The 115343-nt window shown below is 72.0% G+C and carries 96 protein-coding genes, 1 tRNA gene and 1 pseudogene (2 of these 98 cut by a window edge); 39 read left to right on the forward strand and 59 right to left on the reverse strand.

Annotated features, from left to right (window positions below):
- From hscB to K7C98_RS38265, 6 genes are all read right to left on the reverse strand, one after another.
- On the reverse strand, positions 1–33 hold the 5' portion of the coding sequence (gene hscB / locus K7C98_RS38240; RefSeq protein ID WP_224196854.1) for a Fe-S protein assembly co-chaperone HscB. Its footprint begins 480 nt before the window's first position; 33 of the gene's 513 nt are visible here — the first part of the coding sequence; it begins with the start codon at positions 31–33; the stop codon falls past the left edge of the window.
- 119 nt (positions 34–152) lie between these two features.
- Positions 153–485 (reverse strand): HesB/IscA family protein, encoded by a 333-nt coding sequence (locus K7C98_RS38245; protein WP_224196855.1) that lies wholly within the window; start codon positions 483–485, stop codon positions 153–155.
- Positions 486–493: 8 nt separating this feature from the next.
- Entirely contained in the window at positions 494–904 is a 411-nt protein-coding gene (gene iscU, locus K7C98_RS38250; RefSeq protein WP_224196856.1) for a Fe-S cluster assembly scaffold IscU, read from the reverse strand.
- Between the two features lie 50 nt (positions 905–954).
- Positions 955–2187, reverse strand: coding sequence for an IscS subfamily cysteine desulfurase (locus K7C98_RS38255; RefSeq protein WP_224196857.1), 1233 nt, complete (start codon positions 2185–2187; stop codon positions 955–957).
- Positions 2184–2879, reverse strand: coding sequence for a MerR family transcriptional regulator (locus tag K7C98_RS38260; RefSeq protein WP_224196858.1), 696 nt, complete (start codon positions 2877–2879; stop codon positions 2184–2186). Before K7C98_RS38260 ends, K7C98_RS38255 begins: the two co-directional genes overlap by 4 nt.
- 264 nt (positions 2880–3143) lie before the next feature.
- A complete protein-coding gene (locus K7C98_RS38265; protein WP_224196859.1) occupies positions 3144–5237 on the reverse strand; it encodes a hypothetical protein in 2094 nt (697 codons plus the stop codon).
- Positions 5238–5352: 115 nt separating this feature from the next.
- On the opposite strand from K7C98_RS38265, the gene K7C98_RS38270 reads away from it, so the two are divergent.
- Both K7C98_RS38270 and K7C98_RS38275 read left to right on the forward strand, forming a co-directional pair.
- Positions 5353–6435 (forward strand): hypothetical protein, encoded by a 1083-nt coding sequence (locus tag K7C98_RS38270; protein ID WP_224196860.1) that lies wholly within the window; start codon positions 5353–5355, stop codon positions 6433–6435.
- A gap of 33 nt (positions 6436–6468) precedes the next feature.
- Positions 6469–6879, forward strand: a complete 411-nt coding sequence (locus K7C98_RS38275; RefSeq protein ID WP_224196861.1) for a rhodanese-like domain-containing protein — start codon at positions 6469–6471, stop codon at positions 6877–6879.
- A 128-nt stretch (positions 6880–7007) separates the two neighbouring features.
- Here K7C98_RS38275 and K7C98_RS38280 read toward each other — a convergent pair whose 3' ends face one another.
- On the reverse strand, positions 7008–7643 hold the full coding sequence (locus tag K7C98_RS38280) for an NAD(P)H-binding protein (protein WP_224196862.1): 636 nt from the start codon (positions 7641–7643) through the stop codon (positions 7008–7010).
- 151 nt (positions 7644–7794) lie between these two features.
- Here K7C98_RS38280 and K7C98_RS38285 point away from each other — a divergent pair, with 151 nt between their 5' ends.
- Positions 7795–8982: a hypothetical protein gene (locus tag K7C98_RS38285; protein ID WP_224196863.1), complete on the forward strand. Its 1188-nt coding sequence runs from the start codon at positions 7795–7797 to the stop codon at positions 8980–8982.
- A 6-nt stretch (positions 8983–8988) separates the two neighbouring features.
- Here the strand turns inward: K7C98_RS38285 and K7C98_RS38290 are convergent, their stop codons facing one another.
- The 4 genes from K7C98_RS38290 to K7C98_RS38305 form a co-directional block, all read right to left on the reverse strand.
- Positions 8989–9126 (reverse strand): hypothetical protein, encoded by a 138-nt coding sequence (locus tag K7C98_RS38290; protein WP_224196864.1) that lies wholly within the window; start codon positions 9124–9126, stop codon positions 8989–8991.
- Between the two features lie 85 nt (positions 9127–9211).
- Positions 9212–9643 carry a carboxymuconolactone decarboxylase family protein gene (locus tag K7C98_RS38295; protein WP_346660336.1) on the reverse strand — a complete coding sequence of 144 codons (432 nt, stop codon included), beginning with the start codon at positions 9641–9643 and terminating at the stop codon, positions 9212–9214.
- Complete coding sequence (locus K7C98_RS38300) at positions 9640–10257, reverse strand: FMN-dependent NADH-azoreductase (protein WP_224196866.1); 618 nt, start codon at positions 10255–10257, stop codon at positions 9640–9642. Before K7C98_RS38300 ends, K7C98_RS38295 begins: the two co-directional genes overlap by 4 nt.
- Position 10258: 1 nt before the next feature.
- A complete protein-coding gene (locus K7C98_RS38305) occupies positions 10259–10630 on the reverse strand; it encodes a GNAT family N-acetyltransferase (RefSeq protein WP_263430218.1) in 372 nt (123 codons plus the stop codon).
- A 139-nt stretch (positions 10631–10769) separates the two neighbouring features.
- On the opposite strand from K7C98_RS38305, the gene K7C98_RS38310 reads away from it, so the two are divergent.
- Complete coding sequence (locus tag K7C98_RS38310) at positions 10770–12179, forward strand: PLP-dependent aminotransferase family protein (protein WP_224196868.1); 1410 nt, start codon at positions 10770–10772, stop codon at positions 12177–12179.
- 125 nt (positions 12180–12304) lie between these two features.
- Positions 12305–12448 (forward strand): hypothetical protein, encoded by a 144-nt coding sequence (locus tag K7C98_RS38315; RefSeq protein ID WP_224196869.1) that lies wholly within the window; start codon positions 12305–12307, stop codon positions 12446–12448.
- Positions 12449–12661: 213 nt separating this feature from the next.
- Here K7C98_RS38315 and K7C98_RS38320 read toward each other — a convergent pair whose 3' ends face one another.
- On the reverse strand, positions 12662–14467 hold the full coding sequence (locus tag K7C98_RS38320; RefSeq protein WP_224196870.1) for a glycoside hydrolase family 44 protein: 1806 nt from the start codon (positions 14465–14467) through the stop codon (positions 12662–12664).
- Positions 14468–14647: 180 nt separating this feature from the next.
- On the opposite strand from K7C98_RS38320, the gene K7C98_RS38325 reads away from it, so the two are divergent.
- The 3 genes from K7C98_RS38325 to K7C98_RS38335 all read left to right on the forward strand — a co-directional run bounded on the left by K7C98_RS38325 (position 14648) and on the right by K7C98_RS38335 (position 19646).
- On the forward strand, positions 14648–15259 hold the full coding sequence (locus tag K7C98_RS38325; RefSeq protein WP_224196871.1) for a TetR/AcrR family transcriptional regulator: 612 nt from the start codon (positions 14648–14650) through the stop codon (positions 15257–15259).
- Positions 15260–15354: 95 nt separating this feature from the next.
- Positions 15355–18513 (forward strand): efflux RND transporter permease subunit, encoded by a 3159-nt coding sequence (locus K7C98_RS38330; RefSeq protein ID WP_224196872.1) that lies wholly within the window; start codon positions 15355–15357, stop codon positions 18511–18513.
- The gene (locus K7C98_RS38335; protein WP_224196873.1) at positions 18510–19646 is read left to right on the forward strand and encodes an efflux RND transporter periplasmic adaptor subunit; all 1137 of its coding nucleotides are present in this window, start codon (positions 18510–18512) and stop codon (positions 19644–19646) included. Before K7C98_RS38330 ends, K7C98_RS38335 begins: the two co-directional genes overlap by 4 nt.
- Before the next feature lie 77 nt (positions 19647–19723).
- Here the strand turns inward: K7C98_RS38335 and K7C98_RS38340 are convergent, their stop codons facing one another.
- Both K7C98_RS38340 and K7C98_RS38345 read right to left on the reverse strand, forming a co-directional pair.
- On the reverse strand, positions 19724–20407 hold the full coding sequence (locus K7C98_RS38340; RefSeq protein ID WP_224196874.1) for a hypothetical protein: 684 nt from the start codon (positions 20405–20407) through the stop codon (positions 19724–19726).
- A gap of 350 nt (positions 20408–20757) precedes the next feature.
- Positions 20758–21021 carry a hypothetical protein gene (locus K7C98_RS38345; RefSeq protein WP_224196875.1) on the reverse strand — a complete coding sequence of 88 codons (264 nt, stop codon included), beginning with the start codon at positions 21019–21021 and terminating at the stop codon, positions 20758–20760.
- A 354-nt stretch (positions 21022–21375) separates the two neighbouring features.
- Here K7C98_RS38345 and K7C98_RS38350 point away from each other — a divergent pair, with 354 nt between their 5' ends.
- The 3 genes from K7C98_RS38350 (at position 21376) to K7C98_RS38360 (ending at position 27732) form a co-directional block, all read left to right on the forward strand.
- Positions 21376–21603 carry a hypothetical protein gene (locus K7C98_RS38350; protein WP_224196876.1) on the forward strand — a complete coding sequence of 76 codons (228 nt, stop codon included), beginning with the start codon at positions 21376–21378 and terminating at the stop codon, positions 21601–21603.
- Positions 21604–21805: 202 nt separating this feature from the next.
- Positions 21806–25777 (forward strand): serine/threonine-protein kinase, encoded by a 3972-nt coding sequence (locus K7C98_RS38355; protein ID WP_224196877.1) that lies wholly within the window; start codon positions 21806–21808, stop codon positions 25775–25777.
- Positions 25778–26073: 296 nt separating this feature from the next.
- A complete protein-coding gene (locus tag K7C98_RS38360) occupies positions 26074–27732 on the forward strand; it encodes a hypothetical protein (RefSeq protein WP_224196878.1) in 1659 nt (552 codons plus the stop codon).
- Here K7C98_RS38360 and K7C98_RS38365 read toward each other — a convergent pair.
- Complete coding sequence (locus K7C98_RS38365; protein ID WP_224196879.1) at positions 27707–28438, reverse strand: hypothetical protein; 732 nt, start codon at positions 28436–28438, stop codon at positions 27707–27709. The two genes, K7C98_RS38360 and K7C98_RS38365, sit on opposite strands and share 26 nt — an antisense overlap.
- 328 nt (positions 28439–28766) lie before the next feature.
- On the opposite strand from K7C98_RS38365, the gene K7C98_RS38370 reads away from it, so the two are divergent.
- The gene (locus K7C98_RS38370; protein ID WP_224196880.1) at positions 28767–29399 is read left to right on the forward strand and encodes a sterol desaturase family protein; all 633 of its coding nucleotides are present in this window, start codon (positions 28767–28769) and stop codon (positions 29397–29399) included.
- A gap of 111 nt (positions 29400–29510) precedes the next feature.
- Here K7C98_RS38370 and K7C98_RS38375 read toward each other — a convergent pair whose 3' ends face one another.
- The 5 genes from K7C98_RS38375 to K7C98_RS38395 form a co-directional block, all read right to left on the reverse strand.
- Complete coding sequence (locus K7C98_RS38375; protein WP_224196881.1) at positions 29511–32771, reverse strand: FG-GAP-like repeat-containing protein; 3261 nt, start codon at positions 32769–32771, stop codon at positions 29511–29513.
- A gap of 183 nt (positions 32772–32954) precedes the next feature.
- Positions 32955–34592, reverse strand: coding sequence for a putative metal-binding motif-containing protein (locus K7C98_RS38380; RefSeq protein ID WP_224196882.1), 1638 nt, complete (start codon positions 34590–34592; stop codon positions 32955–32957).
- 389 nt (positions 34593–34981) lie between these two features.
- Positions 34982–35866, reverse strand: a complete 885-nt coding sequence (locus K7C98_RS38385; RefSeq protein WP_224196883.1) for an SRPBCC family protein — start codon at positions 35864–35866, stop codon at positions 34982–34984.
- Positions 35863–36258, reverse strand: a complete 396-nt coding sequence (locus K7C98_RS38390) for an ArsR/SmtB family transcription factor (protein ID WP_224196884.1) — start codon at positions 36256–36258, stop codon at positions 35863–35865. The genes K7C98_RS38385 and K7C98_RS38390 overlap by 4 nt, the downstream gene beginning before the upstream one ends.
- Positions 36259–36385: 127 nt before the next feature.
- Positions 36386–38968: a TIM-barrel domain-containing protein gene (locus K7C98_RS38395; RefSeq protein WP_224196885.1), complete on the reverse strand. Its 2583-nt coding sequence runs from the start codon at positions 38966–38968 to the stop codon at positions 36386–36388.
- A 156-nt stretch (positions 38969–39124) separates the two neighbouring features.
- Between K7C98_RS38395 and K7C98_RS38400 the strand changes: the two genes are divergently transcribed.
- The 9 genes from K7C98_RS38400 to K7C98_RS38440 all read left to right on the forward strand — a co-directional run bounded on the left by K7C98_RS38400 (position 39125) and on the right by K7C98_RS38440 (position 46383).
- Positions 39125–39997 (forward strand): hypothetical protein, encoded by an 873-nt coding sequence (locus K7C98_RS38400; protein WP_224196886.1) that lies wholly within the window; start codon positions 39125–39127, stop codon positions 39995–39997.
- A gap of 89 nt (positions 39998–40086) precedes the next feature.
- Positions 40087–40710 carry a hypothetical protein gene (locus tag K7C98_RS38405; RefSeq protein WP_224196887.1) on the forward strand — a complete coding sequence of 208 codons (624 nt, stop codon included), beginning with the start codon at positions 40087–40089 and terminating at the stop codon, positions 40708–40710.
- A gap of 76 nt (positions 40711–40786) precedes the next feature.
- Positions 40787–41563 (forward strand): sterol desaturase family protein, encoded by a 777-nt coding sequence (locus K7C98_RS38410; RefSeq protein ID WP_224196888.1) that lies wholly within the window; start codon positions 40787–40789, stop codon positions 41561–41563.
- 22 nt (positions 41564–41585) lie between these two features.
- Positions 41586–42005 (forward strand): hypothetical protein, encoded by a 420-nt coding sequence (locus K7C98_RS38415; RefSeq protein WP_224196889.1) that lies wholly within the window; start codon positions 41586–41588, stop codon positions 42003–42005.
- A gap of 42 nt (positions 42006–42047) precedes the next feature.
- A complete protein-coding gene (locus K7C98_RS38420; protein ID WP_224196890.1) occupies positions 42048–42338 on the forward strand; it encodes a hypothetical protein in 291 nt (96 codons plus the stop codon).
- A 376-nt stretch (positions 42339–42714) separates the two neighbouring features.
- A complete protein-coding gene (locus K7C98_RS38425; RefSeq protein ID WP_224196891.1) occupies positions 42715–43821 on the forward strand; it encodes an STAS domain-containing protein in 1107 nt (368 codons plus the stop codon).
- Positions 43822–43925: 104 nt separating this feature from the next.
- Complete coding sequence (locus tag K7C98_RS38430; protein WP_224196892.1) at positions 43926–45692, forward strand: cytochrome c3 family protein; 1767 nt, start codon at positions 43926–43928, stop codon at positions 45690–45692.
- 145 nt (positions 45693–45837) lie between these two features.
- Complete coding sequence (locus tag K7C98_RS38435; RefSeq protein ID WP_224196893.1) at positions 45838–46050, forward strand: hypothetical protein; 213 nt, start codon at positions 45838–45840, stop codon at positions 46048–46050.
- A gap of 117 nt (positions 46051–46167) precedes the next feature.
- The gene (locus tag K7C98_RS38440; RefSeq protein WP_224196894.1) at positions 46168–46383 is read left to right on the forward strand and encodes a hypothetical protein; all 216 of its coding nucleotides are present in this window, start codon (positions 46168–46170) and stop codon (positions 46381–46383) included.
- An 18-nt stretch (positions 46384–46401) separates the two neighbouring features.
- On the opposite strand, the gene K7C98_RS38445 is transcribed toward K7C98_RS38440, so the two are convergent.
- Both K7C98_RS38445 and K7C98_RS45265 read right to left on the reverse strand, forming a co-directional pair.
- Complete coding sequence (locus tag K7C98_RS38445; RefSeq protein WP_224196895.1) at positions 46402–47064, reverse strand: glutathione S-transferase family protein; 663 nt, start codon at positions 47062–47064, stop codon at positions 46402–46404.
- A 111-nt stretch (positions 47065–47175) separates the two neighbouring features.
- Positions 47176–48708, reverse strand: coding sequence for a M23 family metallopeptidase (locus K7C98_RS45265; protein WP_224196896.1), 1533 nt, complete (start codon positions 48706–48708; stop codon positions 47176–47178).
- A 291-nt stretch (positions 48709–48999) separates the two neighbouring features.
- Here K7C98_RS45265 and K7C98_RS38455 point away from each other — a divergent pair, with 291 nt between their 5' ends.
- A complete protein-coding gene (locus K7C98_RS38455; RefSeq protein WP_224196897.1) occupies positions 49000–49740 on the forward strand; it encodes an FHA domain-containing protein in 741 nt (246 codons plus the stop codon).
- 153 nt (positions 49741–49893) lie between these two features.
- Here the strand turns inward: K7C98_RS38455 and K7C98_RS38460 are convergent, their stop codons facing one another.
- The 4 genes from K7C98_RS38460 to K7C98_RS38475 all read right to left on the reverse strand — a co-directional run bounded on the left by K7C98_RS38460 (position 49894) and on the right by K7C98_RS38475 (position 53894).
- Positions 49894–50217 carry a thioredoxin family protein gene (locus K7C98_RS38460; RefSeq protein ID WP_224196898.1) on the reverse strand — a complete coding sequence of 108 codons (324 nt, stop codon included), beginning with the start codon at positions 50215–50217 and terminating at the stop codon, positions 49894–49896.
- Positions 50180–50812 (reverse strand): RNA polymerase sigma factor, encoded by a 633-nt coding sequence (locus tag K7C98_RS38465; RefSeq protein ID WP_224196899.1) that lies wholly within the window; start codon positions 50810–50812, stop codon positions 50180–50182. Before K7C98_RS38465 ends, K7C98_RS38460 begins: the two co-directional genes overlap by 38 nt.
- Positions 50813–50917: 105 nt before the next feature.
- Positions 50918–52468 carry a phytoene desaturase family protein gene (locus tag K7C98_RS38470; protein WP_224196900.1) on the reverse strand — a complete coding sequence of 517 codons (1551 nt, stop codon included), beginning with the start codon at positions 52466–52468 and terminating at the stop codon, positions 50918–50920.
- Positions 52469–52538: 70 nt separating this feature from the next.
- Positions 52539–53894 carry an MATE family efflux transporter gene (locus K7C98_RS38475; protein WP_224196901.1) on the reverse strand — a complete coding sequence of 452 codons (1356 nt, stop codon included), beginning with the start codon at positions 53892–53894 and terminating at the stop codon, positions 52539–52541.
- 113 nt (positions 53895–54007) lie between these two features.
- Here K7C98_RS38475 and tsaA point away from each other — a divergent pair, with 113 nt between their 5' ends.
- The 4 genes from tsaA (at position 54008) to K7C98_RS38495 (ending at position 58663) form a co-directional block, all read left to right on the forward strand.
- On the forward strand, positions 54008–54550 hold the full coding sequence (tsaA, locus tag K7C98_RS38480; RefSeq protein WP_224196902.1) for a tRNA (N6-threonylcarbamoyladenosine(37)-N6)-methyltransferase TrmO: 543 nt from the start codon (positions 54008–54010) through the stop codon (positions 54548–54550).
- A gap of 242 nt (positions 54551–54792) precedes the next feature.
- Positions 54793–55773 (forward strand): hypothetical protein, encoded by a 981-nt coding sequence (locus K7C98_RS38485; protein ID WP_224196903.1) that lies wholly within the window; start codon positions 54793–54795, stop codon positions 55771–55773.
- Between the two features lie 47 nt (positions 55774–55820).
- Positions 55821–56192 (forward strand): hypothetical protein, encoded by a 372-nt coding sequence (locus K7C98_RS38490; RefSeq protein WP_224196904.1) that lies wholly within the window; start codon positions 55821–55823, stop codon positions 56190–56192.
- A gap of 812 nt (positions 56193–57004) precedes the next feature.
- Positions 57005–58663, forward strand: coding sequence for a hypothetical protein (locus K7C98_RS38495; protein ID WP_224196905.1), 1659 nt, complete (start codon positions 57005–57007; stop codon positions 58661–58663).
- 10 nt (positions 58664–58673) lie between these two features.
- Here K7C98_RS38495 and K7C98_RS38500 read toward each other — a convergent pair whose 3' ends face one another.
- The 3 genes from K7C98_RS38500 to K7C98_RS38510 form a co-directional block, all read right to left on the reverse strand.
- Complete coding sequence (locus K7C98_RS38500; protein WP_224197142.1) at positions 58674–60386, reverse strand: serine/threonine-protein kinase; 1713 nt, start codon at positions 60384–60386, stop codon at positions 58674–58676.
- An 825-nt stretch (positions 60387–61211) separates the two neighbouring features.
- Positions 61212–61457 carry a hypothetical protein gene (locus tag K7C98_RS38505; protein ID WP_224196906.1) on the reverse strand — a complete coding sequence of 82 codons (246 nt, stop codon included), beginning with the start codon at positions 61455–61457 and terminating at the stop codon, positions 61212–61214.
- The gene (locus K7C98_RS38510) at positions 61454–63016 is read right to left on the reverse strand and encodes a DUF4215 domain-containing protein (RefSeq protein ID WP_224196907.1); all 1563 of its coding nucleotides are present in this window, start codon (positions 63014–63016) and stop codon (positions 61454–61456) included. Before K7C98_RS38510 ends, K7C98_RS38505 begins: the two co-directional genes overlap by 4 nt.
- 135 nt (positions 63017–63151) lie before the next feature.
- Between K7C98_RS38510 and K7C98_RS38515 the strand changes: the two genes are divergently transcribed.
- Positions 63152–64366 carry a hypothetical protein gene (locus K7C98_RS38515; RefSeq protein ID WP_224196908.1) on the forward strand — a complete coding sequence of 405 codons (1215 nt, stop codon included), beginning with the start codon at positions 63152–63154 and terminating at the stop codon, positions 64364–64366.
- 208 nt (positions 64367–64574) lie between these two features.
- On the opposite strand, the gene K7C98_RS38520 is transcribed toward K7C98_RS38515, so the two are convergent.
- The 9 genes from K7C98_RS38520 to K7C98_RS38560 form a co-directional block, all read right to left on the reverse strand.
- Positions 64575–65801, reverse strand: a complete 1227-nt coding sequence (locus K7C98_RS38520) for a TlpA family protein disulfide reductase (protein ID WP_224196909.1) — start codon at positions 65799–65801, stop codon at positions 64575–64577.
- Positions 65802–66144: 343 nt separating this feature from the next.
- Complete coding sequence (locus tag K7C98_RS38525; RefSeq protein ID WP_224196910.1) at positions 66145–66309, reverse strand: hypothetical protein; 165 nt, start codon at positions 66307–66309, stop codon at positions 66145–66147.
- Positions 66306–67322: a hypothetical protein gene (locus K7C98_RS38530; RefSeq protein WP_224196911.1), complete on the reverse strand. Its 1017-nt coding sequence runs from the start codon at positions 67320–67322 to the stop codon at positions 66306–66308. The genes K7C98_RS38525 and K7C98_RS38530 overlap by 4 nt, the downstream gene beginning before the upstream one ends.
- Position 67323: 1 nt before the next feature.
- A complete protein-coding gene (locus K7C98_RS38535; protein WP_224196912.1) occupies positions 67324–68589 on the reverse strand; it encodes a vitamin K epoxide reductase family protein in 1266 nt (421 codons plus the stop codon).
- Positions 68586–70256 carry a serine/threonine-protein kinase gene (locus K7C98_RS44235; RefSeq protein ID WP_346660337.1) on the reverse strand — a complete coding sequence of 557 codons (1671 nt, stop codon included), beginning with the start codon at positions 70254–70256 and terminating at the stop codon, positions 68586–68588. Before K7C98_RS44235 ends, K7C98_RS38535 begins: the two co-directional genes overlap by 4 nt.
- Before the next feature lie 139 nt (positions 70257–70395).
- Entirely contained in the window at positions 70396–71235 is an 840-nt protein-coding gene (locus tag K7C98_RS38545; RefSeq protein WP_224196913.1) for a hypothetical protein, read from the reverse strand.
- Positions 71236–71314: 79 nt separating this feature from the next.
- Positions 71315–71734 (reverse strand): hypothetical protein, encoded by a 420-nt coding sequence (locus tag K7C98_RS38550; protein ID WP_224196914.1) that lies wholly within the window; start codon positions 71732–71734, stop codon positions 71315–71317.
- Entirely contained in the window at positions 71734–72522 is a 789-nt protein-coding gene (locus tag K7C98_RS38555; protein ID WP_224196915.1) for a hypothetical protein, read from the reverse strand. The genes K7C98_RS38550 and K7C98_RS38555 overlap by 1 nt, the downstream gene beginning before the upstream one ends.
- A gap of 33 nt (positions 72523–72555) precedes the next feature.
- Positions 72556–73743, reverse strand: coding sequence for a hypothetical protein (locus K7C98_RS38560; protein WP_224196916.1), 1188 nt, complete (start codon positions 73741–73743; stop codon positions 72556–72558).
- Between the two features lie 550 nt (positions 73744–74293).
- Here K7C98_RS38560 and K7C98_RS38565 point away from each other — a divergent pair.
- A complete protein-coding gene (locus K7C98_RS38565; RefSeq protein WP_224196917.1) occupies positions 74294–74857 on the forward strand; it encodes a hypothetical protein in 564 nt (187 codons plus the stop codon).
- Positions 74858–75001: 144 nt separating this feature from the next.
- Here the strand turns inward: K7C98_RS38565 and K7C98_RS38570 are convergent, their stop codons facing one another.
- From K7C98_RS38570 to K7C98_RS38580, 3 genes are read right to left on the reverse strand one after another with little or no spacing between them, the layout of a single operon-like run.
- A complete protein-coding gene (locus tag K7C98_RS38570) occupies positions 75002–75259 on the reverse strand; it encodes a hypothetical protein (protein ID WP_224196918.1) in 258 nt (85 codons plus the stop codon).
- On the reverse strand, positions 75256–76026 hold the full coding sequence (locus K7C98_RS38575; protein WP_224196919.1) for a hypothetical protein: 771 nt from the start codon (positions 76024–76026) through the stop codon (positions 75256–75258). Before K7C98_RS38575 ends, K7C98_RS38570 begins: the two co-directional genes overlap by 4 nt.
- Positions 76016–77839 (reverse strand): CFI-box-CTERM domain-containing protein, encoded by a 1824-nt coding sequence (locus K7C98_RS38580; protein WP_224196920.1) that lies wholly within the window; start codon positions 77837–77839, stop codon positions 76016–76018. Before K7C98_RS38580 ends, K7C98_RS38575 begins: the two co-directional genes overlap by 11 nt.
- 281 nt (positions 77840–78120) lie before the next feature.
- Here K7C98_RS38580 and K7C98_RS38585 point away from each other — a divergent pair, with 281 nt between their 5' ends.
- Entirely contained in the window at positions 78121–79560 is a 1440-nt protein-coding gene (locus K7C98_RS38585; protein ID WP_224196921.1) for a hypothetical protein, read from the forward strand.
- 132 nt (positions 79561–79692) lie between these two features.
- Here K7C98_RS38585 and K7C98_RS38590 read toward each other — a convergent pair whose 3' ends face one another.
- Positions 79693–81438, reverse strand: coding sequence for a sensor histidine kinase (locus K7C98_RS38590; protein ID WP_224196922.1), 1746 nt, complete (start codon positions 81436–81438; stop codon positions 79693–79695).
- A gap of 181 nt (positions 81439–81619) precedes the next feature.
- Positions 81620–82243, reverse strand: coding sequence for a hypothetical protein (locus K7C98_RS38595; RefSeq protein WP_224196923.1), 624 nt, complete (start codon positions 82241–82243; stop codon positions 81620–81622).
- A gap of 133 nt (positions 82244–82376) precedes the next feature.
- Between K7C98_RS38595 and K7C98_RS38600 the strand changes: the two genes are divergently transcribed.
- Together K7C98_RS38600 and K7C98_RS38605 are read left to right on the forward strand one after the other, a co-directional pair.
- Complete coding sequence (locus tag K7C98_RS38600) at positions 82377–83339, forward strand: YegS/Rv2252/BmrU family lipid kinase (protein ID WP_224196924.1); 963 nt, start codon at positions 82377–82379, stop codon at positions 83337–83339.
- 150 nt (positions 83340–83489) lie between these two features.
- The gene (locus tag K7C98_RS38605) at positions 83490–84734 is read left to right on the forward strand and encodes a DNA polymerase IV (protein ID WP_224196925.1); all 1245 of its coding nucleotides are present in this window, start codon (positions 83490–83492) and stop codon (positions 84732–84734) included.
- Between the two features lie 52 nt (positions 84735–84786).
- Here the strand turns inward: K7C98_RS38605 and eutB are convergent, their stop codons facing one another.
- The 3 genes from eutB to K7C98_RS38620 all read right to left on the reverse strand — a co-directional run bounded on the left by eutB (position 84787) and on the right by K7C98_RS38620 (position 88866).
- Positions 84787–87003 (reverse strand): ethanolamine ammonia-lyase subunit EutB, encoded by a 2217-nt coding sequence (eutB, locus tag K7C98_RS38610; protein WP_224196926.1) that lies wholly within the window; start codon positions 87001–87003, stop codon positions 84787–84789.
- A 272-nt stretch (positions 87004–87275) separates the two neighbouring features.
- The gene (locus K7C98_RS38615) at positions 87276–88079 is read right to left on the reverse strand and encodes a crotonase/enoyl-CoA hydratase family protein (RefSeq protein WP_224196927.1); all 804 of its coding nucleotides are present in this window, start codon (positions 88077–88079) and stop codon (positions 87276–87278) included.
- 109 nt (positions 88080–88188) lie between these two features.
- Positions 88189–88866 (reverse strand): SAM-dependent methyltransferase, encoded by a 678-nt coding sequence (locus tag K7C98_RS38620; RefSeq protein WP_224196928.1) that lies wholly within the window; start codon positions 88864–88866, stop codon positions 88189–88191.
- 63 nt (positions 88867–88929) lie between these two features.
- On the opposite strand from K7C98_RS38620, the gene K7C98_RS38625 reads away from it, so the two are divergent.
- The 4 genes from K7C98_RS38625 to K7C98_RS38640 all read left to right on the forward strand — a co-directional run bounded on the left by K7C98_RS38625 (position 88930) and on the right by K7C98_RS38640 (position 94072).
- The gene (locus K7C98_RS38625) at positions 88930–90012 is read left to right on the forward strand and encodes a hypothetical protein (RefSeq protein ID WP_224196929.1); all 1083 of its coding nucleotides are present in this window, start codon (positions 88930–88932) and stop codon (positions 90010–90012) included.
- A 42-nt stretch (positions 90013–90054) separates the two neighbouring features.
- Positions 90055–91251 carry a hypothetical protein gene (locus K7C98_RS38630; RefSeq protein WP_224196930.1) on the forward strand — a complete coding sequence of 399 codons (1197 nt, stop codon included), beginning with the start codon at positions 90055–90057 and terminating at the stop codon, positions 91249–91251.
- A gap of 46 nt (positions 91252–91297) precedes the next feature.
- Positions 91298–92743, forward strand: a complete 1446-nt coding sequence (locus K7C98_RS38635) for a pyridoxal phosphate-dependent decarboxylase family protein (RefSeq protein WP_224196931.1) — start codon at positions 91298–91300, stop codon at positions 92741–92743.
- Between the two features lie 303 nt (positions 92744–93046).
- Positions 93047–94072 carry an adenosine deaminase gene (locus K7C98_RS38640; RefSeq protein WP_224196932.1) on the forward strand — a complete coding sequence of 342 codons (1026 nt, stop codon included), beginning with the start codon at positions 93047–93049 and terminating at the stop codon, positions 94070–94072.
- Positions 94073–94151: 79 nt separating this feature from the next.
- Here K7C98_RS38640 and K7C98_RS38645 read toward each other — a convergent pair whose 3' ends face one another.
- From K7C98_RS38645 to K7C98_RS38665, 5 genes are all read right to left on the reverse strand, one after another.
- Complete coding sequence (locus K7C98_RS38645; protein ID WP_224196933.1) at positions 94152–96167, reverse strand: vWA domain-containing protein; 2016 nt, start codon at positions 96165–96167, stop codon at positions 94152–94154.
- A gap of 164 nt (positions 96168–96331) precedes the next feature.
- Positions 96332–97600, reverse strand: a complete 1269-nt coding sequence (locus K7C98_RS38650) for an FG-GAP repeat domain-containing protein (protein ID WP_224196934.1) — start codon at positions 97598–97600, stop codon at positions 96332–96334.
- An 18-nt stretch (positions 97601–97618) separates the two neighbouring features.
- Positions 97619–99082: a sodium:solute symporter family protein gene (locus tag K7C98_RS38655; RefSeq protein WP_224196935.1), complete on the reverse strand. Its 1464-nt coding sequence runs from the start codon at positions 99080–99082 to the stop codon at positions 97619–97621.
- Positions 99079–99294, reverse strand: coding sequence for a hypothetical protein (locus K7C98_RS38660; protein ID WP_224196936.1), 216 nt, complete (start codon positions 99292–99294; stop codon positions 99079–99081). Before K7C98_RS38660 ends, K7C98_RS38655 begins: the two co-directional genes overlap by 4 nt.
- A 75-nt stretch (positions 99295–99369) precedes the next feature.
- Positions 99370–100188: a hypothetical protein gene (locus tag K7C98_RS38665; RefSeq protein ID WP_224196937.1), complete on the reverse strand. Its 819-nt coding sequence runs from the start codon at positions 100186–100188 to the stop codon at positions 99370–99372.
- 186 nt (positions 100189–100374) lie between these two features.
- Here K7C98_RS38665 and K7C98_RS38670 point away from each other — a divergent pair.
- Positions 100375–100447: transfer RNA gene (locus K7C98_RS38670), tRNA-Lys, on the forward strand.
- A gap of 169 nt (positions 100448–100616) precedes the next feature.
- The gene (locus K7C98_RS38675; protein ID WP_224196938.1) at positions 100617–101225 is read left to right on the forward strand and encodes a hypothetical protein; all 609 of its coding nucleotides are present in this window, start codon (positions 100617–100619) and stop codon (positions 101223–101225) included.
- Positions 101226–101243: 18 nt separating this feature from the next.
- Here the strand turns inward: K7C98_RS38675 and K7C98_RS38680 are convergent, their stop codons facing one another.
- The 7 genes from K7C98_RS38680 to K7C98_RS38710 all read right to left on the reverse strand — a co-directional run bounded on the left by K7C98_RS38680 (position 101244) and on the right by K7C98_RS38710 (position 111680).
- Complete coding sequence (locus K7C98_RS38680; protein ID WP_224196939.1) at positions 101244–103121, reverse strand: hypothetical protein; 1878 nt, start codon at positions 103119–103121, stop codon at positions 101244–101246.
- Between the two features lie 149 nt (positions 103122–103270).
- On the reverse strand, positions 103271–104590 hold the full coding sequence (locus tag K7C98_RS38685; RefSeq protein ID WP_224196940.1) for a DUF1501 domain-containing protein: 1320 nt from the start codon (positions 104588–104590) through the stop codon (positions 103271–103273).
- An 18-nt stretch (positions 104591–104608) separates the two neighbouring features.
- A complete protein-coding gene (locus K7C98_RS38690; protein WP_224196941.1) occupies positions 104609–106903 on the reverse strand; it encodes a DUF1588 domain-containing protein in 2295 nt (764 codons plus the stop codon).
- 332 nt (positions 106904–107235) lie between these two features.
- Positions 107236–108480, reverse strand: coding sequence for a hypothetical protein (locus K7C98_RS38695; RefSeq protein WP_224196942.1), 1245 nt, complete (start codon positions 108478–108480; stop codon positions 107236–107238).
- 39 nt (positions 108481–108519) lie between these two features.
- Positions 108520–109320 (reverse strand): DUF434 domain-containing protein, encoded by an 801-nt coding sequence (locus K7C98_RS38700; protein WP_224196943.1) that lies wholly within the window; start codon positions 109318–109320, stop codon positions 108520–108522.
- Positions 109317–110360: a Rieske 2Fe-2S domain-containing protein gene (locus K7C98_RS38705; RefSeq protein WP_224196944.1), complete on the reverse strand. Its 1044-nt coding sequence runs from the start codon at positions 110358–110360 to the stop codon at positions 109317–109319. The genes K7C98_RS38700 and K7C98_RS38705 overlap by 4 nt, the downstream gene beginning before the upstream one ends.
- A 102-nt stretch (positions 110361–110462) precedes the next feature.
- On the reverse strand, positions 110463–111680 hold the full coding sequence (locus K7C98_RS38710) for a hypothetical protein (RefSeq protein WP_224196945.1): 1218 nt from the start codon (positions 111678–111680) through the stop codon (positions 110463–110465).
- 188 nt (positions 111681–111868) lie between these two features.
- Between K7C98_RS38710 and K7C98_RS38715 the strand changes: the two genes are divergently transcribed.
- Complete coding sequence (locus K7C98_RS38715) at positions 111869–112555, forward strand: matrixin family metalloprotease (RefSeq protein WP_224196946.1); 687 nt, start codon at positions 111869–111871, stop codon at positions 112553–112555.
- 135 nt (positions 112556–112690) lie between these two features.
- Positions 112691–112846 (forward strand): annotated as a pseudogene (locus K7C98_RS38720) (hypothetical protein); the annotation flags it as partial.
- Here the strand turns inward: K7C98_RS38720 and K7C98_RS38725 are convergent.
- Positions 112846–115343, reverse strand: partial view of an ABC transporter permease/M1 family aminopeptidase gene (locus tag K7C98_RS38725; protein WP_224196948.1) — the 3' portion only. It continues 922 nt past the right edge of the window; 2498 of the gene's 3420 nt are visible here — the last part of the coding sequence; its start codon lies off the right edge, out of view; it ends in the stop codon at positions 112846–112848. The pseudogene K7C98_RS38720 and the gene K7C98_RS38725 sit on opposite strands and share 1 nt — an antisense overlap.

Genomic DNA, 115343 nt, shown 5'->3' on the forward strand with positions numbered 1-115343 from the left:
GAACAGGGCGAATGGGTCGGTGTCCGCGGACATGGCGGCCGTGCCAGGCGAGGAGGTCGAAGAGGACAGGTCCGAGAGGACAGGTGCTCAGGGAAAGGTCGAATCGGACAGGTCGGATCGGGCAGGTCGAATCGGACAGGTCCGAGACGGAGTCAGAAGGAGATCGACTCGCCGCAGCCGCACGCGTCCTTGGTGTTGGGGTTCTTGAACTTGAACCCGTGGCCGCGGATGCCGGTCTCGAAGTCGACCTCGGTGCCGTCGAGGTAGAACAGGCTCTTGGGGTCGACGACGACCTTGACGCCGTCCTGCTCGACGACGAGGTCGTTGGCGCGCGGCGGCTTGTCCTCGAACTCGAACAGGTACGAGTAGCCGGTGCAGCCGCCGCCGCGGATGCCGAGGCGGATGCACGCCTGCGGGGTGCCGCGGCGGGCGAGCTGGTCGCGCATGACCTTGGCGGCGCGCGAGGTGACGGTGAGGCTGGGCATGACGGGGATCAGTGGTCGGAGTCGCCGGCGGGCCCGGCGGCGGCGCCCTGCTTCTGCTGGAAGTCGCGGATCGCGGCCTTGATCGCGTCCTCGGCGAGGACGGAGCAGTGGATCTTGACCGGCGGCAGCGACAGCTCCTCGGCGATCTGGCTGTTCTTGATCTGCATGGCCTGGTCGACGCTCATGCCCTTGACCCACTCGGTGACGAGGCTCGAGCTGGCGATCGCCGAGCCGCAGCCGTAGGTCTTGAACTTGGCGTCGGTGATCACGCCGTTCTCGACCTTGATCTGGAGCTTCATGACGTCGCCGCAGGCGGGCGCGCCGACGATGCCGGTGCCGACGCTCGCGTCGCCCTTGTCGAGGCTGCCGACGTTGCGCGGGTGCTCGTAGTGGTCGATGACTTTGTTGCTGTACGCCATGGCGTCTCTCTTCGCGCGTAGTGATTGGGCCCGGAGGGCCCGGAAGTCAATCAGTGCGGGGTCCACTCGATGGTGCGCAGGTCGATGCCCTCCTGCACCATCTCCCACAGCGGGGACATGTCGCGCAGGCGAGCGACCTCGCGCGCGATGAGGTCGGCGACGAAGTCGAGCTCCTCGCGGGTGGTGAACCGACCGATGGTGATCCGCAAGCTGGAGTGCGCCAGCTCGTCGTCGAGGCCCATGGCCCGCAGGACGTAGCTCGGCTCCAGGCTGGCCGAGGTGCAGGCCGAGCCGGAGGAGACGGCGATGTCCTTGAGTCCCATGAGCAGGCTCTCGCCCTCGACGTAGGCGAAGCTGATGTTGAGGGTTCCGGGCAGGCGATGCTCGAGCGAACCGTTGACGATCGCGTGCGGGATCTCCGTGACCAGGCGCCGGCGCAGGTGCTCGCGCAGCTCGAGCACGTGCGCCGATTCGCCGGCCAGCTCCTCGCGCGCGAGCTTGGCCGCGTAGCCGAAGCCGACGATGCCCGGGACGTTGAGGGTGCCGGAGCGGGTGCCGCGCTCGTGGCCGCCGCCGTGGATCTGCGGGGCGATCCGCACGCGCGGCTTGCGGCGGCGGATGTACAGCGCGCCGACGCCCTTGGGCCCGTAGAGCTTGTGGGCGCTGAGGCTGGCGAGGTCGATGTGCATGGCCTCGACGTCGACCGGGACCTTGCCGAACGCCTGCACGGCGTCGGTGTGGAACAGGACGCCGGCCGCGCGGCAGACGGCGCCGATCTCGGTGACCGGGTTGATCACGCCGGTCTCGTTGTTGGCGAACATCAACGAGACGAGCGCGGTGTCGGGCCGGAGCGCGGCGGCGACCTGCTCGGGGGTGACGCGGCCGTCGACGCCGACCGGCAGGTAGGTGACCTCGCAGCCGTGGCGCTCGAGGTGCTTGCAGGTGTCGAGGACGGCCTTGTGCTCGGTGACCGCGGTGACGAGGTGCTTCTTGCCGCTCTCGGCCAGGTACTCGACCACGCCCTTGATCGCGAGGTTGTTCGACTCGGTCGCGCCGGAGGTGAAGGTGATCTCCTTCGGGTCGGCGTTGAGGGTGGTGGCGATCTCGCGGCGGGCGGCCTCGACGGCCTCCTCGGCCTGCCAGCCGAACACGTGCGTGCGGCTGGCGGCGTTGCCGTAGCGGTCGCTGAAGTACGGCAACATGGCCTCGAGGACACGCGGGTCGACGGGGCAGGTGGCGGCGTAGTCGAGGTAGATCGGGCGCTTGGCTGCTTGTTGGGTCATGGGAAGGTCCCCTCGGCGTCGGTGGGGGCCGTGTGCTCGGCGGACCGGGCCGCGTAGTCGGGCCGGGCGACGAGCTCGGGGTTGGATGTCCGCGCGGACAGGTCAGGCGGGGATGTCCGCGGGGACATGTCCATCGCGCACGGGCGGGCCGCCGGCGGGTCGCCGTTCGGCTTGCGGTGGATGCCGACCACCAGCGACGGCGTCGGCTCGTCGCTGCGGCGCTCGCTGATGCAGTTGGTGCACGCGTCCGGCTTGGCGGGCTCCTGGCACAGGCGGCAGCCCTCGAGGTAGGCGAGACTCTCGGACAGGTCGCGCTCGAGCTGCAAGAGCCGGGTGACCTGCGCGCGGGTGTCGTCGAGCTTGCCGCGGAACAGCTCGCGCACGCTGTTCATCGCCTCCGGCGCGGTCTGCGAGGCGGCCACGGTGTGGAGCAGGCTCTGGATCTGCGGCAGGCTGAAGCCGATGTCCTGGAGCTTGGTGATCCAGTAGACCCGCGCGACCTCGTCGGGGCCGTACAGGCGGAAGCCGCCCTCGGTGCGGGCGCTCGGGACGAGCAGGCCCATCTCCTCGTAGAGGTGGAGCGCTCGCGGGGTCTTGCCGGTCTTGCGCGCGAGCTCGCCGATCTTGATCCGGCCAGGCTTGGTGATGCCGGCGGCGGGCGCGAGCGTGGGCTTGGCTTCGCTGATGCTCATGAGGCCCTCGACCTGATGCACGATTTCGTGCGGGAGGAAAGTATCTCTCACGTATACGTAAGAGTTGAGGTGGTGGGGAAAAACTGACACGCGCGCGCTTCGCTGTCAACCGCCGTTTCACGCGAGAAGACGCCCGGGAAAAGGCCAAGGGCGACCGCGGAATGGCTGGGCCTGTCCGCGATCGCCCGATGGTTGTGGGCTCCAATTTGACGTGCGCGTGCGGGTCCGGGATGAGTTCGGGGCGGAGCCGCGCGCGCCGCGTCGTCACTCCTGGCGACCGACGCGCTTCGGCTTCCCGGTCTCGACCTTCGAGGCGTCGATCTTGATGCCGCCGGTCGTCGGGGTCTCGGCCTTCGGCTCCTCGGCCTTCGGAGTCTCGGCCTTCGGCTCCTCGGCCTTCGGCTCCTCGGCCTTCGGGGTCTCGGTCTTCGGGGTCTCGGCCTTCGGGGTCTCGGTCTTCGGGGTCTCGGCCTTCGGAGTCTCGGCCTTCGGCTCCTCGGCCTTGGGCGCCTCGACCACCGGGGGGGTCGCGATCGCGTCGCCGGTGCCCGTCATGCTGGCCGGCGAGAACACGGCGTACGCGGCGGCGGTGGCCATCAGCAGCGCGGGGGCCGAGCCGCCGATCAGCGCGCCCGGGCCGCCCTGGCCGGCGCGGGTCTGGTAGGCGGAGATCCGCGGCGAGTTGGGGTACTTGGCGGCGAGGTCGGTGAAGGCCTTGACCGGGTCGGCGCTGGCAGCGGCGGCGAGGGCGGCCTTGCCCTCCTCGTCGGTGGTGTTGCCGATGGTCTGGACGGCGAAGTGGATCACGCCGGCGTTCTGGTGCTCGCTGACCCACATCGTGGTGCTCGACACCGGAGCGACCACGGCGAGGGCGGAGCGCGCGTTCGCGGGGCTGTAGCCGGGCACGCTGGCCAGGGCGCCGTCGAGGAGCCGGGTCAGCGCGGGGCTCTGCAGGCCGTCGAGCGGGATGTGGCCGACGAAGCCGACCTCGCCGGCGCGCAGCGACTGGGCCAGGGCGGGCGGCAGGGCGGCGATGGTGGCCTCGCTGTCGGCGGCGGCCTTGACCAGGCCGACCGACTTGGCGTCGGCGCCGACGACGGCGGCGAGGGTGCCCTCGGCCGGGAACACCCAGGCGTCGAGCGAGAGGCCGAGCTGCTCGGCCAGGGCCTTGGCCTGCGGCACGCCGCTGGCGCCGAAGTGCAGCGCCTTGACCTTGTCTGGCCCGACGGACACGTTCTCGGCCTTGAACGAGACCTTGCTGCCGGGGACGTCGGGGATCGGCTTGTTGTGGATCATCGGGCTGCCGAACGCGACCGCGAGGTCGGCCAGGGGGGCCAGCGAGGAGGTGTCGCTGAAGCCGAAGCGGGCCTGGAGGGCGGCCGGATCGGCGCTGCCGCCGAACAGGATCTCGCCGGTGAAGGCGCCGACGGTGGCGCTGAAGGGCGGCGGCACCTCGCTCAGGCCCTTCTTCTTCAACTCGTCGAGGTCGAGCTTCATCCACATGAAGCCGGTCCCGGGAGGGGCGAAGCGCAGCAGGTCGGCCTGACCCGGGGCGAGGGTGGTGAACATGTCCTTGGCGTCGGGCGGGGCGCTGACGTGGAGGGTCGCGCCGCCGGCCGGGTTGTCGAGGCCAAAGTGGACGTCGCCGTCGGCGACGTAGCCGAAGAACGCCAGGTCGTCGACGGCGACGGCCGGCAGCGCGGCGTTGAGGCGGGTGCGGGCGGTCTTGCCGTCGGCCGGCTTGTAGGCGGCGATGGTCGCCTGGTCCTTGGCGCAGGTGACGTAGCCGGGGCGGGTCGCGACCGCCTGACAGACGGCGGTGGCGGCGTCGGGGATCTTCAACGCGGCCAGCAGGCCCTGGGCGGCCTCGGCGCTGCTGGCGGAGAAAGTCACGACGGTGTCGTCGCCGCCGCTCAGCGAGGTGCTGGTGACGACGATGCCGCGCGCGAGGTCGGTGCCGGCCTTGGCCAGCGCGGCCTTGGCGTCGGCGACGCCGTGCTTGAACAGGGCAAAGTTCTCCGTCAGCGTCGAGACCTTGTCCGGCGAGGTGGCGGTGACGAGGGTCGTGAGCGGCTGCTCGAAGGTGCTCGCGGCGGTCTCGGCGAGGGCGAGGAGGCTGTCGGGAGCCTTGAAGACGACGTACGAAGCGGTGCCGTCCTGGACGAGACCGAGCAGTTCGTCGACGGTGGCCGGGCCGGTCGGCGCGGCCGGCGCCGGAGCGGTCGGGGCGGCCGGCGCCGTGGCCCCGGCCGGGGCGTCTGTCTTGGTCTCGGCGGCCTTCTCTGACGAGGTGACTTGATTGCACGCGACCAGCAGCACCAGCGTGCTCAGAGAGAGGGACAGGCGGGGGTTCGACATGCGGCGCAGGATAGCGAAAACCGGGGTGGGTGTGTGACATGTGTCGCGCGATGTCGCGCGCGGCCATGATGTCGTCCCGCGTGCGACCCAGGACCGGCCGTGCGATGCTCCGCGCGTGCTTCGCCCGTACTCCACCGGTTTTCTCCTCGCCTGCGTGACGGCGTGCGGCGATCCTGGGCCCTCGCGCCTGCAACAGCGGGAGCAAGCCCCGGTGCCCGAAGTGGCCCCGCCGGCGTCGCCGACGCCGGTGGGGGCGAACGGCCCCGCGGCGAAGGCCGATCCAGCGGCCCCGACGACGCCGCCGCCACCGTCCGAAAGGGCCGAGATCCACCTGTCCCTCAAGGAAGGTTCGACCTACCGGGTGACGACGATCGGCAACATCCGCTTCGGCTCGCTGGTCCAGCCGACCGGGTTCGCCCGCGAGGAACGACTGACGCTCACGGACTGCGACGGCGAGGGCTTCACCCGCGCGTGCACGCTCGAGCACCGCTACGTCAACTTCGAGGCCGAGCCGCCGAACGGCAAGTTCCTCGTCAACGACGAGAAGGCGGTCGACCAGCTGGTGACGAGCCACCGCCTGCTGGCGACCGGCGAGCGGCCGGGCAAGACGACGGTCACGGGGCCGAAGGAGCAGGCCGACGGCAAGGCCGGGCAGGCGCTGGTCGACGCCAACCGGTTCTTCTGCATCCGCTTCCCCGAGGAGGCGATCGGCGTCGGCGCCAAGTGGCGCTCGAAGTGCCAGATGCGCTCGGGCGGGGTGGTCGACACGCGCGACGTGCTGTGGGAGCTGACGAAGCTCGAGCGCGACCCCGAGACGGGGATGCGGGCCGAGCTGACGTACGTCGGCCAGTACACGGCGCCGGGCGCGAAGACGTCGGTGCAAGGGGTGGTCCGCGGGACGCTGTTCTTCTTCGTCGACGCCGGCGAGCCGCACCTGCTGCGCGAGGAGTTCACGACCGCGACCGACACCGCCAGCAAGTACGTGACGCACTCGACGCTGGCGTACCAGTTCGTCAAGCTGGTCCCGGGGCCCGAGGGGAAGGAGATCGCGGTGCGCGTCGACGGCAAGCCGCTGCCGGAGGCGCCGGCGATGAACGCCCCGCGGCCCGAGGCCGCGAGCGGCGAGGCGAGCGGGGTGAAGGCAGAGGTCGGCGCGACGAAGGGGGACGGCGCGCCCGGGGCGACGGCCGGGGGTTGAAGGCCGGGCCGGGCCGGGCTACGAAAGCCCGGCATGCCGATCCAGCGCCTCAGCACGCCCGAAGCGATCGCCAAGGTCGCGGCCGAGCCCGACCTCGTGCACCTCGATGTCCGCAGCGTCCCCGAGTTCGAGGCCGGCCACGCGCCGAACGCCTACAACATCCCGCTGATGCACATGGGGCCGGCGGGGATGGTCCCGAACCCCGAGTTCGCGGCCGAGGTCCAGGCCCACTTCGGCAAGGACACGCCGATCATGGTGTCCTGCAAGGCCGGCGGCCGCTCCGCCCGCGCCGCCGCGGTGCTCGAGGGGCTCGGCTACACCCGCCTGCTCGACCAGGTCGGCGGCTGGAGCGGCGGCAACGGCGACGGCGGATGGGTCGCCGGCGGCGGGCCAGCCGTGACGACGACGCTGCCCGGGCACGACCACGCGTCGCTCAAGCGCTAGCGCCGGCGCAGGCAGCGCTGAGGGACATGTTCTTGTGGACATGTCCTAAAGGGCGGGCGCGCCGTAGGAATGGACATGTCTCATCGGACAGTTTAAAAATAAGCTGTCCTGAAGGGCATGTCCGAGGGTCAAGCCGGGACGCGCAGGCCCAGCGTCGGGTCGGCGCCGGGCTGCTGCAGGCGGGCGTTGCTGAGCTCGAAGATGGCGGCGTCGGCGTCGGCGCGGGTGGTGGCGTCGACCAGGGCGCGGGCGACCTGGCGGCAGTCGATCATCCGCGGGTCGGTGGTGGGACCGTCGACCAGACCGCCGGGGCGGATGATGGCGAACGGGACCCCGCTCTGGCGCAACGCGGCCTCGGCCTCGCCCTTGGGCGCGAACCACTCGAGCATGTGCGGCGGGACGCCGGGCGTGGGCACGGCGCCGATGGTCGAGCAGAGCACGAAGCGCGCGACGGCGGCCGCCTTGGCGGCGGCGACGAGGCGCACGGTGGCGGGCAGGTCGACGGTGCGCAGGCCGCCGCCGTGGACGTCGCGGCTGCCGAGGGTGCTGATGACGTGGGCGACGCCGGCGAAGGCCGGGCCGAGGTCGAGGTCGAGGACGTCGCCGACGACGAGGTCGAGGCCGCTGCCCAGCAATTCCTCGGCGCGCGCGCGGTCGCGGACGAGCAGGCGCAGCGGACGGCCCTGTTCGCGGAGGTAATTGACGACGTGACGACCGGTGCGACCGGTACCGCCGATGACGAGGACGCGATCCTGCGGGGGCATCGGCGGCCACGCTAGCAAGCGGTCCGGCGCCTGCCAACACGCGAGGCGCGGGAGCGCGAGCCGGGCGAGCCGCGGCGGCCGGTCACGAGACCGTGCGCGGGCGAGGATGAGGACAGGTGATTTCGCGGCGCGGCTGGCCGACAATCGCCGGGTGACGAATCGGACGAGTTTCGCCTGCACGCTGCTCCTGGGGCTGCTGACCGCCTGTCCGGGCGATGGGGAGGCCACCAGCGGCGCGAGCACGCAGGCCGGGACGCAATTGGCGAGCGAGAGCGGCGGACCGGGCAGCGAGGGCTCGGGGCCCTCGCCGACGACCGGCGAGCCAACGAGCGGCGCGGCGACCGAGGCGACGGCGACGAGCGCGACGGCGACCGCGGCGAGCACGACGAGCGCGAGCACGACGACGAACACGAGCACGAACGGGACGGGCGAGACGGACACGGCCGGCGATCCGCCGCCGCTCGACGATACGGCCTGTCAGGGCTACGCGACCCGCTACTGGGATTGCTGCAAGGCGCACTGCGGGTGGGAAGGCAACGTCAACCCGGCGACCGAGCCGCTGCAGAGCTGCGACAAGAACGACCAGAGCCTGGGAGCCGCGTACGACGTGGCGAGCTCGTGCCAGGCGCCGGCCGAGGGCAGCGCGTTCACGTGCTACAGCATGGCGCCGTGGGCGGTGTCGCCGACGCTGGCGTACGGGTTCGCGGCGGTGCCGGCGATGGGCGACATCTGCGGGCGCTGCTATCAGCTCGACTTCGACGGGACCGGGCATTACAGCGCGCAGGACCCCGGGTCGGTGGCGCTCGGGCCCAAGACGATGATCGTGCAGGCGACCAACATCGGCCACGACGTCGGCGGCGGGCAATTCGACATCCTCACGCCCGGCGGCGGGGTGGGGCTGTTCGACGCCTGCTCCTATCAATGGGACGTGGCGACGCCGGAGCTCGGGGCGACCTACGGCGGGTTCATGACGCACTGCCAGCAGCAGGTCGGCAACGACGACCACGCGGCACTCAAGCAGTGCGTGCTGGCCCGCTGCGCGGCGGTGTTCGACGAGCCGGGCCTGGCCGAGCTGGCCGCGGGCTGCCAGTGGTACGCCGACTGGTACGAGGTCGCCGACAACCCGAACCTGCATTATCAAGAGGTGGCGTGCCCGCCGCAATTGGTGGCAGTCTCCGGCATCGACCGGGGGCCGCTGAACGACATCGCCGCGTGCTCGGGCGGCGGCGGCGATTGTTCGCAGGAGGAGATGGACAGCTGCGACTGCGGCTGGACGAACGGCGGGCAGAATTGCGGGCAGGACGACGGCTCGTGCTGCTGGACGGCCTGCTGCGGGTGAGGTGATTCAGCCGTCGGCGAGCAGGGCGGCGAGGATCTCGCGCGAGCGCGTCCACAGCAGGGCGCTGCCGCAGTCGGGGTCGATCACGTGCGAGGCGGCGCGCAGGCGGCGGGCGAGCGTGAGGCCGTGGTCGGGCGAATGCACGCCAGCGGCTTCCGCTCGTCGACGCTCCACCTCGCCGACGGGACCGACTTCTCCGTCCGCGTGTGAGCGCTGCGCGGCGTCGGAATCAGCGGCGCGCGGCGATGGCGACGCGGTTGAGCGCGTTCATCAATGCGATCGCCAGCGTCAGATCGGAGCTCTCCCGCTCGCTGAAGTGCTCGCCGAGCGCGACGTAGCTCGCGTCGGGCGCGTGCGTGTGGGCGATGTCCGTCACCGCCTCGACCCACTCGAGCGCGGCGCGCTCGCGCGGGGTGTAGGCCTCGCTCGCGCGCCAGCCCGCGAGGGTGTCGATGCGCTGGGTCGTCTCGCCGCCCTCGCGCAACGACTTCGCGTGCATCTCCAGACAATACGGGCAGCCGTGGATCTGCGACACGCGCAGGTACACGAGGTCGATCAGCGGCCGTCCGAGCGGACCGCGGACGAGCCCGGCGTGGGCGGCGTGGAAGCCCTGGAGCACTTCGGGCGAGAGTTTGGCGTAATCGAACCGAGCCATCGTCATTCCTCCGGTAGTTGTTCGTCCAGCCACGCGCGCGCGCGTCGTTCTGCGGCCTGCACCGCGTCCGGCCCGCGCACGAGGGCCTCGAGCAGGTGAAATTGCACGTCGCGGATCCCGACTACCGCCAGCACGTGGCGCAGGTAGGGGGTGACGAAGTCCGGCTGGCGCGGCCCCTCGCCCGACACGACGCCGCCGGCGCTGACGAGCACGTAGGTGGGCCGATCCGCCAGCATGCCCTGCTTGCCGCGGGGCGTCAGCGCGATGCTGCGGTGCGCCCGCGCGACGTGATCGATCCACGCCTTCAGCGACGAGGGCACCGTGAAGTTGTGCATCGGCGTCGCGATCACCAGGCGATCGGTCGCCTCGAGCTCGGCGATCAGCTCCTCCGAGCGCGCGAGCGCTTGCCTGTCCGCGGCGGTGCGCTGCGCCTCGGGGGTCTCCATCGCCGCGGCGTAGGCCGCGTCGATGTGCGGCGGCGGCTCGACGCCGAGGTGGCGGACGAGCAGGCGCGTGTCGGGCTCGCGTCGCAGCAGGCGCTCCACCACCATTCGGCCCGCCTGCCCGCTGTGAGACGCCGCGCCGCGCGGGCTCGCGTAGATTGCGAGGATCGCCGGCATGTCAGGCCAGGCTCCGGCCGAAGTGCATGCCGTTCGCCAGCATGCCCTGACGGAAGTAAAAGCGCTGCGCCAGCGCGTTACCCAGGCCGGTGTCGAGCACCAGCCGGACGCAGCCGAGCCGGCGCGCCTCCGCGGCGACGGCCGCGAGCAGGCGCTCGCCGAGCCGCTCGCGGCGGAATTCCTCGCGCACGACCAGGTCGTCGACGTAGACGAAGCGGCCGTAGATCAGGTTCTCGAGCTCGCGGTAGCCGGCGAGCCCGAGCGCCTCGCCGGCGCGCCAGGCGGCCAGCAGGCGGTACCCCTGGGCCTGCTGGCGGCGGACTCGCGTCCGCAGCTCCTCGGCGTCCTGAAGGCCCGGTCGCAGGGCCACCATCGCCGCGAAGCAGGCGCGGAGCTCGTCGTCCTGGTCCGCGTGCCGCAGTGAAACCTCGTCGCTTGCGATCGTCACGCCGCGAGTATGGTGCGACCATGTCCTGGTCAGAAGAGCCAAGATCTGCGAAAATCACTGGGACATGTCGGCCTCGCGATTTTCGCTGACGCTCGACCTCGCGGGCGCCCCGTACTATCGGCAGATCTACGCGCACGTCCGCGACGCGATCGCCGGGGGCAGGCTGCGGCCCGGTGATCGCGTGCCGTCGATCCGCGGGCTGGCGAGCGCGCTGGGGCTCGCGCGGGGCACGGTCGAGGCCGCGTACGACCTGCTGGTCGGCGAGGGCTATCTGCTGCCGCAGGGGCAAGCGGGCACCCGCGTGGCGGAGATCGGGCCGCACGCGGTCCGGCTCGGCCGCGCCCGTGCGGCTGCGCCTGCCGTCGCGCTCCCGGACCCGCGGGCGGTGCGTCCGTTCCAGCTCGGCCTGCCGGCGCTCGACGCCTTCCCGCACGCGTTGTGGTCGCGCCTGACGGCCCGCCGGCTGCGCGATGCGACGAGGCTCCACGACGGTTACCCCGCGCCCGCCGGCGACCCCCGGCTGCGCGAGGCCATCGCGGCCCACCTGGCGCTCTCGCGCGGCCTCCACTGCGCGCCGGCGCAGGTGTTCGTCACGGCGGGTTATCGCCACAGCCTCGATCTGCTGGCGCGCACCCTGTTGCGCCCCGGCGATCCGGTGTGGATCGAAGATCCCGGGTATCCGCCGACGCGCCTGCTCGTCGAGACCCACGGCGCGCAGGCGGTGCCGGTGGCGGTCGATGATGATGGTCTGCGGATCGCGGAGGGTCGCCGCTGCGCCGCGCGGGCCAGGCTCGCGGTCGTCACGCCCTCGCATCAATCACCGCTGGGGGTCGCCCTCGCGCTGCCCCGCCGGCTCGAGCTGATCGCCTGGGCCGCGGCGTCGAAAGCCCGGGTGCTCGAGGACGACTACGACGGCGAATACCGCTACCAGGGCCGGCCGCTGCCCGCGCTGGCCAGCCTCGATCGCGAGGGCGTCGTGTACCACGCCGGCACCTTCAGCAAGGTGCTGCTGCCGTCGCTGCGCCTCGCCTACGTCGTCGTCCCGCAGCCCGACGTGGCCCGCTTCGAGGCGACCTGCGCGGCCTTCCACGGCGGGTGCCCGCAGCTCGTCCAGGAGGTCGTCGCGGACTTCATGCTCGAGGGTCACTTCGCCCGCCACGTGAAGAAGATGCGCGGCCTGTACGCGCGGCGCCGGGCGGCGGTGGTCGAGGGCCTGCAGGCGGTGTTCGGCGCGCGCCTCCGCGTCGAGCTGCAGGCCGGCGGGATGCACCTGCTCGTGCGCTTGCAGGGTCGCACCGACGACCGCGCGCTGGCCCGCGCGGCGCAACGCGCAGGCATGGGGCTGCAGGCGCTGAGCGACTGGCAGCACCACCACGCGGTCGAGCCGGGGTTGCTGCTCGGCTTCACCAATGTCGCCGATTCGGCCGCGGCGCGCAGCCTCGCGGAGAGGCTCCGGGCAGCCTGGCGCCTGTAAATGTCACCGGCGGAGCCGGGCACCTCGCCGCGGAGCGAGGGCCGGCCTCGGGCTTCGGCCCGTCCACGGAGTTCTGGGTCCGCAGCGAGGACGACACGACCGACCACTACCTGTTCGGCGTCGACATGGACATCCCCCAGTACCATGCCATCATCCAGGAAGGGAATGCGCAGACGGCGAAGAACCGCGACTTCCGGATCCGCATCATGCACGCCCTCGCCGCCGACTCCTTCCACCTGGGCTACGTCTGGGAGCACCACGGCTGGTGATCGTCGCCCCGTCGCGTATGACCGCGAGGACATGCTCGATCGAACATGTCCTCCTGCGTGAGGAGCGGCGAGCGCGCCGGTCCGCGGTGGGCCGCGCTGGACGCGAGCCGCTGGGGCCGGGACGCCGTCGACCGGGCCCGGCCGCCGGCGAGCAAGAGCGATCGCTGCGCTCGGCGGCGCTGACTTGAACGTCGCAAACTGATGCACGCCGCCTCACTGCGGCACGAGGACGCTGACGCTGTGGGCCGGCATCTCGTAGAGGAAGGCGTTGGTGGCCGTCGGCGTGAGGTCGGGCGCGGCGACCAGCTCGGGCCCGGCGCCCGCGAGCTGCCACACGGCGACGCTCGAGTATTCGGCGTATGCGGCGAGGGTGACGGCGGCGGTCCGCGGGGCGTCGGTCTTGTTGATGGCGACGATGACGGTGCGCGCGGGGTCGCCGGCGTCGGTGCTGGCGTAGACGCTGGTGGCGGCGATGTCGGAGGTGACGGCGTGGATCGAGGTGTCGCCGAAGTGGGCGCCCTGGCCGTCGTAGCTGGTGTAGGCGCGGAAGGCGGCCCAGATCATGGCTGTCTGATCGGACAGGGCCCAGTAGGCGGCCAGGCGCACGCCCTCGCGGCCGAAGATGCCGAGCACGTCGGCCTGGGCGATCGCGCCGGAGATGTGGCCGCCGCCGCCGAAGTTGTACTCGGTGAAGCCGAGGCCGGTGCCGGGGTAGTGCTCGTCGATGCGCTCCTGCAGCCAGGGGATCAGGCGCACGGGGCCCTGGAGGACGTCGTTGGCGATCCAGCTGTCCTCCTGGAAGCTGTCGTCCCACAGCGAGCGCGGGGCCTGGACGCGCGCGGCCACCGACTCCGGTGAATTGTCGTCGCCGGTGATCCGCTGGCCGTTGGCGTGGACCTCGGTGTACCAGTGGAGGTCGAGGACGTCGACGAGGCGCACGCCGGCCTGGGCCTCGGCGTCGGCCATGGCCTGCAAATAATAGGTGATGAACTCGCCCTGGGCGTCGGGGGCGTTCTGCAGGGTGGTGTAGCCGGAATAGCCGTAGGATACGAAGCCGGCGACGACCGCGTTGGCGGCGACGTCCTTGATCGCGGCGGCGAACTCGGTGTTCTTGGCGACGAGCTCGGCGTAGCCGACCGGATCGGGGTGGATCCGCCCGTGCGTGTGCGACCAGAGGTCGGGCTCGTTGTCGAGCGAGAACAGCACGCGCGCGGTGTCGCCGAAGAAGGCGTCGGGGAACTGCGCCTGCAGCCAGGCGACGAACTCGTCCTGGTAGACGGCGTCGTCGCCGAGGTCGGGGTCGCCGTCGAACGGGGCGTCCTTGCGGGCGATGGTCGGGTTGAAGCGCGCCTGCAGGTAATTGGGGGTCTGGTTGACGTCGCCGCCGCCGTCCTTGTCGGCCGCGACGTAGCCGCAGATCGGGACGGTGACGAGCATGTCGGCGCCGGCGTCGAGGGCGTCGGCGGTCGGCGCCCGCACGACCTCGCCGGGGATGTCGCCGTCGACGCCGAGCTGCGAGGCGAGGTAGTCGTCGTTCTGGTGCTGATAATCGGAGCCGGCGTTGCTGGCGTTGTTCTCCCAGTTGTAGGCGGTCATGCGGTTGCCGCCCTGACGTACCAGGCCGAGGCCGCGGTTGGTGGTGGCGAGGTCGTCGTATTGATTGGTGCCGTAGATCCACGGCGAGATCGGGCGCCGGTCGGTGTCGGCGCGGATCTCGAAGGTGACGTCGCCGCGCCCCGGATCGCCGGGCTCGACCAGCGGGCCCGGCTCGGGGCCGCTGGTGCCGGTCGGGTCGGTGCTCGAGTTCGAGGTCGGGTCGCCGGTCGGATCGCCGCCGGTCGGCGGGCTCTCGGTGCTGCTGTCCGTCGGGTCAGGTCCGCCGGGATCGCCGGTCGGGTCGGCGGCGGTCGCCTGGGTCGAGTGGTCGGTGGACTGGGTCGTGGCGGTGGTCTCGCTGCCGCCGCCGTTGCAGGCGGCGAGCACGAGCGCGAGCGGTGCGGCAATTAAACGAAGCTGCATCGCGCCAGGGTAGCCGAGCGCGGCGCGAATGAAGGTGTCCTGAAGGACAGGTCGATGACGCGCCCGCCGCGAGGCCGCGAGGACGAGGTCGGCGAACTACGAGGGGCGATGCAGCGAACGGGGCGGGCTGCGGAGAAGGCGCAGTTGCGAGGAGACGAACGGTCAAGTACAACCGCGCTCGTGAGCCGAGGCGACGCGCGCGAGCGCCTGATCCGGGCGACGATCGACCTGAGCTGGACCTCCAGTTACGGGGCCGTCAGCGTCGACGCGATCTGCGAGCGCGCGCAGGTGCGCAAGGGCAGCTTCTACCACTTCTTCGCGTCGAAGGACGATCTGGTGGTCGCGGCGCTGGACGCCCACTGGGAGACGCGCCGGCCGGTGCTCGACGAGCTGTTCTCGGCCTCGCGGCCGCCGCTGCAGCGCCTGGCCCGGTACTTCGCCCACATCTCGGAGCGCCAGGCGGAGATCCGCGGGCAGTACGGGCGCGTCCTCGGCTGCTTCCACAACACGATCGGCAGCGAGTGCGTGCAGCGGCCCCCGGCGGTGGCGGCCAAGGCCCAGGAGATCAGCCTGGCGCTGCGCCGCTACCTGGAAACGGCCCTGCGCGACGCCCAGGCCGCGGGCGCGCTGCCGCCGGGCGACCCGGTGGCGGCGGCCAAGAGCCTGTCCGCGTTCGTCCAGGGCGCGCTGGCCCAGGCCCGGGTCCACGACGACCTCGAGCTGCTGCGCCAGCTCCCGCGGACCGGTTGGCTCGCGCTCGGGCTGGCCGGACCGCCGCAACAGAGCACGTGAGCGCGGTTCCTCCGTGGTGTCCGCGCGTTTTCGCGCTCTCGAACTTGACTAAACGGTCATCTCCGACGACCTCCCACCCACCCCGATAGCCTCCGATGTGGATCGTCCGACTCGCGCTGCGCCGCCCGTACACGTTCGTCGTGATGGCCTTGATGCTGCTGCTGGCGGGCATCTGGGTGGTTCGGGAGACGCCCACCGACGTGCTGCCGGACGTCGACATCCCGGTGATCAGCGTGGTGTGGACGTACACCGGTCTGCCGGCGCAGCAGATCGAGCAGCAGGTCACGCTGTTCAGCGAGCAGTCGCTGGCGGGCAACGTCACCGACATCCAGACGATCCAGAGCGACAGCTTCGACGGGGTGTCGGTGATCCGGCTGTACCTCCATCCGAACGCGGACGTGGCCGCCGCGATGGCGCAGGCGACCGCGGTGTCGCAGACGATCGTGCGCCGCATGCCGCCGGGCATCGTGCCGCCGATCATCCTCCGCTACACCGCGTCGAGCGTGCCGATCCTGCAGCTGGCGTTCTCGAGCGACACGCTGTCGGAGGCGGAGATCTACGACCACGTCAATCAACGGGTGCGGACGATGCTCAGCGTGGTCCGCGGGACCCGCTTCCCGCTGCCCGCGGGCGGCAAGCAGCGCCAGATCACCGTCGACCTCGACCCGGCGGCCCTGCGCGCGCACGGGGTGTCGCCGGCCGAGGTCAGCGCGACGATCGCGGCGCAGAACCTGACCCTCCCGACAGGTGCGGCCAAGATCGCCGAGCGTGAGTATCGCATCAGCCTCAACAGCAGCCCGGAGGCGATCGCGGCGCTGAACGAGATCCCGCTGGCGGGCGCGGCGGGGCGCCAGCTGTTCGTCCGCGACGTCGCCCACGTGCACGACGGCTACGCGATCCAGACCAACATCGCCCGCCGCGACGGCCGCCGCTCGGTGGTGCTCAGCGTGATGAAGACCGGCGACGCGTCGACGACCGACGTCGCCGGCCGCGTGAAGGCGCTGGTGCCGGTGATCCGCGCGGCGGCGCCCGAGGGCCTCGAGGTCGAGCTGCTGTCCGACCAGTCGACCTTCGTGACGCGGGCGATCGACGGGCTGCTGGTCGAGGGCGCGATCGCGATGCTGCTGACGGCGACGATGATCCTGCTGTTCCTCGGCAGCGTGCGCGCGACGATCCTGGTGGCGATCAACATCCCGCTGGCGGTGATCATCTCGCTCCTGTGCCTGCACGGCCTGGGGGCGACGATCAACGTGATGACGCTCGGCGGGCTGGCGCTCGCGGTCGGCATCCTGGTCGACGACGCGACGGTGGAGATCGAGAACATCCACCGCAACCTGGCGATGGGCAAGTCGTTGACGCGGGCGATCCTCGACGGGGCGCAGCAGATCGCGGTGCCGGCGTTCGTGGCGTCGCTGTGCATCAGCATCGTGTTCGTGTCGGTGGTGTTCCTCGAGGGCCCGGCCCGCTTCATCTTCCTGCCGATGGGCATGGCGGTGGCGTTCGCGGTGATGGCGTCGTACCTGCTGTCGCGCACGCTGGTGCCGACGCTGGCGATGTACCTGCTGCGCGACGACCACGCGGCGGCGCCGGGGCGCGGCCTGTTCGCGCGCGTCCACCACGGCTTCGAGGCCGGCTTCGAGCGCCTGCGGGCCCGCTACGTCGAGCTGCTGGCGTGGGCGGTGGCGCGGCCGCGGCGGGTGTTCGCGCTGTTCGGCGCGGTGCTGGTGGCGACGGCGGCGCTGGTGCCGTTCGTCGGCCGCGACTTCTTCCCCCAGGTCGACGCCGGGCAGGTGCGCCTGCACGTGACGGCGCCGCCGGGGACGCGCATCGAGGAGACGGAGCGGTGGTTCTCGCGGGTCGAGGACCGGATCCGCGAGCTGGTGCCGGCGGAGGAGCGAGCGAGCATCCTCGACTTCATCGGCATGCCGAGCGGCTACACGCTGGCGATCACCGACAGCAGCAACGTCAGCTCGTCCGACGGCGAGATCCTGCTGACGCTGGCCCACGACCGCACGCTGCGCACGGCCGACATCGTCCGCGAGCTGCGCGAGGTGCTGCCGCGCGAGTTCCCCGAGCTGTCGTTTTACTTCCAGCCGGCCGACATCGTCACGCAGATCCTCAACTTCGGCCTGCCGTCGCCGATCGACGTGCAGGTGTCGGGGGCCCAGCGCGACGCGACGCTGGCGGCGGCCCGCTCGCTCGAGGCGGAGATGCGCGCGGTGCCGGGGGTGGTCGACGTGCACCTGCATCAGGTGGTCGCGGCGCCGCGGCTGCACGTCGAGGTCGACCGCCAGCGCGCGCACGAGGCCGGGCTGTCGGAGCGCGACGTGGCGGCCAACCTGCTGCTGATGGTGTCGTCGTCGACGCAGGTGAGCCCGACGTTCTGGACCGACCCGAAGTCGAGCTTCGCCTACCCGGTGGCGATCCAGGTGCCGGAGCACCGCGTCGACTCGCTGGCGGCGCTCGAGACGCTGTCGCTGCCGACGGCCGCCGGCGAGCAGAAGCTGCTGGTCGACGTGGCCGAGTTCGGCCGCGCGACCACGCCGGTGTTCGTCAGTCACATCAACGTGCAGCCGACCTACAACGTCCGCGCCGACGTGCAGGACTCGGACCTCGGGTCGGCGGTGGCGCAGCTCGAGGCGATCGTGGCCCGCCACCGCGAGGCGCTGCCGCCGGGGGCGACGATCTCGATCCGCGGCCAGGCCGACAGCATGCAGGTCGGCTTCGTCCGCCTCGGCGTGGGCCTCGGGTTCGCGGCGCTGCTGGTCTACGCGCTGATGGTGATCAACTTCCAGTCGTGGAAGCTGCCGTTCATCATCCTGATGGCGCTGCCCGGCGCGGCGGTGGGCATCGTGTTCACGCTGTTCGCGACCGGGACGACCTTCAGCATCCCGTCCCTGATGGGCGCGGTGATGAGCATCGGCGTGGCGACGGCCAACTCGATCCTGGTGGTGTCGTTCGCCAACGAGCTGCGGCCGCAGGGCATGTCCGCCGCCGAGGCGGCGCTGACGGCCGGCAGCGTGCGCCTGCGCCCGGTGCTGATGACGGCGATGGCGATGTTCATCGGCATGCTGCCGATGTCGCTCGGGCTCGGCGAGGGCGGCGAGCAGAACGCGGCCCTCGGCCGCGCGGTGATGGGCGGCCTGGCCGGGGCGACGCTCGCCACGCTGGGCTTCGTGCCGGTGGTCTACAGCGTGCTGGCCCGGCGCTGGCGCGCGCAGGTGATCGATCGAGACCTCGAGGAGAGCACATGACGACGAAGTCAGGCAGGACCGCGTGGCCGGTGATGGCGACGATCGTGGCGGCGCTGGCCGGGGCGGTGGTGATCGGCGTCGGGCCGCGGCTCGAGCAGCGCGACGCGCGGGCGAAGACGCTGGCGGAGGCGACCGGCCCTCGCCGCGTGCGCGTGGCGGCGGTGCGCGCGGGCGACGAGAAGCACGAGCTGACGCTGCCGGCGAGCTCGACGCCGATCCGCCAGGCGACGCTCTACAGCAAGTCGACGGGGTTCGTGCGCAGGTACCTGGTCGACCTCGGCGACCAGGTGAAGGCGGGCCAGGTCCTGGCGGAGATCGAGGCGCCCGAGACCGACGAGGAGATCCGGCTGGCGAAGGCGCGGCTGGCCGAGGCGCGCGCGAACGTGGGGCTGCACCAGGCGACGTCGGATCGCACGCGCTCGCTGGCGGGCGCCGGGGCGGCGTCGCGGCAGGAGGCCGACGACGCGCAGGCGCTGGCCAACTCGGCCGGGGCGCTGGTGGCGACGCGCAAGGCCGACCTGCAGCGGCTCAAGGCGCTGCGCGAGTACCAGCAGATCGTGGCGCCGTTCGACGGGGTGATCACGCGCCGCCTGGTCAACCCCGGGGCGCTGGTCGGCCCGGCCGGCGCCGGCGGGGTGCCGATGTTCGAGATCGCCGACGTCTCGACGCTGCGCGTGGTGGTCGACGTGCCCGACAGCCACGCCGGCGACGTGAAGGTCGGCGGCACGGCCGAGCTCTACTCGCCGCGCGACCCGGGACGCGTGGTCGCGGGGGTGGTCACGCGCGCGAGCGGGGTGCTCGACACGTCGACGCGGACGCTGCGCGTCGAGCTCGACGTGCCCGGCGACGAGGGGCTGCTGCCGGGCGCGTTCGTGTACGTGCGCCTGCACGTGCCGCGCGCCCGACCGGTGCCGATGATCCCGGCGAGCGCGCTGGTGGTGCGCAAGGAGGGCACGCTGGTGGCGAGGATCGCGGACGGGGTGGTGACGCTGGTGCCGGTCAAGCTCGGGCGCGACTTCGGCAAGGAGATCGAGGTGCTCGAGGGCGTGGCCGCCGGCGACGAGGTGGTGCTGCAGCCGCCCGACACGCTCGAGTCCGGCCAGGCGGTCGAGGTGGTGCCGTCGATCGGATGAGTCCTCTTCGACATGTGCAATGGGACCTGTGAATGAGGACATGCCCCCGGGGGCATGTCCTCGCGGGCATCATCGGCTCAGAAGCCGAGGTACTCGAGGCGCCACTGCTCGCCGTCCCAGAACGCGACGGCGGCCGAGTCGCCGCCGTCGACGAGGAGGCCGTCGCCGACGACGCCGCGCACCTTGAACTTGCGGCCCTTGCCGTCGATGAAGCCGCGGCGCTTGCCGGGGGGGCCGTCGGCGCGCCAGACGTCCCAGCGGGCCAGGAAGTCGAGGTCGTCGGGGATCGGGGCGCTGCTCGTGCTGCCGTCGGCGGTCTCGCGCCAGGTGCGGCCCTGCTCGCCGGCGCCGAGGAGGTCGCCGCCGCCGCGGCCCCAGACGATGGCCAGACCGACCCGGGTGTCGCCGCGCGGGCGCACGAGGGCGACGCCGTCTTGCTTGCCGTCGCCGTCGAGGTCGCCCTCGCGGGTGCAGGCGAGCTCGGTGTGAGCGGCGCAGGCCGACTCGAGATCGGGCCGCCAGGCGACGACGCGCACGAGCACCGGGTCGGTCGGCTCGGGGCTGGCCGCGGGCGGCGAGGGCTCGCTCGCGGGCGCGGGTGCAGCCTCGGGGGCGGGCGCGGGGGCGGGTGCCGGCGCCGATTCGACGGGGGGCGGCGTCGCGGCGAGCGGATCGGGCTCGGGCGGCGGCGTGTCGCGCGGCACGAGGCCGACGGTGCAGGCCGAGAGGGCGCAGCAGCACAGAGCTCGCGGGACGGACATCGCGCGCAGGGTACAGCAGGCCGGGTCCGCGGTCACTCGCTCGCGGGTCGCATGCGCGGGACCGCGGGGTCGCGCCCGCGTGGGGCCAGAAGTCGCCCGCGCCCGCGAGCGACGCGGCGCTGCCGGTCGCCTGGGCCTGGCCGGCGCTGACCCACCCGGCACCGCAGGGCCGGCCCGGCGCTGCGCCGGATGTTCGCCGTCGCCGCAGGCGCGGGCCTGCTCGTCGTGAGCGCGTTGTTCCTGCTCGAGACGATCGGCGAGAGCCGGCGAGCATCGGCGGGCCCGCGGGCGAGTTGGACATGTTTAAAAGGACATGGCTGTTTTACCATGTCCAAAGAGTCATGGAGCGATCAGCACTTGTCGCCGAGCGTGCCGGACGGGCCGCCGGTGGGCGGAAGGTTGAAGGAGTTGAGACAGCCGGGGTTCTTGTCGTCGTCGGTGGTGCCGGCGCTGGTGGTCTGGACCTCGGGGCCCTCGCCGGTGGTGTCTTCCTCGCCGGTGGTCGACTCGTCGCCGGTCTCGCTGCGCTCGATGTTCTTGTCGTCGGGGTCGTCGCAGGCGACGGCGGCGGTGAGGGAGAGGGCGAGGAGGAGGGCTGAGAAGACTTTGGACATGACGCGGGTCTCCGTGACGACGCGCGTGCGCCTGGAGGGCGGACGCACGCGCGGCGCGATCGATCGGGCGGTGGAGGCGGACGGTTGCGGGCCGCGACGAGGCGGCCCGGAAGGGGCGGACAAACAGCGGGCCGCGCGGCCGCTCGCAGCAGCCGTCAGGGCCTGACGAGGAGCGCGGCCCGCAGCGCCGCGCCCAGGATGACGGGAGTCTCAAGCTGGCGCCCGGGACAGGTCCCAAAGCACCTGTCAGACACCACGCCCATTGAGACCGGACCGTCGCCGGCGGAGTTTTGCCGGTGCAGCGAACTGAGAAGCGCGTGCAGGGAGCGGCCGCCTGTGGCAGGATTCGCAGCCATGGAGCACCGCACCCGAACAGTCGCGCAAAACGAACAATGCACCGTGCAGCAGTGCACGTGCGGGATGCTGCACGTGAGCGTCGGCGCGGTGACGGTGCGCATGCGGCCAGCCGCCGCCGGCCAGCTGCGCGACGCCCTCGCGGCGGCGCTGCAGAAGATCGAGGCCGACGATCCGTCGCGCGGCGCGCCGCGCGTCACGTCGCGCGGCGATGACCTGCCGTCGTGACGCGCCGCGGCGGCTCGCGATCCGGTAGCTCCGCGATCCCGGCAGCGCCGCAGACCGGCGGCGGGGCGCCGTCTGCATGTACAAGCGCCGCTCGAAGTCGCGCCGAAACCGCGCTCCGCTGGCGATTTGGGGCGAAAAGGGGGTTCGTCCCGGCTGTGGGGAGCCGCAGGAGATCGAGTAGAGTGGGCCCCGGTAGCCCGCCATGAGCGAAGAGCAGCCTGTCGTCGACCGCAGCCCCAAGGCGAGGATCGGGAACGTCTTCGCCGACGAGTTCACGATCCTCCAGCACCTCGCGCGCGGCGACGTGGCCGACACGTTCCTCGCCGAACTCATCGACCCGCCGACGCAGGTGTGGATCAAGATCTGCCGCGCCGAGTACTCGCACGACCGCGCGCAGGCCGAGCGCCTGCTGCGCGAGGCGCGGGCGGCCGCGGCGATCCTGCACGCGAACGTGCTCGAGGTCCTCGACGCCGACCTCGCCCCGGAGGGCGACGTCTATGTGGTGACGGAGGCGCTCGAGGGCGAGGACCTCGGGCAATTGCTGCGCCGCAGCGGCCGGCTGCCGTGGTCGCGCGTGCGAGGCATCGCGCTGCAGATCGCCGAGGCCCTGCAGGCGGCCCACGCGGCCGGGATCGTGCACCGCGGGATCAAGCCCGGCAACGTGATCCTGTGCGCCGACGACTTCGTCAAGGTCGCCGACTTCGGCATGGTCGCGGTCGACGAGGTGACGCAGGACCGCGAGGCCGGGACGGTGGTGCTCGGCGACGCGGTCCACTTCATCGCCCCCGAGCAGGCGCTCGGCGAGGCGGTCGACCAGCGCAGCGACGTGTACTCGCTGGGCGTGCTGATGTACACGCTGCTGAGCGGGCGGGTGCCGTTCTTCGGCCGGCCGACGCAGGTGACGATGCAGCACAAGTTCGCCACGGCGACGGCGCTCGGCAGCGTGGCGCCGGAGGCCGAGATCCCGCCGTTGGTGGAGGCGCTGGTGCTCAAGGCGATGTCGAAGCGCCGCGAGGACCGGTTCCAGGACATGGGCGCGCTGGTGACGGCGCTGCAGCAGATCGGCGAGGACGGGGCGCGCGGCGGCGGCGACCGGGCCAAGGCGGCGGCGCGCCAGCAGCCCACCACCGACAGCGCGATGTTCTACTCGCTCGAGGCGCTGCAAGGGCTGCTGGCGCAGACGCAGGAGCCGCGGGCGCAGATCGAGATCTACGGCAAGATGCAGCGCGCGCTGACGCAGCTGGCCGGCGGCGCCGGTGGCAAGGAGGCGCAGTCGTGGCAGCAGTGGATCGCGCAGGGCCTCGACTACGCCTATTACAACCTGGCGGCCCAGCACCTCGCCGCGGAGCAGTGGCAGGAGCTGGTGCAGACGTACCGCGAGCACGCCGAGCTGACGACCGACCGGGCGATGAAGACCGGCCTCTACGGGGCGATGGGCTACGTGCTCGACAAGTCGCTCGGCGACATCCCGGGGGCGATCGCGGCCTACCGCTCGATGATCGAGCTCGACCCGACGTCGCAGGACGCGGTGCTGGCGCTGGCGCGCCTGTACGAGCGCGCGCAGCAGTGGGACGCCGCCGTGCAGACGCTCGACCACTTCCTGTCGCTGTGCGCCGACCCGGTCGCGCGCACCGAGGAATTGACGCACGTCGGCAAGCTGCTGCACGAGCGGCTGGTGGCGTCGGAGCGGGCGGAGGTGTACCTGCGCGGGGCGCTCGAGCACTCGCCGGGCCACGTGCCGGCGCTGACGCTGCTCGCCGACATGTACCGCGGGCGCAAGGACTGGCGCGAGCTGGCGGCGGTGTGCGAGGCGCTCCTGACCCACGCGACCAGCTACTACGAGCGCGTCGAGTTCGGCATCGAGGCCGGCTTCCTCCATTACCGGCAGCTCGGCGACGTCGCCAAGGCGACCGAGATCTTCGCCCGCGTGATCGAGCTCGACCCCGAGAACGTGCGGGTCGGCACGGTGCTGTCGAAGATCTACTACGAGTCCGGCAACTACGTCGGCGCGGCGCCGATCTACGAGATGCTGGTGCGCAAGGCCCCGGGCGCGCCGATCAGCGTGAAGGCGCACGTCGAGCTGTGCCTGCGCGCGGCCCGGGTCGAGCGCCTGCTGGCGCGCTCGCAGCGGGCGCTCAAGCTGTTCAAGAAGGCGCTCGAGCTCGAGCCGGGCAACTGGACGGCGATGCTCGGGCGCGCCGACCTGACCTTCGAGGCAGGTGAGTGGGAGGCGGCGTTCAATTTCTACGAGCAGCTGCTGGCCGCGACCGCCAAGGAGAAGACCGACAAGGTCGCGGCGGCGATCCACGTGCGCCTGGCCGAGGTGTGCAAGCGGCGCAACCACAACCAGAAGGCGCCGGGGCACCTGCGCAAGGCGCTCGAGCTCGACGCCAACAACTGGCAGGCGCTCGAGGCGACGCTCGAGCACCAGCTGGCGGCGGAGGACTGGCAGGGCGCGCTCAACACCCGCCGGGCGATGATCAACGCCTCGGGCGACGACGGCGTGAAGTTCGAGCTGTTCGTCGCCAGCGGCAAGCTGTTCCGCGATCGCCTGCGCGACCCGCAGAAGGCCGTGATCGCGTTCCAGCGCGCGCTCGAGCTGCGGCCGCGCGAGCTCGGCGTGATGCACCTTTTGCTCGACACGTTCACCGAGCGCAAGATGTGGCCCGAGGCCGTCGGGGTGCTCGACCGCATCGTCGAGGTCGAGCCCGAGCCGGCCCGCCGGGCCCGGTTCCACTACACGGCGGCGGTGCTGCTGCGCGACAACCTCGGCCAGGTCGACGCCGCGCTGGCGCGGTTCGACCTCGTGCTCGACGAGGACCCGAGCCAGCTCAAGGCGTTCCAGGCGATCGACAAGCTGCTCACGCAGCGGAAGGAGTGGAAGGGGCTCGACCGCGCCTACCGCAAGATGATCAATCGCCTGCCGCCCGACGGCGAGACGCAGCCACTTCCCGGCGGCTCCGCGCCTCTGCGGACGATGTTGTGGTCGAACCTGGCGGAGATCTACCGCACCCGCCTCGGCGACTTCCGGGCCGCGGCCAAGGCGTTCGAGGTCGCGGCGGCGCTCGACCCCGGCAACGCCGACCGCTGGCAGATCCTGGTCGAGCTGTACGAGGCGCTGCTCCGCAACAACGCGCGCGAGTTTACCGACAACCTGATCCGCGCCCACTACACGCTGGTGCGCCTCGAGCCGCACCGCTACGCCAGCTACCACCGGCTGTTCGAGATCTACGTGGCCCGCCGCGAGCTCGACAAGGCGTTCTGCGTCGCGCGCACGCTGGTGTTCGTCAAGCAGGCCAACGCGCAGGAGACGACGCTGTACAACCGCTACCCGCAGCCGGAGTTCCGCCGGATCAAGCAGCGGCTCGGCGAGGACCTGCTGCGCCGCTGTGTGTTCCACGCCGACGAGGACGCGAGCGTCGGCGCGGTGCTCGGCCTGCTCGCGCCGGTGCTGGCCGGCTGGCGGCCGAAGCTGCTGCCGTACCCGCTGCGCCCGTCCGACCGCGTCGACGCCGACGACGACGGCTCGCTGGTCAGCAAGAGCTTGATCTACGTGACCTCGGTGTACGGCTGGCCGCAGCCCGACCTGTACTTTCGGCCAGACGAGCCCGGCGACGTGGCGGTGCTCAACGTCGAGCGCGGCGGCAGCGTGCGCCCGACGATCATCGCCCTGGGCGGCGCGCTGGCCGAGAAGTCGGAGAACAACCTGGCGTTCACGCTCGGTCGCCACGCGCTCGACCTGTACCCGCCGCACTACGCGTTCATGATCATCGACCGCTCGCCCGAGAACCTGAAGGACGTGATCATGGCGAGCATGCACGTGTGCAAGGTCGGCGCGCCCGAGCTGTCGTCGGGGGCGCAGGCGCTGGCGCGCGAGGTGACGAAGAACCTGCCGGCGGCGGCGATCGAGCGGCTGACGGCGGCGCTGCAGCGGCTCATCAAGGGCGGCGAGGTCGACGTCAAGCGCTGGGCCCGGGCGGCCGAGCTGGCGGGCTATCGCGCGGGGTTCCTGTTCTGCAACGACCTCGCCACCGCGGCCCACGCGATCGGCCAGGAGCAGCGGGTGTTCGGCTCGCTGCTCGCGCCCAAGGAGGCGCTGCGCGAGCTGGTGGTCTACAGCGTCAGCGAGGAGTACTTCGAGGCGCGCCGCGGGCTCGGGCTCAACGTGGCCTGACGACGCGCCCGAAGGGCGTGGGGTCAGGCGACGTAGAGGTGGCCGCGAGGCCGCCTCAACGTGGCCGGCGTCCCGCCACACTTGGCGGCATGCTCGGCGCGGACAGGCCCGCGTTGCCCCGCGATGTCGCGCCTCGCCGGCGTCGGTGGGTGTGTGCTCCTGCAGCCAACTCGTTCTGCTCAACAAGCGGCGCGGGGCCGCGCTTGCCCGGTCGGACGAAGGGTGATAGGACCGCTTCAATGACACGAGCGAAGCAGTGGTTGCGTTGGCCGATCGGGTGCGGGCGTGCAGCGGCGTTGGCGACGTTGCTGGCGGTCTCCGGGCTCTCGGGCTGTACCAAGTCGAACGAGCAGGTCGCGGTCGAGGTGCTGGCGGACCCGGGCGTGCGCGAGCTGCTGAGCAACATCCCGGCCGACACACCGTATGCGTACATCAGCTTCGGCGGCTCGATGCGGCCGATGGTCGAGAAGATGTACAAGCAGCTGTCGCCGCTGATCGACAAGGTGTCGCCGACGATCGAGAAGGAGATCCCGCTCGAGGGCGAGTGGGCGCCGCTCATCCGCGCGCTCTTCAGCGAATTCAAGGCGATCGTGAAGGACGGCGGGCTCGACCGCACCGGCATCGATATCGACGGACGGGCCGCGTTCTACGGCATCGGCGGGCTGCCGGCGATGCGGTGGTCGTTGAAAGATCCGCAGGCGCTGCGCGACCTGCTGGGCCGCGTGCAGCAGAACGGCGCTGTCACGATCCCGACCTGCAAGCTCGGCGACGCCGACTACTGGTGCGGTGAGTTCGCCGGGGTCAAGCTGGCGGCGGCGGTCGTCAGCAACGAGCTCGTCATGGGCATCGCGCCGACGGCGATGGCCGACAAGGTGTTCGAGATCCTGTTCGGCAAGACGAAGCCGGAGCGGTCGCTGGCCGACTCGCAGAAGCTGCGCGACCTGCTGGCGAAGTGGCAGCTCGGCCGCTTCAACGCCGGCTTCGTCGACGTGCGGGTCATCGCCGAGGCGCTCCTCGGCGAGGGCGACCCGCTCAACAAGGAGGTGCTGACCGCCGTGAACCCGCGGGTCGTCGAGCGCTGGCCGCAGATCACTCAGGTGTGCAAGGACGAGATCCGCGGGCTCGTCGCGATCGCGCCGATGATCGTGTTCGGCAGCGAGTCGATGAGCGCCGAGGGCTTCGAGATGGTGTTCGGCGTCGAGCTGCGGTCCGACATCGCCCAGGACCTCAAGTCGTTGCGCGCGTCGGTGCCGGGCCTGAGCCAGGAGCTGCGCGAGCAGGTGATCTTCGCCATGGGCGCGGGCGCCGACGTCGGCAAGGCGATCGAGCTGGTGCTGCGCAAGGGCAAAGAGGTGTCGCAGTCGCCGTATCAGTGCCCGGAGCTGGCCGAGCTCAACCAGGCGGCGACGAAGATCGGGCAGGACACGTCGGCGATCCCGAAGTGGGTGCCCGGCCTGCGCGGCGGCAGCCTGGTCCTCACCGACATCAAGATGGCGGGCTTCTTGCCGTCGTCGATCACGGCCCACGCGGTGCTGGCGGCCGCCGACCCGAAGGCGGTCTACGAGGCGATCCGCGCCGAGACGCCGGCGATCGCGGCGTACGAGTTCAGCGACGACGGTACGGTCAAGACGCTGCCCGACGGCACGGTGCCGTTCGTCAACGGCATCGCCTACGGGGCGAAGGCCGGGGCCGGCATCGTCGTGGCGATCGGGCCGGGCTCGGAGGCGAAGGTCGGCGAGCTGCTGGCGGCGCCGGAGGTGAAGGACCCGCCGCTCGCGCTGTTCGCCTATGACCTCGGCAAGATGATGGAGCAGCTGCAGCCGCTGATGGGCATGGCGGGGCAGTCCGAACTGACGGCGGCGCTCGACATCTACAAGATGTTCGGGCCCTCGGGCTACGAGATGTACGCCGAGGATCGCGGGCTGGTGTTCAAGGCGGCGATGAAGCTGCGCTGAGCAGGTCGTTGGCCGCCTGCATGCGCGTGGTGCAGGCGTCGCGCAGGCGGCCGACGATCACGTCGCCGTACCACGCGCCGTGGGCCGGCAGCTCGCGCGCGCGCAGGGCCTCGAGCAGGGCCGGGAGGTCGGACACGCCCGAGCGGACCAGGCTCTCGACCTCGCGCTCGGTGCGGTGTTCGTTGCGGTCCTGGAGGACGCGGCGGATGGCGGAGCCGAGGTGCGGCAGGCGCTGGTCGTTGGCGGCGCGACGCAGGCGGAGGGCGATTCCGGCCGGGTCGTTGTCGCAGAAGTCGAACCACAGCGCGGCGGCGAAGAAGCGCAGCGACTCGGCGTTGCGGCGGGCGGCGAACGCCGCGTGCAGCTCGCTCGGGGTCAGCTCGGTGACGGCGCGCGACAGCGGGACGATCGAGCATGGCCCATCGGACATGTACGCGAGCAGCTCGACGAGCTGCAGCTGCTCCCAAGGGTCGGGGCCGAACCACAACACCCGCTCGCAGTCGGTCGGCAGCTCCTCGGCGCGCTGGATCTCCGCCAGGTCGGCCTGCCAGAAGGCCATGCGGAGGAACACGTGCCGGCCGCGCTCGCGCGAGCAAGGGCCGACCGCGGCGCTGTCACGCCAGCCGAGGACTTCACCGTCGAGCCCGACCTCGCGGGCAAACCCGGCGGCACAATCACCTGCGTGGATGTGAAGGATCGGTAGCACGCCCCGGTAATGGACCCGGTCCCGGGGCGGTGCAACTTGAGCGCGTCACCGACGGGAGGCGGCTCTGCGACCTCCATGAGAAGGGCCACTGGCGCACGGTGGACGCGGGTGCGTCTATATGCGCGGGTGATCGCCGGCACGCGCTCCTGGACGCTGTGAACCGGGCTCGGTGCGAACGTCGGTCCGGGCGCGTTTCCATGATGGATTCTTGATGGGCTGCGCAAAGCCCGAAGTCCACCCGGGGGTACTTGGCAGCAGGTCCGCTGACCGCTAGCGTCGGTGTGATGGCGGAGCCATCGAGCTCGACCACGGTGGGCTGCCGCCGCACGTGGTGGCCGCGCGGGCGCGCTACCACGCCGAACTGCCGCGTTCGTATCGACCGTGGCGCCACCTGGCGACGCCGTTCGTGGTCGGCGGGGCGGTGACGGCGGGCTGCATCGCCTGTCTCGAAGGACCTGCGCTCTCGGACATGCTCGCGGTGCCCGTCATGTGGCTGGTGGCGATCGCGTGCGAGTGGCGGTTCCACCGCGACCTGCTGCACCGGCGGGTGCCGCCGCTGCAGTTGCTCTACGACAAGCACACGCTGTCGCATCACGCGATCTACGTCGAGGGCGCGATGCAGATCGGCTCGGCCCGCGACTTCCGCTCGATCCTGTTCCCGTGGTGGGCGCTGCCGGCCCTGGCGGCGGCGCTGACGCCGATCGCGTCGCTGTCGGGGCTGCTCTTCGGCGGCGACGTCGGGCGCCTCGTGCTGGCGACGTCGATGGTGTACGTCATGGTCTACGAGGCGATGCACTTGATCTACCACCTGCGGCCGACGCACCCGTTGCGCCGGCTGCCGGGGATCGAGACGCTGGCGCGCCACCATGCGCGTCACCACGATCCGCGCCGGATGCAGCGCGAGAACCTCGGGGTCACCAGCACGCTGTGGGACCGCGTGCGCGGGACGGTGGCGCGCTGAATCTGGCCTGAAGGACAGGTGCTACGCCGGCGGCGTCCGTCGCAGCAGGTGCGCGCATGGGGGCAGCCGCGCCGGCGCGGCTGCCCCTCATGTCCCGGAGGACATGTCGCATCACGGGCGCGAGCGCATCAGCGCCGTCTTGTTCTGACCGCCGAGCCACACGTCGGGGCGGCCGTCGCCGGTCACCTCGCGCACCTCGAGGCTGTAGGCGCCGAGGGCGACCCCGTGGTTCTTGTAGTCCTTGAACGCCGGGGAGCCGTCGCCGCGCACGGTGGTCCACTTGGTGCCCTGGGACGCGAACACGAGGTCGAGGTGGCCGTCGGCGTCGAAGTCGGCCGCCTCGGTGAACGTCTCGCCGGAGACGGTGCCGAGGTTCGTCTTGAGCGAGGGGGCGAACTCGCCGAACAGCCCGAACCCGTCGCCGACGTAGAGGTACACCGGGTCGTTCTGGGTGAAGACTCCGACGTACGCGACGTCGAGGACGCCGTCGCCGGTGAAGTCGCCGAGGACGCTGGCGCCCTGAATGGGCACCGGGATCGCCATGTTCGACAGCTTGCCGCCGCCGGTGCCGAGCAGGCTGAAGTTCGGGAGCGAGCCCATCATCACGTCCGGCGCGCCGTCATTGTTCAAGTCGCCGATGCGGACGCCGCCGTTGTAGTAATCGATGTACTGGTACGGGTAGTGCTGCGGAGCGCCCTGGGCGACGAGGTCGCCCCACACGCCGACGCCGCGGTTGAAGCCGACGAACACGGACGTCACGTCGCCGCCCTGGCTCGGGACCGTCACGACGTCGAGGTCGCCGTCGCCGTCCATGTCGTGAAAGCGGGCGTCGCCGACCCCGTTCCACGCGGCGTTGTAGCTGCTGACGCCGAGCGTGCCGTCGCCGTTGCCGGGGTACACGAGGACGCGGAATTGGGAGTTGGCGAGGCCGGGCTTGGGGTAGCAGGTGAGCATGACGTCCAGCTTGCCGTCCTTGGTGTAGTCGGACATCACGGCGCGGCGCGGGTCCAGCGTGCACGAGGACAGCAGTCGCTGCTTGGCGGCCGGCTGGTACCCGCCCTCGCCGGTCCCGAGCCAGGTCTCGTAGGCCTCGCCGTAGCCGAAGAAGTCGATCTGGCCGGCGACCTGATCGGAGAACGCGACGAACAGGTCCGACAGGCCGTCGTTGTCGAGGTCGCCGGTGGCGAGCGAGTAGCCGTAGACGGTGTAACCGTGCGAGTGCGGCAGGTCGATCGCCTCGAAGCAGACCTCGCCCGGCTCGGCGACGAGGTTGCCGCAGCCGGTCAGCGGCGGGCGCGTGCAGTCGTTGCGACAGCCGTTGGTGTCGTCGTCGTCGCCGTCGTCGCAATCCTCGACCTGCGGCGACACGAACCCGTCGCCGCACACCGCCGCCTGGCAGAGCCCCTTGCACACGTCGCTGTCGAAGTTCGCGTCGCTCCAGCGCACCTCGATCGTCTGCGACGTCGGCAGCGTGACCACCAGGTCGCGCCGGCCGTCGCCGTCGAGGTCGCCCGCGGCGACGTCGTCGGCGAGCGAGGCGTTCTGCTGCAGCACGACGCCCGAGAACTGGCCGGCTCCGTCGCCGGTGGCGGTGAGCAGGAAGCTCTTGCCGAACTCCCAGTAGACGCCGAGGAGGTCGAGATTGCCGTCGTGGTCGATGTCGACCAGCTCCATGCTGCTCGGCAGCGCGCCGAGGCGCACGTGGTACGGCGCGTCCAGGAACCCGCCGGCGCCGTCGCCGGGGCGCACGTACACGCTTCGCGCGGCGGGGTCGAGGACCAGCAGGTCGAGGTGGTCGTCGCCGTCGATGTCGGCGACGCGCATCCAGGTCGAGTCGAGCGGGACGCGGTAGGTCCGCTGGCGGGCGAAGTTGCGGTCGCCGAGGTTCTTGAACACGCTGACGTTGCCGGACTTCTTGTTGAGCGCGACGAGGTCGATCTGGCCGTCGCCCTCGAGGTCGGCGGCGACGATGTCGCTCACCTCGAGCCCGGCGCGCAGCGTCTTGGCGGCCGAGAAGGTCGTGCCTGCCGCGCCCCAGCGGACCGAGACGTTGTGGCTCGTGCCGTCGGCGGTGGCGAAGTCGGGGTCGCCGTCGCCGTCGATGTCGGCGGCGACGAGCGCCTGCGGCGCGGCGGAGGCGGCCAGGGCCGGGCCGCCGTTAATGAACTTGCCGGCGCCGTTGTTGACGAGCACCGTGACGCCGGCGTTCGACCGCACGAGGACGTCGAGGTCACCGTCGCCGTCGATGTCGGCGCTCGTCAGGCCGCGGGGCAGGTTGTCGGGCACGGAGAAGCCGGTGCCCGCATCGAAGCCGCCGGCGCCGTCGCCGAGTCGGACGTGGATCTTCTTCGGGTTCGGCTCGGCGGCGATGATGTCGAGGTGGCCGTCGCCGTTGAAGTCCTCGACGATCACCTGCGACGGCTCGGAGGCGAGGAGCTGCGCGCCCGGCGTGGCGAAGCAGTACTGCCCGGGCTGGAACGCGCCGCCGCAGTCCTTCTCGGGCGGCAGCTCGCAGGTGTTGGTGCAGGCGTCGTCGTCGACGTCGTTGGCGTCGTCGCAGTCCTCCATGCCGCTCCACACCAGGCCGTCGCCGCACTCGGCGGGCTGGCAGGCGCTCGTGCACGCGCCGTTGTCGCTGTTCGCGGGCCCGAGATCGCAGCCCTCGCCGGCCTGCACGAACGCGTCGCCGCACACCGGGAGCAGACAGGCGTCCGTGCACGCGTCGGTGTTGTCGCCGTCCTTGCCGTCGTCGCACTCCTCGCCGGGGTCGAGCTTGGCGTCGCCGCACTGCGGGAGGGCGCACTGGTCGTTGCAGCCGTCGCCGTCGACGAGGTTGCCGTCGTCGCAGGCCTCGCCGGGCCCGAGGTCGCCGTCGCCGCAGACGTTGATCTCACAGTCGGCCTTGCAGGCCTTCCCGGGCCCGTTGTCCGCGCCGGCGTCGCAGGCCTCGCCGACCTCGAGCACCCCGTTGCCGCACACCGGGTCGCCGCCGGTGCTGGTGGTGGTGTCGGTCGCGGTGGTGTCGGTCGTATCCGTCGCGGTGGTGTCGGTCGTGTCGGTGGCGTCGGTCGCGGTCGGGTCGGTCGCGGTCGGGTCGGTCGCGGTCGGGTCGGTCGCGGTCGGATCGATATCGGTGGTGCCGGTCGTATCGGCGGTCGTCGCCGTGGTGGGCCCGATCGACGTGGTCGGGGCGGTGGTCGACGTCGGCTCCGTCGCCGCCGCTTGGCTCGTCGAGTCGTCGACCGTCGTCGCGGCGGACGAGCTCGATGGATCGGTGTCGCTGGCGGTGACGGCCGTATCCGCGGGGCAGGCGGGAATAACGAGGACGAGCGCCAGACCCGGCCAAACGCCGAGTCCGACGGGGGCTACCATGGACGATGTTCGCATCGCACGATGCTACAACCACGCGCCGGTCGACTCAAGCACGAGAGGTGAAGCTATGATCATAGCACGACGCATCACATTCGGCGCCACGCCGGCGGCCGGGGCCCCGATTCGCCGCACACGAGCGACGTGCGCGAGGTGATCGGCGCCCCGGCGGCGGGGTCGGGCGCGTCACGGACAGAGCTGCGGGTGGAAGAACAGATCGAGGCCGCTCACCTGGAGCACGCCGATCGAGCCGTTCACCGCAGCCGCGGCCACCTCCGCCTGGTTGGGCGTGCAGGCGCCGAAGGCGGCCTGGGCCGCCTCGTAAGGGACGAACGCGCCCGGCTTGGTGAAGCGCGAGTGCGTGAACGAGGTGGTCATGCAGCCGTAGACGTGGTGGTTGCCGTTGGCGTACACCCCGGACAGCTGCACCGCGGCCTGGCCGGCGTACAGACCGGAGACCTTGGGCAGGACGGCCAGCTCCGTGCCGTCGCTGGCCGAGTATCGGGCCCCGATCCAGTTGCTCACGCCGACGATGGCCGTGAGGTCGTCGCCGGTGTACGCGACGTGGGCCGCGCGTCCGGCAGGGAGCTGTACGCTCCACAGCACGTTGCCGGCCGGGCCCCAGCCGCGCATCCTGCCGCCCTGGAAGGTCCCGTGGTAGATCCCGACGACCCCGTAGTCGGTCGGGGCCAATATCGGCCAGGTGAGCTCCGGCGAGCCGCCGCCGACGTTGGTCTCGAGCACGGTCATGGTCGCGTGCTCGCCGTTCTGCGGCAGGAACGCGTAGCGCACGACGGTGTTGAAGCCCTCCTGCTTGACCTCCAGGGCGAGGTAGGAGCTGCTGCCGCCGCCCACGCCCTCGAGCTCGAGGTTGGTCTCGTCGACGCCGGTGACGATGGCGGTGCCGAGGCGTTGCTCCGCCGAGAGCGGCGCCAGTTCGTCGTCGAAGGTGCGGACGAACGAGACCGGGCCGTCGTACACGACGTCGGTGCGGACCCACCCGAGCGCCAGGCCGCCGGCGTAGGAGGCGAGGTCGAGGTCGTGGATCGCGCCGTTGATGATGAGCGGCACCGCGGCGCCGATCGGGGCGCCCGTGGTGGTGAGGCGCTGGAGGATGATCTTGTTGAACGGATCGACCCAGGCGGCGACGAAGTGATCGCCGCGGGCGACGAGCCGTGGGAACTTGCCGGTGCCGACCTTGACCTTGGGGCCGTACATCTGCTCGGCTGCGCCGTCGCAGTCCTCGTCGAGCCCGTTGCACTGCTCCGCGGCCGGCAGTTGCTGCGTGTAACACTTGTCGCTGAAGACGTTGTCGAACGTGCAGACGCGATAGCCGGACTGACAGATGCCCACGTCGGCGGTGCCGGGCGGGCCCTCGTAGCACTCGATCTCCTGGCCATCCATGCACATCTCCACCACGCCGGTGGTGGTGCTCGACGAGCTGTCGCCGGTCGTCGAGTCGGTGGTGGTGGTGGTGGTCGTGCCCGGCTCGGTGGTCCCGGAGGTCGTCGTGGTGTCGCCGGTGGTCGAGTCGTCGCCGGTCGAGGAGGTGCTCGTCCCGGCGCCGGTGGTGGTCGTCGTCGAGTCGTCGCTGGTGCTCGTCGTGCTCGTCGCCGTGGTGGTGGTGGTCGTCGTCGTGTCGCCGCTGGTGTGGGTCGCGCCGGTGTCGATGTCCTCGGTCGGATCGACGGGCGAGGTCGCTGAACTCGTCGTCGTCGGCATGGATGGGTCGGTCGCGCTGCCCGGGACCTCCTCGGTCGCCGCGGGCGCGGTCGAGGTCGAATGGACGCCGGTCGACGGGTCCGTCGCCGTGGCCGTCTCCATGACCTGCTCATTGGGACATGCACATAGGAGCAGGACCGTCCCTGTCGATAACCACGAGCCGGAATGTTTCATGCCGCGGCTTTAGCACGCGGCTGAAAGTCGCCTCAAGGGCGCCGTCGCGCGGGCCGCTCGATGCACCGGTGCCGAACACCGACCTCCGGCTCTGCCGACTGGCGGGCCGTTCGGTGCGAGCATCGTCGCCGGCTCTGCTCCGGAGCCGCTTTGCGAGGAGCGCGCGAGGACGAACGCCCGTCGGGAGGCCCGCGGCCCGGTGGCATGAAATACGTTTGTAATCGACGCTGCCGTCGATCTCGCCGGGGCGCTGCCCTCCGCGCCGGCGCGGAGTCGGGCGAGTCCCGATCACGGGCCGTCGCCGGGTGGAGCGGGCGTCAGGTGACGACCTCACGCAGCTGCTCGGCGAACCCGAGCCAGCCCTGCTGGTAGTCGCTGCGATCGACCATCGAACCGAAGCCGTCGTGGACGATCGTGACGCGCGTGGCGGCGCCGTCGCGCAACGGCTCGAGCAACCAGGTGACGCGGGTGGTCGGCTGGTCCGGCTCGCCGCGCCAGTCGGGCCAGTCGGTGACGAGCCGCTCGTTCTCCACCAGCTCGAGGATCCTGGTGGGACCGCCCGCGACGCTGCGGCCCTCGACGTCGTAGCTCCAGCCGTAGGAGTACTGGCGGCGCTCGAGGTCGACCTGCGCCGCCCCGCCGAGCCAGCGGTTCATCAGCGCCGGGTCGAGGAGCGCGCGGAACACCCGGGCCGGCGGCGCGTCGATGTCGATCGACACGCGCACCTCGGGCCGGTCGCTGATGAAGTCGGGCAGCACGACGTCGGCGCGGGCGGCCAGGTGGTCCATGAGGTTGCCGGCGGTCATGCGCCACAGATCGTCGAGGACGTGACGGGGCCGCTTGAACGGCAGCGCGCCGCGGACGGTATGGACGACCTCGAGGCGGCAGGTCTCGGCGGTCTCGCCGGGCGTGACGGTCCAGCGCACCTCGGTGTCGACGCCGTGGATCGTCCACTGAAACGCCAGCGAGGCGCCAGGTTCGAAGGCGACGAGCCGCTGCGTCGCCTCGCCCGCGCTCGGGGTGGCGAACGCGGCTCTGCCGTGGAATGCGAACGCGCCGCCGACGCGGGGCTCGACGCGCACGTGTTCGGCGAACCAGCGCGACAGCGCTGCCGGTTCGACGAGGGCGCGAAACGCCCGCTCGGGGGCGGCTGGCAGGGGAAAGCTGGCGCGGTGTTCAAGGACTGGGGGGGTCTCGGTCATCGGGTGCTCCAGGGTCGGCGCGTCCGCGCGGGGGGGCGCGCGGGTTCGGGGGAGACGTCGGGGGGCAGGGATTCGACGAGGGTCTTGAGGTCGCGCAGTCGTGCCGACCAGAACACGCGGTACGTGTCGAGCCACTCGGTGGCGACGGCGAGCCGCTCGGGCGCGAGGGTGTAGACGCGCTCTCGCCCGCGCTTGCGTTCGACGACGAGCTCCGCCTCGCGGAGGATCCGGAGGTGCCGCGAGACCGCGGGGCGGGTCACCGCGAAGCCTCGCGCCAGCGTCCCCGCGTTCTCCTCGACGCCGCGCAGGCGCTCGAGCAGGCCGCGCCGGGTGCCGTCGGACAGCGCGAAGAACACGGCGTCGAGCGTGGCGGCGGAGGTGGTGCACGTCATGCGTAAAGGGAAGGTTACATATGGCGGGAGAAACGTCAACAATCGGTTACATGTTGTTCGAAACGCCGTCCAACCGCCGCTCCTGTGCCGGATCGGCGGCCCGATGCGGGATGCCCCGGGGGCGGCGCTAGTCCACGAGGGTGGCGCGCGCGAGGTGGGCGCCGGGGCCGAGCTTGACGCGCAGGGTGCCGCCGAGGTCCGCGGCGTAGAACCAGCCGTCGTTCGCGGCGTCGAGGGCGGCCGCGTCGGCGCGCTGGCTCAGCGGGGCGTCGTCGACGGTGACGGCGGCGACGGGGGGCATGGCGACGACCTCGACGTCGACGCCGGCGGTGAACACCTCGCCGGGGGCGACCTCGAGGCGCAGCGAGCCGGCGCCGAGGCGCTGCTTGAGGGCTGTCCCGTCGTACAGGTCGAAGCGGGTGCCGACCGGGCCGGGGGCGACGCGGGCGTACAGCAGGCCGGGGTCGCCGGCGAACGAGTCGACGTCGGCGGCGGTGGTCGGGGCGAGGGTGTCGATCGTCGGGCGCAGCAGCGGCACGATGCCGCCGACGCGCAGGAACAGCGGCAGGGTGCCGAGCGGGGCGTCGACGGTGACGTCGCGGTCGCCCTGCAGGACCTCGCCGGTCCACCAGTCGAGCCAGGCACCTGGCGGAAGGGACAGCTTGCGCGAGGTGGCCCCGCGCGCGACCACCGGCGCGACCAGCAGGTCGCGGCCGAGCAGGTAGGTGTCCGACGGGTGGACGCCGAGCTCGGGGTAGGCGAGGCCGAGCGGGCGCTGCAGCGGACGACCGGTGCCGGCCAGCAATTGCGCGTGGGTCCATACGTACGGGAAAAGGCGCAGGTGGAGCCGCGCGTATTGGCGGTACCAGGCCAGGCTCTCGTCGTCGAGGCCGTTCTCGGGCGTGAACTCCCACGGCACGTCGGACGAGCCGGTGCCGACCTGCATCACGGGGGTGAGCGCGGTGTACTCGAACCACCGCACGAAGGTCTCGCGGTCGGGCGGGGCGTGGCGGTAGCCGCCGGTGTCGGAGGCGAAGAACGGGAAGCCGCTGGGCCCGAGGCCGAGCGAGGCGGTGAGCGCGGCCGGCAGCCCGCCGACGGAGATGTACGATTCGCCGTCGTCGTCGACCGGCTCGCGGTGCGCGGCCATGTTGGCGTCGAGGTCGCCGGGCCAGATCACGCTGACGTTCTGCTGATCGCCGTAGGTGCCGGCGCGGCACAGCAGGAAGCCGCCCGACTCCGGCAGCAGCTCGGCGTAGGCGCGATGGTACAGCAATTGATAGAGCTTGTGCATGGTCCGCTCGCTGCTGCCGTCGGCGAATTGCCACACGGTGCGCGCGCCGCCGAGGCCGACGACGATGTCCTCGGCGTAGTCGAGCTTGAAGCCGTCGACGCCGTTGTCGGTGTATTCGCGGATGTGGTCCTGCCACCATTCGAACGCGGCGGGGTTGGTGAGGTCGAGCGGCTCGCCCCACTGGGAGGTGATGAGGCCGACCTCGAGCGGGAAGAACTCGCCGGCCTCGGCCTCGGCGCGCATCTCGGCGGCGGCCGGGTCGTCGTCGACGTAGGGCACGTGCCACAACGCGAGGCGCAGGCCGAGGTCGTGGATCTTGGCGATCATGGCCTGCGGGTCGGGGAACTGGGTCGGGTTCCAGTCGAACACGCCGACGGCGCTCTGGTACGGGCGGTCGATCCAGATCGCCGAGGTCGCCAGGTCGAGCTCGCGGATCGTGGCGATGTCGCTCTCGACCTGGGCCTGGTCGTCGTTCTCGTCGCGCCAGATCCACGGGCCCAGCGCCCACGGGGCCGGCAGCTTCGGCGCGCCGGTGGTGGCGTAGTAGTGCCGGGTGACGTCGAGCGGGTGGTTGGCGGCGTAGAGGTGGAAGACGAGGCCCGCGCCGGTGTCGGGGCCGGTGCCGAAGGTGGCCTCGACGCGGTCGGGGGCGGCGGCGGCGACGTCGAACACGGCCGCGTGCGGGTCCTCGACGAACAGGCCCCAGCCGCGGGTGCCGGTGATGAACGGGACCGGCACGTGGGCCTCGTTGTACTGGCTCTCGATCTGCGGGTCGTACTCGAGCTGCATGGCGCGCACGCGGCCGCGGTGCTCGGCGGCGTCGAAGTGCTCGCCGAGGCCGTAGAAGCCCTCGCCGGCGTCGACGATCGGGCGCAGGCGCATGTACGCGAGGACCGGTCCGCCGGGCTCGGGGACGAGGCTGGCGTGGAAGCGCCCGGGCGCGGCCTCGGTGACGGTCAGGCGGGCGTGGACGTCTGTCCCGAAGGACAGGCGCACGTCGACCGCGGCGGCGCCCCCGAGCGCCTCGGCGGCGGTGACGGTGAGCCACTGGTCGGGGGCGAGGAAGAACGGGTCGTAGGACGAGGCGTCGTCGAGCGCCGCGACGACGCCGAGCTGGAAGCCGTCGGCGGGGAAGCGCAGCAGGACGTCGCCGCCGCGCACGAGGCGGAGCTCGAGCTCGGACCACTCGACGGTGACCGGCTGCTCGGGCTCGCTCTCCGACTCTTCCTCCCAGGCGGTGGTGCCGCTGGTGGTCGGCGCGGCGGTCGTGTCGGTGGCGCCGGCAGTGGTCGTGTCGGTGTCGCCGTCGCTGTCGCCGTCGCTGTCGCTGCCGGAGCCGCCGCCGCCGCAGGCGACGACGCAGGCGAGCGCGAGGAGAGAGAGCGGCGAGGTTCGAAGGGCGCGGCGCGTCGGCATGGGGGGATGTCGGCAGGATGACCGCGAGCGCGTCCGCCTGTCCATCGGGGACGTGCGCGCCGCGCTGGTGGGGGCACGCACAGCCGGGCGCACGGCACATTGTCGGCGCATGCGGTCACGTCATCCTGAATTTCAGGTGCTCGCCAGGAGGATCGCATGTCCGTCACGCATCGCCGCTCCGTGTGCACGCTCGTGTGCGCCGCGCTGAGCCTCGCTCCGCTGCAGGCGTCGGCCACGCCGAAGTCGCGGCGGGCCGCGGAGGCGCGCGGCCAGGCCAGGGCCGCGCCCGCGGTCGATCCGCTGGCCCAGGCGGCGGCCGAGCGCGAGGCGCTGGCGTCCCGCGCCGCGGAGGTCGAGGCGATCCAGGGCGTCGAGACGTGCGCGCGCTGGCTCAGCGGTCAGGCGTGGGACACCCAGGATCCGCGGATTCATATCATGGCCGCGAAGACATGGCTCAAAGTACAGACGTCGCCCGCCAGCCTCGATCGCGTGGAGTTCCACGCGCGCGAGGCGGTGGCGCTGGCCGACGCGCCGCCGGTGCCGCGGATCGGCGCGGGCGAGGTCGCGCTGGTCCACGCCGACGCGGAGGGGCTGCAGCAGTCGGTGGCGGAGCGCCGGGCGGAGATCCGGCGGGCCCGCGCCGACCGCCGGGCGGCGGACCGCCAGATCCGCCGCGGCCGCCGCGAGCTGATCGCGGGCGGCGCGATGCTGGTCGTGGGCGCGCTCGGCGGCGGGCTCGCGCTCGGCGGGGCGACCTCCCGGCGCAGCTTCGACGAGACGATCGCGCCGGTGCTCGCGGCCGACCTGCCGGTCGACCTGTCGCCGCTGCGCGCGCTCGACGTCGAGGGTACTCGCATGCTCGCAATCGGGGGGGTGCTGGCGGCCGTCGGCGTGGCCGCGGGCGTGCCGCTGCTGGTGCTCGGCGCGCGCGACCTCCGGCTGGGCAAGCAGCGGCGCGGGAGCCTGTCGCTGCAGCTCCAGCCCGGCCCCGGCAGCCTCGGCGTGGTCGGTCGGTTCGGCCGCCGTTAGGGCCAGTGCCGACGAGCAACGCAGCCAGCGTGGCGAAGAACAAGCGAGGGAGGGTCGAAATGCCCCGGTCGCGGCACTAGACTGTCGCCATGCGCTCGGCCCCGCTGCGCCTGATGCTCTTCGACCGCACGTGCACCGGCAAGCGCCTGCGGCCGGGGCTGTCGCACGCGTGGTGGGCCGGCTCGCACCTGTACCGCGGGCTGTCGCGCTTCGACGCGTCGCTCGGGGTGACGTGCTGGGAGGACGGGCTCGACTGGCTGGCGACGACGCACCCCGACCGCGAGATCGCGGAGATCCAGTACTGGGGCCACGGGCACTGGGGCGAGCTGTTCGTCGACCGCAAGGGGCTGACGGCCGAGGCGCTGCGCCCGGGGCACCCGCTGCACCGCAAGCTCGCGGCGATCCGCGAGCGGATGGTGCCCGACCACCTGTGGTGGTTTCGCACCTGCGAGGCGTTCGGGGCGGTGCGCGGGCAAGAATTCGCGCGCCGCTTCACCGACTTCTTCGGCGGGCGGGCCGCGGGGCACACGTACATCATCGGCGTCTGGCAGAGCGGGCTGCACAGCCTGCGCGCCGGCGAGACGCCCGGCTGGTCGGCGCAGGAGGGGCTGTCCCGAGGGACAGCCGACAGCCCGGTCGAGGCGCTGTGGTCGCGCCGGCGCGAGCCGAACACGATTCACTTCCTGAACGGCAAGATCCCGGACGGGTACTGACTTCGGTCCGCGTGTGCGGGCCGAGGTCACGCGGTCGCAGGCGGCCCGGCGACCCGGGCGGTGCGACAATGGCCGGGTGTTCGACCTCGGGAAATTCCTCGACTGGTTCGTGGTGCTGGTATTCGCGCACGTCGGGCTCACGGTCGTGGCGGCGGCGATCGGTCGCGCGGCCGAGCGCTCGCCCGAGGCGCGGCCGATCCAGGGCGACGCCTTGCCCGAAGGACAGGTGGCGCGCGAGCAGCGGGCCAACCTCCGCTTCTGCCTGGTGATCCCGGCAGCGCTGGCGCTGGCGCTGCAGGGCGGGTGGATCACGTGGGGGCCCGACACGCTGGGGTGGGGGATCGCCAGCTTCTTCGTGTGCAGCGTGGTGTTCGACGTCTACTTCTACGGGCTGCACCGGCTGCTGCACACGCGGCCGCTGATGCGGTTCCACCGGCTGCACCACCAGTCGCGGGTGACGACGCCGTGGAGCGCGCAGTCGGTGTCGACGGTGGAGGCGCTCGGGTGGGCGCTCGGCTACGTCGGCGTGCCCTGGCTCTTGGGGCATGTCGCTCCGGTCAGCCTGATCGGGTACTTCGTGTACCTGTTCTACAACGTGTTCGGCAACATCATCGGCCACACCAACGTCGAGCTCGGGCCGCCGTCCTTGACCCGCAGCCCCGCGGTGTGGCTGGCGCACCCGTACACGTTCCACGCGCTCCACCACGCGCGGTTCACGAGGCACTTCGGGTTCGGCTCGACCTTCATGGACCGCCTGGCCGGGACCGAGTGGCCCGACTGGGTGGACGCCTACGCGCAGGTGATGGCCGGACGGCCGCTGCGGCAGCACGGGAAGACCGAGCCGCCGGCGTGACGAACGGTGGTAGCGTGGGGGGGTGAACCGACGACCACCACTCTTCGCATGGGCGCTCGCGCTCGCCGGCTGCCCCGACGGCGGCTCGGACACGAGCGCCACCAGCTCGGGCGGGCAGACCAGCTCGACCGGCGACGGCGCCTCCGAGACCGACGCGACCACCTCGACCGGGACGACGACGACGATGTCCCCCACGACAGGGACTTCGGGACCTGTCCCGACGACCAGCACCGGCGACGAGCCGACCACCGGACCGGTGGCGACCGCCACGACCGGCTCGACCGGCGACACGACCGGCGACACGACCGGCGCGCCGGTCGGGCCGGCGCCCGACTGGAAGCTCGTCGACGTGAACCCGAACTCGGCGACGTACGAGCAGGAGCGGGGCCGGAGCGACTACGCCGGGTCGGTGTCCGGCTGGTACTTCGCGCACGCGACGTGAGGCTACTGCCGTAGCCAGTTCGGCTACCTGAACGACCTGCAGATGGAGCTCAACGGCGAGTTCCCCGACCTGGGGATCGAGCTGCTCGGCGTCAACGGCGCCGGCCTCGAGACCGGGGTGCCGCAGATGGCCGCGGGCCGCTTCATCCCGCTCCTCCAGGACGTCGCCGAGGTCGACGCGTGGACGCAGTGGGAGGTGGTCTACCGCGACGTCATCATCCTCGACCGCGACGGCGTGCCCGTCGGCGTGTTCAACCTGACCGAGCACGACCTGTCGATGATGGGCGAGTACGAGGCCCTCAAGGGCATGCTGATCGACGTGGCGATGCTGTGAGGCGAGGTGACTCCGGAGACATGTCTATAAGAACATGTCTCCGGTGGCATGCCCGATCGTGCAGGTCGCTGCCCGGCGGCGCGAACGGCGTATTCCTGGCCCTGGAGCCGGGTGCCTGGAGGGGTCCTCGCGCGGGTCCGGGAGCACACCATGCGGGATTCGTACGACCTGCGCTCACCGTCTGCGGCGCGGAGGTGGCGAGCCTGTGCGCGAGCGGCCGCTCGCGTCGCCACGCACGAGGCCCGCTTCGCCGCCGGCGTGCGTCGCCGGCCTACAGGATCGCGGGGACGTCGGCGTGCGTCGGATCGCGACGGCGCTGTCGTCGCCGCAAAGAAAGTTTGCGCGGCTCTCGCGGCGGCTCCTATCATCCCGACCGATGGCAGAGCAGCAGAGCCCGTCGATCACGGTGGAGGGCGTCGAGTTCTCGTGGGACTTCGAGCGCGGGCTGATGCTGTGTTGGGGCCAGCCGGTCGTGTTGATGTGGACCGAGTCGACGATGGCGGGCTTCATGAGCGGCCTGCAGCGCATCCTCGGCACCGAGCGCTTCAACCTGGCCCTCGAGGGGTCCGGCCGCGAGAGCACCGAGGGCGAGTGGCGCGACATCATCCAGCGCATGCCGACCGTCGAGGAGGGCCTGTCGTTCGTCGGTCGGGCGATGCGCACGGTCGGCCTCGGCGAGTTCGAGCTGATCGAGCTCGACCGCGAGGCGCGGCGGATCCGCTTCCGCGTCACGCAGAGCTGGGAGGGCATCTACCAGCGCGCTCTCGGGGTCGACTGGGGCACGTGGTCGATCGCCGGCAAGCTCGCGGGCTACAGCGAGCGGATCCTCGGGGTCCCGTGCCAGGTCGTGCAGACCAGCTTCACCGCCCGCGGCGACGCCTTCGACGAGTTCGAGGTGACGCCGACCGAGCAGACCTACGCCGCACGAGTGGCCGCGATCGTCGACACCGAGGCGGCGACGCGCGAGGACCTGCGCGAGGCGCTCGCCCGCGTGCGCGACGAGGTGCGCGAGCGCCAGCGCGTCGAGGCCCGCCTGCGCGACGAGATCACGGAGCGCCAGCGCGTCGAGGACGAGCTGCGGGCCAAGCTCGAGCTGATCGAGCGCCAGGAGCAGGCGATCTCGGAGCTGTCGACGCCGATCCTGCAAGTGTGGCCCGGCATCGTCGCGCTGCCGATCGTCGGCCCCGTCGACGGCGAACGCGTGGCCCGCATGACGGAGAGCCTGCTGGCCCGGATCTCCCAGACGCACGCGCGCCACGTGATCCTCGACCTCACCGGCGCCGACGCGCTCGACGAGGCGGCCGCGGCCAACCTGCTGCGCATCGTCAGCGCGGCGCGGCTGCTCGGCGCGGCCTGTCTGCTGTCGGGCATCTCGCCGCGGATGTCGGCGACGCTCGTCGCCATCGACGCGCCGCTGGCTGGAGTGAGCGCGTTCGGCACGCTCGAGGCGGCGTTGCAGGCCGCGATCCGCAACCTGGGTTGAGGTGCAACCACGCGGCACATCGCCGCAGCGCGCGTCGTTCTCCGCAGGCAGAAGTGGCGCCGCGCGGCGAGCATCGCCTATCGTGGCGATGATCGAGGTGGACCATGGTGGAGCGTGCACGGTGGAGCGTGGTGACGGGCAAGACGTTGCGGGCCGCGGCGCTCGTGGGCGCCGCGACGCTGGGTTGTGACGCGCCGGAGGCGGCGCGGTCGCCGGAGCTGTTCGGCGTCCGGTGGGACGACGACGACGACGACGCGGAGCCGATCGGTCTGGCGATCGACCTCAAGAACGGGACCTCGGCGCCGCTGCGGCTGCACGCGGGGGCGCGGTTCTTCCTCGAGCAGGTCGACATCAGCACGGTGGTGACGAGCGCGGTCGACGAGGGCGTGAAGGGCCTCGATCTCAGCGGCGACTTCGCCCACGCGCTGTGGCTGGGGACGAAATTCGTCGAGCAGGAGACGGCGCAGCTGCCCGACGCCGCGGGCAAGTTCACGCGCAGCCGCTTCTACACCGGCGCGCTGTGGATGACGCTGCCGAGCGTCGTGCTGCTCGGCCAGCTCGACGAGGACGGCCACCCGATCGCGGCGCCGATCGTGATGTCGATCGGCAGCGACGGGCAGCGCCAGCCGGGCGACCACTTCTTCGTCCGCCGCCTGCGGGCGATCCAGCGGACGCTCGGCTGCCCGACGCCGACCGACTGCACGGGGGCGACGGGGTTCGAGGAGGAGGCGGTGGTCGAGCTGCGCAACGCGCTCAAGCAGACGCCGTCGTTCGCGCTGCACCCGGCGACCGCGGCGCTCGAGCTGCGATGGACCGCGAACCCGCTGCAGCGCTGGGTGATCCCGGTCGAGCAGGAGACGGACCCGGAGTACGCCTACGGGTTCCAGATCGACGTCGACGTGCTGACGCCGCCGGGGCCGGACGGGTGGTTCCTGCCGGGCCAGGAGCTGACGTTCCGGGTGACGCTGCGCGACGGCGAGGGCAACCGCCTCCACCCCGAGGGCTCGCTGCCGAGCTACAACGACGTGATCTTCGGCGACAACGAGGCGGGCTTCCAGTACTACCAGGGCTTCTTCGATCCGACCTGGGTGTACTGGCGCCGCAAGCACCGCGAGCGGACCTTCATCGCCCACTTCATGGGCCCGGCGCAGAACGTGCGGCCGATCCACAGCATCGTCCCGCTCGACCAGATCTTGAGCGAGGACGTGCAGCAGGTGGCCACGCTCGAGCAGGACGGGCTGTTCGACGTGTGGAAGGTGTTCCCGACCACCGACGGCGTGTTCGGCGGGGCCTTCGATCCGCAGCACCTCGGCTGGGCAGAGCCGGGCAGCGACACGTTCTCGGTGCAGCTGCCGGCGAACGCCCCGCCCGGGACGTATCGCCTGACGACCAAGGCGCGCCGCGTCTACCACGGCGAGGACCTCGCGTTCACGCGCACGATCGAGGTCCAGGTCGGCACCGCGACGCCGACATCGAAGACGCTCGAGACCGGCAACTGTCAATCGTGCCACAGCGAGGGCGGCTCGCTCGCGGCGGTGCTGCACCGCAACCCCAACCGCGGCACCTGCTACGGCTGCCACGCGCCGCTCGGGGTCGAGTACGACGCGCCGATCCACTCGCGCGTGCACTTCATCCACTCGCGCTCGAACCGCTTCGACGCCCAGGTGAAGCAGTGCGACACGTGCCACCTGACCGCCGCGAGCATCCAGCGGACCAGCAAGTCGGCGTGCCTGTCGTGCCACACGAGCTACCCGCAGAGCCACGTCGCCGCGTTCGGGCCGGTGAGCAGCATCTACGTCGGCGGGCAGGCCGAGTCGTTCACCCAGTGCACCGGCTCGTGCCACACGACGCACCCGAGCAGCGGGCTGTGAGTGGACGTCTTTCAGGGCATGTCGTGAAGGACATGACCAATAGGCCAGGAACGCGCGGGCGGACGCGGGCGACGACTCGGCGGCGGCCGCCCGCCGGCCTCGATCGGGGCTGCGCAGGCGCGACGATCGGTGCTACCCTGCGGCGGTGAACCCACGATCACTACTCTTCGCCGGGGCGCTCGCGCTCGCGGGCTGCGCCGAGGGCTCCGGGACGACGGGCATCGTCGGCTCGGGCGAGCCGGCGCCCGACTGGAAGCTCGTCGACGTGAACCCCGACTCGGCGACGCACGAGCAGGCGCGCGGGCCGAGCGACTACGCGGGGTCGGTGTCGGGCTGGTACTTCGCGCACGCGACTTGAGGGTACTGCCGTAGCCAGTTCGGCTACCTGAACGACCTGCAAGCGGAGCTCGACGGCGAGGACCCCGACCTGGGGATCGCGCTGCTCGGCGTCAACGAGCGCGGCCACGAGTCCGGGGTGCCCGAGATGGTCGCCGGCCGCGTCATCCCGTTCCTCCAGGACGTCCGCAAGGTCGACGCGTGGGGGCAGTGGGAGGTGACCTACCGCGACGTCATCATCCTCGACCGCGACGGCGTGCCCGTCGGCGTGTTCAACCTGACCGAGCACGACCTGTCGCGGATGGGCGAGTACGAGACGCTCAAGGGGATGCTGCTCGACGCGGCGAGGATGTGACACCGCGAGGCGCCACGCTCATGCGTCGGGAGGAGGGTCGAAGCGATAGGGCGTCCGCGCTGCCGACGGGCGCCGCGCGAACGCCTCGGCGAAGCGCACGAGCGCGGGGTAGGGCCCGGCGGGCAGCGTGCTCCGGAACGAGAGGTGCTCGACGAGGCAGAACAGCGTGACCTCGAACAGGCTCAGGTCGCGCGGCGAAGGGAGCGCGTCCAGGACGCTCGCCAGGTGCTCGTCGAGCCACCGGAGCGCGCCCTGGAAGCCTTGTCGCGCCTTGGTGAAGTAGAGGTTGTCGGCCGGCAGCTTGGCGACCACCGTGCCGAAGACGAGCTGCACCTGCGCGGCCATGCCGTGCCAGACGAGCTCCTGGGCGTTGCGGGCGACGTCGGCGCGGAGCTGCTCGGGCCACACGATCCGCAGCTTCGCGTCCGCGCCGTCGGCGAGCGCCCGGCAGATGTTCTCGGCGCCGAAGACGAGCGAGCCGGCCCGTCGCAAGGTCGGCAGCTTCAGCGCCGGGTTGCCGGCGTAGAGCGCGGGATCGACGACGGTCATGTCGTGGACCGGCACCAGCTCGAACGGGACGCCGAGCTCGTGGGCAAAGATGAGCGGCACTCGAGTGAAGTTCGAGCTGCTGCGCCCGATGATCTGCGCGGGCTTCGCCGCGCCTGCGTGGACATCCTGCATATCGACTCCGCGTTGGCGCCTCGAGCGTGCGCGCGGGGTGGTCCAGGAGAAAGGCCCAGTTTCACAAAATCGAGTGGACCAGTTCGGCGCCGGCCGGACAGTCGGTGCTCGTCAGCCCCGCGTCTCGCGCAGGGCCTTCTGCCACGGGGCGATCTCCAGCTTGAAGCGCTCGAGCGTGGTGCCCTTGAGCGGGGCACCGACCACGGCGGGGCGGCGGTCGCCGCCGGCGGCGAGGAGCAGCGGGTCGAGGACGGCGGCGTCGCCGTGCTCTTCGCGCCACAGCTCGAGGCGGACGCGGTCGGTGGCGGTCTTGCCGGAGTGGCCGGCGAGGGCGACGAGATCGCCCTGGCGGACCGGCTGGCCGGGGCGCAGGTCGCCGACGATCCGCGAGAGGTGGGCGTAGCGGGCCACGGTGCCGTCCTCGTGGGCGAGCTCGAGGACGAGGCCGGCGTCGCCTTGCTCGCCGAGGCTGCGGACCACGCCGTCGCCGAGGGCGACCACGGGCGCGCCCTCGGGGCGGCGGTAGAGCGCGCCGGAGCGGCCGGCCACGACCTCGACGGAGGGCGGCATCATCGCCCGCGCGCCGGGCTGGAGCGCGTGGAAGGCCAGCGGCGAGCGCAGCAGGGTGCGGCGGACCGGCTTGCCCTCGGCGTCGAAGTAGGCGGCCTGGCCGTTGCCGGTCTGGAAGCGGAAGGCGACGAAGCGGCCGGCCTCGCCGCGGAAGCGGACCGCCAGCAGGCTGCCGTAGCGGTGGAACTGCTTGCCGAGGAAGCGGCGCTCGATGACGAGGTCGATGCGGTCGCGCGGGCGGGCGTCGGCGACGAGGTCGACCTCGAACGCGAGGGCGGCGGCGATCCTGTCCGCGAGCTCGGGTCGCTCGCCAGCCTCGACGACGGCGGCGCGGAGATCGGCGTCGGACCCGAGCTCGAGGTGGACCGCGACGACGTCGCTGACCGGCGGGTGCTGGATCGCGCGCACCGTCATGCCGTTGCCGCCGCGACAGGCCTGCAGCAGCCGACCCTCGGATTGCTCGATCTCCAGCGCGAGGATCGCGCCACGGCGGTCGCTGGCGAGGCGCAGCGGGGCACCTGTCCCGGCGACCAGGCCGAGGTCGATGGTCGGGCGCAGCGCGGCCTCGAGGGCGTCGATCTCGGTCGCGGCGACGCCGAGCTCGAGCAGCGCGAGGCGCAGCGTGCGGCCCTTGTCGAGCGTCGTGGCCTGGTGGATCTGGTCGTGGAGGCCCTCGAAGATCCGCACCGGGTCGCCGCTGCAGGCCGACTCGGGGGTCTCGGCGAAGGCGCCCAGCGGGCCGTGGCCGCGCTCGTCGTGCTCGACGATCGCGGCGGCGCGCGGGGCCCCGAGCTCGAGCACGCTGGTGCCCTCGCGCCAGACGAACACGTAGAGGTTGACGACCGCGAGCAGCATCAGGAGCGCGACGGTGCGGTTGCGGGTCTTCCGCTCGACCGGGTCGACGTAGGCCTTGGCGGCCTTCTGCCGCTGCTCCTCGGTCATGCGCCGGTTCTTCGTCGTCCGCAGCGCCGGGCGGCCGGACGTCTGCAGGCCGAGCCACGCGCGCAGGCCCGCGGTTCGTCTGGTCGTCTTGCGCCGGCCCGTGGCCATCCGGCGGTTCTTGCTGCTGCGCACCAGGGCGGCGCTATCAGATCGCGCGGCGCGGGGGCAACATTTCGGGGAATTCGGGGCCGTAGGAGCCCGCTGGTGGGCTCGTTCGGGCTGTTCAACTGTGCAGGTCGCGCCGGCTTCGGTCGCGCGGTGCGAGGTCCTCGAGACGAATTTGACAGCGCGTGACTGCGCGCTCCGCCGCACGCCCATCGATGCGGACACGTTCATGGGCGCGCATGATCCGGCCGAGACCACGCGCTACTTCACGAGCGCCGCGCGCCCCGCGAGGCCGGTGTTTGGCTAGGATCCGCGGCGATGGCGAATATCCCGCTCGTGCTGACGTGCGCCGGACGGCGGATCGGCGTCGGCACCGACGAGTTCTCGATCGGCCGCACCCGCGACAACGACCTCCCGATCCGCAGCGGCAACGTGTCGCGCAAGCACTGCCGCATCGAACGCCGCGGCGAGAACTTCTACATCGTCGACCAGAACTCGACCACGGGCCTCGAGCTGCGCGGCTGCAGGGTCACCAACTACCGCATCGAGGACGGGGACGTGTTCCAGCTCGCCGACGACGTCACGGTCCGCTGCTCGCTGAGCCCGGCGCCGCTGACCGAGCTGCATTTGCCCGACCTGCGCGTGATCACGGTCGACCCGGGGCCGCTGCAGATCGCGGCCCAGGCGGCCGACCTGCGCCACCGCGAGGCGCTGCCGTTCGACGTCCGCGGCGTGCTGCTGGCCGGGCCCAAGGGCGCCACCGTGTTCTGGCGCGACGACGACACCGGCCGCTCCGGGTTCGCCCGCGGGGTCGAGTCGTACGTGTGGAACACGGCCGCGTTCCCGCTGCTGCGCGCCGACGCGGCCCCCGACGGCATCACGCTGCGGCTGCAGCCGTCGCGCCGGGCCGAGCCCGTGACCCTGTTCGAGACCTCGCGCGCCGAGGAGTCGACCTGGCGCGTCGTGCAGGACCTCGTCTACGTGGTGTCGCGGGTGTTCCCGGCCGGGGCCCGGACCGGCGACGAGATCGAGCGGCAGCTGACGTCGTCGCGGTTGTGATGCTTCACGCCCGCCCGGGCGGCGCGAGCTGACCGATCGGCCAGGTTCGGGACGCCGCGTCCGCGGGAACGAATGGCGCATAGGACATGCTCGTATGGGCATGTTTTAAAAAACATGCCCATACGAGCATGCCCGAAGGGACACGCATGCCGGTCACGCGCGCAGCAGGGCCTCGATGCGGGCGCGCGGCTGGTTGCCGACGATCTGGCCGATCGGCTTGCCGTCGCGGAACGCGACCAGGGTCGGGACGCTGCGCACGCTGAACTGCTGGGCCAGCGCCTGGCTCTCGTCGACGTCGACGCTGAGGACCAGGAGGTCGCTGCGGTCGCGGGCGATCGCGTCGAGGGTCGGTTGCAGCGCGCGGCACGGCGGGCACCAGGCGCCGGCGAACTTCACGAGGACCACGGGGGCGGCCGCGACGTCGGCGGCGAACGAGGCGTCATCGGTGCGGCGCGAGGAATTGGGCGAGTTCGTCATCTGCGAGCGTTCCTTTGTCATGGCTCGCCGATGCAGTGCGCCGGGGCGGGGCGGGTGTGTCACGCGATTCGAGGGCCGCGCGCAGGAGCTTGCGGGCGCGCTTGAGGCGGCTGCGCACGGCGTCGGACGTGAGCGAGAAGCGCTCGGCGATCTCGACGCTGGTCAGGCCCTCGGCGGCGAGGAGGAACGCCAGGCGATCGGTGCGCGACAGCGACATGAGCGCGTCGCCGAGGGTCGCGCCGAGCTCGCGGCGCTCGGCGACGACGGCCGGGTCGTCGCAGGTGCACGGCACGTCGGCCACCTCGGCCGCGGGCGCGGCCCTGCGGTTCATGCGCCAGCAGGTGCGGGCCACCAGCGTCGACAGCCACGCGAGCGGCGAGCCCTCGCCGCGGAAGCCGGTCATCGCCGTGCCTGCCGCGAGCAGGGCCTGCTGCACCGCGTCCTCGGCGTCCTCGCGCAGGTCGCAGCGGCGGCGGGCCACCGCCAGCAGGCGATCGCCGTAGGCCCGCGCCAGGTGGTCGAGCGCGCGCAGGTCGCCGGTCTGCATCAGCTCGAGCAGCGTCTCGACGGGCGCACCGGGCGGGGACGGGGGCATGTCGGGGTGGTGCGCGCTCCGGTTCGGAGTGTGTCAGAAAAAATGCGCCGGGCGTGGCGCGCGGCCGCGCCCGGCCATCCGGATCCGCCCGGCGAGGGCAGGGTATCAGCCGAGCCCGAGGTCCTTGAGCGCGGCCATGGCGGCGTTGTGGCCGCCGCAGCCGATCACGCCGCCGCCGGGGTGGGTGCCGGCGGAGGCGGCGTAGAGGCCGGCGATCGGCTGGCGGTAGGGCACGCGCTGGTCGAAGCCGTAGGTGTTGTCGACGTGGAGGATGTGGCCGCGGGTGATGCCGAAGTGCTGCTCGATCTTCGGCGGGTGGAGGACGAAGGTGTCGACCACCAGGTCGCTGGTGCCGGGGGCGAAGCGGTCGCAGATCGACAGCAGGTGCTTGACGTAGCGGCTCTCCTCCTGCTCCCAGGTGGTGCCGGCCAGCGCGTAGGGCACCCACGACACGAACAGGGCCGAGTTGTGGTGGCCCTGGCCGTCGCGCATCGTCGGGTCGACGGTGGTGTGGATGTACCAGTCGATGACCGGGAAGTCGGGCAGCTTGCCCTGCTGCACCGCGCGGAACGACTCGCCGAAGCTGCGGATCACGACCTCCTCGTCGGGCAGGAGGTGGATCGTCGGGCCGTACTGGCCGCGGTCGACCGGGAGGCAGGTGAACTGCGGCAGGCCCTTGAGCGCGAGGTTGACCTTGAGCGAGGTGCCGTCGCGGCGCATGCCGTCGAGGCGGGTGTTGTAGTCGGCGGGGAAGTTGTCGCGGCCGGCGAGGTCGCGCATGCGGAACGGGTCGGCGCCGACCAGCACGACCCTGGCGCGCAGCTCCTCGCCCTTGTGCGTCAGGACGCCGACGGCGACGCCGTTCTCGACCAGGATCTGCTTGACCCCGGCGTTGGTGTCGATGACCGCCCCGGCCGCGCGCGCGGCCTCGGCGAACTTCTTGCTGATGGTGCCCATGCCGCCCTCGACCAGCATCCACGTGCCGCCGGCGCCGGGCAGGCGGCACATGTTGTGGACGAGGAAGTTCATGCCGGTGCCGGGCGTGTCCCAGGTGCCGTAGACGCCGGTGAAGCCGTCGGTCGAGGCGTACATCGCCCGGATCAGGTCGCTCTTGAACGGGAAGCGGTCGATGTAGTCGCCGACTGGCTTTCGGCACAGGTCGACAAAGACCTGTCGCAAGGAGCTACGGACGTAGCGCTCGGCGGTGTCCTCGAGCGACAGCGGCTCGTGGAACCACGACGGCGCGAGGTCGTCGCGCAGCTGGGCGAGCTCGGCCTGCATGGCCTGGTCGGCGTGCCAGTCGGCCTCGGACGAGAAGGCGGCGTACTGGCGCCGCGTCTCCTCGGGGTCGGAGCCGAGCAGGAGGTAGCGGCCGCTGGTGGTCGGCAGGAAGTAGTGAGGATCGCGCCGCTTGAGCGGGAGGTCGACGCCGAGGATCTTGAGCAGCTCCGGCTGCATCAGCCCGAGCAGGTAGGCGCCGGTCGAGATCGCCAGGTCGGGGGCGCGCGCGAACGGCTTCTCGGTGCGGACGGCGCCGCCGACGACCTCTTTCTCCTCGAGCACCCGCACCCGCAGGCCGCGCCTGGCGAGCAACACCGCCGCGACCAGCCCGTTGTGGCCGGCGCCGACGACGATCACGTCCGTGTCCGTCTTCATGGCCGGCACCATACTCAATGCCCGTCGCCCGCGCGACCGGTCGTGGCAGCCACGGCGCGCACGAGCGCCGCTAACGCTGTTCGAGCGCGATCTTGCCGGCCGTCGAGGGCGGGCGCGCGGCGATCCACGCGAGCAGCGCGCTCGCGATCAGCGCCAGCCCGACGGTGAGGCCCCACCACAGCCCGGCCACGCCCTCGCCGCGCCCGAACGCCAGCCAGTAGGCGAGCGGCAGGGCGACCGCGTAGTAGCCGGCGAAGTTGACCAGCGCGGCCTTGCGGGTGCGCCCCATGGCGCGCAAAACCCCGAAGCCGACCACCTGGATGCCGTCGAAGATCTGGAACGTCGCGGCGATCGGCAGGCTGGCGACCGCGAGCGCGTAGACCTCGGCGTCGGCGTCGAACAGCGCCGGCAGCACGCGGCGCAGGCCGAACATCAGCGCCGCCGAGACGCTCATGACACCTGCCCCCAAGGCCAGGGCGACTCGGGCCGCGCGGTCGGCCTCGCGCGGGCGGTCGGAGCCGAGCAGGTTGCCGACGCGGGTGACCGCGGCCATGCCGATCCCGACCGGCAGCATGAAGGCGCACGAGGCGAGGTTGAGGACGATCGTGTAGGCGGCGAGCTGGGCGTCGCCGAGCCAGCCGGCGAACAACATCGCCCCCTGGAAGGCCCAGATCTCGAGCGCGAGCTGGATGCCGATGCCGAGGCCGACCCCGACGATCGTCGCCAGCGCCTCGCGGTCGAGCGCGGCGCGCGACCACGGCGTCCAGGCGCCGTGGTAGAGGCCGCGGCGGACGATGAGCCACGCCAGCGTCGCGGCCATGACCACGCGCACCACGCCGGTCGAGATGCCGGCGCCGACGGCCCCGAGCGCGGGCAGGCCGAGCGCGCCGAAGATCAGGACGTAGTTGAGGCCGACGTTGACGACGTTGGCCGCGACCATGACCAGGAGCGCGGGGCTGGTGATCCCGCGGCCCTGCAGGTACGAGCGCATGGCCACGTAGAGCAGCACCGCCGGCGCGCCGGGCAGCTGCGCGAGCACGTAGTCGTGGGCCTGGGCGGCGAGGTGCGGCGCCTGGCCGAGCAGGATCAGGCCGGGGCCGGCGAGGGTCCACAGCAGCACCACCGGCACGCTGACGAGCGCCGCGAGCACCAGGCCGCGCTGCAGCGACAGGCCCAGCGTGCGGCCGTCGCCGGCGCCGTGGGCCTGGGCGATGAAGGGGTCGATGCCGAGGACCACGCCCATGCCGATCGTCAGCACCGCGAAGCTCCACAGGCCGCCGAGCGCCGCGGCGTCGAGCGCCTCGCGACCGACGCGCCCGAGCATGAGCATGTCGACGATGCCCAGCAGCATGTTGCCGAGCTGGGTCAGGGCCAGCGGCACGGCGAGGACGGCCAGCCGCCTCAGCTCTGCGACGACCTCGCGCACAGGAGGTGTCTCTTAGCGCAGGCGCAGCCGCGCCGACCGCCGCGTCCGCGTGCCGATGCGCACGCGCGGCCGGCTGCGCCGCGCTCGCAGGCGATCCGGGCTAAGCTCCTCGCGTGCGCCGCAGCATCCCCGAGCAGGACCACACCACCGGCCGCGACGAGCGCCCGAGCTTCACGTTCTCGCCGATCGGCGTGGTGCGCTCGCCCTACACCGAGCGGTTCGGCACCCCGCGCCAGCCGACGATCACCACCCAGGTCAAGGAGGACCGCGCGCTGCCCGGGCGCATCGAGCTGCTGCCGGAGTTCGCCGCGGGGCTCGCCGACCTGGCGGAGTTCGAGCGGATCTGGTGCGTGTTCGTGTTCCACCTCAATCAGGGATATGGCCTGAAGGTCAGGTCGCCGCGCGACCCGGGCCGCGCCGTCGGCCTGTTCTCCACCCGCGCGCCGCACCGGCCGTGCGCGATCGGCCTGTCGTGCCTGCGCGTCACCGCGGTCGAGGGCCGCGACGTGCACGTGCTCGGGCTCGACATCCTCGACGGCACGCCCGTGCTCGACATCAAGCCGTACGTGCCCTACGCCGACGCGTTCCCCGAGGCCCGCGCCGGCTGGCTCGAGGGCCGCGTGCAGGACGAGCCCGACCAGTTCCGCCCGCGCTGAAGGGGTCTGCGGGACATGTCCGTTGGGGCATGTCCCGAGAACATTGATAAGAATAGGCGACATGCGATCGGCGAATCGTTGTGGCGGGCGTCACGGCGTACGGCAGAGCCCGCTGTGGCCGTAAAACCCGGTCTGCGGGCGCGTCGGGGCCTGAAAGCCGCAGGCGTCGGGTCGCGACCGCAACATGCCAAGACGTTTCGCGAATGCGCGAAGTCGTCTATGCTGGCCCCGGAGTCAACACCATGCACAAGCACACAGTCAGTGTCTCCGTCGGCGCGTTCGCGCTGGCGCTGCTGCTGCCGGCGGCCGGACGGGCCGACCTGCCCCCGGGACCACCACCCGTGACCGCGGCGGCCGAGGCGCCGGCGACGGCCTCGGCCTCCATCAAGATCACCGACGAGGAGGCGCTCAGCGACGACATCCTCGCCGTCATCGACCTGCCGCTGGCCGCCGCCGACGCGCGCGCGGCCGGGGTGCCCGAGGCCGACCTGAAGGAGGCGCTCACCGTGACGCAGGAGGTCGGCCTCGGCGCCGGCGAGGCCAGCGACCTCGTCGCCGAGGAGGCCGAGGCCACCGTCAAGCGCGGCAAGGCCAGCGCGGGCTTCGGCAAGTGGGTCCGCGTCCAGGTGGCGTCGGGCCTGCACGGCAAGAAGCTGGCGGCCAAGATCAAGGACCGCAAGGAAGACACCAAGGAGCTGTCGGCCGAGGAGGCCGACAAGCTCAAGGTCAAGCTCGACGAGCTGGCGCAGAAGAACAACGACCGCCGGGCCAAGCTGCTCGAGAAGCGGCAGGAGCTGCTGGCCAAGGGCCAGAAGAAGATCTTGCTGGCCAAAGATCGCCACGACAAGCGCCTGGAGAAGCTCGCGGCCTCGTCGGCGGAGATCACCGAGAAGAGCGGGCAGGTCGAGCTGCGCCTGCGCGAGATCGAGGCCAAGCTGCCGACCGCCAGCGGCGGCGAGAAGGCCGCGCTCGAGGCCGAGCAGAAGCGCCTGCAGAAGATGGGCGAGAAGCTCGACAAGGCCGAGGAGAAGCTCGACGAGAAGCTCGACAAGGCCGAAGACAAGCAGGACGACAAGCTCGGCAAGATCTCCGACAAGGTGGAAAAGCGCGAGGAGAAGCTGGAGAAGCGCGAGGAGAAGCTCGACATGAAGGCCGCCGAGGCCGAGGGCAAGGCCGAGGGCAAGGCCGGCGCCAGGAAAGACAAGGCTGCGACCCCGCAGTGAAGGAAGGAGCACACGTCATGCATCACTCCAGCACTCCATTCATTGGTATGGGTCGATTCGTCGCGGCGGCGCTGTGCGCGGCCGCGCTCGCGCTGCCGGCCTGCGGCGGCGAGGCCAAGAAGACCGAGGTCACCAAGACGACCAAAGTCGAGACCAAGACCACCCCCGTCGCCAAGACCGAGCCGAAGGCCGACGAGCCGGCGCCGAAGCCCGAGGAGCCGGTCAAGCCCGACCCGGCCCAGGAGAAGGTCCAGATCGCCGCGGCCGTCGCCAAGGAGATCGCGGCCGACCCCGAGCACGCCGACGACGTGCTCACCAAGCACGGCCTCGACCGCGCCAAGCTCGACGCGATGATGTTCGAGATCGCCGCCGACCCGGCGCTGACCGAGGCCTACATGGCCGCGCGCAAGACCAGCTGAGCCGCGCTTCAGCGGCGTGAAAGAGGAGGGCCGGACGACTCGCGGGGCGAGTCGTTCGGCCCTCGCACAATTCGAGCCGTCCGGGCGCGGCGCTCGGCCATGCGACAGCGCCGGCCTGTCCTGGCGACGCGGCAATGACGAGGCGTGGTAGTGACACCGACGAGCGACGGGGCCGCCGGCGGGGACAGATCCGCGCCGTCGCGGCGCGATTCGGGTCGTACGGCCTGCGTGGCGTCCGCCGGGGCCGCCGAGGCCGGCAGCGGCGCCGGCGAGGCGCGCGCGCCTCCGCCTTTCTGCGCTGGATCACCATCCGCTGTGCGCGGGCGGCACCACCGTCGAACTCGCGGCCGGTGCCGCCATTCGCACGTGCAGCCGCGGACCGGCGCAGACGGCGGAGCAACCGGGCAAGCCCGATCGGCCCGGCGCGTGATCCGCCCCACCCGGCGGGCGAGGCGACGGCCGGGCTTTGCCACCTTGTTCGTGACCGCGTCGGAGCCCGCGGAGAAGAGGAGCGCGAGCAGGCCCAATGATCGGACCACCACGTACGCGGCGACATCGTCCGCCGTCCACCGTCGGATCGGCGCTTCGCCGGATCGACGCGAGGTCCCGCCTGCGCCCTCTCGGCATTCATCCATGAGTGCACGCGCCGCTCCGACGCGGTCGCTTCATATCACGTCGATCCGCGCCGATTAGCCTGTCGCCTTCGTCGAATCGTAGTCGTGCCCCGCCGGCGGCTTATCGCCCGGCGCGGCGGTGTTGTTCGGAACCCCGGAGTGATTGCCATGCATGCGACACACAGGCGCGGACGCGTCGTGGACCATCGGCTCGGCCGCCTGCTCGCGCCGCTGTGCCTCGCGCTGGCGTGTTCGGGCGTCGACGATCACGGCGACGCCCACCACGTCGCCGACAGCGACGACGGGACCGCGTCGCCCTCGCCCGCGATCGAGGCCCCGTATCTGGTCGGCGAGCTGTCGTGCGAGGAGCCGTCGGCGGCCGGCGCGGTCGAGCGCGAGCTCTCGCCGGACGAGGAGACCGAGCTGCCGCCGCCGTCCGGCCTGACCGAGCTGCTGGCGCAGATCCGGCAGCAGGGCGGGCGCCCGACGCTGCACTTCGACACGCGCGCCGCGGGCCGCCTGCTCAACGTCCGCGTGCCGGTGCGCGTCCACCAGGTCCGCCGCGTCGCCGACGCGAGCGACGACGACGTCGCGCTCGACCTCGGCGCGTTGACCGTGCATCTGACCCACCAGGCCGGGACCGCCCGCGGCGCGCCCGAGCTGGTGTTGCCGGCCACCTTGCCTTTGGACCAGGCCGTCGTCCTCAAGACCTACACCCGCGCCGCGGGCGAGGACGGGCTGGGCCGGGCGACGCTGGCGATGGTGTCGGTGTTCGACCGCCGCGACGAGCACGCCGGGCCGGTCGCGACCCTGGCGATCGACGACCAGGTCCCGCAGGCGCGCGAGGCCGACTGCGACGCGCTCGCCTATGAATTGGCGTCGGAGGTGCCGCCGGTCGCGGTCAGCTTCCCGCCGCTGTCGAGCTGCACCGTCGACGAGTGCGCCAAGACCCGCGCGGCCTGGCTGCGCGCCAACCACGACCTGCACCGCGTGCGCCAGATGCTCGACTTCATCGCCGCCAGCCCCCCCGAGGACCGGCCGTACCTGTGGGCCGCGGAGGGCGGGTCGGAGGGCGGCGAGCGGCTGATGAGCTACGAGAGCGACGACGTCGGCCCCAACACCGCGCTGGCGTTCTACTTCGGGCCCTACGCCGAGTATCGGTTCAAGGCCATCCGCGTCGCCTACGACCGGCTGTGGCGCACCTTCCACGACCACGAGGTCGGCGGCCTCGAGCTCGACATCGAGTGCACGCCCGACGGGCCCGGCGACATCTGCAACACCACCAGGCCGGGCGGCCACCACGCGGTCAAGAGCAACATGAAGCTGTGCGAGAAGGCCTATACGACGCCGAGCCAGGTGTTCGACGTGCCGCGCCTGGTGCTCCACGAATCGATGCACCACATGTTCGTGCCGTGGAAGGACAACGTCGCCCGGCTGTCGCCGATCATGGACACGCACACCCACGGCCACGGGGGCCTGTGCGCCGGCAAGCTGGTGACCGACAAGGGCTACGGCCTGAAGAAGATCAAGCACCTCGCCGCGTACGAGAACGACCGCGGCGACGATTGCTGGCACAACAACTTCGCGTTCCGCAACAACGACACGTTCGCCTACGCGGCCGCGACGATCGGTACCTACATTCGCTTCGGCTTCCTGGCCCGCTGGCCGCTCGAGCAGGCGCCCGAGCACGAGGACAACCTCCCCGACCCCGAATGCGGCATGCCGGGCGTGAACACGCCGCCGCCCGGCTTCAACGACCCGCTCAGCAAATGCTACAAGTCGGGCGGCCAGCTGGTGTGTCCGGGCGCCCACTCGCCGGGCGACCTCGACATCGGGGTGATCTGCGCGCCCCGGTGAGCGCGGCGCGTCACTTGTCCGCCTGGGCCTCGAAGCGACCGATCACCCGCCCGAGGTCCTCGCGCAGGCAGCCGATGCAGTCGCGGGCGACGAACCAGTCGCGGCAGCCGTTCTTCGGCGTCTTGGCGACCATCTGCAGGCCGGGCAGGGCCCGCGGGTCGCCGGCTTCCTCGATCTTCAGCAGCACCGGGCGCTTGTCCTCGCAGCGCGACAGCTTCTCGAGCCACGCGAGGTTGCGGATGTACTCCGGGATGTCGGCCTTGTCGGCCTCGCTCGCGCCCGTGATCGCCTCCGCGGCCTTCTTGCGCGCCTTGTTGCCCGTGCCCGACAGCAGCACCTGGGCCGGCTCGGCGAACGCCGCCGGGATCTCCGCCAGGACCTCCGGCGGCGGCGGCGGCGGCTCGGGCTTGGCCTCCGGCTTGGCCTCGGGCTTGGCCTCCGGCTTGCCCGGCTTGTCGCCCTTGCCCTTGCCCTTGCCCGGCTCCGGGGCCGGCGTCTCGGGGGCCGCGACCGCCGCCGCCGGCGCGTCGGGCTCGCTGTGACGACCGCATTGATACACGAGCACGAGCACCAGCAGCGCCAGCGCGGCCGCCCCGTAGCGGAACAGCTGCGGCCGCTGGAAGGCCAGCGTGCGCAGGCGCAGCTGCCACGCCGGTATCCCCGGCGGACCCGCGATGAGCGTGCCGCCCGGGGTCGAGAACTCGGGCCGCGGCCCCGCCCAGCTGGCCGCGGTGGGCGCGTGCGACATGCTGATCGGGCCGGTGGACGGCCGCAGGTCGGGCCCGGTGCTGTGGATCGAGTCACCGCCGCTGAAGGCCAGCCGCCGCAGCTCGTCGCGCATCGCCGCCGCCTGCGCCGGCCGGTTGTCGGGGGCGGGGGAGATCAGCTGCGCCGCGAGATCGGACAGGGCGTCGGGGACCTGCCCCGGAAGCATGTCGCGCAGCGTAGGCGCCGAGCCCGCCAGTTGGCGGGCGAACAGCGCCGTCAGGCTGTCGCCCTGCCACAGCCGCTGGCCGGTCGTGCACTCCCACAGGATCACCCCGAGCGCGTAGAGGTCGACCCGGTGGTCGATCGACTGGCCCACCGCCTGCTCCGGCGCCATGTAGCCCGGCGTGCCGATGATCGCCCCCATGCGCGTGATCGGCTGCGAGGCGTCGACGACCGCGCCGTCACCTGTCTCCCCGGACAGGCGAGCGATGCCGAAGTCGACGACGCGGGCGTGGAACGAGCCGTCGTCGCGCTGCTCGAGCAGGATGTTGTCGGGCTTGAGGTCGCGATGGATGATGCCCACCGCGTGGCAGGTGGCCAGCGCATCGGCGATCTGCCCGCCGAGCTCGGCGACCTGCCGCCACGGCAGCGGTCCGCGCTCGAGCCGCTTGGCCAGGCTCTCGCCGCGGACCAGCTGGATCACGAGGTACGCGCCGCCGTCGGGCAGGTGCCCGTAGTCCATCGCGCTGGCCACGTGCGGGTGATCGATCTGCGCCGTCGCCAGCGCCTCGCGGGCGAACCGCGCCTCGGCCTGCCCGTCGCCCGCGAACTCGGCGCGGATCGTCTTCAGGGCCACGAGCTTGCGCAGCTTGAGGTGCTCGGCGACGAACACCGCCCCCATGCCGCCCTCGCCGAGGACCTCGACGACCCGGTAGCGCTCGTCGATGAGCCGCCCGATCCACAGCCCGGACAGCTCGCCCTCCGGGCTCGGCGGGGCGCTCGGCTCGGTGCTCACCAAGGCGCGGCCTCCAGGTCGTGGGGGGACATGGCGGGGCGGAGTATACCCCGGCCTGCCGCGGGAAAAGTCTGTCTCTTCGGACAGGCCACCCCGGTTGCACGTGCTCCGCGCCACATCCGTGGAACACCCCCCGGACCCACCGAGCATCCCCGCGCCCGGTCCGAGAGCCAGCAGGCTCGACCGCTCGCCGCCTCCGCCCGTACACCCTGGCGGACGCAGAAGGCCGAGGGCAGACGATGAGCCCGCCGCAGACGCACGCAGACTCACCCTTCGCGTGAGGACCCGCGCACGCGTGAGATCGACCCCCCGGCACCTGCAGCCGGCGGACGTCGGATCTTCCATGGGGCGGGATCAGGGAAACCCGTGGGACGGAGCAGGATGCGGATGTCCCAAAGGACAGGTTCTGCGCAGGGCTCGACGGGGCTCCGAGCTGTCCGAACGCGCAGGCGACGGGCGACGCTTCGCGTCGACTGGCGAGCGCGAGCTCTTAGAAGGGCTCGGTGCAGTCCTGCGGGCAGCTCGTCGTCGATTCGTCTGACACATGAGTCGCTGCCGCAGGGGACACGGTCCGTCTCCTCGCCGGCCGGACACACCCCGTGCTGCACTCTACAATCCTCCGCGCAGATGGCCGCGTTCTCATGGCGCTCGCCCGTGCCAGTGCCGCGGCTCCCGGCACCGGGTCGAGCAGCGCGCAAAGGTACTCGTCGGGCGTGCATCCGCCGACGCGGGGGCCGGTCCCGGGAGGCGCGCGGCAGGTCTCGACCGACTCGCCCTCGTTCTCCTTGCTGTTCCGCACGTGTCGGCGCCGGCATGGACGATGGCTCAGTTCTCTTGCGCGTCGCACACGGCCGCGGGCGCTTGGCCCGTCGCCTCGGACCACGTGCAGTCCGACGGGCACGCGTGCTGATTCTCGTCGAGGTCGCGTACGAAGTCGTCGTTGCCCTGCCAGGGCGGGTGCTCGGGCTCGCGGGCGCAGGCGATGATGACCAGCGCAAAGAGACATGTCCTGACGAACAGGATGTATGCTGGTCGCACCCGCGCGGCCGGAAGAAAGCCCTGTTTCGTCATGGGTCCTCGACGCAGTAGATAGGCGACGAGGCGGAGCACGGGATGGTGCCCATCCTATCTGTCCAGGTCGCGTCCATCGCGCTTGAAGCGCCGTAATGGCCGGAATTCCCCGCCTTGTCGCTGGTCCAGAAGTTACAATGGTTGGCACCGGCAAGCGTGCCGTCGGCCTTCGTGTTCGTCCACGGCGCGACGTCCACGCTCCCGCCGAGCTCCGTAAGGTCGATGGCGTGCGCGAGTGTCCCGTCGGTCAGGTCCGGCCAGCCGTTCTCGGCGACCAGGGTGCCGTCGACGAGGACGTACATCCCGAGGTAGCTGGTGTCCATGCGCATCGCGGGCCAGACATCTGGGGTGGAGAGCCAGGCCTTGAAGGTCGAGGCATTGGCAAGGCCTGCGTTCATCGCCACCGTGCGGCAGTTGATGTCGCCGCTCATGCCCCCGAGATTGCCCTCGAACTTCGTGCTGGTCACGAAGATCACGCGACGCGGCTTCAGGCACTCGTTCGAGCAGCCGTCGGTGTCGACCTGATTCCCGTCATCGCATTCCTCTTCTCCGTCCCAGACGATGCCGTCGCCGCAGCGGGCGTCTTCGCAGGCATTGGTGCAGTCGTCGGTGTCGATTTCGTTGCCGTCGTCGCAGTCCTCCTCACCGGCCCAGACCGAGCCATCACCGCAGGTCGCGGGTTCGCAGGCGTTGGTGCATTCGTCGGTGTCGATGTCGTTGCCGTCGTCGCAGGTCTCGCCGGGGCCGAGGTCGCCGTCGCCGCAGGCGCTGAGCTCGCACAGGGCAGTGCAGGGCTTGCCGGGCCCGTTGTCGGGGCCGTCGTCGCACTGTTCCTCGCCGGCCCAGACGATGCCGTCGCCGCAGGTCGCCTCCTCGCACTCGCTGGTGCAGGCATCGGTGTCGAGCATGTTGCCGTCGTCGCAGGCCTCGCCGTCTTCCTTGGCCCCGTTGCCGCAGATCGGCTCGGTGCAGTCCTGCGGACACGTGGTCATGGACTCGCCTGGCCCGCAGACCATGTCCCCGCAGACACACGAGTCCCCGGAACACGGCTCGCAGTCGCGCGGGCAGGTGACTTCCTCGCCGGCGTCGCAGGCCCCGTCGCCGCAGCCGGCGCCGCAGTCCTCGCCGCACGCGGCGGCGTTTTCGTGGACGTCACACACTCCATCGCCGCAGCTGCCCCCGTGGCATTCGGTCGGGCAGTGCGCCGGGTCTTCATCCACGCTGCAAACGCCGTCGCCGCAGCCGGGCCCCGGGAAGTCGCGGGGGCACGTCTCTTCCGTCTCGCCGGCGTCCTCCTGGCCGTTTCCGCAGGTGTCGAGGCAGGCTTCGACGAAGGTCCAGTTCTCTTGCGCGTCGCACACGGCCGCGGCGGGGCCTTCACCCGTCGCCTCGGACCACGCGCAATCGTCGGGGCACGACACCTGGTTCTCGTCCGGGTCGCACACCCGGTCCTGGTTGCACTGCCACGATGGATCGTCGGCCGGCGGGAAGTCGCTCTTGAGGCAGCTGAGGCAGCTGAGGACGAGCAGGCAGCCGAGTCGCACGTGCACGCGCAGCATCGACGGAGCTTAAAGGATGGACTCTCGGCGATCAACGGCTCCGCGCGCGACAGGGCCCCCAACGCCAGTTGGGGGGTACCCCAACGGCGGTTGGGCCTCGCGTTCGTCGCTCGTTTTCCGTACACTTCCGGCCTCATGGTCTGCGTCCTCGTGGCCGCTCTCCTGCTCCTGGCGCCGGTCGATCCGGGCGTCTCTGCCGCGCCCGGCGTGAGCGCGAGCGATCCGGGGAGCGCCGAGGCGCGTCGCGATCGGGCGCGCGGGGCGTTCGAGCGCGGCAGCTATTCCGAGGCCGCGCTCGAGTTCGAGGCCTTGTGGCGCGAAGGACATGTCGCATCGGACCTGTTCAATGCAGCAGCCTCGCGGATCGCCCTGCGGCAGCACACCCATGCGGTCGTGCACCTCGAGGCGTTGCTCGCGCTCCCGACTCTCACGCCGGCGCAGCGCGAGGAGGCCTCGGCGCTGTTGCGGACGGCTCGCACGGAGACGCGCGCCGTGCCGATCGAGCTGCGGACGCCGCGCCCGCTCGACGGTCCGCTGGCGATCACCGTCAGCTTCGTCGCCGCGTACGCCACCGAGCAGCGCCCCGATCTCACGTTCACGGTCCGACCGGCCGAGCGGACCGTGCTCTCGCTGGATCCTGGGGTCTGGCGGCTCCGCGTGGACGACCCGCGGTTCGAGCCCGTCACGCAGGAGGTGCGGGTCGCGGCGGCGGGCGAGGCCCCGCAGATCTTCGAGCTGCGGGCGCGTCCGGACGCTCGTGCGCTGCGCCGTTTCACCCTGGCGTGGAGCGGGGCGGGTGGCGCCGGGATCGTCGTCGGGGCCAGTTTGCTCGGCGTCGGCCAGGGCCGGTGGTCGGCGAGACTCGACGGCCCGATCGAGACCTGTCAGGGCGGCGAGCCGCTCTACCCCATCGCCGCATGCCGTCGAGCGATCGCCGGCGCCGGGACGTTGCGCACCGCCGGGGCCGCCGTGCTCGGTGTCGGTGTGGGCGCGCTGATCGGGGGCCTCGTCGGCCGCGTCGCCGAGCCGAGGAAGCGTCGGCTCGGCTGGATCGTCACGGCGTCGATCGGTGGCCTCGCCACGGTGGGCGGCGCCGTGGCTCTCGGCCTCGGCGCGCAGGCCTTCGGCCGGGAGGACGATCGGACGTCCTGGACCGACAGCGATCGCAGCGCGATCGGGCGCGCCGGCGCCACGCACACGGTGGGCGGCGCCTTGCTCGGCCTCGGCGGCGGCATGTTGGTCAGCGCGGCCACTGGCCTGTTGGTGGATCGCAGCGGCCGCTTCCAGCTCGCGGCCGGTCCGCAGTTCCGCATCGGGGGCGCCTCGCTCGTGTTCGAGGGCCGCTTCTGATCGCGTTGCGTGCGGCCGGTCCGTAGCTCCGCGTCTGGGCACTGGCCGCTCTTGACTGTGCGGCCCATCGGGTAGCTGTCGCTATTCCGGCGTCTCGCTCGTGTTCGAAGGCCCCTCCCGATCGCGCTGCGTCCGCGGCCCTCGTGTTCGAAGGGCCGCTTCCGATCGAGCAGCGTCGCGGCCCCTCGCGGCCGTCTTGCACGTCGCTTCAGTCCGGCCACAGCCGCGGCGGCAAGCAGACATCGCGCTCGTCCGCGCCCCGTCGACACTGCAGCGGTGGCTTGCAGCCGCAGTCGCGGCAACACGAGCTCGCGTCCTCACCGGCGTCGCAATTGCCGTCACCGCAGCCCGTGGGGGGCGCCGCGGCGGGTGCTTCCGGTCCGTCCCAAAGCGTCAAGCAACGGCCTTTCGCATCGCAGCGCGGGCACTCTCGCGGGCAAGCTCGCGGTTTGGGGCTCGTCTTCGGCGCCTCCGGTCCCACGGCTGCCGGCGGCTCGAGCGGCGCGGCGACGGCCACCTCGGTCGGTCCGGTCACCGGCCGCTCGCTCGGCGCCGTCTCGGCGGGTGAGCCGCAGTCCTCCTCGCAGCGACCGGCCTCGCCGGCCTCGCAGCGGCCGTTGCCGCACCAGATCTGGCGGCAGCGCGAGTCGCCCTCGGCCATCTCGGCGCGGAACGTGTCGAGCCAATCCTCGAGCTCCTTCATCTCGGCGTCGGTGGGCACGCCGATCCTGGCCCATCGGACACGTCGGTTGCAGTCGAGCGCCAGCGTCACCGGCAAGGTCCCCTGGTACAGGCGGCGCGAGTCGTCGCGCAGCGCGGCGACGAAGCTGTCGGCGAGCGAGCGGTCGGCCAGCTGCACCGCGCTGGGGGGCATGAGCGGGCCCCACGTCCGGATCGCGTCTTCGGGCGCGGTGGGGTCGAGCACCTGGACCGGCAAAAAGCGGACCGCCTCGCCCCAGCTCGCGCCGCGCCGGGCGAACAGCGCGCGCAGGTCGGGCAGGACCTCCTTGCAGGCGACGCACCACGGGGCCCACAGGCTGAGCACGTGCACGGCCTTCGGCGACAGCACCTCGGACGAGCCGAAGCGGACCGTGCCCGCGGGGGCGCCCTGGCGCACGCGCTCGAGCCGCAGCCGCATCAGCGGCCCGATGTCGACGCCCGCCGCGACGTACGACCCCGACCCGAGCGGCTCGCTCGGCGGGGGCGGGGGGGCTGCCTCGATCTCGACGAGCTGGGGCGACGACACTTGCGCGGGCGCCGGGCACGAGGCGGCGCGGTCCCGCAGCTGCTCGAGCGCCGCGGCCTGTTCGGCGATCCGCCACGCCAGCACGAGCGTCAGCCCGGACAGCACCGCGACCGAGGCGAGGAGCGCGAAGGCGGTCCACACCCACGCGCGGGGCGTCTCCGGCGCGGCAGGCAGCGGCGTGGTCTTCACCCCCGGGTCTCCTCGCGGCGCGGGTCGCCGGCCGGCTCACCGTCGAGCGCGGGTGGCATGCACGATCGGACCTGGACAAAGAGGCATCCCGCACGCGAGGGCCGGGCGCGCTGCTCTCGGTCGCTCTGTGGCATGTCCCATCGGACCTGTACAGAGAGACAGCCAGCACGCGAGGCCCGGGCGCGCTGCTCTCGGCCGATCTGTGGCATGTCCCATCGGACCTGTACAGAGAGACAGACGCGTTCCACGCGCTCGTCGCAGCGCTCGCGCGGCGCTCCGGTCGACATGTCGCTTCGGACATGCGCCAGGCGCTCGTCTCCACCAGGCCGCTCGCAGCCCGCGCTCATCGCTCCGGCTCCTCGCAGCACTCGCAGGTCGCCAGCGCGGACGACATGTCCCTGCGGACCTGCTGCAATTGCCAGATCGCGGTCGCCGCCGCGGCCACCGCGACGGTCGCCGCCAGCGCCGCCGCCAGCAGCACGCGGCGGACCGTCGCCTCCGTGGTCACGGCTTCTCCTTCGTCCCCGCGCAGGGCACCGGGATCACCAGCACCACCCGATTCACGTCGCGCTCGAGCGAGCGACGGTTCGGCACCGGCTCGCCGGCCCGCACGGCCGCGAAGGCGGCGGCGAGGCGCTCGCTGCCTTCGCGGGTGGTGGCGATCGGCGTCTGGGTGCCGGCGTAGTTGCGGACGAACGCCTCGAGCGCGACGGGTCGGTCGCTCGGCGCGCCCCAGCCGATCAGCATCGGGCCCTGGCCGCGCTCGCTCGGCTTGTCGCGCCCGAGGGCCTGGTCGATGAGCCGCTCCACGGCGTTGATCCGGCGCAGCGCGAGCGCATGATCGTCGGTCGGGCTGCCGTCGGGGCTCGAGCGGCCGATCACGAACAGCATCTTGGCCTCGCGCAGGGCCTTGGCGTGGCTCGCCAGCTCGCCGACGATGTGCGCGCGGGTCGACGCGTCGGGCCACGGCTGGCGCGCGCGCGGCTCTCCGGACGGGAAGTACACCGCCAGGCGGTCGGGGAAGGCCGCCAGCAGCGAGTTCATCTCGTCGTCGTCGGCGAGCAGCGCCCGCCACTCGTCGGCGCTGCAGCCCTCGCCGCTCTCGACGCGGTCCTGCACGCTGGTGCGCCGCTGCAGGCACGCCTGGGTCAGGCGCGACACGGCCGCCTCGACCGCCGGATCGCCGCAGGTCGGCGCCGGCGGCTCGGGCTCGTTGCGCGGGCGGCAGCGCAGGTCGGCGCCGCACTGCAGGCCGACGTCGCACGGACAGTCGCGGCACACTTCGCCGCGCTGGGCCACCTGCGGCTCCTCGTGCGGGGTGCACTGCCCGTGCACGCACCACTGGCCGTCGGGGCACTGCTCCTCGTCGGGCCGGCGCGGGTCGCAGACCTTCGCCGCGCTCTCGTCGACGCTCGCGGTCGGCACCGAGAGCACCGCGTAGGCGACGAACAGCACCATCGCCCACACGGCCGCCGTGAGCGCGATGAGGACTCGGGTGGTCAGGTCGGTCGCCGTCGCCATATCAATTCGAGCCGGGCGCCTCGATGAGCTTGAGGATCTTGCCGGCGCTGGTGGCCGGCATGGCCTCGTCCAGGTGCAGCGAGTCGTCGACGATCGGGACCACGAACGCCTGCGGCACGCTCACTCGCCCGCCGCGCGTCTTGACCCACGACAGCAGGTAGCGCTGCTGCGCCGCCAGGGCGGCGGCCGCGTCCTCGCCGTCGATGCAGGTGCGCAGCTTGCCGCCGGGGCCGAGCACGTCGGCGACCTCGCCGAGGGTCTTCTCGATCTTGTCGGTCGTGAACCGCGGCGCCTCGGTGTCCTGCAGGTCGAACAGCGCCGACAGGGCCTCGAGCCCGCGCCCCGGCGCCAGCCGCTCGGCGCACAGGGCCGCCAGCGCGCCGAGGCAGGCGTTGTTGCTGCGCGCCTCGCCGTGGGTCTGCAGCTTACCGCCCGCGTCGACGAACTCGTGCGCGGGCAAGAAGCGCTCGTCGCAGCCGGCGCGCGGGAACATGTACACCCACAGCTCGGCCCCGTGCGCGCGCAGCCGCGGCAGCGACTGCTGCAGGAAGTGCAGCTCGCGCCGGCACAGCGGGCAGGTCGGATCGACGAACAACATCACGGCGGTCCGCGGGGCCTCGATCGCGGCGGCCATGGCCACCGGCGGCGGGTCGGGCGGCGGGGGTGGGCAGCTCGCCCGGCGCGCGGCGAGCTGATAGCCGAGCGCGAGGCCGCCGGTGGTCCCCACCCAGAGGGTCAACGCGCGCACCGCTCCGTGGATCCTGCGTCCAGGCTCGGCTGGCCCCGCGGGGCCGTGCATCAACCACGCGCCGACGAACGCCAGCGCCAGCGTGGCGTACAGCGCGAGGCAGAACGGGCACATGTGCGCGAACTGGGTGTAGGCGTAAGCCCCGAGCAGCAGCGACACGGCGACGCTGAAGCCCCCGAGCAGCAGCAGCGCGCGGGCGGCCACGGCGGCCAGGGCCCCGCGGCCGCGCAGCACCGCGGTCGCCAGCGCCATGGTCGTGACGACATGTCCGATCGACCAGATGGCGAGCGGCAGCCCGAGCACCTCCGACCACGGGCTCGCCAGCGCCTCGGCGCAGGCCGGCCCGTCGTCGCCGCCGGTGCAGCCGCTGGCGTCACACAAGAAGTCGGCGCCGAACTTGAGGCGGAGCAGCCACACACTGACGCCCAGGCCGACGAGGCCGGACGCGAGCGTCAACCACGCCCCGGCGCGCGCGCGCGAGGCCGGCTGCGGCGGACTGACGAGGGTCGGCGCGGTCACTTGCTGCGCCCCACCGGCAGGAGGTCGTCGTCCAGCGCCTCGTCCTTCGCGGGCTTCTTGGCGCTCGGCTTCGGCGTCGACTTGGCCGCCGAATTGCCCGCATCGGTGGCCCGGAACGTGTACTTCAGCCGGCCGCCGGCGTCGCTGCCGGCGAACACCACGCCGTCGAGCTGATCGGCCACGCAGTGGCGGAACGACGCCGGGGTCGCCTGCACCTCGCGCACCGAGCCGTCGGGCTCGACTAACAGGGTGAAGTGCAGGCGGTCGGACCCCGGCCTGGCGCACACGCGCAGGTCGGTCACCCGCTGATCGAGCTGCGCCTGCACCTTGCCGGCCGGGAACGGCCGCGCGGGCGCAGGCGGCTCTGCCGGCGGGGACGGAGGCGGCGCGTCGGCGACGGGCGGCTCGGCGGGCAGGACCTCGCGCGGCGCCGCGGCGACCTCGAGCGGCGGCTCGGTCGGCGCCGCTGCGACGGGTGCCGCCGCGACCACCGGCTCGCTCACCGGTTTGATCTCGACCACCGGCGTCGTCAGCGGACGCACCGCCGACACCGGCACCCGGCCCGACTCGCCGCGCCCCGGCTTGCTCTCCGGCGCCAGCGCCCACGCCCCGCCGAACAGCGCCGCCGCCATCGCTGCCGCCAATGCCGCCTCGCGCCGCCAGGTCGGCTGCGCCTCCGCCACGGTGACAGGAGCCTCGCGCAGCGCCGAGCCGCTCGGCGGCACCGCGCGCGGCTCCTCCAGCGCCAGCCGCAGCGCCGCCATCAGCTCCGCGACCGAGCGGAACCGCCGCGACGGGTCGCGCTCGAACGCCTGCATCACCGCGGCCTCGATCGTCGGCGGCAACGACCCGCGCACGTGCTCGTGCAGCGGCCGCGGCGGCTCGTGCATCTGCGCGTAGGTCACGTCGCAGCCGCTGCCCGCGGACCAGGGCAGGCGCCCGGTCATGAGCTTGTAGATCGTCACGCCGAGCCCGTACACGTCGGTCGCGGGCGAGGCCCGGGATTCGCCGGCCAGCAGCTCGGGAGCGACGTAGCCGGGCGTCCCGAGCACCATCCCGAGGCCGGTCTGCTCGCCGCTGGCGTCGAGGTCCTTGGCGATGCCGAAGTCGATCAACTTGACGAAGTCGTCGCCGTGGTCGCCGCCCTCGACGAGGAAGCAATTCGACGGCTTGACGTCGCGGTGGATGATGTTGCACGCGTGCGCAGCGGCCAGCGCCTCGCCCAGCTGCACGCCGATCGCGGCGGCCCGGCGCCACGGCAGCGGGCCCTCGCGCGTCAGCACCTGGTCGAGGTCGCGGCCGCGCAAGAACTCCATCACGAAGTAGATCTCGTTCTCCGGCGTCGTCCCGACCACGAAGGCGCGCGGCACGTGGCGGCTCTCGATCTCCGCCATCGTCCGCGCCTCGCGTTGACAGCGTCGCGCCATGTCCGGGTCGGCGGTGAAGCGTCGATCGAGGAACTTGATCGCGTACTCCATCCCCGATTCGCGGTCGACCGCGCGGTACACCGCCGCCATGCCGCCCTTGCCCAGGCGCTCCATGATCCGGTAGCGGTCGGCCAGGAGGACGCCCACGCGCGTGTCGGGCCGCGGCGGCTCCGGCAGCGCCGAGGTCGCGTGGGCCTCCGTGCGCTCCGCCGCGTCGGCCTCCTCCTCGGTGAACTTCACGACGCGAGGCTAGCGGTCGCGCCGGCCCCCGTAAAGATAGGCCACTCCGGGTGCGAGACGGCCGGCGAACCGGGCTTCGTGGCTCGTGCAGGCCGCCCGTCCCGCGCTCGCCGGCGCTCGCAGGCCTGGCGTCCGGCGCTCACGGCAGGTCGAACAGGTCGCAGGGGATCGGCAAGAACGGGCTCAGCGTCGCGAACGCCGGGCCCTCGTAGCTGTAAAAATCGCCGTCGTACTTCACCCACGCGTCGCCGAGCGACGGCAGGGCCTGGCCCGAGAGGTCGGTGATCTGCGACAGGCCGCCGGCCGCGTAGTGCAGGTGGAGCACGCGCTTGAAGTTGGGGTCCTCGAACACGTCGAGCGTGGAGCACAGCGACGGCTGGATCGGGACGCCCAGCGGGAGGACGATCGAGGTCGGGTCGCCCTCCAGCGGCAGCACGGCGACCGGCTCGATCGGCCCGGTGCTCTGGTTGTAGCAATAGGGGCCGTAGTAACAATAATAATAGTTGTAGGGCGGCTCGTAATAGCAGGGCTGGGGCGGCGGACACACGGTGGTGTAATTGTAGAACATCGGATCGGCGAGGAACGTGCTCGGCTGGCCGCCGTAATTGCCGTAGTAGCCCTGGGCCACGCTCAGGCGGAAGCGCTTGGGGTTGACGGCGTCGACCGGCGCGAGCGGCTCGGTGAAGCTCAGCTGCAGGGTCGACGGGTCGAGGAACTTGGCGCCGAGCAGCGCGGGCGGCACGTCGACCGGCGGCGGCGGCGGATCGGGCGGCGGCAGCGGATTGGTCGGGTCGGGCGGCAGCGGCGGCGCGGGATCGAAGCCGGTCGGGTCGTCCGTGTCCGTCGCCGAGGTCGCGTCGCTGTCGGAATCGGTGTCGGTGTCGGTGCCGCCCTTGCCGCCATTCCCGCAGGCGGCGAGGACCAGCGCGCCGCTGGCGATGGCGGCGTGCACGAGCCGGCTGAAGCGTAGTCCAAGCATGGCCCGAGGGTACGCGGGCCGTCTCAACGCGCCGAGGTCGGCGCCTGTGGACGCGTCATGGCGCGACCTGGCTCTCGGGTCAGCCCCATCGATCCATCGCCCGGGCGATCTCGAGCGGCGTATCGACACCCTCGTGCGCTCGCGCGGCGCCACGCAGCAACAATGCGACGAGCAGGGGGTGCTCGACCGCAGGCAAGGCGGCCGGGCCGACCAGGAAATAGGTGAGGGTGCGGACCAGGAACGCCAGCCCGCCGCTGCGCTCGCGCTCGGCTCGCTCGCCCAGCGCCGTCAGTCCCTGCAATACGTGCGCGCGCAGGTCGTCGAGGTCATGGCCGGCGAACGCGTCGCGCCCGGGCGGCCAGTGCCCGGTCGCCGGCACCGCCGGCACGCAGGCCGCGACCTCGGGGAAGAACGCCAGCTCCGGCACGGCGCGCAGCACGAATTCCACGTCCTGGTCGTCGGCCGGCGGCGGCGAGCCGGGGTGCAGCGCGGGGTGCATCAGAACAGGGTGCAGGGGATCGGCAGGAACGGGTTGAAGTTGCTGAACGGCGGGCTGTTCGGATAATTGTAGTAGTTGCTGTCGTTCTTGACCCACGCGTCGGACAGGGGCGGCAGCGGCAGGCCGGCCAGGTCGGTGATCTGCGACAGGCCGCCGCTGGCGTAGTGGAGGTGCAGCACGAAGTCGAACACCGGGTCCTCGGGCGCGTTGAGGATGTTGCACAGCGACGGCTGGATCGGCGTGGTCAGCGACAGCACCACCAGCGTCGGATCGATGTAGTGATTGAACAGATCGGCGACCTCGATCGGCGGCGTCTGCTGATAATAACAGCCGCCGTAATAGCAGTAGTATGGCTGCGGATCGTAGTAGCAGCCGGGCGGCGGGGGCGGGCAGTACTCGGTGAAGTTGTAGTACTGCGGGGAGCGCAGGTAGGTGCCCGGCTGGCCGCCGTAGGTGCCGAAGTAGCCGCGCGCGAGGCTCAGACGGAAGCGCTTGGGGTTGACGGTCTCGACCGACGCGACCGGCTCGGTGAAGCTGAGCTGCAGCGTGAACGGGTCGATCATGGTCACCGCCTGCAGGCCCGGCGGCGTGATGTCGCCGGGCGGAGGCGGCGGCGGATCGGGCGGGCCGGTGGTCGGCAAGGGACCGTCGGTGTCCGTGGTCATCTCGGTGGCGGCGGTGTCGCTGTCGCTGTCGGTGTCGCCGGGTTCCGCCGGACAGGCGCCGAGGACCAGCGCGCCGCTGGCGATGGCGGCGTGTACGAGTCGGCTGAAGCGTAGGCCAAGCATGAGGCCCAGCCTACGCGCGACCTTTGGGACAGGTCAACGCTGTCTCGCGTGGAGCCGCTGGTGGGCGGCGTCGAGGGCTCTGGAGCCGAGACCGAGCAGGTTCATGTCGTCGGCGTCCAGCCCGAGGCGGCGGCCGAGCTGCAGGTTGTACTGATGCACGCCGAGGTCCCACAGCCCGACCTGCGCCGCCGAGGCGACGCCGCGCAGGCGGTTCTGCTCGAGCTCGAGCTCGAACTGGAGCTGCAGCTTGGTGCCCAGGTGCGAAAACGCGGCGGCGATCCGCTGGATCGCCGAGCGCCGGTCGCCGGCCGGCGGCGAGACGCGGAAGCCCGACAGGTCGAGGTCGACGCGCAGCTTCAGCGGGTCGCCCTCGGGCTCGACGCACGTGACACCGATGTCGACGTTGCCGTCGCGCAGCCAGCGGCCGACGGCGCCGAGCCCGATCGTCGCCTGCGGCGCGAGCGGGACGTCGCGCACGTTCCAGCTGCCCGGCTCGGCGACGAAGGCGTTGCCGCGGGCGCGGCCGCGGGCGCGCGTGTGACACAGGACATCGACGAGCGGGTACTCGCTGCGCAGCGGGGTGATCTCGAGGTGCTCGAGCGCCAGCGGCAACACCCGCGTGGTCGGGGCGGCCGCCAGATCCTCGAAGTCGATCGCCAGGTCGTCGACCACCAGCCGCTCGATGACGAAGCCGCGACCGCCCGGCTGGCCGACGCCGAGCGCCCGGTTGCGAACGATCGCACCCCGCACCCCGTGGAGTTGCAGCTGCGTGATCGGGACCTCGCGCTCGAGCAATCGCAGCATCGCGATGTCGATGTCGAGGCGGCCGATCGAGAGGGCGAGGTCGGCGCCGTTGCGGTGGCGGATCGTGACACCCTCGAGGTGCACGTGGCCGGTGAAGATGTTGCCGCGCGCCCGCTCGAAGCACACGTCGACGCCGCTGGTCCGTTCGACCTGGTCGAGCAGCAGCCGCAGGCCGGGCTCGTACAGCACCAGATCGACGAACACGAGGGTCGTCAGCACGAAGCCGAGGACCCCCGTCAGCGTCCACACGACGCGTCGCCACCACCGCAACAGGCGGGTCGGCCGCTGCCGTTCGCGCCACAGTACGAGGTATCCGGCCCCGAGCAGCGCCGCGCCGACCAGCTCGAACAACAGTGCCGCCGCGACCAGCAGCGGCACTGCCATGAGCTCGGCGACGACGATGAGCAGCGCCTCCACGCCCGGGGATTCTCGCACCGGTCGCTGCCGCTGCAAACGCGGCCGGTCGGCCCCACGCGCGCGAAATGTGGGGGCCTGTGAACGTTGATCCGGCGCCGACCCCCCGCGGACACCGCAGACCAGGTGTTCGGGCCTTCAGGTGCGGGCAGGGGCGCAGGTCCCAAAGGACAGGTGACGCGTGGCGGGCGCCATGTGGCCCGCGGCACCGCAATACCACGGTTTCGCACCGCCCAGTGCCCCGCAGCGGGCGGGCCGCGGACGTCGACGAGGCCGCCGCGCGAGCAGCAGGCGCGCAGGCGAGCCGGACCGGAGCCGCTCGCAGCCGAGGGCCCGCGTGAGGAGGACCGCGACATGTGACGGCGGATCCTCTCGCGCCCGCCGGCCGAACGAGGTGGTCGAGGTCGCTCGCGCCCGCTGGCAGAGACGGAGCGAGATGTCCGATCGGACAGGTCATTTGCTGCGTGCTCGGGCCGAGAGAGGCTGTCCTCGCGGACATGTGACGGGCGAAGGGCCCGCGGCGCAGGCGCTCGCGCGATGCTATCGTGTCGTCATGACGCTTGACTTGTCTCTCCGCTCGCCTCCCACGTGGATCGCCGTCGTCGCCGCCTGGCTCGCCGCGTGCGGGCCGGGCAAGTCCGACACGACCGACACGACCGATTCGACCGACACCGGCACCTCGGATGCGCCGACCACCGCAGGGACGACGACCGGGACGACGACGGAGGCGACGCCGACGGAGGCGACGCCGACGAGCACCGGCGGGACCATCGAGAATTGCGCGGACGCGCAGACGGAGGCCGAGTGCGCGATGGCGACGGAGGTGGACCCGGACCAGGGCCTCGGCTGCCGCTGGGGCGAGGTCTTCGTGCCGACGTTCCCCGACGGCGGCGGGGCCTGCTCGCTCGAGCCGAAGGGCGGAGTCTGCGTGCTGGCCAGCTTCAACGAGGGCGGGCCCGGCTGCTTCGGCTTCTTCCGCGAGGTCGAAGGCGGCGGCATCGAGCTGACGTCGTTCGACTGCGGCGATCCGGCCGACGAGTCGTGGGAGATGTGCTTCGGCGCGCCGATGGGCAGCCCGGCCGAAGGCGCGTGCGCGTGCCTGAACCCGGACGGCTGAGGCGAAGCACACGCCGCACGCCGCTGCGGGACCCATGCCGCGTCCGCTCGGCTCGACTCACCAGAAAATACGCAGTCAGGCCCCGAACACGCGCGCGAACTTCTCGCGCTGCGCCGCGTCGTCGTGTACGCGCGTGGCGGGACGTCAGCCGCTGGTGCCGGCCGTGGTCTCGCCGTCGCTGTCCGTGCCGTCGTCGGGCTCGTAGGCGGGGCAGGCCTCGACCTCGGCGAGGGTCTTCACGCAGCCGTGGGCCTCCGCGGCGCACGGCGAGCAGTAGGGGCGCGCGGGGCTGTTCTCGGCGCACCAGGCGTCGCTGTCGACGTCGCGGTGGACGCAGTGGTCGGGGTTCGGGATCCGGCAGCCACCCGCCGCAAAGGCCAGGATGAAAACGACAGGTCTCATGGGACAGGTGCCGCCGCGCGCAGACGCTGGGCGATCCGCCCGGCCTTGCGCGCGGCGAGCAGGGTGAGGAGCCAGGTGGCGGCCAGACCGGCGCCGACGGCCAGGACCGCGGCCCCGGCGGGGCGGTAGGTGACGAGCGAGGTCGGATCGTCGGCGTCGACGGCGAGCGGCCGGGCCAGCAAGGCGACGCCGGTGACGATCGCGCCGAGGCCGAGGCCGCCGGCGACGCCGCCGAGGATCAAGAGGCGGCGACACGAGCCGGAGCCGTGGCATATCCGACCGCCGGGCCCGGGCTCGGGCCCCTCGCGCAGTCTGTCCGCAGGGACAGCCTCGGGGGCGGGCGGCAGCGGCCTGTCCGCAGGGACAGGTCCGGCCGAGACGGCGCTGCGATCGGGCGGGACGACCGGGACCCCCGGCGCGCCCGGCTGCGGCGGCACGGCCTGCTCGACCCGCGGACCGGCGCCGTTGGCCGGGCGCGCCGCCGGAGTGGCAGCCGCCGCCGGCGCAGGACCCCCTGCCGGGGCGGCCGCGGGCGCCCCGTTGCCGTCGCCGCCCGGGCCGAGGGGAGGGCCGTGCGCCGGGCCGCCGGTCGCCGGCGCGGCGGGGCCGTCGTCGGGGCCGCGCGGCCGCGGCTCGGCTGGCTTCGGGGACGTGTCGTAAGGGACAGGCTCCCATGGACCTGGCGCCGGGGACATGTTCGAAGGAGCAGGCGCGGCCACGGCCAGCGCGAGCGCGGCGAGGGCCGCGGCGAGCGGGTCAGCCGCCATGGTGCTGCGGCGGGGCGGAGGCGCGGTTGGCCAGCTGGGCGGCGTCGGCGACCGGCTGGAGGACGACGCGCGCGAGGCCGCGGAGCAGCGGCTCGCGGTGGATGACGCGGGCCAGCGGCGGGCTGTAGGCGTAGTAGAAGCGGACCAGGTCGACGCCGGTCGGGGTGGTCTTGAGGTAGGCGTCGCGGAACGTGCGCAGCGCGGCCACCTGGGCGGCCCACGGGGCGCCGTAGGCGGCGGTGGCGACGAAGCAGAAGCTGTCGACGGTCTGGAACTCCTGCGCCTGGGTCGTGATCTCGTCGCTGACGAACGGGCTGCGGTTGGTGCACTTGTCCTCGTACACGACCGCGAACTGGTAGGTGTAGTCGCCCCAAAGCTCGCCGATCTCGAGCGAGACGAGGCCGGAGTCGTCGCTCAGCTCGGCGGCGCTGAAGCTCTTGAGGTGGGCCGCGCCGAGCAGCTCGTCGGTCAGCTCCATGTCGCCGGTGATGTGATAGACGTGGACCGCCTTGAGCGCGAAGTCGGGGTCGCTCTGGTCGGGCATGCGGAAGCTGACGCTGACGCGGTCGAACGACATGCCGGCGAGCGCGAGGTCGTCGACCGGGGCCAACGGCCGCGGCCGACACTGACCCCACCCGCCGCCGCCGCTGTCGTCGCCGCCGTCGTCGCCGCCGCTGAGGCCGGTGCCGCCGTTGCTGTCCGACTCGCTGTCGCCGCCGGTGCCGCCGTCGCTGTCGGTCCCGCCGTCGCCGCCGGTGCTGCCCTCGCCGTCGTCCTTGCCGTACGAGAACACGCCCCAGCGGAAGGTGTCGCCGTTCTTCTGCATGACCTTGAGGCGGTCGGCGCCGCTGCCCCCGTCCTCGCTGATCTTGCCGTCGGGCGGGTGGATCGAGCCGGTGGCGCCGTCCCAGTCGCCGTAGCCGTGGTACTGCGTGGTGCCGACGAAGGCGCGCTGCTTCGGGTCGAAGTCGACCTTGTAGACGATCGAGGGCTGGCCGAGGAACTCGATGCCGTAGTTCTGCAGGCGCGGGTCGACGAAGTGGTCGTCCTCGCGGTCGTAGGAGAAGTGGCTGTTCTCGTCGCGCTCGAGGCTGACCTCGATGTAGGCGCTGAGCGGGCCCCTGGCCAGGACCTCGGGCGCGAGCAGCACGGTCGCGAACTCGGACTCGAGGCCGCTCGGCGTGGCCGCGGTGACCGCGTCGAGGTCGTTGAGCGCGGCGTAGGTCATCGCGTCGGCCGAGTCGACGTTGGCCTCGAACATCACCAGGTCGTTGCGCGGCGGGTAGTAGCTGACGGCGCCCTTGGGGTCGAAGCGGCCCTTGTCGCTCTGGAACACCTTCGGCGACGGGCAAGTCTTGGTGTCGACCGCGATCGTCTCGTGCTCGGACTCGGTCAGCGGGCGGCAGTAGTAGTTCTCGGCCGAGCTGCTGTTCTCGTGCCAGCCGAGCGACTCGAGGTCGGCCGGGTTGTCGTCGAGGAAGATGATCCGCGGGTAGGTCTTGGCCCGGCGGTGCGCCCACACCGGCAGCACCGACTGACGCGGCCCGTACGGGGCGCGCCAGCTCGAGACGAAGTTCCACAGGCCGGGGCGGTTGCCGATGCCGTACTTGCCGGTGGCCTGGGTGACCAGGACGTCCTGGACGTGCTTGCCCTCCTGGTCTTCGAGCCAGATGGCGATCTGCAGCTCGGGCACGGGGGTGTAGTGGAACTCGACGAGGATCGGCTCCTCGGCGGCGGCCTCGCGCGCGCTCGCGAAGACGCCGGCAAACGAGGCGATGACGCTCCACAGGGCCACACTGCGTAAGCCAGTCACGGCGGCAGCATATCACGCCGACCCGCTCGCCCGGCCGCCCGGGGCCCGGGCCCGCAGGGCGGCTGCCGACTGCGCCCAGGGGTGATTCGCGCAAGTGGCGCAGGTCGCCCGCTGCGCCTCAATTCGGCCGATAACTGGCGGTCCGGGCGCGAGTGCGCCAGATCACCGCTGCATGCGCGGACGGACCGTAGAGTAGGAGCGTCGTGGTTCTCAGGTCGTCTCATCGCCGCGGTCGCGAGGCGGCGCGCACTTGCACCCGGCCGGGCGGGCGTCGCCGGCCGATGCTGGGGGCGATCGCGGTGGGCGTGGCGACGCTGACCTGCAGCCCGCGGCCCGGCACCGGGCCGGCCGTGCCCGCGTCGGGCAGCCACAGCCAGCTGCCCGGCGGGCCGCCTCCGCCGCGCCACGGGCTTCAGCTGCCGAGCCTGGCGGTCGCATGGTCGCCGCCGACGTTGACGGCCGGCGACGCCGAGGCGCTGGCGGCCGCGCTGGCGGCCTCGCCCTCGGTCGAGGTGCTGCTCGGGCCGGGCCAGGCCGGCTGGGACGCGCGCCTCGGCCCGGCGCTGCAGGCCCTGAGCCCGGGGCTGAAGATCACGAGCGTGCGCGAGGCCGAGCAGGCGGCGATCGTGGCCCGCCCGGAGGCGCTGGCGGGCGTGCGCGAGGCCGGCCCCGGGCGCCCGCGCTACCGCTCCGGCGATATCCTGCTCCAAGAGACATGGCTGCAAAGACATGACCCGAGCGCCAGCTCGATCGTCAGCGTCGACGCGGCGGCGCTCGACCTGACGGCCTGGCGGGCGCTGCCGGCCGCGCGCGTCGGCGGCTGCGAGCCGGCCGTGCGCGCGCTGGCGGAGGGCCAGGAGCAGGGCCTGGCCCAGCTCGAGGGCTTCCTCAACCACGCCGACGCGCTGCTGTGGCAGTTCTACAGCGCCCAGCTGGCGGCGTTCGTGCCGGAGATCCAGGCCGAGCTGCGCCCGTTCGCCGGCGGCCAGGCGCCGAGCGAACCTGACGCAAAGGCCAGGTTCGAGTGCGGCCGGGCCTACTGGGAGCACCTCCAGCCGTACGTCGCCTGCAAGTCGGCCGAGCGCTGCCAGGTCGCGCCGCGCGTGGTGCTGTCGGCCGGCGGCGCGCGGGTGGCCGCGCCCGAGCCGGCGCTGGCGCTGTCCGACCGCTGCCCGATGCTGGTCGGCCGCGACTACCCCGGCGAGCTGCGCCAGCTCGGCCTCGACGCCGCCGAGGCCGCGACCGCGGCGCTCGACCGCGACTGGTCGACCCTGGCCGACCGCCTCGGCGCCGTGGCCGAGGTCCATGCTGTCCTCGAGGACATCTGCACGCCCCGCCGCTGGCGCTTCGCCGCGCCCGACCTGCTCGAGGCCCGCGACCGCCTGGCCGGCGTCGGCGAGCTGCTGTCCAGCCCCGAGCTGGCGCCGCCGCAGGCGACCTGGCGGGTCGAGGCGGCCGACCTGTTCGTGCCCGGCGCGGGGCCGATGCGCCAGCTGGCCCGCTTCGACCCCGGCCCCGCGTCGGTCAACCCGACCATCGCCGCCGAGGCCCGCGCGCTGCGCGAGTTCGTGCTGTCCCGCGCGCAATGTCGTTCGGGACATGACCCAAGGCCCATGTCGGTGCTGGTCGCCGACGCCGAGTCCGGCCGCGCGCGCTTCTTCGGCTACCTCTACGCCGAGGAGCTGGTGTGCGGCGATCTGCCGCCGCTCGGGCGCGAGTGAGCGCCGGCCCTCGCTGGTGCCGCGACCGGGCCATTTCGAGCAGCCCTCGCTAGTGTCTGAAGAGACATGCTCGATCGAGAATGTCCTAAAAATAATGTTTGATTAGACATGCCCGATCGGGCTGGTCGCGGCTCACGCGGGCGGGGCGACGGCGGGGAGCTCGACGATGAAGGTGGCGCCCTCGCCGGGGCGGCTGTCGACGCGGATCCGGCCGCGGTGGGCCTCGACGATCCTGGCGGTGATGTGCAGGCCGAGGCCGAGCCCGCCGAAGTTGGTGGGCGAGACGGCCCGGTGGTAGCGCTCGAACACGCTGTCGAGCCGCTCGGGGGGGATGCCGATGCCGTGGTCGTGGATGACGAGGCGGGCGGTGTCGTCGTCGCGCCGCACGGTGATCTCGACGGGGGCGCCCTTGCCGAACTTGAGCGCGTTGGCCAGCAGGTTGGAGATGACGACCTCGAGGCCGGTCTGGTCGCCGTCGACCATGACCTCGGGGTCGGCCCGCAGGCGCACGTCGCAGCCGGAGCGGGTGAACAGCTCGCCGAAGTCGCGCGTGACCTCGGCGACGAGCGCGGCCAGGTCGAGGCGGGCGAACCGCAGCGGCAGGTCGCCGTCGCAGTTCTTGGCCGCCAGGACGATCACCTCGGCGAGGCGCGACAGCCGGGTGGCCTGGCGCGCGATGGTGTCGACCGCCCGCTGCGCCACGGGCGGGGGCGGCGGCGACAGCGACTTCTTCAGGAGCTCGACGGCGAGCTGCAGCGAGGTCAGCGGGGTGCGCAGCTCGTGACCGGCGAGGCTCAAAAAGTCGTCGCGCGCGGCGATGGCCGCCTGCGCCTGGGCGTAGAGGCGCGTGTTCTCGAGCAGGGTGCCGACCTGCTGGGCGTAGGCCTCGGCGAACCGCATGTCCTCGCGGTCGTAGTTGCGGTCGCGGCTGGCGAAGGTGAGCACGCCGGTGACGGCGTCGCGCGAGCGGACGAGGACGCTGAGGACGCTGCGCACGCGCAGGGCGACGAGGAGGTCGATGTGCCCCTGCGCGAGGCCGGCCTCGCGCAGGGTCGGCTCGTCGGCCATCTGCATCAGCAACGACTGGCGCTCGCGCAGCGCCTGGACGGCGAGCCCGGGCCCGTCGATGTCGCCGCCGTAGCGGGCGCACAGCTCGTCGAGGAGCCGCTGGCCGGCCGGCTCGACGTGGGCGGCGGCGATCCGCCAGGCCCGCCGGCCGTCGTAGCCGATCAATGTACATATGTCCCCGAGGACAGGTAACCCGCGGCGCACCACGAGCTCGCCGGCTCGCACGGGGTCGAGGGTGTCGGCCAGCGCGGCCGAGACCTGGGCGAGGAACGCGGCCCGCCGCTCGGACCGCTCGGCGTGGTCGCGCGCGCGGGCCTCGAGCAAGGTCGAGAGGGTGTGGCTCAGGGTCAGCGCCAGCTCGGTGTCGTGCGGGCTCCACTCGCGCGGGGCGTGGGTGGCCTCGTGGCACAGGATGCCGGCGAGGCCGCCCTGCGAGAACACCGGGACGTCGAGCAGGCCGTAGATCGCGTGCGTGTCGAAGTAGCCGGCCAGCGGCTGCAGGCGCGGCTCCCGGCGCACGTCGGGGACGGCGAGGATGTTGACGGTGCGGATCTGCTCGAAGTAGGCCGGCGCGGCCTGCTCGGTGAGGACGACGCCGCGCTCGAGGAGCCGCTTGCTCTGCACGTAGCCGAGCTCGCAGGTGATCGCCGGCGGGTCGTCGCAGAAGCTCCAGTAGCTGGCGCGCTCGACACCGATGAGGTCGCAGCTGATCTCGAGCACCTGCTGCAGCGCGAAGTCCCAGTCCGACTTGCCCATCACGCCGAGTCGCAGCAAGGTGGCGACGATCGAGTTGCCGGCGGTCTCCGACATCGAGTGGAGGATGCCGTTCGTCGCGCATGCAACAAGTCGGCGCCGGTCGTGCCGGGGGCGCACACGATGCGCGGGCGGCCAGGCCCCTCGCGCCGCCGTCGCCAGGAGGATCCCCGATCCGGCGCGCCCGCACGCAGACTTCGGTGCGCAACGACCGCTGCGGCGCAGCGGGCGGCCCGCGTCATTCGGCGGTCTTGATGATCGTCTCGGCGAGGGCCGTGAGGCCGCGGCGGGCCACGGTGACGACCTTGGGCGAGCGGCGATCGGTGTAGAGCTGCGAGACCTTGTGGTCGAGCAAGGTGGCGCCCCAGACGACGATCCTGTCGGCCCACGCCAGGTCGTGCGCCGCGTCGTGGGCGGTGCGCCGGGCGGTGCCGTCGACGAGCCTGAGATCGATGCGCCCGCCGACGAGCGCGCGCAGCTCGTGGTGCAGCGGCGGCGAGCCGCCGACGACGACGAGGCGATGCCAGTCGCGCCGCGCCATCGCGGCGAGCGCCCGCTCCCACGCGCTGCGGTTGGTCGAGCCGCCGCAGTACTCGCACAGCCGGGCGGCCGAGCCGTCGAGGTCGACGACGATCCGGCCGTCGTTCGCGGCGGCGGCGCGGCAGTGGGCGCGCGAGCAGGTGCGCACGAACTCCCCGGCGATCACCTCCTCGACGCGAGCGCGCTTGCCGGCCGCGAGGTTGCGCTTGCCCGGACGCGTGAGGCCGGCGGCTTCGAGCGCGGCCCGCCCGAGATCGCGCGCTTCGCCGCCCCGCAGCCCGAGCTCGGCGAGGAGCGCGTCGATGTCGAGGTCGCCGCTCACGCCGTGAAGCGTGGCACACTGGCGGAGTGATCACCCCCGTCGGCCCGAATGCGCCGCCCCTGCTGCATCGTCGGCGATCCGAGGGGCGGCCTGCGCAGGCCGCTCGCGGCGTCGCGCGGCCCGGGAGGCGGTCGTGAAGCCGCGCGCGGCGCTGGTGTGGAACCCGTTGGCCGGCGCTGCCGGCGACGAGCTGCAGCAGGTGGTCGCCGCGCTCGAGCGGACGTACACGCTCACGCTGCTCGAGACCAGCGAGGCGCGCGACGCCGACGCCTGCGCCGCGGAGGCGCTGGCGCTCGCGCCCGCGGTCGTGATCGCGGCCGGCGGCGACGGCACGGTGTCGCTGGTGGCGTCGCGCCTGATCGGCGGGGCGGTACCGCTGGCCGTGATCCCGCGCGGGACGTCGAACAGCTTCGCGCGGGCGCTGGCGATCCCGCTCGACCTCGCCGGCGCGCTCGAGAACGCCTGCCGCGGCCAGCCGTACGCGATCGACACCGCCCGCGCGGCCGGTCGCGCGGTGCTGTTGTTCACGTCGGTCGGCTTCCACGCCGACGCGATCGGCGAGACGTCGCGCGAGGCGAAGAACCGCTGGGGCCTGCTCGCCTACCTCGTGTCGGGCCTGCAGAAGCTGGCCGCGCTGGCGCCGTTCTCCGTCGAGCTCGAGACCGAGAGCGAGGTCATCCGCTGTCAGGCGACCAACGTGACGGTGGCCAACCTGGCGCCGCCGCGCACGATCGTCGCCCAGGGCCCGACGGCGGTGTGCGGCGACGACGGCCGACTCGACATCACATTGATCGCGGTCGAGGGCCTGACCGCCGGCCTCGGCGCCGCGCTGCACCTGTACCGCTCGAGCCTGACGCAGGCCGCCGCCAGCCGCGACGACATCGGCTACCTGCCGGTCCGGCGCGTCACGGTCCGCGCCGAACCAGCCCAGCGCGTCCTGATCGACGGCGAGGACGTCGGCGAGACGCCGGTGACGATCGAGTGCGTGCCCCGCAGCCTGCGCGTGCTGGTGCCGGCGGCCCCGCCCGCGGGGCCCGGCGGCGAGCGCAAGCTCGACGGGCTGCCCGAGCTCGAGGTCGAGCCGAATTCGGTTTGAGCAGGCACTTTCGGGCATGTTCGATCGGTCATGTCCAAAGGAGCATGTCTTGAAGAGAATGTCTGAAGGGGCATGTTCGGCGGGGCCGGCGCGGGGCCGCGCGGTTCTGCGCGGTGACGCGCGGGCGAGGGCGCGCTACGCTGGGGGCGCGTGAGCGGCGCCCGGGCCATCCTGCACGTCGACATGGACGCGTTCTTCGCCTCGGTCGAGGTGCGCGAGGACCCGCGGCTGCGCGGCCTGCCGGTGCTGGTGGGGGGCGCGGGCCGGCGCGGGGTGGTGGCCGCGGCCAGCTACGAGGCGCGCAAGTTCGGCTGCCGCTCGGCCCAGCCGATGGCGGTGGCGCTGCGCCTGTGCCCGCACGCGGTGGTGGTCGCGCCGCGGCACGAGCTGTACGCCGAGGTGTCGCGGGCGGTGTTCGCGGTGTTCGAGCGCTTCTCGCCGCTGGTCGAGGGGCTGTCGATCGACGAGGCGTTCATCGACCTCGCCGGCACCGAGCGGCTGTGGGGGCCGCCGCGCCGGGCCGCGGAGGCGCTGCAGGCGGCGGTGCTCGCCGAGACCGCGCTGACGTGCTCGGTCGGGATCGCGGGCGTGAAGTTCCTGGCGAAGATCGCCAGCGGCATGCACAAGCCGAACGGGCTGACCGAGATCGCGGCCGGCAGCGAGCTCGAGTTCCTGGCGACGCTGCCGATCGGCGAGCTGTGGGGCGTCGGGCCGCGCACGCAGGAGAAGCTGGCGCGCCGCGGCGTCGCCACCGTGGGCGATCTGCGGCGGTTCGGCGAGGCGGCGCTGGTCGAGATGTTCGGCGCGCACGGGCTGCACATGCACCGGCTCAGCCTCGGGATCGACGAGCGCGCGGTGGTGCCCGACCGCGCGGCGAAGTCGCTCGGGCACGAGGACACCTACGCGGTCGACGTCGTCGGCGTGCCGGAGCTGCGCCGCTGCCTGCTGTCGCAGGCGACGCGGGTCGCCGACCGGCTGGTCGCGCAGGGGCTGCGGGCCCGCTGCGTGTGCCTCAAGATCCGCGACGGCGAATTCGTCACCGAGACGCGCCAGTGCACCCTCCCGCGCGCGACCGATGATCATCGCGAGATCCACGGCGCGGCCTGTCGCCTGCTCGAGGCCGTCGACACCGACGGGCGCGGCTTCCGGCTGACCGGCGTGAGCGTCAGCCAGTTCGAGTCGCCGCAGGCCGAGCAGCAGCAGCTCGACCTGCTCGCGCCGGCGAGCGAGCCTCCCCCGCGCAGCGCGGCGCTGCAGGCGGTGCTGTCGGCCGTGCGCGAGCGTCACGGACACCAGGCGCTGTTCCCGGCGGAGGCCGGCAGCGAGCGCCGCCCCGGGACGACGGGGGCGATCACCCACTCGCGCCCGAGCGAGCCGCCCAAGCGGCGCCGCTGACCGATTCGTTGCTAGCTGCGAGTGGTCCGTAGGACATGCCTGAACGGACATGCTACTGAGAACATGTCGATCGAGACATCTTTATAAGGAGCTCCACCGCCTCGCGCGCGGCCGCGGCGGGCGAGTAGGCGGTGTCGGCGACGCCGGAGATCACGCGGGTGATGTCGTGGTCGATCGCGCGGGGTTCGGCCCAGGCCGCGCCGGGGGCGGCGGTGAGGTAGACCGAGAAGGCGTGGTGCATGGAGCCGGGGCGCTCGCCGATGACGTGGATCAGGCGGCGCGGGCCGGGCAGGCCGGCGAACAGGGCGGCGCCGACGGCGTAGCCGGCGCGCACGCGGCCGCCCGCGAGCACGAACACGTCGGGCGCGAGCGCGAGGCCGGCGGCGCGCAGCTCGGGGGCGAGGACGTCGAGGAAGGGGAACAGGTGGTCGTCGTCCATCAGCGCGCGGGCGTTGAGGCCGTCGGACACGACCAGCACGGTGTCGTGACGACCCGACCAGCTGTCCTTGAGGACATGCAGGGCCGCGAGCGCGGCCGGCTCGAGCGCCTCGCCGGTCGTGGGATGAAGCATGTACTCGTCGCGGTCGCGGGCGCGGGTGCGGAGGACGCGGGCGGCGGGGATCCGGGCGACGAACTCGGGGCGCCACTCGGCGCGCAGGCTGTCGCGGGCGTCGGCGTAGAGCGAGCGGACCTCGGCGTCGAGCGCGGGCGGGAGGTCCCACGGGCGGTCGCCGTGGCCCACGCCGATCGCCACGCCGCGGGCGCGCACGGCCGCCAGGGCCGCGCGGCCCTCACCGGCGATGACGTCGGCCGGGCGCGCGTCGCCGCGGGCGCGGCACAGTTGCAGGTGCACCCACACCGGATCGCCGAAGTGTCGCGTCGGCCGGCCGCGCTCGTCGACGACGCCGAGGCGGTCGCGGAAGAACGCCCACATGCGATCGTCGACGCGGGTGCCGAAGCGCTCGCGCAGGCGCACGTGGTCCTGGAACGCGGTGGTGAGGTAGCCGAGCATCGGGTCGTTCTTGGTCGGCAGGGCCATGAGGTAGCCCGGGCAGGCCGGGGCGATCCGGTCGAGGCACCAGTCGAGGTCGTCGAGGCCGATGTCCATGTGCAGGGTGGCGCACACGTCGAGGCCGATCATCAGGCCGTGCAGCTTGGCCATGGCGATGTCCTCGAGGCAGCAGCGCACCAGCTGCTCGCGGGTGCGGAACACCTCGGGGCCGATGAAGCCGGCGACGTCGTTGACGTGGACCCACGGAGAGGGATCGAGGCCGAGGCGGCGGCGGGCGTCGGCGATGTCGGCGCGGAGCAGGCGCGCGAGGCCGTACTTGCGCGCCTCGTGCACGAGCATGTCGACGCCCTTGCCGTGGCCGTTGGTGAAGTCGGCACCCTGACCTGTCTCGAAGTACAGGCCCCAGCGGCCGGTGCGGGCGCGGGCGTGGCGGCGCAGGCCGGCGAGGTCGAGGCCGAAGGTGGCGTTGGCGTCGTCGGAGCCGGCGATGCTCTGGAACCAGATGCCGGTGGTGCCGGGCGCGGCGGCCTCGACCTCGGCCTGGACGTCGATGTGGGCGAGGACGCAGTGGGGGAGGGTGTCCTGCAGGCCGAAGCCGACCAGGATGTCCCAGAGGACAGCCTCGACGGCGGCCACCGAGCGCGGGTCGGAGGACACGGGGTTGGTGCCGAGGACGACGTCGCCGACGGCGTAGGAGAAGCCGGCCAGCACCTGCCAGCGGATATCGTCGGGGTGGTCGGTCGGGCTGTTGGGCTGGAGCCGCGCGCCGAGGTAGCCGCGCGCGCCGAGCCGGCTGCCGGGCAGCGGGTGGAACAGCCGCGCGCCGAGAGCGACGAGCTCGGCGTCACTCATGAGCTTGACGAGGCAGGCGACGACGTCGCTGGCGAGGCCGGGCAGGAGCGCCTGGACCTCGGCCTCGTCGGCGCCGAGCACGAAGGCCTTGAGCTGTCCCAGCGACCAGCCGGCGACGTGGGCCGCGGCGCGCGGGTCGAGGCCGGCCGCGAGGGCGTGCCACAGCTCGTCGCGGAACAGCGGGGCGGCGGCGAGCCGGCCGACGGCGGTGGCGGCGAGGAGCCGGCGCGCGGCTGTCCGCGAGGCCAGGTCGGCCGCCGCCAGGCCGAGGGCGGCGTCACCCTCCTTGAACTCGTTGGCCGCGCCGATGAGCTGGCGCCGCCGCACCTCGTCGCCGCCGGTGCGCGCGAGGTAGCTGAACAGGTCGTCGCCGGGCTGGACGTCGTGGACGCGGACGGCGGGCATCATCGCAGGAGACGATAACGCGTCCGCACGGAGAGGCGAGCGCCGGGCGCCGACGCGGCGCCCGGGGGCGTGGAGGCGCCGAGGACGCGACTTCGCGCGAGCGGCGCGGGGCGCTCGCGCGCGAGTGGACGGCCGGCGCGAGCGGAAGATGTCCTTGAGGACAGGTGATGTCGGCGCGGCGATCGAGCACGTGTCCTTCGAGACATGTGGGGCGAGGGGCCGCGCCGAGCTGGCGTGTCCTCGGGGACATGTGCGAGCGAGCCCGGCGGCGCTCACTCGGGGTCGCGGAACACGGGCGCGCGGCGGCCGAGGTGGGCGCGGACGGCCTCCATCTGGTTCTCGCTGCCGAGCAGGGTCAGCTGCAGGTCGGTCTCGCGGCGGAACGCGGCGGCGACGTCGAGCTCGGGGGCCTCGTTGCACAGGGCCTTGGCGGCGCGGACGGCCTGGGGCGACTGGGCGGCGATCGTGCGCGCGAGCTCACGGGCGGCGGCGAGGGGGTCGGCCTCGACGCGGGTGACGAGGCCGAGGCGGGCGGCCTCGTCGCCGCCGACGACCCGCGCGGTGTAGATCAGCTCGCGGGCGACGTCGGAGCGGACGAGCCGCAGCAAGGTCTTGGAGATGCTCATGTCGGGGATGAGGCCGTACTTGAGCTCCATGACGGCGAGCTGGGCGTCGGGAGCGGCGATCCGGATGTCGCAGGCGAGCGCGAGCTGGAGGCCGCCGCCGAGCGCGGCGCCGTGGATCGCGGCGATCACCGGGACCTGTACTTCGGACCAGATCCAGCAAGCGAGCTGGGCGAGGTTGGCCGGCGAGGCCTCGCCGCGATCGAGCAGCTTGTGGCCGACCTCCGGCGCGGCGAGGAAGGCGCTCCAGTCGAGGCCGGCGCAGAAGGCCTTGCCCTCGCCGTGGAGGACGACGGCGCGCACGCGCGGGTCGGCGGCGACCTCGCGGCCGGCGGCGACCAGCGCCTCGAACATGGCGAGGTCGAGGCCGTTGCGCTTGTCGGGACGATTGAGGCGGACTTCGGCGACCCCGGCGTCGACGGAGACGATCACGCGCGGCTGGCTCTCGCTCATGCGCGCGAGTGTATCCGATCGCGGGCTCAGGCGCGCCCATGCGCGAGCCGGCGGATTGCGACGCAGAACGGGACGATCCGCCGCGGGAGCCTGACCCGAGAGGCAGGTCTCATGACGAGACCGGGGCGGGGACGTCCGGCTCGAGGGTGAAGCTGCGCGCCGCCTCGGCGCGCTTGCGGTTGCGCTCGATGCCGAGGGCGTCGAAGCCGTGGGCGTTGGCGACGGCGAGGATCGTGCCGATGCCGCAGAACGGGACGACGATCCGGGTGGTGACGGGCGACAGGCGGCGCACGGCGGCGACGGCCGCCTCGGCGGCGCGCGTGCCGATGCTGTGGCTCCACGGCAGGACGCCGAGGTCGGGCAAGACGTCGGGCGTGGGGTGGGCGGCGTCGTCGCGCGCGCGGCGAGAGAACGCGAGGATGTGCGAGTAGCCGGGACGGCCGTGGATCAGGCTGCCGGGCGGGCGACGGCAGACGATCTTGTGGAAGAGGAGCGGGACCTCGAGCTCGTCGGCGACCCGCAGCACCAGCCCGGCCTTCGACACCCAGCGACCCTCGTGCTTGTTGTCGGTCTGGATGAAGATCCCGAGGCCGTCGTCGGGGACGGCGAGCAGGACCGCCCGCGCGGCGACGAGGAAGAACTCGCGCCAGCGCTCGAGGCTGACGCCGAGCTCGCTCACGTCGGGCATGGTGGCGATCACGGAGCTGTCCACAAGGCCAGGTCGCTCGGCGAGCCAGGCGACGGCGTCGCCGTGCACGACTTCGCGCCGGGGAGAGGTGTCGGACACCGGCGAAGGATAGAGGAAGATCGCGCCGGCGCCGGACCGCCGTGGTATGCGATCTCACAGGCCATGACGACGAAGGCGGCGATCCTCGCGAGCTTGTGGTGGGTGGGGTCGGGCTGCACGCGGCACGCAGGAGCGGAGCCGCCGACGACCGCGCCGCCGACGACCGCGGCGCCGGCGAGCCCGCCGAGCGCCGCGCTCGACGGGCTCACGCCGGTGCGGCTGGCGTCGTACTCGCCGGGCTCGTCCTGCAACCTCGTGCACGACGGCCGGCACCTGTACTGGCTGGTCCAGAGTATGGCCGAAGAGACAGGTACGAAGAAGGCGGCGCGCGCGGAGCAGGCCGGCGCGTGCGGGGCGACCCTCGACTGCGCGCGCACCCGCGGCGCCGTGATGCGGGTGCCCGTCGCCGGCGGACCGGAAGAGGTGGTGGCGCGCACGAGCGAGTGGCCGTGGTCGCTCGCGGCCGACGCGACGTCGCTGTTCTGGATCGGCTACTGCTCGTCGGCGCTGTGGACGGTGGCGAAGTCGGGCGGGACGCCGGAGACGTTGGGGCCGAAGGGGCTGCAGATCGTCGACCACGCCGTCGAGCCGGGACGGATCCTGGTGGCGGAGCGGTTCGGCTCGACGAAGGGGATCCACGCGATCGATCGCCGGACCGGTGCGGCGAGCGTGGTCGCGGCCGGCGGCAGGGCTGGATGGTCGATCGGGACGCTGGGGGCGCGGGTCCTGTGGGCCGAGGACGCGAGCGGGGCGTACGCGGTGTACGCGGCCGCGCAGCCGGGCGAGCGCGCGCAGGTGGGGGCGATCCGCGGCATGCCGATGGACGCGCAGGCGGTCGAGGGCGGGCTGGTCGTGCGGACGACGGCGGCGATCGTGCGGATCGCGGAGGCGGGGCCGCCGGTCGAGATCGCGGCGCTGTCCGAGTACGGCGATCGCGGCAGCCTGGGGATCGCCGCCGGCTCGGTCTACTGGGCCAACGGGCGCGCGGGGACGCTGGCGCGGGTCGGGCCGGATGGCGCGAACCGGGAGGTGCAGGTCGGCGGCGAGCCGTGCGGGGTGGCGGTCGACGAGCAGCACGTGTACTGGCTCGACCGCGGCCGCGAGGCGGTGATGCGCGCCCCGCTGGCCCTGTTCGCCGGACCATGAGAAGGCCGCGCGCGGCCCGGGCGGTCCTGATAGCGTGACGGCATGGTCTGGCTTGCTCGCCCCGTCGCCCCCGCGTTCGCTTTCGCCCTCCTCCTCGGCCTCGCCTGCGGCGACAGCGGGACGATGGCCTCGGCGACCACGAGCGAGTGCCCGGTCGGCGGGCAGGGCTGTCCGTGCACGCAGGGGGGCGGCTGCGACGGCGGGCTGGCCTGCGAGGGCGGGGTGTGTATGCCCTCGGGGACAGGGTCGGAGGGACAGGAAACTTCGACCAGCTCGACGCCGACCACGAGCGGCAGCGAGTCGGCCAGCGGGACGACGACCGGCGGGACGACGACGGAGGCGACGACGGCGGTCGAGCCGACGACGACGGGGACGACGACGAACGGCGGGCCGAAGCTCGACGTCGGGATGGACACGACGGGCGGGCCGCCGGCGCAGGGCTGCACGAAGATCGACATGCTGTTCGTGCTCGACGGCTCGGGCTCGATGAACGAGGAGCGCAGCGCGCTGGCGGCCATCAACGCGTTCACCGAGGTGGTCGACACGCTGGCGATGCTGGGCGACGGCGACATCGACTACCGGATCGCGGTGACCACCGACAACGACGACGGCTTCATCACGCCGGGCTGCTGGCAGGAGCCGGACCCGTGGGTGAGCTCGGTCGGGCACACGCCGATGGAGGTGGCCCAGGCGTTCTCGTGCGCGGTGTCGGGCTTCGGCAACAACGTGTTCGAGGCCGAGGTCGGCTGCGAGCACGTGCTGACGAGCGCGGTCGACCTGCTCGACGGCGACGCCAGCGGGTTCGTCCGCGAGGACGCGCTGCTGGTGCTGGTGCTGGTGACCGACGTCGACGACTACGGGGCCTACGACCAGGTCGGCGGCAACAACTGTGGGATCGGCTGCGGCACGCCGCCGACGCCGGTGGCCGAGCTGACGCAGCGGCTGGTCGACGACGTGAAGCTGGGCGAGGCCGACGGGGTGGCGGCGATCGTGATCGCGGGCGACCCCGACGTCGCCGCGGGGGTCAACTTCTGCGGCCAGCCGGGCTCGTGCGGCTGCAACGGGCTCGATTGCGGGGTGTTCCACGCCGACAGGCTGTGGGAGTTCGTCGGCATGCTCGGGACCAACGGGCACGCGGCCGACCTGTGCGCGGGGGCGCAGGCGGTGCCGAGCGCGGTCGAGACGGCGCTGACCTCCAGCATCGACCTCGCGTGCGAGCAGTTCGAGCCGCCGCAGTGAGCGGGGGCGGCTGGTGTTTTGCCCGGGCTTGGCGTAGGCGTGGTGCGTGCGCGCGACGCCCACCGCCGACCTCCCGACGCCCGAACTCGAACCCGACACGGCGGCGATGCAGGCGCTGGTGGCGGCCGCGATGGCGCGGATCTGCGAGCACATCGAGGCGCTGCCGCGGATGCCGGCCTGCGACGTGGCCGGCGGGGCGGCGCTGGCCCGCGAGCTGCGCGAGCGGCTGCCGGAGCAAGGGAGTACGTTCGAACATGTCCTCGAGGTCCTGTTCGATCGGGCAGTCCCGTGCAGCTTCAACACCGCGGGGCCGGGCTACCTGGCCTACATCCCGGGCGGCGGGCTGTTCCTGGCGGCGGTGGCCGACCTGATCGCGGACGCGACCAATCGCTACGTCGGGGTGTGGCAGGCGGCGCCGGGGCTGGTGCAGCTCGAGACCAACGCGGTCCGCTGGTTGGCGGAGATCGTCGGTCTGCCGGCCGGCAGCGGCGGGTTCTTGACGACGGGGGGGTCGCTGGCGACGTTCTCGGCGGTGGTGACGGCCCGCGTGGAGCGGCTCGGCGAGCGCTTCGACGACGGGGTGATCTACACGTCGGAGCAGGCGCACCACTCGGTGCAGCGGGCGGCGCGGCTGGCCGGGTTCCGCCGCGATCAGGTGCGCGAGGTCGCGGTCGACGAGCGGTTCCGCGTCGACGTCGAGGCGCTGGCGCGGGCGATCGGCGAGGACCGGGCCCGCGGGCTGCGGCCGTGCATGATCGTCGGTCACGCGGGCACGACCAACACCGGGGCGGTCGACGACCTCGCGGCGCTGGCCGACGTGGCGGCGCGCGAGCGGGTGTGGCTGCACGTCGACGCCGCCTACGGCGGGTTCTTCTGCCTGACGGCGCGCGGGCGGGCGGCGCTGGCGGGGATCGAGCGCGCCGACTCGGTGACGCTGGATCCGCACAAGGGCATGTTCCTGCCCTATGGGACAGGTTGCCTGCTGGCCCGCGACCCGGCGGCGCTGCGCCGCGCCCACGGCTCGCCCGCCGACTACCTGCCGCCGATGCAGGAAGACCCGGAGTTCGTCGACTACTGCGAGCTGTCGCCCGAGCTGTCGCGTGACTTCCGCGGGCTGCGGGTGTGGTTGCCGCTGAAGCTGCTCGGGGCGCAGGTGTTCGCGCGGGCGCTCGACGAGAAGCTCGACCTGGCGGAGTCGTGCGCGGCGGCGCTGCGCGAGCTGCCGGGGGTCGAGCTGGTGGCGCCGCCGCAGTTGTCGTTGCTGGCGTTCCGCCACGCGCCGCCGGGCGTCGCCGAGGGGCCCGCGCTCGACGAGCACAACCGTCGCTGGCTGGCGGCGATCAACCGGCGCGGGCGGGTGTACCTGACGAGCACGGTGGTGCGCGGTCGCTTCGTGCTGCGCGTGTGCGTGCTGTCGTTCCGCACCCACCGCGACCGCGTCGACGCGGCGCTCGCGGACATTCGCGCGGCGCTTGCGGAGGTCGGTGGATGAGGGCGGGCTCGGCGCGTTCGCGCAGTCTCCGCAGTTTCGGGCGATCCCCGGGTCGATCGCACCACGCCCGGCGCCCTTGATCGCCCACGAGGCCACAGAACGCGGTTTTTCGCCCCGGATCTTCATCCTCGCGCGGGCCGGCGGGGCGCTCGAATTCAAACGACGGCACCGGAGGGCGCGCGAGGACTTGCGTCGCCACCGGCACCTGCGCTGACATCCAGGCAAAGAGTTTGACTGCCCGTGTCCTGCGGGGCACCTAACTCCACAGCGCCCCGGCAGGGGCTGAAAAGGTCCGAGCACCCGATGACCCAGGCCGATCGTCTCGAGACATTCATCCGCGGCATCCCCAAGGCCGAGCTTCATGTCCACATCGAGGGCACCCTGGAGCCGGAATTGATGTTCTCGCTGGCGCGCCGCAACGGCATCGCCTTGCCGTGGATGGAGGTCGAGGAGCTACGCCAGGCGTACGACTTCCACAACCTCCAGAGCTTCCTCGACATCTATTACAAGGGCACGGACGTGCTCCAACACGTGCAGGACTTCTACGACCTGACGTGGGCGTACTTCGAGCGGGCGGCGCGGGACAACGTGCGCCACGTCGAGCTGTTCTTCGACCCGCAGACGCACACGCGCCGCGACGTGCCGTTCGAGACGGTGATGACCGGGATCCACGGGGCTCAGGTCGACGCCGAGAAGCGGCTCGGGATCACGTCGAAGCTGATCCTCTGCTTCCTGCGTCACCTGTCCGAAGAGTCAGCCGTCCAGACGCTCCACCAGGCGGTGCCGTTCCGCCCGTGGCTCGGCGGGGTGGGGCTCGACTCGTCGGAGTCGGGCAACCCGCCGAGCAAGTTCAAGGACGTGTTCGCCGAGGCGCGCGAGGAGCGGTTCCCGGTCGTCGCCCACGCCGGCGAGGAGGGCCCGCCGGCGTACATCCGCGAGGCGCTCGACGTGCTCGGGGCCCAGCGCATCGACCACGGCGTGCGCTGCGTCGAGGACCCCGAGCTGGTCGAGCGGCTGGCCCGCGAGCGGGTGCCGCTGACGGTGTGCCCGCTGTCCAACGTCAAGCTGCGGGTGTTCCCGCAGCTGGCCAAGCACAACCTCAAGGCGCTGATGGAGCGCGGGCTGCTGGTGACCATCAACTCCGACGACCCGGCGTACTTCGGCGGCTACATCGGCGACAACTACCTCGCGTGCGTGCGCGAGCTGGGGCTGTCGCGCGACGACGTGATCGCGCTGGCCAAGAACAGCTTCTCCGCCAGCTTCCTCGCCGACGCGGACAAGCAGCGCCACATCGCGGCGGTCGACGCGTTCGCGGCGGCGAACCCCTGAGGCTGCCCGCGAGGGCATGCTCCAAAGGGCAGGTCCCGGGCGCCATGGCGCGCGGAACCTGCCCTTGAGAACCTGTCCTTCAGGGCATGGCGCTGCGGCTGTGGACGGCCTCGCGGTCCATCAGCTTGCGGGCGCGATCGATCAGCCGGACGAACTCGGCGCGGTGGCCCTCCGGGTCGGGCAGCTCGGCCGACTGGGCCCACCCGCGGGCGGCGGCGAGGTCGAACTTGTCGAGGTTGGGCGAGCCGCGCAGCTTGAGGGCGAAGGCGGCGACGGCGGCGGCGAGGTGCAGCTGCGGCGAGGCCTCGTCCCAGTCGTCGTGGGCCTCGGTGATCGGCAGCTCGAACTTGGTGCTCTCGCGGCCCTCGGGCTGCTTGTAGCGGACCTTGACGGTGAGCAGCTCGGCGTCGTCGGGGCCGGCGGGGCGCTGGTACTTGAGGTTGTCGACGGCGGCGCCGGGCACGGGGCGGCCGGCGGGGACGACCTCGTAGAGCGCGGTGACGCTGTCGCCTGCGCCGAGCTCGCCGGCGTCCTTCTTGTCGTCGTTGAACTGCTCGGCGGTGAGGGTGCGGTTCTCGTAGCCGATCAGGCGGTAGCCGGCGACGCGGTTGGGGTTCCACTCGACCTGCAGCTTGACGTCCTTGGCGACGGTGACGAGCGTGCCGCTGGCCTCGGCGACGAGGACCTTGCGCGCCTCCTTCTCGGAGTCGAGGTAGGCGTAGTTGCCGTTGCCGTGGTCGGCGATCTGCTCCATCGTCCGATCGTTGTAGTTGCCGCGGCCGACGCCGAGGACGGTCAGGAACACGCCGGTCTGGCGCTCCTTCTCGATCAGCTTGATCAGGTCGTCGTGGTCGGTGAGGCCGACGTTGAAGTCGCCGTCGGTGGCGAGCAGGACGCGGTTGATGCCGCCCTTGACGAAGTGCTTGTGGGCCTCGGCGTAGGCGAGGGCGATGCCGGCGCCGCCGTTGGTCCCGCCGCCGGCGCCGAGGCGATCGATGGCGCGCAGGATCGTCCGCTTCTCCGAGCCGGGCGTGGTCGGCAGCGCGACGCTGGTGCTGCCGGCGTAGGTGACGAGCGAGATCCGGTCCTCGGGGCGGAGCTGCTCGGCGAGCAGCGACAGGCCCTTCTTCACCAGCCCGAGCTTGTCGTCGTCGCTCATCGAGCCCGAGGTGTCGACCAGGAACACGAGGTTGCGCGGCGGGACCTGGTCGGTCTCGATCTTCTTGGCCTGCAGGTGCACGCGCACCAGCTGGTGGCCCTTCTTCCACGGGCACGGGGCGACCTCGGCGCCGACGCCGAGCGGGTGCTCGCCGGTGGGCGTGGGGTAGGCGTAGTCGAAGTAGTTGATCATCTCCTCGACGCGCACGGCGTCGGGCGGGGGCAACCAGTTGTCGCCGAGGAACCGGCGGACGTTGCTGTAGCTGGCGGTGTCGACGTCGATCGAGAAGGTCGACAGCGGCGCGGCGTGGCTCAGCGTCCACGCGGCCTCCTTGACGGGGGCGTAGCGGTCGCCGCCGGGGGCGCCGGCGGCTTGATGCCCGGCGAGGCCGCCCCACACGTCGGCGTCGTCGCTGCCGACGGCGAAGGCGCCGCCGTACGGGCTGCCGATGGTGCCCTGGCCCGTGCCGCCGCCGCCGCGACCGGTGCCGACGAGGCCGAGGCCGCCGACGCCGTGGGCCTCGCCGATCTCGGTGCCGGGGAGGTTGTCCCAACCATGGGCCATCTGCGGGATGGCGTCCTTCGGGCCCTTCATGGCGTAGAGGCCCGACTTGTTCTTCGCGGTGGGCTTGCCCATCTTGCCCTCCTCGCCCTTGTGGCGCTGGCCGGCGCCGGCGGCCTCGTCGTCGCCGTTCTCGAGGTCGACGGGCGCCTCCTCTTCGATCACGTCGGGCCTGGCGATCGCGCGGAGGAAGCGGTTGGTCGAGAAGCCCCCCTCGCTGACGATCTCTTCGATCGTCGGATCGGGGGTGCAGGCGGGGAGCAGCGCGCCGAGCAGGGCCACCGCGGCGGGGAGGAGGCGCGCGAGGCGGGCGCGCTGCGGGGGGACGAAGTAGTGCGGGACGACGGGACGGACGGGCGAGGTGCTGCGGTGCATGACGGCTCTCCGAAATCGACGCGGCCCGAGACACGCGACGACGGCGGCGGTTCCTCGCGGCGGAAAAACTTCGCGTATGCGTGCGCCGAGGCGGGTCGCAGCGACGACCCGCGAGGAGCCCGGGAACCTGTCCGAAGGGCGGTTGTCGGCCCGCGGCCGGTCGCTCACGGGTCGGCGAGGAGCACGGTCGCGCCGGCGCCGAAGGCGTCCGCGGTGACGATGTCGAGCGCGCCGTCGCCGTTGAAGTCGCTCACCGCGAGGTCCATCGGCCCGGCGCCGACGTCGAAGCGCGCGATCGTGAGGACGTCCTGCACGCCGAGGCCGCCGACGACGACGAGCTCGCCCCTGGTGTGATCGACGGCGACGACCTCGTGCGGGCCGTCGCCGTCGAGGTCGGCGCCGATCACCGCGTAGAGGCCCTCGCCGAGGACGAGCGGGATGTACTGGCCGAACTCGCCGCCGCCCAGGCCGGGCAGGATCGCCAGGTGGTCGGAGGTGAAGCTGGCGGTGGCGATGTCGAGCAGGCCGTCGAGGTTGAAGTCGGCGGCGACGAGCCGGCGCGGCTCGGGGTTGACGAACCGCTGGCCGTCGTGGACGAATTGACCTGTCCCATCGGACAGGAGGATGGTGACGCGGGCCTGGTTCTGGTCGGCGCTGACGAGGTCGAGGCGGCCGTCGCCGTCGACGTCGGCGACGATGACGTCGTAGGGCTCGATGCCGACGGGGTAGACGACCGGCTCGGCGAACTCGCCGAGGCCGTCGCCGAGGAGGACGAGCACGGCGTTGCCGATCTCGTCGACGACGGCGAGGTCGAGGTCGTCGTCGCCGTCGAGGTCGGCGGCGGCGAGGGCCCGCGGCGAGGTGCCGGCGTTGACCGGCTGGGGCGGGCCGAAGGCGAGGCCGGGACCGGTGTGGCGGTAGACGCCGACCAGGCCGAGGCCGGAGTCGGCGAACACGAGGTCGGGCATGCCGTCGCCGTCGACGTCGCCGGCGATCGCGTCGCGCGCGCGGGAGAAGGCCGGGACGGCCGGGCCGGCGACGAACTGGCCGCTGCCGTCGCCTGTCTGGATGGACAGCGCGCCGGAGTCGAAGTCGGACAGCAGGAGGTCGTCGTCGCCGTCGCGGTCGAGGTCGGCGACGACCACGGAGACCGGGCGCGGGCCGGTGGGCAGGTGCACGCCGGGGGCGAAGCAGAATTCGCCGGGCTCGCGCAGGCCGTCGCCGCAGACCGCGGCGGGGCCGGTGGTGCCGGTGGTGGTCGAGGTCGCGCCGGTCGTCGCGGTGGCGGTCGTGGTCGGCGGGTCTGAGCTGGTCGTCGGGACATGTCCTGACGAGCTGGTCGTGGTGGAGGCCGTCGCGGACGCGCCGTCGCCGGCGGCCGGATCGGTCGGCGTGCAGGCGACGAGGAGGGCGAGGAGGGCGCGGGCCTTCACCGGACGAGCATACGCCGGTCAGGCGCGGCCGAGCGCCCGCTCGACCTGCTCCGCCGGCGGTGGTCGGCTGAGGGCGGTGCCGAGGAGGGCGCCGGCGATCGCCGCGAGCAGGCCCCAGGCGACCGGGAGCACGCCGAAGGGCGCGGGCAGGACGCCGGCGAGGGCGAGGGCGAGGGCGAGGTTGCCGGCGGCGATCGAGGCGATGGCCCCGGCGGCGGTGAAGCGGCGCCAGCGGACGCCGAGCAGCAAGGTGGGGGTGAGGGTGACGTAGCCGGAGAAGCTGAAGGCGGCGATGTCGAACAGCGAGGCCGGGCGCGCGAGCACGAGGACGAACACGGCGGCCGACAGCGCGAGCGTGAACAGGCGCGCGGCCACGACCTCGCGCGCGGGCGCGAGGCCGGGACGGACGCGGCGCAGGACGTCGCGGGTGAGCATCGACGAGAGGGTCAGCAGCTGGGCGTCGAGGGTCGACATCACGGCCGCGAGGACGCCGGCGAGCGCCATGCCCTGAAGGACAGGTCCGAGGTGACGCGCGACGAGCAGCGGGAAGATCGCGTCGCTGGCCTTGCCCTGCAGGCCCGGCACCTCGGCGGCACCCCACACGCCGAACAGCACCGCGGGCAGCCACAGGACCACCAGCACGAGCGGATAGAGGCGGCAGACGTTCTTGAGCGCGGCGGCGTCGCGGGCCGCGAACACCCGCACCAGCATGTGCGGGAAGGCGATCACGGTCAGCGAGATCGCCAGCGCCCACGAGGCCCACGGACCGGGGGCGAAGGCGCCCGTGGTGGCCTTCTCGAGCAGGTGCGGGGCCCTGGCCTGGACGGCGGAGGTGGCGGCGCCGAGGCCCCCGAGGCGATCGGCGATCAGGAAGAAGGCGGCGACGATGAAGCCGAGGAAGGTCGCGCCCTGAAACACGTTGGTCCACATGGTCGCGCGCATGCCACCGAGCGCGGTGTAGGCGATCGTGATGCCGAGGATGAGGGCCGAGGCTGCGCCAAAGGACAGGTTGCCCTCGGTCAGCACCTCGGCGGTCAGGCCGGCGCCGATCACCGCGGTGACCATGTAGGGGAGGGTGTAGAGGAAGAACGCGGCGAACAGCGCCAGGCCGACGGCCGGCGAACCGAGCCGCTCGGCGTAGAGCTCGGCGGGGGTGATGGCGCCGAGGCGCCGGGCGACGCGGCGCGCCGGTTCGCCGATCAGGAAGAAGGTGAGCGGGATGCCGAAGCCGACGATCGCGGCGTTGAGGCCGAACACGGCGACGCCCTGGTGGTAGGCGAGGCCGGGGATCCCGAGCAGCACGAACGGGGTGACGTTGGTGCCGAACAGCGCCATGAAGAGGACGGTGGTGCGCGTGGCGCGACCGCCGAGGAAGTAATCCTCGGGGGTGCCCGCGGTCCGGCGGTAGGCGACGACGCCGATCACGAGGGTGATCGCGAGGTAGGCGGCGACGACCAGGCCGATCGCGGCGAGCGAGGTCATGGGTCGTCCTGGTCTTCGGGCCAGATCGCGCGCGAGGTCATGTAGAGCACCAGCAGCGCGGCGGCGGCCATCCACAGCAGGTGGTAGGCGAGGTCCCACGGGAGCCAGCCGAGCAGGAGCTCACCGGGGCCGGCGTTCCAGGTGTCGACGTGGAGGACGACCAGCGCGACGCCGAGGACGGCGAACAGCCGGTGATGGGCCGCAGCGGACACGCGGCGATGGTACGCGAAGCAGGAGCGCGGCGGCGCGACGGCGAAGCGTGAGCTCGTGGCCCGTCGGTTCGCGCGTCAGCTGGCGAAGATGCAGTACCGCGGCTGGTCGCTGCAGACGTTGTCGACGCAGGCGAGGCTCTCGCACTGGTTCGGCTGGGTGCATGGCTCGCCGCCGGGTCGCTGGGCCCGGCACACGCCGGTGGCGCTGTCGCCGGTGCTGCACCAGGCTCCGGGCCCGCAGACGTAATCGCGGCACGGGTCGCCGACCTCCGGGACGGGGACGCAGATGTCCTGGTCGAAGTCGCAGAAGTGGTCGGCCGGGCAGTAGCCGAGGGTCCGCTTCGGCTCGCCCTCGCGGCACACCTCGCCCTCGTCGAGGGGCGGGAGCGGGCCCGTGCAGACGCCGCCGTTGCAGAACAGATCGGGGCCGCAGGGGTCGACGAGGTCGACGATGAGCTCGCAGGCGTCGCCCTCGGCGCGCTTGCCGACGAAGTCCTGGCAGCCGCCGCACGGCGAGGCGGAGTCGAGGCCGCAGGCGGTCCACTCGTGCTGCAGCACCCGCTTGCGCGCGCACAGCGGGTCGAACTCGCTGCCGGCCGCGAGGTAGACGTCGTTGCGGTGGGCGTTCTCGGCGGTCTTGTCGTCAACGCAGGTCGGCGAGACCGCGGCGCAGCCGCACGACTCGAGCTTGGCGCACACGGCGACCGCCAGCGCCTCGGCGTACTCGTCCGGGCTGGCGAAAGGCTCGAGGTCGGCGGGGCATTCGGCCGGCGCGGTCCCCGTGGCGTCGCCGCCGGTGGCGGGCAGCGGGTCGGTGTCGGTGCCGTCGGACGGGTCGGGGCCGCAGGCCAGCAGGAGCGAGAGGACGGCCAGGCAGGGTCGGGTGTGGTACATCTATGAACCCCTCTTCATCCAATTCTCATGTGAAAGCACACGGTTCAGGACCGAACTTCGGCCCTGTTTGCCCCAACAGCGCCCGCCAGGGCGGTATTCCCGGAGATGAAGGGGGCTCCGGACCACGCTCCGGCGAAAAATACCTGTTGCGTCTCCATGGGGATCGTGTAGAAGGGGGGCCCCTTCGGGCTCGTAGCTCAATTGGCAGAGCAAGGGACTCTTAATCCCTGGGTTGTAGGTTCGATTCCTACCGGGCTCACCGAAGAAAGAAGACCAGAGGTCACAGACCCCTGGTCTTCTTGTTTTTGGTCGTCCTCTTTTTGGTCGTCCTCGCGCGGTCCGGAGCTGTGGCGCGAAATTCGGGTCGCAGCCCGGCTGCCGGCGGCAAATGCGACCGATCGGGGGATATCTGTTAACCTCGACCGGTCATGCGTCCGCTCCGACCTGCCCTGTTGGCCCTGGGCCTGGCCCTGGCCGCCTGTTCGATGCAGCCGGTCCACATCTCCGAGATGGAGACGAAGATCCCCCAGCCCGGCGAGCTGCGGCGCATCGAGTACCCGCTGTTCGTCATCCTCGACCCGGCCAAGCTGCCCGACACGATGACGGTCCTCGGGCAGGGGGTGAAGCCGATCGAGGTCGACGGGCTGCACACGTTCGTCGAGCGCGACCTGCAGCGGACGATGACGCAGCTGTTCACGACGGTGACGGTGGCGCCGCCGTCGACCCCGGCGCCGAGCGGGATCTTCCTCACCGGCGAGGTGCTGGTGAACTCGCTGTCGAGCTTCGTCGGCACGCGCGGGCCGGGGACGCCCTCCGGGGTCTACGTCCGCATGCAGTGGAGCTTCCGGATCCGCGCCTACGGGGCGCCCGCCGACGCCTTCATCTACCAGGGCACGGCCGAGAGCACGGTGCCGATCACGTCGACCGGCTCGACCCAGCCGGCGCTGCAGTCGCTGTTCGAGGACGCGCTGCGCCGCCTCGTGTCGCACTACGACGGGCAGAAGGCGTACGACCGCATGTCGCGGATCGGCGCGTGAGGCGGCGGGTCGCGCCGCTCACTCGAAGGCGGCGACGCGGACGGTGATCTCCTTGGCGTCGCCCTCGGGGACGATGAAGCGGGCCCGGTAGAGCGTGCCCGTGTCGTCCTGCATGTAGAGCACGGTCTCGCCGGCGCCGAGGCGCAGCTTCTCGCGGATGTCGTCGCCGGCGCCGTCGATCGCGGTCGACGAGGCCTTGCAGCTCGGCTGTACTTCGGGACAGGTGAAGAAGCCGGGGTTGGCGTGCTTGTACTCGGCGCCGGGCGGGAGGTCGTCCTGGGCGACGAAGAACAGGTAGGGCAGGCCGTCGCCGCCGCGGCGGTAGTAGAAGTCGACGGGGCCGTTGTTCTTCCAGTAGTCGCCGAGCAGCAGCTGGGCGATCTTCGGCGCCTGGTCCTGCAGGTAGGGCCGCACCGATTCGGCGATCTGCGGGCCGGTGACGCCGATGTCGATGTCGCGCAGGGTGAAGGCGACGTCGGCCGAGCCCTCGGGGATGGCGCCGCCGGGCGGGGTGTGCAGGGCGATCTGGGCGACCTCGTTGATCAGCTCCCACACGTACTGATCCTTGGGCGGGTTGCCGAGGTTGAGGAACACGTCGAACAGGGCCCACCCGGGCGGGTTGGGCCCGACGTAGATGTGCGCGCCGAGGTTGCAGGAGAACAGCACCTCGTAGCACTTGTCGAAGATCCGGTTCTTGTACTTCTCGCGGCCGCCGGCGACGATCACGCTCTCGAGCACCCACGGGTCGATCGCCCACGCCGAGCCCGGCCACATCGACTTCACGAGGTCGACGTTCTCGGGCAGGTTCTGCTTGCAGGCGTCGTCGCCGGCGCACGAGTTGATGAAGTCGTCGTGCTCGGAGATGGCGAACCGCAGGTCGACCCGCGGGCTGTCGGCGACGCCGACGATCGAGAACTTGGCCGGGTCGTTGAAGTCGAACTCGAGCGGGTCGCCGAAGGTCGGGCCGGTGACGTCGACGACGGTCGACATGTAATCCTTGCCCTTGGACAGGTCGATGCCGTCGAGCAGGCGCAGGTTGCTCGCCGCCTCGATGTTCATGGCGAACTCGGGCGTGAGGCACTCGCTGGTGATCGGGAAGTCGGGGTCGACGATGCCGGGGTGGCCGCCCATCGGGCCGAGCTTGGTCGCCAGGGTGGTGAGGTCCTGCAGGGCGTCGTCGAGGTAGAGCGGCAGCGACTTGCCGTCGCCGCCGATGTGCGGGTGGGTGGCGAGCAGGTTGCGCTGCAGCGCGGCGACCAGCTCGGGCGTGGTGATGAACTCCTCGGTGCGCTGGATGCCGAGCGTCTCGGACAGGATCTGGCTGAAGCCCCCGCCGATCCCGAGGCCGTCGGCCAGGCCCTGCATGCCGTCGATCGAGGTGCCGTCGACCTTGGCGTTGGCCGGGGTCATGGTGAGGATCCGGATCAGCGAGTACTCGGCGCTGCTCTGCCAGGTGTTGTCGGGGCCCTTGAAGGTCTGACCCAGCGGGGTGGCGCCGCAGTTGTGCTTGGGGTCGGGATCGTCGGCCTTCCAGCCGGTGCCGCAGGCGCCCTTGATCTCGTCGAGGGTGTTCTTGAGCAGGGTCTCCGACTCGATGTCGAGGAGCTTGATCTCTTTGGCGGTGGCGCCGAACAGCTCCGCGGCCTCGGCCTTGTTCATGCTCAGCTTGAGCGGCGGGACCGGGTCGTCGTTGAGGCGCAGCACGAACTCCTCCTCCGGGCCGAAGTTGTCGGCGCCGGTGGTGGTCGGCTGCTCGGTGTCCCCGTCGGTGGCCGACGAGGTCGGCGGCGCGCCGGTGGTGCCGGTCTCACTGGCAGAGTCGGCAGGCCCGCCGCCGCCGTTGCAGGCGACGAGGGCGAGGACGAAAAGGCTGGCGGTCGGCTTCGTCGTGGCCATTGCGGCTCCCCTACGATTCCACCCTATCACAGCCGCTCACGACGGCGCGACGGCAGGCCGAGAAAGCGCCGCGAGCGGCCCCAGCGTCCTCCTGCCCGCGGGCAGGGGCGCCGGACGCCGCTCGCGCCGGTGCGAACCTCGTACGCTCGTCAGGCGAGGAGGTTCATCGCGTCGTCCTTCTCGATGACGATCGGGTACTGCTTCATCAGCTCGTGGCCGTCGATGCCGGCCAGGGCGCGCAGGTTGGCGTGGACGTGGCGCGGCTCGATGTGGATGCCCGAGTCGCTCTGCTTGAGCGTCTTGGGGTCCCAGTTGAGGGCGTTGTGGCGCTCGTCGCTGCCGCCGATGACGGTGTCGCCCTTGATGCCCTTGCCCATCATCATGAGGCTGGTGATGGCCCAGTGGTCCTTGCCCCGGGTGTCGTTGTAGCCGGGCGTGCGGCCGAAGTCGGAGCCGCACAGGACGACGAAGTTGTCGCCGATGCCCTGCAGGTCGGCCTCGGTCCACAGGAAGTCGAGGCCGTCGAGGATGTTGATCAGCCGCGGGATGTGGTTGGCGTCGTGGTCGCCGTGGGTGTCGAAGCCGCCGATGTCGAGGTTGATCGAGATCGTGATGCCGGCGCGGAAGGCGGCCAGCGCGACCTGGATCTGGCGACGCAGCGGGTTCGGCCCGTTGTCGAGCTCGTCCGGCAGGTACTGCTGCAGCTTCTTCAGCTCGTTGCTGCCGGTGCGCGAGGCGTACATGTTGCCGACCGCCTTCTGCACGCGCGGCAGCTGCTCGGTGGCGAGGAGCCGCTCCTTGCGCGCCTCCTGGGCCTTCCTGATCAGGTCGCCGGCGACCGTCGAGTGGAACAGGCTGAGCTCGTCCTCGGGGTTGGCGCGGTCGGGGTAGGCGATGCGAGCGAGCGCGCCGGTGTTGCCGCTGCGCGTGCGGGCGACCTGGCCCTGCGTGTCGTCGTAGCCGCCGAAGGAGAGGTAGCTCATCGGCAGCGCGTGCCCGTGCACGGCGGCGATCAGCGCGGCGAGGCTCGGGTAACCCTCGGCCAGGCGGCCCGACCAGCAGTGACGCGAGCCGCTGTCGTGGCCGTTCGACTGCATGTCGAGGCCGTTGATCACGCGCAGCCGCTTGTAGTGCTTGTCGAAGAAGGTCTGGTAGGCGGTCGGGTTGTCCTCGGTGCCGATGTTCGGGTAGCGGATGTTGCCCGCGGCCTCGATCTGGTCGGTGGTGAAGGCGTGGTTCATCGCCTCGGGATCCTCGGGGCCCTTGCCGCCCTTCGGATCGCACAGCGAGGTCGGGTCCCAGCCGCCGCCGGCGTTGAGGAACACCCACAGCGGGCCGCCGTAGGTCTCGGCGAGCGGCGGGAGGTTGGGGTTCTTGAACGCCCCCGGGCGGCGGCCGGCGAACACGGTCGGAGACACGGCCGCGAGGCCCGCGAGGGACATGAGCTTGAAGAAATTACGACGGTCCATGATGTCCTCCTTCGGGGCCTATTCGTGCAGGAAGCGGTAATCCGACAGCATGTAGGCGAGGACGCCCATCCACGCGCGGATGGTGTAGTCGCTGTCCGTGTTGATCCGGTTCTCCTCGGGGAGCGGGTTGCCGGTCCACCAGTCCTGGTTGGCCCGGCACGGCGGCTCGACCGGGTAGGTGCCGGCGGCGAGGCCCGCCTTGCCGTCCTGCCAGATCTCGAAGAACAGGTTGTACGCCGCGTCGATCTCGGGGTCGCCGATGTCGTAGTGCTCGCCCAGCACGTGGTCGTACAGGTGCGCGATGTTGGCGCGGATGGCGTCGGTCACCGCCGGCACGGCGAAGCCGTTCTCGTCCTGCGGGACGAAGCTGGTCTCGACGTACGGGAACAGCAGGCGGTCCGACGGGTCCTTGGCGAACTCCCGCGCGGTGACCCGGCACGACATCTCGTTCGACATGCGCAGGGCGATGTTCGCCATGATGCCGTTCGGCTCGGTGATGCGGGTGACGATCGAGTCGGAGTCGATGCCGCCGTAGAAGATCTTGTACTCGTTCTCGTTGAGCAGGTAGTCGGAGTCGCCGGGCCCGTTGCGCCACGGGTAGCCGGTGACCGCCTCGATCTTGCGCGCGAGCTGCTCGGGCGTCAGGTGCTGCGCGGTGCCGAGGTTCGCCAGCTCGCGGGCCCGGCCGTCCTCGAGCTCACCGCGCACGTTGGTGGCCCGGAAGTAGTCGGTCTTGATGATCTCGCGGAAGACGACCTTGAGGTTGTAGTTGTTCTCCTTGAACTTCTTGGCGATGCCCTTGATGACGCGGTCCTGGACCTCGAACGCCTTGAGCGCCTCCTCGAAGCCGGGCATGGCGGCGTCGAACGGCTCGTTGAGCGGGTCGTTGCCGGTGAGGCCCTTCCACACGATGGTGACGGCGGCCTGGGCGAAGCGGTCGTCGGCGACGAGCTGCTTGGCCAGCCACTGCTCCGACTTGGCCTCCTGGCCCTCGGGCACCTTGGCCTCGCCGAAGCCCGGCAGCAGCATCTCCGGGTACCAGAACATCGCCTCGGTCTCGGCCTGCGGGACGTAGTCGCCCTCGTCGTTGAAGTTCTGGAAGGCGCCGGCGACCGGGTCGATGACGTTGTGGCAGACGTTGCAGTTGGGGTTCTCGCGCGTGGCGTTCGGCGTCTTGATCGCGGTGGGATCGATCGGCCGCTCGCCGAGCCGCAGCACGTCGGTGGCGAGGAAGAACTTGTAGGTCATCCGCGCGCGGTGGCGGTTGCGGTTGGTCGGCGTGGTCGGGAAGCGGTTCAGCCACATCGCCGAGGTCAGCACCCCGGCGTGCGGGATGCCGGGCAGCTTGCCGGTGGCGAGCTCCTTCCAGTCGTTGGGATCCTTGAACGGCACCGTCACGCCGTAGGCCTTGGCCGAGAACGGCGTGAAGACCATGTAGTCGGCCTCGACGATGTCGGTGTACGGCAGGTCGTTCTTGACGATCCACGCGACGAGGTTGAGCGCCTCGCGGGCGACGCTGGTGTTGGTCCACCAGCGGTACTGCTCGCGCTCGTCGTCCGGCAGGCCCTCGAACCAGTAGGCGTCGGGGTACTTCTCGGCGTTGAGCAGCTCGACGGCCCCGTTGCCGCCGATGTAGCGGTCGGTCAGGAACACGTCGTTGTAGATCTCGATGACGCGCTCGATGAACGCGTCCTCCTTCATCAGCGCCTCGAGCACCGGGTCGAGCTGGTCGATGCCGAAGCCGCGGACCGCCTCGTACTCCTCGGGCGTCGGCAGGCGGCCGGCCAGCGCCAGCGTGGCCTTGCGCAGGGTGTCGACCTCGTCGAGCAGCTCGACGTCGTCGAAGAAGTTGCCGAGGTTGACCTTGCCCTCGCACTCGACCGGGTTGTTGAACCGGTTGAGCAGCGCCTGCAGGTCCTGGTACTCCTGGCTGTCGGGCTTGAGCTGCAGGCCGCCCTCGTGCTCGACCCGCATCGACGGCTTGGCGAGGATCAGCGGCAGGCCGTCGACCTCGTAGCGCGCGAGGTCCTGCACCAGCTTCATGTTCGCCTCGAGGTAGCCGGGCACCTCCTTGGGCGTGAGGACGAACTTGGTGTGCTTGGCGACGCCGGTCGAGTTGTGACAGGCGTTGCAGGTGGCCGACAGCGTGGTCGCCCACACCTTCTCGCGGAAGAACACGTCGGTGGGTACACACTCGCCGTCGTCGACTTCGGAGCAGGCGGTCAGGCCGAGGCCGAGGCAGGTGCCGGTCACGGCGATCAGCGCCGCGCGCTTGACCAGCTCGCTGGTTCGTTTCGGGTGAGAACGGGTCATCGTGCGACTCCTCGTGCTAAAGGGGCGAGACGCATGCTCGCCACCGATGCATCGTAAAGGCGACTACACAGCCGCTGCAAGCACTACACGCGGGCGAATCCGATCGCCGCTCGCCGGCCGCGGAGCCGGGGGGAAATACCCGAGGGCGATGCAGACGAGATGTCCGAAGAGACAGCTGATGCGAGCACCCGAATTACGGCCAACTGCGGCGAACTACGGCGATCGACGTCGAAGCTGGGGGGACGCGACCATGCGCCACGCAGCCCGCGTTCGTGCGCTGCGGACTGGCGGCGACGGTCGAGCTCACCGCGAAGGAGAGCGATCGCGCGGCGCTACGTGGTCGACGTCGTCGTCGTCGAAGACGCGTCGGTGGTCGACATGTCCCCGCTCGTCGTCGATGTCTCGTCGCCGGTGGTCGTGGTGTCCGGGCCCGTGGTCGTGGTGTCCGGACCCGTGGTCGTGGTGTCGGGCCCGGTGGTGTCAGGCTCCGTCGTCGCCGGCGGCGGCTCGCCCACGCACTGACCCTCGTTGCAGTCCTGACCGTCGCCGCAGTCGCCACACCAGCCGCCGCAACCGTCGTCGCCGCATTCGCGGCCCTCACAGCTCGGCACGCAATTGCAGGCCAGGGGATCTTCCACCGGCGCGGCGTAGCCGTCGTCGCACATGCACAGGGCCGCGCCGCTCGAGCTGTCGCAGGTGCCGTGGCCGGAGCAGCTCTCGAGGTAACACGCGCCGGTGAGGAAGGGCAGATAACCGACGCTGTGGGCGAGATCTCCGCTGCCGACCTGGACCTCGACCAACACCGCGTTGTCGATCTTGCCGAGCAGGAACGGCACCGCGTCGACGGTCACCTGGGTGCTGTTGACGATCACCGAGCCGGTGGCGAGGCCGCCCGAGCACCCGGAGGTGATGCTGCCGCCCATCACGCTGGCGAACTTGAGGCCGCAGTAGCGGCTGCCGTCGCCGTTGAGTGGCCGATTGGACATGCCCGTCGGGTCATACACGGTGAAGCCGACGTCGAGCATGGCGCTGCCCTTCGGCGAGACCTTGACCGTGGCGATGTCGAGGAGCGGCTTGCCGTAGTCGACGTCGGTGGGGATGCGCGCGAGCTTCGGCTCGTCGACGGTGGCCGCGATCTCGCCGCCGGCCGCGAGCGCGACGACGCCGAGGCCGCCGATGTACGCGAGGGCGCGCTCGTCCCCGGCGGCGTGGGCGACCACGCGGCCCTCGCCGCGGCGCCACAGGATCGTCGGCTGCGCGGGCGCGTCGCCGGCGAAGGTCAGCTCGGCGGGGATCCGCAGGTCGAGGTCGGTGGGCTCGATGCGGTACGCGCCGCCGGACTGCTTGAAATCGCCGCGCGTGAGGTCGTCGTCGACGGGACGGATGACGATCTGGCGGGTCGCGAGCAACGCGCCGGCCGGGATCTTGAGGGTGGGCCCCTCCTCGATCGACAGCTCGCCGCCTTCGGGGCCGATCAGCGCGTAGACGGCGGACGTGTCCTGACAGCCAGGTACGAGCACCGCCGCGGCGAGGAAGAACGAGCGGACGAGGGGGAGCCGAAGAGAAGCGACCGTCACGAACAACCCGTATACCCGAAATGGGGTCACCTCAGAAGGTCATCGGACGTCTGCCTGCGGGGCCGTATCGTGGGAGAGGTCGAGCAGCCACAGGTCCGCTCTCGCGGCGAGCACCGGACCTTCGAGCGGCAGCGCGTGCGGGGATTCGGTGGGACCCCGAAGGAGCGCGCCGAGGAGGTCGATCCAGCGCGCGCATCGATCGAGGATCCACGCGTCGCTGGTCGCGACCACGCCGACGTGCTGCGCCAATATAGGATCGGGGTGATGCACGAGCTGCACGGTCCACGGCAGCTCGTGCTCGCGAGCGCGGGCCTCGAGCAGCGCGCGGAGACGACCGCTGCCCGCGACAGGTCGGTCCAGGTACCACACGACCTGCGCGGGCGGACGCGCGCCACGGCCGTGCAGGAGCCGCGCGATCGCGTCGACGGCGAAGCTGGTCTCGAGCACCTGTTCGTAAGCGCCATGGACGGCCGCGAGGTCGCGCAGCGCCCCGTCACGGCCGCGTAGCACGACGCCGTGCGACAGCGCCGACTCGACGGTGATGAGCGCGTTGAGGCCGTCGATCGCGAGGTCGACGCCGGCGAGATCGGCCAGGTCGGCCCGGGTGGCGCGGCGGCGCTCGCGGGCCTCGTCGCTGCAGGCCGAGCGCAGGACGGCCATTCGCTGCCTGGCCGAAAGGGCATGTTTGTCGCCGACCAGCTTGAGAGCGGCGTCGCCGCTGTAGCCGCGCGTGAGCAGCCACGAGAGGTCGGCGACGGCGGAGCGCAGGGCAGGGCGGGCGTCGAGGCCGAACAGGCGGTCGTCGCCGGTGGCGCGGGCGCGGCGGCGGAGCTCGGTCATGGGCGGATGGCGACGAGCCGCGCGGGCGCGGCGGGTTCGGCGGGGTCGTCCCAGCGGAGGCCCCAGTCGCGCTCCAGCAGGCACTCGCGCCGCAGCTTGCGGAACACCAGCGGGATGGCGTCGCTCTTGGCGTGGACCTCGAGGCTCATGTCCAACGGGACAGCTCGGGGGCGCTGCGACTCGACGATCGGCTGGTCCTCGAGGAAGATCCGGTGGGTGCGCGCGCGGGCGTTGCCGTCGGCCCAGGCGCCCTTGAAGAAGTCGCGCAGCATGATCCAGCGGGTCAGCGTGTGCTCGTCGTCGAGCGGGATGTTGGTGCTGAAGAGGATCATCTTCATGCCGCCGAGGTCGAGATCGAGGCGGGTGTAGCACGGCATGTAGAAGGCGACGCGCGTCTTGACCGGCGGGCGGTCCTTCGGCAGCACCAGCGACCACAGGCCGCCGGGCGGCGGAGCGACCAGCGCGACGGAGGCGCTGGCGCCCCACGGGTGGGCCTCGATGACGTAGTCGTCGACCTCGGGCCGCGCGGGGTTGCCGAACGAGCGCGAGTGGACGAACGGGGCGTGGGCGATGTCGATGCCGTTCTCGACCACGCGGGCGTAGTGCGCGTGCCACAGGAACCGGCCGTGGATGGCCTTCCAGCCGGGATCGCCGTACTCGGGCAGCGGCGGGATCGGCGGCCGCTCGTCGCCCTCGAGGTCGCCGACGAACAGCCAGACCCAGCCGTGGCGCTCCTCGGTGGGGTAGCTGCGCACGGCGGCCTTGCGCGGGACGCGGGCGTCGCCGGTGTTGGCGGGGATCGCCACGCAGGCGCCGCCGGGCTCGAAGGCCCAGCCGTGGTAGGGACACACGATGTGGTCCCCGGAACATGTCCCCTGGGACAGAGATGCGCCGCGGTGGGGGCAGCGGTCGTCGAGGGCGACGACCTTGCCGGCGCGGTCGCGCCACAGCACGAACTCGTGGCCGAGCATGCGCAGCTGCACCGGCCGCGCGGTGACCTCGGACGACCGGTGGCAGGCGTACCAGAAGTTCTTGAGCACGACGCCCGGTGTAGCACGCGGGCGCCGCGGCGCACCAACGCGGGCGCGGCCGCGCGGCGGAGGTGACGCCGCGGTCGAGGTCGCCGAGCCGCAGGCCGCGGGCTACATCGGCTGGAACGGGGCGCAGGTCGAGACGCCGGCGCCGACGATGCGGATCGGGGCGGCGTTGTTGACGGTGGTGAGCTGCTGCTGGCCGTCGTTGTCGCTGTCGTCGTAGTCGAGGTGGGTGACCTTGCTGACCAGCGGGTTGGCGCTCTCGGTGAAGAAGTAGAAGTCGCCGGCGAAGAAGGAGAACGCGAAGGCGTTGGTCAGCGGGAGGTTCTGCAGCGGGAAGCTGCTGATCTCCGCGCCGTTGGCCTTGTCGCGCTCGACGAGCTTCGACGGCACGCCGCCGAACGAGAACACGCGGCCGTCGCCGGTGCCGGTCATCTCGGCGCCGTTGAAGTTGGTCTTGGAGATGAGGTCGATGAGCAGGGTATCGGGGTCGACGCTGAGGAAGTCGCCGGAGTTGGGGCCCTCGCTGAAGCCGCCGATGCCGTCGTAGGTGTTGCCGTAGAGGCGGTCACACTGATCGGAGGCGCTGTTGGACACGAACGCCATGCCGAAGTAGCCGACGCCCTGCTGGTTGGGGTTGTAGCCGGGGTCGATGCAGTTGGTCGGATCGGTGACGTCGATCTTCCAGATCTCGCCGACGGGGCTGTTGAACATGACCCACGCGAAGCCGAGGCGGTCGACGGCCATCGAGAAGGTGTTGGTCATGCCGTTGCAGCTGAAGGACCCGAGCATGGCGAACTGGTTGGTCTCCGGGTAGTACTTCCACAGCTCGGCGTCGTCGGAGAGGACGAAGATGCCGTCGTCGAGCGGGACCTCGATGTCCGGACACTCGCACGCGGCGGGCTGGCCGGTGGTGGTGTCGTCGGTGGTCGAGCTGGTGTCGTTCGTGGTGGTGTCGCCGGTGGTGGTGGTGGTGGTGTCGTTCGTGGTGGTGGTGGTGGTGGTGGTGTCGCTCGTGGTGGTGTCGACGCCCATGGTGGTGGTGTCGGTCGTCGACTCGGTGGTGGTCGAGGTGGTCGGCGACGTCTCCGTGCCCTCGGTCGTGGCCTGCGAGTCGGTCTGACCCATGGTGCCGCCCTGCGTCGGCTCCTCGGTCGCGCTCATGCTCACGTTCGAGTTGGTCGAGGTGGTGGTGTCGGTCGCGACGTTGGTGTCACTGCCGGTGGCGCTGTCGGTGGCAGCGGCGGTGGCGCCGCCGTTGTCGCCGCAGGCGGCGAGCAGGACGGCCAGGATCCATGCGGAATGGTTGAGGGAATGTTCTTTCATCCGCGCAGCGTAACAATTTCGGTCCGGGCCATGGGCGTAGCGGGCGCGCGGGCGCGCGCGGTTTCACGACCGCTGCGTGATCCGGTTCACGACGCCGCTGACGCAGTCGCTGACGGTTTTCGGGCCCGAGCGGCGACGACACGGCGCGAGGGCTGAATAGGATCCGCGCGTGGCGCGTTGCGAACCCCATGTCGTCCTTGCTTGCGATGCTGTGTGCGGCGGCGCTGGCCGCGGGGTCCGCCGGAGAAGCCCGAGGAGACGTCGCTGCGAACGTACCGCAGACGCAGATCCGGGCGGTGGTGGTGCTGGTGGTGCTGGGAGACTTTCCGGCCGAGCTCGTCGACGACGTCGCGGCGGCGCTGCGCGAGACCTATCAGGTGGAGGTGCAGCGGCGGTCGCCGATCGCGTTGCCGAAGTCGGCATGGTACGCGCCGCGCAAGCGTTACCGCGCGGACGCGCTGCTCGAGCACCTGCGCGCGCAGGTGGCCGGGACCCCGCCGGGGACGCGGATCCTCGGGCTCACGTCGGTCGACATCTCGACGAGCAAGGGGAAGATCGCCGACTGGGGCGTGTTCGGGCTCGGCGAACTCGGCGGGACGGCTGCGGTGGTCTCGGGCCATCGCTTGTGGCGCAAGACGAAGGACCCGGCGAAGATCGCGTGGCGGGTGACGAACACGGCGGTGCACGAGGTCGGCCACGTGCTCGGCCTCGATCACTGCGGCGAGCCGCGCTGCGTGATGCTCGACGCCGAGGGCGGGATCGAGAACACCGACGACTCGACCGGCGGACCGGGGCCGAGCTGCACGGCGCTGCTCGACGCGCGCGCGCCCCTGCGTCCGCGCGGGGCGGTGGTGCGAGGTCCGTCGGCGCATTGATGCGAGACCGACGGCGGTGAGGAGGCGCGATGTTGCTCGCGCGTGCGCGACGTGCGGGGTCGACGAGGACGCGGCGAGGTCGCGAGCAAGTGCGCGCCTTGACGCGGCCCGGGGCTCCGCGTTACGCCGGGCGCTGTGTCGCTCGGCTCGCTGGCGCTGCTGACGGACCTCTATCAAATCACGATGGCCTGCGGCTACTGGCAGCTGGGGCGCGCGGACGAGGAGGCGGTGTTCAACCTGTTCTTCCGCCGGGCGCCGTTCCGCGGCAGCCATGCGATCGCGGCCGGGCTTCAGGACGCGCTGCAGGCGGCGAACACGGCGACGTCGATGTAGTCGGCGACGGGGACCTCGGTCTCGTCGCCGAGCTCGGAGGCCCGCAGCTTGCGCGCGGCGACGGTGAAGCGGACGCGGTGCTTGTCGCCCTCGGGGGTGACCTCGGCCGAGACGACCTTGTTGTCGTAGAGGGTGATCGTCTCGAACATGTCCTCGATGAGGTACTGGTAGTCGGCCGGGGTGACCTCCTTGAGGATGGCGACGAGCTCGCGGGTGGTGGTGAAGGGGGCGCTCTGGAACCCGACCTGCTTGATGTAGCGGGCGAGGGCGGCGTTCAGCACGTCCTCGCCGATGTAGTCGGCGAGCGCGTACCAGATCAGCGAGCCCTTCTGATAGTGGATGTACTGCTGGTTCTCGTTGAGCATCAGCGGCAGCTCCTTCTTCTTCTCGTCGCTGCGGCCGCCGAGGTAGCCCTTGAGCTCGTAGGCGAGGAACTTGTGCATCTTGTCCTTGCCGTACTCCTTCTCCATCACCTTGAGCGCCGAGTACTGTGACAGCGACTCGGACAGCATGGTGGCGCCCTGGACGTTGGCGCCGATGACCTGGTGGGCCCACCACTGGTGCGCGACCTCGTGGGCGGTGACGTAGAACGGATAGTCGATGTCCTCGGGGTCGTCGGGGCGCACGCGGGCGATGAAGCCGATCGCCTCCGAGTAGGGGATCGTGTTGGGGAACGACTGGGCGAAGCTGGCGTAGCGCGGGAACTCGAGGATCCGCACCTGGCGGTGCTGGTACGGGCTGAAGTTGGTGGTGAAGTAGGTCAGCGACTTCTTCACCGAGTCGATCATGCGGTCGAGGTTGTACTCGTGGCCGGGGTGGTAGTAGACCTCGATGTCGACGTCGTTCCACTTGTCGCGCCGCACCTCGTAGCGAGCCGACAGGAACGAGTAGAAGTTGAGGATCTTGCTGTCCATCGCGTAGGCGAAGCAGCGCCGGCCGTCCTCCGTCCACTCCTTCTGCAGGTAGCCGGGGGCGATGGCGATCTGGTCGGGGTCGGTGCACACGGTCCCGGCGAACTCGATCCAGTCGGAGTCGGTGGCGATGTACGTGTTGGCCCGCGCGGCCTCGTCGTCGATCGAGGGCATGCGCTCGCGCTCGGGGAGGTCGTGCTCCTTGCGGTCGTCGTCGTTCTCGAGCTCGAGGCCGCGGTTGTAGCCGATCGACGGCACGACGGCGTCGCTCGACACGAAGGTGCCGTTCTCGACGAGCGCGGTGGCCCGGCCGCCGTTGGCGAAGCCCTCGAGCCGGTCGGCGAGGTCGAAGTGCAGCACCAGCTCGCCGCCGGGCGCGAGCGGCTCGGCCAGGCGGTGGATCATGTAGCGGAGCCGCTTGTCGTCGTGCTCGACCTCGGAGGCGCGGTCGAAGCGGAGCTCGCGGACCGTCAGCTCGTCGCGCAGGTACACGTGGACGGCCGGAATGGCGACACCTGTCTTGTTGACCAGGCGCAGGGTGCCCTTGTAGGTGGCCTGCCCGCGCGTCGGGTCGAGGTCGGCGCGCACGTCGGCGGCGACGATCCGCGGCTGCGGCAGGTGCTCGTACTGCTTGTACTCGCGCTCGTACACGGCGCGCAACTCCTCCTCGTCGTCCTGGTCGCGGAAGCGGTTGAGGCCGTGGGTGTTGTGGCGGATGAACGCGAACAGGCCGATGAAGGCGACCAGCAGCCCGACGGTGGCGCCGAGCCACGGCCGGGTGACGCGCGCGCGAGCCAGGCGCAGGCGCATGCGCAAGCCGTGGACCTGACCGCGGACCAGGAACAGGCGGGCGACGGCCATGAGCAGGCCGGCGAACGCGAAGTAGTAGGCCGTGAACCACATCCAGGCGGCCAGGCTCGGGCCGTAGCGGTTCATGTCGGAGTAGACGGGGTCGGGGAACTGGCCGAAGCGGAACAGGTTGTCGTGCACGCCCCAGAACCGCAGCACCAGCGTCATCAAGTAGTAGGCGATGATGAGGCCGTTGCCGACGAGCTTCTGGTTGGTGACGACGTGGATGAAGAACGCCAGCAAGGTGATGAGCACGATGCCGGGGAAGGTGACGCCGTAGACGTAGCCGAGGTAGACGTCGAGCTCGAAGTTGGTGTAGCCCTTGACCGCCTGCACGCCGATGCCGGCGAGGATCAGCGCGCCGAGCAGGGTGGCCTCGACGAGCAGCAGGGCGCCGACCTTGCTGGCGAACACGAGGACGCCGGGCGTCGGCGTGGCGTCGACGAGCTGATCGCACTTGAGCGCCCGCTCGCGCCACACCAGCTCGCCGGCGTACATCGCGGAGATGATGAGGTAGAACAGACCGGCGCCGCTGATGACCTCGATCATCGTGTAGGTGACCGGGTACACCGCGGTGCCGTACATGAGGTCGGCGTAGAAGGCGTTGACGACGGTCATCAGCACGGCGATGGCGCCGAGGGCCAAAAAGGCGCGGTCGCGGACGATGCTGCGGTAGTGCAGCCGGACCAGCGCGC

It is taken from the genome of Nannocystis pusilla (assembly GCF_020073745.1).
Taxonomy (GTDB): Bacteria; Myxococcota_A; Polyangia; order Nannocystales; family Nannocystaceae; genus Nannocystis; species Nannocystis radixulma.

Bases quoted from the DNA above. Each gene is read 5' to 3' on its own strand.
- K7C98_RS38300 (WP_224196866.1), bottom strand. From the start codon at position 10,257: ATGCCGGCGATCCTCGCAATCTACGCGAGCCCGCGCGGCGCGGCGTCT.
- K7C98_RS38395 (WP_224196885.1), bottom strand. From the start codon at position 38,968: ATGCCGACGCGCCGCGCCCTTCGAACCTCGCCGCTCTCTCTCCTCGCG.
- K7C98_RS38380 (WP_224196882.1), bottom strand. From the start codon at position 34,592: ATGGAGACGGCCACGGCGACGGACCCGTCGACCGGCGTCCATTCGACC.
- K7C98_RS38640 (WP_224196932.1), top strand. From the start codon at position 93,047: ATGACCCAGGCCGATCGTCTCGAGACATTCATCCGCGGCATCCCCAAG.
- K7C98_RS38405 (WP_224196887.1), top strand. From the start codon at position 40,087: ATGCGCTCGGCCCCGCTGCGCCTGATGCTCTTCGACCGCACGTGCACC.
- K7C98_RS38585 (WP_224196921.1), top strand. From the start codon at position 78,121: ATGCTGGGGGCGATCGCGGTGGGCGTGGCGACGCTGACCTGCAGCCCG.
- K7C98_RS38350 (WP_224196876.1), top strand. From the start codon at position 21,376: ATGGAGCACCGCACCCGAACAGTCGCGCAAAACGAACAATGCACCGTG.
- K7C98_RS38710 (WP_224196945.1), bottom strand. From the start codon at position 111,680: ATGAAAGAACATTCCCTCAACCATTCCGCATGGATCCTGGCCGTCCTG.
- K7C98_RS38530 (WP_224196911.1), bottom strand. From the start codon at position 67,322: ATGGCGACGGCGACCGACCTGACCACCCGAGTCCTCATCGCGCTCACG.
- K7C98_RS38645 (WP_224196933.1), bottom strand. From the start codon at position 96,167: ATGCACCGCAGCACCTCGCCCGTCCGTCCCGTCGTCCCGCACTACTTC.
- K7C98_RS38505 (WP_224196906.1), bottom strand. From the start codon at position 61,457: ATGACGAAACAGGGCTTTCTTCCGGCCGCGCGGGTGCGACCAGCATAC.
- K7C98_RS38700 (WP_224196943.1), bottom strand. From the start codon at position 109,320: ATGACCGAGCTCCGCCGCCGCGCCCGCGCCACCGGCGACGACCGCCTG.
- K7C98_RS38685 (WP_224196940.1), bottom strand. From the start codon at position 104,590: ATGGACCGTCGTAATTTCTTCAAGCTCATGTCCCTCGCGGGCCTCGCG.
- K7C98_RS38420 (WP_224196890.1), top strand. From the start codon at position 42,048: ATGGAGCTCAACGGCGAGTTCCCCGACCTGGGGATCGAGCTGCTCGGC.
- K7C98_RS38455 (WP_224196897.1), top strand. From the start codon at position 49,000: ATGGCGAATATCCCGCTCGTGCTGACGTGCGCCGGACGGCGGATCGGC.
- K7C98_RS38310 (WP_224196868.1), top strand. From the start codon at position 10,770: ATGTCGGCCTCGCGATTTTCGCTGACGCTCGACCTCGCGGGCGCCCCG.
- K7C98_RS38690 (WP_224196941.1), bottom strand. From the start codon at position 106,903: ATGACCCGTTCTCACCCGAAACGAACCAGCGAGCTGGTCAAGCGCGCG.
- K7C98_RS38295 (WP_346660336.1), bottom strand. From the start codon at position 9,643: ATGACGATGGCTCGGTTCGATTACGCCAAACTCTCGCCCGAAGTGCTC.
- K7C98_RS38390 (WP_224196884.1), bottom strand. From the start codon at position 36,258: ATGACGTGCACCACCTCCGCCGCCACGCTCGACGCCGTGTTCTTCGCG.
- K7C98_RS38715 (WP_224196946.1), top strand. From the start codon at position 111,869: ATGTCGTCCTTGCTTGCGATGCTGTGTGCGGCGGCGCTGGCCGCGGGG.
- K7C98_RS38460 (WP_224196898.1), bottom strand. From the start codon at position 50,217: ATGACGAACTCGCCCAATTCCTCGCGCCGCACCGATGACGCCTCGTTC.
- K7C98_RS38625 (WP_224196929.1), top strand. From the start codon at position 88,930: ATGACGACGAAGGCGGCGATCCTCGCGAGCTTGTGGTGGGTGGGGTCG.
- K7C98_RS38255 (WP_224196857.1), bottom strand. From the start codon at position 2,187: ATGACCCAACAAGCAGCCAAGCGCCCGATCTACCTCGACTACGCCGCC.
- K7C98_RS38315 (WP_224196869.1), top strand. From the start codon at position 12,305: ATGGACATCCCCCAGTACCATGCCATCATCCAGGAAGGGAATGCGCAG.
- K7C98_RS38445 (WP_224196895.1), bottom strand. From the start codon at position 47,064: ATGCAGGATGTCCACGCAGGCGCGGCGAAGCCCGCGCAGATCATCGGG.
- K7C98_RS38665 (WP_224196937.1), bottom strand. From the start codon at position 100,188: ATGTACCACACCCGACCCTGCCTGGCCGTCCTCTCGCTCCTGCTGGCC.
- K7C98_RS38245 (WP_224196855.1), bottom strand. From the start codon at position 485: ATGCCCAGCCTCACCGTCACCTCGCGCGCCGCCAAGGTCATGCGCGAC.
- K7C98_RS38570 (WP_224196918.1), bottom strand. From the start codon at position 75,259: ATGAGACCTGTCGTTTTCATCCTGGCCTTTGCGGCGGGTGGCTGCCGG.
- K7C98_RS38425 (WP_224196891.1), top strand. From the start codon at position 42,715: ATGGCAGAGCAGCAGAGCCCGTCGATCACGGTGGAGGGCGTCGAGTTC.
- K7C98_RS38430 (WP_224196892.1), top strand. From the start codon at position 43,926: ATGGTGGAGCGTGCACGGTGGAGCGTGGTGACGGGCAAGACGTTGCGG.
- K7C98_RS38265 (WP_224196859.1), bottom strand. From the start codon at position 5,237: ATGTCGAACCCCCGCCTGTCCCTCTCTCTGAGCACGCTGGTGCTGCTG.
- K7C98_RS38615 (WP_224196927.1), bottom strand. From the start codon at position 88,079: ATGAGCGAGAGCCAGCCGCGCGTGATCGTCTCCGTCGACGCCGGGGTC.
- iscU (WP_224196856.1), bottom strand. From the start codon at position 904: ATGGCGTACAGCAACAAAGTCATCGACCACTACGAGCACCCGCGCAAC.
- K7C98_RS38565 (WP_224196917.1), top strand. From the start codon at position 74,294: ATGACGCTTGACTTGTCTCTCCGCTCGCCTCCCACGTGGATCGCCGTC.
- K7C98_RS38485 (WP_224196903.1), top strand. From the start codon at position 54,793: ATGCACAAGCACACAGTCAGTGTCTCCGTCGGCGCGTTCGCGCTGGCG.
- K7C98_RS38590 (WP_224196922.1), bottom strand. From the start codon at position 81,438: ATGTCGGAGACCGCCGGCAACTCGATCGTCGCCACCTTGCTGCGACTC.
- K7C98_RS38655 (WP_224196935.1), bottom strand. From the start codon at position 99,082: ATGACCTCGCTCGCCGCGATCGGCCTGGTCGTCGCCGCCTACCTCGCG.
- K7C98_RS38305 (WP_263430218.1), bottom strand. From the start codon at position 10,630: ATGGTGGCCCTGCGACCGGGCCTTCAGGACGCCGAGGAGCTGCGGACG.
- K7C98_RS38400 (WP_224196886.1), top strand. From the start codon at position 39,125: ATGTCCGTCACGCATCGCCGCTCCGTGTGCACGCTCGTGTGCGCCGCG.
- K7C98_RS38510 (WP_224196907.1), bottom strand. From the start codon at position 63,016: ATGCTGCGCGTGCACGTGCGACTCGGCTGCCTGCTCGTCCTCAGCTGC.
- eutB (WP_224196926.1), bottom strand. From the start codon at position 87,003: ATGCCCGCCGTCCGCGTCCACGACGTCCAGCCCGGCGACGACCTGTTC.
- K7C98_RS38340 (WP_224196874.1), bottom strand. From the start codon at position 20,407: ATGTCCGTCCCGCGAGCTCTGTGCTGCTGCGCCCTCTCGGCCTGCACC.
- K7C98_RS38470 (WP_224196900.1), bottom strand. From the start codon at position 52,468: ATGAAGACGGACACGGACGTGATCGTCGTCGGCGCCGGCCACAACGGG.
- K7C98_RS38515 (WP_224196908.1), top strand. From the start codon at position 63,152: ATGGTCTGCGTCCTCGTGGCCGCTCTCCTGCTCCTGGCGCCGGTCGAT.
- K7C98_RS38355 (WP_224196877.1), top strand. From the start codon at position 21,806: ATGAGCGAAGAGCAGCCTGTCGTCGACCGCAGCCCCAAGGCGAGGATC.
- K7C98_RS38630 (WP_224196930.1), top strand. From the start codon at position 90,055: ATGGTCTGGCTTGCTCGCCCCGTCGCCCCCGCGTTCGCTTTCGCCCTC.
- K7C98_RS38280 (WP_224196862.1), bottom strand. From the start codon at position 7,643: ATGCCCCCGCAGGATCGCGTCCTCGTCATCGGCGGTACCGGTCGCACC.
- K7C98_RS38550 (WP_224196914.1), bottom strand. From the start codon at position 71,734: ATGCACCCCGCGCTGCACCCCGGCTCGCCGCCGCCGGCCGACGACCAG.
- K7C98_RS38385 (WP_224196883.1), bottom strand. From the start codon at position 35,866: ATGACCGAGACCCCCCCAGTCCTTGAACACCGCGCCAGCTTTCCCCTG.
- K7C98_RS38320 (WP_224196870.1), bottom strand. From the start codon at position 14,467: ATGCAGCTTCGTTTAATTGCCGCACCGCTCGCGCTCGTGCTCGCCGCC.
- K7C98_RS38555 (WP_224196915.1), bottom strand. From the start codon at position 72,522: ATGCTTGGCCTACGCTTCAGCCGACTCGTACACGCCGCCATCGCCAGC.
- K7C98_RS38675 (WP_224196938.1), top strand. From the start codon at position 100,617: ATGCGTCCGCTCCGACCTGCCCTGTTGGCCCTGGGCCTGGCCCTGGCC.
- K7C98_RS38345 (WP_224196875.1), bottom strand. From the start codon at position 21,021: ATGTCCAAAGTCTTCTCAGCCCTCCTCCTCGCCCTCTCCCTCACCGCC.
- K7C98_RS38375 (WP_224196881.1), bottom strand. From the start codon at position 32,771: ATGGTAGCCCCCGTCGGACTCGGCGTTTGGCCGGGTCTGGCGCTCGTC.
- K7C98_RS38575 (WP_224196919.1), bottom strand. From the start codon at position 76,026: ATGGCGGCTGACCCGCTCGCCGCGGCCCTCGCCGCGCTCGCGCTGGCC.
- K7C98_RS38490 (WP_224196904.1), top strand. From the start codon at position 55,821: ATGGGTCGATTCGTCGCGGCGGCGCTGTGCGCGGCCGCGCTCGCGCTG.
- K7C98_RS38335 (WP_224196873.1), top strand. From the start codon at position 18,510: ATGACGACGAAGTCAGGCAGGACCGCGTGGCCGGTGATGGCGACGATC.
- K7C98_RS38330 (WP_224196872.1), top strand. From the start codon at position 15,355: ATGTGGATCGTCCGACTCGCGCTGCGCCGCCCGTACACGTTCGTCGTG.
- K7C98_RS38465 (WP_224196899.1), bottom strand. From the start codon at position 50,812: ATGCCCCCGTCCCCGCCCGGTGCGCCCGTCGAGACGCTGCTCGAGCTG.
- K7C98_RS38275 (WP_224196861.1), top strand. From the start codon at position 6,469: ATGCCGATCCAGCGCCTCAGCACGCCCGAAGCGATCGCCAAGGTCGCG.
- K7C98_RS38260 (WP_224196858.1), bottom strand. From the start codon at position 2,879: ATGAGCATCAGCGAAGCCAAGCCCACGCTCGCGCCCGCCGCCGGCATC.
- K7C98_RS38680 (WP_224196939.1), bottom strand. From the start codon at position 103,121: ATGGCCACGACGAAGCCGACCGCCAGCCTTTTCGTCCTCGCCCTCGTC.
- K7C98_RS38545 (WP_224196913.1), bottom strand. From the start codon at position 71,235: ATGCTTGGACTACGCTTCAGCCGGCTCGTGCACGCCGCCATCGCCAGC.